The sequence below is a fragment of the Curvibacter sp. GW821-FHT09D12 genome, assembly GCF_059416245.1.
In genome coordinates this window covers 128,274-220,837 of record NZ_JBWKOU010000001.1, presented here as the reverse complement: position 1 = coordinate 220,837, position 92,564 = coordinate 128,274, and the positions used below count along the sequence as shown (strand labels likewise).

Below are 92,564 nucleotides of genomic sequence, written 5' to 3'. Positions count from 1 at the left end.
TCTGACCCCCACGCTCCTCACTGCGTGTGTCGCTGCCCCCCAAGGGGGCTGGCCTTGCTTGGGGCGGCCCGGCGCGGCGACTCTGACCCCCACGCTCCTCACTGCGTGTGTCGCCACCCCCCAAGGGGGCTGGCCTTGCTTGGGGCGGCCCGGCGCGGCGGCCGCTTTCTGCCATTGAATCACCGAGGCTTTGAACCATGAAATGCCCTTTTTGCGGACACGCCGAAACCCAGGTGGTGGAAACGCGTGTCTCCGAGGAAGGCAACTTCATCCGCAGGCGGCGCCAGTGCGGCGCCTGCGAGAAGCGTTTCACGACTTACGAGCGGCCAGAGGTCAACTTTCCGGCGGTGGTCAAAAAAGATGGCCGTCGCATCGACTACGAGCACGCCAAGCTGCAGGCCTCATTCAACCTGGCCTTGCGCAAGCGACCGGTCAGCACTGTGCAGATCGACAGCGCCATCGAACGCATTGAAGAAAAGCTGCTCAACCTGGGCCAGCGTGAAATCGCTTCACACCGCATTGGCGAATTGGTCATGCGTGAGCTCAAAAAGATGGACAAGGTGGCCTACATCCGCTTTGCCAGCGTGTACCGCAGCTTCGAAGACATCGACGAGTTCAAAACCCTGGTCGACGAAGTTCGAAAGTAGCCACGGCAGCCCTTTGGGCCCCTCACACCGCAAACAGGCCCCGCATGCGGGGCCTGTTGCCTGATGGCATCAGCGCGCCGTGACCTGGCGGGGCGTGACCACCGGGAAGGCGGCCGGAAACTCGTCGATCAGGCCCAGCAGTTCGCCCACTTTCTCGGCCTTGCCGGTGATCTGCACCTTGCCGGCACCAACGGCCTCGCGCAGGCTCAACTGCTTGGTGTTGATGGCGTCCAGGACGCTGCGCGGCAGCGTCAGCGTGGCGTCGGCCTGGGGATCGGTCTTGCCCTTGAGGTAGGTCAGGGCCGAGTTGTCCAGGGTCATGGCGTAGCGCTGCTGGGTGTCGGTGAAGACCCAGTTCAGCACGAAGGTCTTGTTCACCGCTCGCACCCCATCCAGTCGCACCCCCATGAAATCAAACAGATTCTCGATCGACAGGGCTTGCACCACGTCGGCACTTGAACTGGCGGTGGCCCCTTTGGGCACACCGTTGCGCAACTCGCTGGCCCCTTGAAGATAGGCGTTGCGCCAGGTCGCCGATTCAGCCTGATACCCCATCTGCTCCAGGGTGGCGGCCTGCAACTCGCGGGCCTCTCGGTTGTCCGGGTCGCTGAAAACCAACTGATTGACCACCTCGGCCACCCAGCGGTACTCCCCTTTCGCAAAATCCGCCCTGGCCTTGGCCAGCACAGCCTCGGCCCCGCCCATGTAGGCGACCCACTTGCGGGCCGCAGCCTGGGGCGGCAAGGGGTTCAGGTGGGCCGGGTTCGCGTCGTACCAGCCCAGGTAGCGCTGATACACGGCACGGGCGTTGTGGCTGACCGTGCCGTAGTAGCCACGGGCAAACCATTCGCCAGCCAGCCCGGGCGGCAGCACCAGTTCTTGGCCAATCTCATCTGGGGTGTAGCCCTGGTTGAGCAGATGCAGGGTCTGGTCGTTGATGAACTTGTAGAGATCGCGCTGCTTGCCCAGCACACGGGTGATTTCTTCACTGCCCCAGGTGGGCCAGTGGTGCTGGGCCAACATCACGTCGGCACGGCCCGCATAACGTTCTCGGGCCTCGTTGAGGTAGCGGGCCCATTCATTGGCGTCGCGCACCTGGGCGCCCCGCAAGGGATACAGGTTGTGCAGGGTGTGGGTGGCGTTCTCAGCCATGTTCAAGGCCCGCAGTTGCGGGTAGTACATGTGCATTTCGGCCGGCGCCTCGGTACCGGGTGTCAACTGAAACTCCACCTGCACCCCGTCGATCACCTCGTTCTGGATGGGCTGGGTAATCAACCGGGTAGGCGCAATCAAGGTGACCTTGCCCCGCGAAATGTACTTGCCCAGGCCCGCATCGACCTGCTGGCGCTCGCCGCGCGGCAGCAGATGCCCGAACTGGAACAGGGCGCGTCGGCTCATCGCGTTGCCGGCGAGCACGTTCTCGCTCACGGACTCTTCCATGAAGCCCTGCGGGGCGTAGATGGCCACCCGCCCGGCCGCCACGTCTTCGGCCGAAGCCACCCCCTTCACCCCACCGTAATGGTCCACATGGCTGTGGCTGTAGATCACCGCCTTGACCGGCTTGCTTCCACGGTGCTCCCGGTACAGCGCCAGCCCTGCAGCGGCCACGGTGTCGGTGGTCAGCGGGTCGATCACGATCAGGCCACTGTCGCCCTCAATGATCGTCATGTTGGCCAGATCGAAGCCCCGGATCTGGTAGATGCGGTCGGTGACCTTGAACAGGCCATGCAGCATGTTCAACTGCGCCTGACGCCACAGGCTGGGGTTCACCGTGTCAGGCACCCGCTCCTGCTGCAGGAACTCAAAGCCTTTGAGTGTCCAGGCCACGCTGCCATCCGCGTTGCGGATGGTTGCAGCATCCGGCAGGCTGGCGATGAAACCACGCTGGGCGGCCTCGAAGTCGCGCCGGTCTTCACGCGGCAGGCCTTTCAGGGCTTCGGACTGTGCCAGCACCGTGGCAGGCTCGGCGGGTTGCGGCTGCTGGGCCCAGCCCGGCTGAGCCATCCATGCCAGCAGGCTCAAGCCCACAGGCGCAGCAAACGATCTGATTCTCATGGTGTGTCTCCTCACAAAATGGACGCCGGGCGATCCTAGGCCCGGTCCAGCAATGAGGTGATCACCGAAGTGACGGCAACCGAACAAAGGCGGCTGCGGGCGGCTCCATGGCGCCCCACTCGGGCACGGGGGCTCAACGCGACAAAGGGTGTGCCAGCTTGTACAGGCGCCAGGCACAGGCGCTGCCCACCAAGGCCATGGCACAGGCGGCCCAATACACGCTGGACAAGCCGAAGGCCTTGGCCAGAAAGCCTCCGCCCAGCCCACCCATCACCCCCGACAGGCCATAGCCAATCACCGTGAACAGCGCCTGCCCCCGGCCGCGCAGGCGGGCCGGAAAGTAATGAGACACCAGCGCAATGCAGGCGGTGTGATGGGCTGCAAAGGTCAAGGCATGCACGCACTGCACCACCAGCAAGACGGCCAGCGAGGCCCCGAACGCCGCCGTCAACCCCATGCGCACCGCCATCACCAGCCCGCACAGCACCAGCCAGACAGTCAACGGCCAACGGGGCAACCAGCGACTCTGGGTGAAGAACCAGCTCACCTCCACCACCACCGACACGGCCCACAGCACCCCGATGACCGCCTTGCTGTAGCCCAAGGAGTCGAGGTACAGCGAAAAAAACACATACAGGCTGACGTGGGACAGCACATGGAAAAAGAGGGAGGCAAAGAACCAGCGCACCTCGGCCAGGCGCAGCACGGGCCAGACCGACAAGTGCTCGTGCCGCGCGTGCTGCACGGCCTCGCGGTGGTCTGGCAGCCACCAGGTGCTGCCCACCACCGCCAGCAAGGTGAAGAGCGTCCAGCCCGGAAAATGACCCATGCCGAACAGCTCGAACCAGCTGCCCGCCGCAAACACCGTCAACAGAAAACCCAAGGAGCCCCAAAGCCGCACACGTCCGTAACGCCTGGCATCAAATTGCCCGCCCTGGCTCACCAGGTGGGCCATGGCCGCCTCGCTCATGGGCATCATGGCACTGGTGTGCGAAAACATCAGCAACAGCACCGCGCCCAGCCACACCGCCCCCGCCTGAGGCCACCACAGGCCCAGCGACAGCAACAGGGCGGCCGTGGCGCTGTAACGCATCAGCCGCACGCGTTCGCCCGTGCGATCCGACAGCGCGCCCCACACATAAGGCGCAAAGAGGCGGGTGAGTGACTGGGCCGAGGTCAGCAGGCTGATGGCCAGCAAGGGCAGGCCCAGGTCCTTGAGCCACAGCGGCAGGTAAGGATTGAAAAACCCGATGTGTGCGAAATAACTGGCCGACAGCGCGCCAAACGGCAGCAAGGCGCGCATGGGCGCCGCCTGGGCCGGCGCCACTGAAGGGGCAGACACCGCAAAAACCCGTCGACTCAGGCCACCGAGCCCGGGATCGGGGGTACCGGCAGGCGCACGTCGCCGCATTGGGCACGGTGGCGCAGCACATGGTCCATCAGCACCAGCGCCAGCAAGGCTTCGGCAATCGGCGTCGCCCGGATACCGACGCAGGGGTCGTGGCGCCCTTTGGTCACCACCTCCACCGGCTGACCGTTGACGTCGATCGACTCGCGCGGCGAGATGATCGAGCTGGTCGGCTTGATCCCCAGGCTGACCTCAATGTCCTGCCCGGTGCTGATCCCGCCCAGGATGCCGCCCGCATTGTTGCTGCGAAAGCCTTCCGGGGACAGCGAATCACCGTGGGTGGTGCCCCGCTGGCTCACGCTGGCAAAGCCGGCCCCGATCTCCACGGCCTTGACGGCGTTCAGACCCATCATGGCGTGAGCGATGTCGGCGTCCAGGCGGTCATACAGGGGCTCACCCAGGCCCACAGGCACGTTGGAGGCCACCACCCGGATGCGGGCACCACAGGAGTCGCCGGCCTTGCGCAGCGCGTCCATGTAGTCTTCCAGCGGCTGCACATTCGCCACCGGCGCATAAAAGGGGTTGTGGGGCACATGGTCCCAGCTTTCGAACGGGATCTCGACCTCACCCACCGCCGTCATGCAGCCGCGCAGCACGATGCCGTGCTTCTCGAACAGCCACTTGCGGGCCACCGCCCCGGCCGCCACCGTGGGGGCCGTCAACCGGGCCGACGAACGCCCACCGCCGCGCGGGTCGCGCACGCCGTATTTGTGCCAATAGCTGTAATCGGCATGGCCGGGCCGAAAGCTCTGGGCGATGTTGCTGTAGTCCTTGCTGCGCTGATCGGTGTTGCGAATCAGCAAGGCAATCGGGGTGCCCGTGGTCTGCCCCTCGTACACGCCGGAGAGGATCTCCACCGCATCGGCCTCCTGGCGCTGAGTGACATGGCGGCTGGTGCCTGGGCGGCGCCGGTCCAGCTCGACCTGGATGTCGGCCTCACTGAGTAGCATGCCCGGTGGGCAGCCATCGATCACGCAGCCGATGGCCGGGCCGTGGGATTCACCAAAGTTGGTGACGGAGAAAAGGGTTCCAAGGGTATTGCCGCTCATCCGGCGATTATCCCAGAGTGGTGCCAAGGCGCTGGCAAGCCGCCGACTCACAGGCCCTGGTCGGCACTTCCTTGCCAAATCCGCTCCGACAACCCTGTTACAGCCTGCTACGATGTATTGAACAGGGGACATCCCAGCGCGAGGCGCCAATGCCATCACGGAATCCGTCAGAGCCAGGTCAGCAGGCTGGCCCCCCCGCTGCAGCCACGCCGTTGCCGGCGGCAGGGCAGGCCATGGTGGTTCGCGCGCTGGATGCCAGCGACAGTGCCATCGTGGTCACCGACGCCCGGCAGCGCATCTGCTACGTGAACGAGGGCTTCAGCCGCATGTTCGGCTACCGCCCTGAAGAGGTGCTGGGCCACCCACCAGACGAAGTGTTGCTGGGCCGACACTCCGACCCCCACCTGCCCCAAGCCATCCGCGACGCCCTGGCGCTGCATGGACACACCCGCGTTGAAACCCTGGTCTATGGGCGCAACGGCCAGCCCCGCTGGGTGTCGATGGTGGTCAATCAGACCGCCCAGGTGCTGAACGGCACTCAGTCGATCACCGTGATGAACGACATCACATTGACCAAGATGCACGAAGTGCTGCAGAAAAAAGTGCTCGAAGGCATGGTCAACGAGATGCCGCTGACCGAGTTGATGAACCTGGTCTGCCGCGAGGTCGAACGCATTGCCCCCGAGGTCACGGCCACCATCCTGGCGGTTGATGAGACCGGCTGCGTTCACCCACTGGCGGCCCCCAGCATGCCCCCCTACATCGGTCAGGCCATCGAGGGCGTGCCGATCGGCCCCAGCGCAGGCTCCTGTGGTACCGCCGCCTGGCGGGGTGAGCCGGTCCTGGTCACCGACATCGAGACCGACCCGCTGTGGGCGGACTACCGGGCCGTCTTTGCACCGACCGGTCTCAAGGCCTGCTGGTCCAGCCCCATCAAGAACCACCAAGGCCAGGTGGTGGGCACCTTTGCCTTCTACTTCCAGGACCGCCGTGTGCCGGACGCGCTGCACCATCGCCTGGTCGAAGTCTGCCTGCACCTGTGTGCGCTGGCCCTGGAGCGCGAGGCCGCGCGGGCACGCATCCACCAACTGGCTTATTTCGACGTGCTCACCGGCCTGCCCAACCGCACCATGTTCCGCCAAAGTGCAGAGCGTGCCCTCGCTCAACTGGACGGGCAAGGAGGCTCGGCCGCCCTGCTCTACATCGACCTGGACCGCTTCAAGCGGGTCAACGACAACCAGGGCCATGCGGCCGGCGACGCCCTGCTGTGCGAGGTGGCGGCCCGACTCATGCGCAGCATCCGTCCACGAGACCTGGCGGGGCGCCTGGCAGGCGACGAGTTTGTGCTGCTGCTCACGGGTTGTGCTGCCGAGCAAGCGGTACAAACCGCCCAGCGGGTGCTGCAAGCCTTGGCCGTTCCGGTTCAGATCGATGGCCAGACCCACCAGCCCCAGGCCAGCATCGGCATCGCCTTGTTCCCCACCGATGGTCAGGATGTCGACACCTTGCTGCGCCATGGCGACCAGGCCATGTACCAGGCCAAGAGCGATTCACGCCACAGCCTGCAGCTCTTCAATGCCGAGATGAACCAGCGCACCCAGGCCCGGGCTGCGCTGGAGCTGGCACTGCGCCAGGCCCTGCATCTCGGTCAGTTGAGCCTGCATTACCAGCCTCAGGTCCGCAGCGATGCCGCACAGACCCTGTATGGCGTCGAGGCCCTGATGCGCTGGCAGCACCCTGAATGGGGCATGGTGCCACCCGACCGTTTCATCCCGGTGGCCGAGGAGGCGGGCTTGATCCGCGCCATGACCGACTGGCTGATCGACGAAGTGTGTCTGCAGCTGATCCGGTGGCGTCAAAGCAACTTGCCCGTGCCCCGGGTCGCGCTGAACCTGTCCGCCAAGAGCTTTCACGAAGCTGATTTTTCGGCCCGGATGGAGGCCCGCCTGCGCCAACACGGCCTGCAGCCCGCCGACCTGATGCTGGAAATCACCGAGAGCGTGATGATGGACACCCGCTCCACCACAGCGGCCAACATCCAGGACCTGCATGTGCGGGGGTTTCACCTGTCGCTGGACGATTTTGGCACCGGCTATTCCAGCCTGAGCTACCTGCACCGGCTGCCCATCCGGGAGCTCAAGCTGGACAAGAGCTTTGTGCAAGACCTGTCCACCAGCCAGGCGGCGCGCACGCTCACCCTCTCGGTCATGAGCATTGCCCGCAGCCTTGACATCGAGGTGGTGGCCGAGGGCGTCGAGACGCTGGACCAGAAAAATTGGCTGCAAAGCCAGGGTGGGCCGGTGCTGCAGGGCTACCTGTTCAGCCGCCCCCTGCCTGCGGCCGATGTCGAACGCTGGCTGAAACAGCACCCGAGCCCGGGGCTGGGCTGAGCCCTCCACGAAAAACCGGGCCCACAAGCCCGGTCGTCGACGCCCCGCGCAAGCCGGTGAACGGCCTGCCCAAGTCGGGAGAATCAGCTGGCGCTGTTGTCTTCCTCGGGCCAATCACGGATGTAGGCCTTGAGCATCTTGTTCTCGAAGTTCTGGCTGTCCACGACGGCCTTGGCCACGTCATAGAAACTGATCACCCCCATCAGCATGCGCTGGTTCATCACCGGCATGTAGCGCGCATGACGGTCCAGCATCATGCGGCGCACCTCGTCGAGGTCGGTCTCCGAGGTGCAGGTCAGGGGGTGGTCATCCATGGCGCTGCGCACCAGGGTTGTGCCAACGCCGCCGCCGTTCCTCACCACGGTCATGATGACTTCGCGGAAGGTCAGCATGCCGACCAGGTCGCCATGCTCCATGACCACCAGCGAGCCGATGTCTTTCTCGGCCATGATCTGGACGGCCTTGGCCAGAGGTTCGTCGGGGGTGGCGGTGTAGAGCGTGTTGCCCTTGACCCGGAGGATGTCGCTGACTTTCATGTTTCGTCTCCTGGCGATTGATTGGAAAGAATATAACGAAGAAATCCCCGTTCGCCGACCGATTTTGCAACCTGCATGACACAGGTTCGACCCGTTGGGTGTCCAAAGCACGGCAAGCTCTGCGTGTGCGCACGCGGGCCACACCGAGCAGGCCTTTTATGATGATGCGCTCGCATACAAGACGAGAAATCAGAGGAGACCCTGCATGGCCGGCTATTCAGACCCCGGGTTCGACACCCTGGCACTTCACGCGGGCGCGGCGCCCGACCCCAGCACCGGCGCCCGCGCCGTGCCCATCCACCTGAGCACCTCCTTTGTGTTCGAGTCCAGCGACCACGCAGCCGCCCTTTTCAACCTGGAGCGCGCTGGCCATGTCTACTCACGCATCTCCAACCCGACCAATGCGGTGCTGGAGCAGCGCGTGTCAGCGCTCGAAGAAGGCATTGGGGCCATCACCACGGCCAGCGGCCAGGCGGCCCTGCACCTCAGCGTGGCCACGCTGATGGGGGCCGGCTCGCACATCGTCGCGTCCACGGCCCTGTATGGCGGCTCGCAGAACCTGTTGCACTACACGCTGCGCCGCTTCGGCATCGAGACCACCTTTGTCAAGCCAGGTGACATCGATGGCTGGCGCGCCGCCGTGCGCCCCAACACCAAGTTGTTCTTTGGCGAGACCGTGGGCAACCCGGGTCTGGACGTGCTGGACATTCCCACCGTGGCCTCGATCGCCCACGAGGCGGGCGTGCCCCTGCTGGTCGACTCCACCCTCACCTCGCCTTACCTGATCAAGCCCCTGACGCTGGGGGCCGATCTGGTCTATCACTCGGCCACCAAGTTTCTGTCCGGTCATGGCACGGTGATCGGCGGCATTGTGGTCGACGGCGGCAGCTTCGACTGGGACGGCCCGGCCGCGGCAGGCCGCTTCAGCGAGCTGACCCAGCCCTACGACGGCTTCCACAACATGGTGTTCAGCGAAGAATCCACCGTCGGGGCCTTTTTGCTGCGGGCCCGGCGCGAGGGCCTGCGCGACTTCGGCGCCTGCCTGAGCCCGCATTCCGCGTGGCTGATCCTGCAAGGCATCGAGACCCTGCCCCTGCGCATGGAGCGGCACATGAGCAACACCGCCCGGGTGGTCGAGTTCCTGGCCAGCCAGCCTTTTGTGTCGCGCGTCGGCCATCCGCTGCTCGAATCGCACCCCAGCCATGCCCTGGCCGAACGCCTGCTGCGCTTCGGGGCCCGCGGCGCCGGCTCGGTGTTCAGCTTCGACCTCAAGGGCAACCGCGAGCAGGGCAAGAAGTTCATCGAAGCGCTCAAGCTGTTCAGCCACCTGGCCAATGTGGGCGACTGCCGCTCGCTGGTGATCCACCCGGCCAGCACCACCCATTTCCGCATGAGCGACGAGGCCCTGGCGGGCGCCGGCATCAGCCAGGGCACCATCCGCCTGTCCATCGGCCTGGAAGACCCTGACGACCTCATCGATGACCTCAAGCGGGCCCTCAAGGCCGCAGAAAAGGCGGGGAGCTGAGCCATGATCCTCAACGTCAACGGACACGACACCTACTGCTACACCGGGGGCAAGGCCTTCAACCCGGCCCAACCCACCGTGGTCTTCATCCACGGGGTGCTGAACGACCACAGCGTGTGGATTCTGCAAAGCCGCTACCTGGCCAACCACGGCTGGAACGTGCTGGCCATCGACCTGCCCGGCCACTGCCGCAGCGCCGGCGAGGCACCGGCCAGCGTGGAACAGGCCGCCACCTTCATCGGCGAGCTGCTGCAGGCCGCAGGCGTCGACCAGGCGGCGCTGGTGGGGCACAGCTGGGGTTCGCTGATCGCGCTGCAGGCGGCCGCCCAGCTCAGGCAACGCATCAGCCACCTGGTGCTGGTGGGCTGCGCCTTCCCCATGAAGGTGTCACCAGCCCTGCTCGAGAGCTCGCTCAGCGAGCCCGAGAAGGCACTGCGCATGATCAACGTGTTTTCGCGCAGCACCCTGTGCGCGCCCCCGTCCACCCTGGGGCCAGGCACCTGGGTGTTTGGCGGCGGCATGGCGCTGGGCCGCCGCGTGCTGCGCAGCAACCCCCGGGTGAACGTGTTCCACCGCGGGTTCCAGGCCTGCGACCAGTACGCCGGCGGCTTGCAAGCCATGGCCGATCTCAGCTGCCCGGTGCTGTTCGTGCTGGGCACGCAAGACCAGATGACACCACCCAAGGCGGCCCAGGGCCTGATCCAGGCCGGCCAGGCCGCGGGCAAGGCGGTGCGCAGCGTGAACGTGCCGGTTGGCCATCACCAGATGAGCGAAGCCCCCGACGACACGCTGTTCGCGATCCGGGATTTCCTGAGGGCCTGAAGACACACGGGCGACAGCGACCGACGACTGGGGCTGCCTAGACTGCCCCAACCCAGGAGCCGCCCCATGTCCTCAGCCCAAGCCAGCACCGAAAGCAGCCCGCTCACCCGCAGCGTCGACCCACGCCAGTTCACCCGCTTTGCTGATTTTTACCCCTTCTACCTCGGCGAGCACAGCAACCGCACCTGCCGGCGCCTGCACTTTCTGGGCTCCACGCTGAGCCTGGTGTGTCTGGCGATGCTGGCCGTCACGGGCCGCCCCCAATACCTGCTGTACGGATTGCTGTGCGGCTACGGCCTGGCCTGGGTGGGGCATTTCGTGTTCGAGAAGAACAAACCCGCCAGCTTCAAGCGACCGCTTTACAGTTTCATGGGCGACTGGGCCATGTACCGCGACCTCTGGCTGGGGCGGGTGCCGTTCTGAAAAGCGCCACGCCGCTCAAGGCAGCGCATCGGCCATTGTGAGATCCGACAGGCCGGCCTTCTGCCAAAACGGATCGATGCTGCTCTTGTGCTGCAGCAGCAAGCGCTCCAGCAGTGGCGCGAGTGAGGTGCTTTCGGGCGCAGCCAACAGCACATGGCGCGCCACGGGCGAGCCCTCATCCACCTGCAGCAGGCCCACCCAGTCGAGATCGCACAGGGTTTCCAGCACCGGCTCCAGTTGCAGGCTGTCCACCTGCAGAACAGCGGCAAGCTCAGGCAGGCTGAGCCCATGGTGGGGCTGACCGCGCGCCCGGCGCAAATGCTCCAGCACCTCCAGCGACAGCTGAAATGTCCAGCCCGCGCCCGTGCCATAGCGGGCCACCCCCGACAACAGGCTGGGCAGGTAGGCCGTGGTCACCGCCCCCAGCAACACGATGACCCAGGCCACGTAGATCCAGATCAGCAGAATCGGGAAGGTGGCAAACGCCCCATACACCGCCGAATAGGTGGGCACCTGCGCCATGTAGACGGCCAGCGCCTTCTTGGCCAACTCCATGCACAGAGACACAAACAGGCCCCCCGTCCAGGCGTGCGCCCACTTGACCTGGGTGTTGGGCACGAAGTGGTACAGCCCGGCCAGGCCGGCCGCCAACACCAGGAATTCGACCGAATCCAGCAGCACCCGGATCGGGGCCGGCAGGCCCGACACCAGGCCACGCGAGGCACTCATCACGTACGAGGTCAGTGCCAGGCTCATGCCCAGCACCAGGGGCCCGAGCGTGAGCGCGGCCCAGTAGATCAGCACCCGCTGGCCCAGCTTGCGCGGACGCCGCACACGCCAGATGTTGTTCAACGTGCGGTCGATGGTCAGGATCAGGGTCAGCGCCGTCACCAGCAGGGCCGACAGGCCCACCACCCCCAACTGACTGGCCTTGCTGGAAAACTGGGTCAGGTAGCCCAGCACCTGGCGGGAGATGGTCTCGGGCACCAGGCTCTCGATCAGCCAGCGCTGCAACACGCCCTGCACCTGGCCAAAGATCGGGAAGGCCGTGAACACCGCCAGGGCCACGGTCACCAGCGGCACCAGTGCCAGGGTGGTGGTGAAGGTGAGGCTGCTGGCGGTCAGGCCCAGACGGTCCTCGCGAAAACGTTCGCGCAGCGTCAAGGCCGTCACACGCCAAGGAAAGCGCATCAGGCTGCGCCAGACATGCCTCAGCTCCAACATCAGGCGTAACGACCAGGGGCGTCGGGAGGAAGTGGAACGGGCAGACTCGAACATGGCCGCTATGATGCCATCGCCATGACACAGCCTGATCGCACCGCCCCCCTCCATTCGCCGGTTCACGCCCCCCTCCCAACTGAAACCGCGCTTTCTTCTGACCCATCGGTACGGCTGACCCGATGGCTGGCCGTCGGCAGCCTGATCGGATTGATCGCCCTGGGCCTGGCCTGGGAGCTGGTGCTGGCCCCGGTGCGCCCCGGTGGCTCGCTGCTCGCGCTCAAGGTGCTGCCGCTGTGCATCCCGCTGGCGGGCCTGCTGAAAAACCGCATGTACACCTACCGCTGGGTCAGCCTGCTGGTGTGGCTGTATTTCACCGAAGGCGTGGTACGTGCCTACGGCGACCGCGCACCCGGCGCCTGGCTGGCCGCGCTGGAGGTGCTGCTGTGCCTCAGCCTGTTTGCCGCCTGCGCCCTGCATGTGCGCCTTCGCCTGCGCAACGCGCGCCTGGCTCAGGCCCCGCAGTCTCCTACAACCCCTCCGAACTGAACCGGGCCGATCGGCCCCCCTACGACCATGTCTGCCCAACTGATCACCGAACTCACCCGCATCGTCGGCGCTGCCCATGTGCTGACCCATGACGACCCTGCCACCGACCTCAGCGCCTGGGAGCAGGATTGGCGCCGTCGCTCGCGCGGCACGGCCCTCGCTGTGGTGCGTCCGGCCAACACCGCCGAGGTGGCGGCCGTGGTCAAGGCCTGTGGGGCAGCGGGCGCGCCCTTGGTACCCCAGGGGGGCAACACCGGCCTGGCCGTGGGGTCCATCCCCGATGACAGCGGTCGACAGGTGGTGCTCAGCCTCACGCGCATGAATGCCGTGCGTCAACTCGATCCGAACAACCTCACCTTCACCGTCGAGGCCGGCTGCATCCTGCAGAACCTGCAGGCAGCGGCCGAGCAGGCCGGCTACCTGTTTCCGCTCAGCCTGGCGGCCGAAGGCAGTTGCACCATCGGCGGCAACCTGGGCACCAATGCCGGGGGCACCCAGGTGCTGCGTTACGGCAACACCCGCGAGCTGTGCCTGGGCCTCGAAGTGGTCACGGCCCAAGGGGAGGTCTGGGACGGCTTGAGCGGCCTGCGCAAAGACAACACCGGCTACGACCTGCGCGACCTGTTCATCGGCAGCGAAGGCACGCTGGGCGTGATCACCGCGGCCACCCTGAAGCTCTTTCCCCAGCCCGCGGCCTGCCTGACCGCCTGGGCCGCCGTGCCCTCGCTCGAGGCTGCGGTCAGCCTGCTGGGCCTGGCCCACCAACAACTGGGCGCCGGACTGACCGGCTTCGAGGTCATGGGCCAGTTCGCGCTCAGCCTGGTGGGCAAGCACATGCCCCAGCTGCGCGTGCCCTTTCTGGGCCAGGCCGATGCCCCCTGGGGGGTGTTGCTGGAGAACTCCGACAGCGAATCAGAGACCCACGCCCGCGAACGCTTCGAGACGCTGCTCGAACAGGCGCTGGAACAAGGCCTGGTGCTCGATGCCGTGGTGGCCGAAAACCTGACACAGGCCCACCAGCTGTGGCATGTGCGCGAGAGCATCCCGCTGGCCCAGGCCGAGGAAGGCCTGAACATCAAGCACGACATCAGCATCCCGGTGTCGCGCATCCCGGCCTTCTGCGCCGAGACCGATGCGCTGCTGCAACGCGAGATCCCGGGCGTGCGCCTGGTCAACTTCGGCCACCTGGGCGACGGCAACCTGCACTACAACGTGCAGGCCCCCGCCGAGGGCGACCCCAAGGTGTTTCTGCGCGAACAGGAAGAGCGCGTCAACACCCTGGTGTACGACCAGGTGCAGCGCTACCAGGGCTCGATCTCGGCCGAGCACGGCGTGGGCTCACTCAAGCGCGACAAGCTGCCCCATTACAAATCGCCGGTGGCGCTGGAGCTGATGCGGGCCATCAAGCGCGCCCTGGACCCGCACAACCTCATGAACCCGGGCCGGGTGATCGAGGTTTGACCCCAGGTTTTCACACCCCCAAGGAATCCCCATGCCTCTGAATCAGGAACTCTTCGATGCCGGCCTGAAAACCCGCCGTGAAGTGCTGGGCAGCGAGTACGTCGACGCCGCCATCGCCAATGCCGACGCCTTCACCCGCCCGCTGCAGGAGTTGGTCACCCAGTACGCCTGGGGCGAGATCTGGAACCGGCCCGGCCTGGACCGCCGGACCCGCAGCCTGCTCAACCTGGCCATGCTGACCGCGCTGAACCGCCCGCACGAGCTCAAGCTGCACCTGCGCGGTGCTCTGACCAACGGCGTCACCCGCGAGGAGATCCAGGAGGTGTTCCTGCAGACCGCCATCTACTGCGGCGCCCCTGCCGCCATCGACAGCTTCCGCACGGCCAAAGAGGTGTTCAAGGAAGTGGACGCCGCGGCGCAGGGCGCACAGGGCTGATCCACCACGCACCGCTCAATCCAGCCGTTCGACCGCTGGCAGCGTGAGCTGGCCGTCAATCAAGGCGGCTCGGGGCTCGTAGGCGCGCAGCACCAGGCGGAAGGCCCCCTGGGGCGCCGGCAGCCAATTGCGGGCCTGCTCGGCCGTGGCGGGTGCTGCGTGCTGGATGATCAGATCCACCGCCCCGTCGGCCTCCATCCGCAGACCCGGCGTGCGGTCGCCGATGGCGTAGCGCCGCAAGGCGTTGGCGCTGAAGAACAGGCGCCCGTCGGACTCGACCTCATACATCGACAGCGACCAGAAAGCATTCACCGGCAAGCCCCCTGCGGGCAGACGCAGACGGTAACGATGTGCGCCGCTCAGGGCCTGGCCCTGGGCATCGACGCCGGTGCTAGGGTAAACCGACTCCACGGGCTCCAGGGCCAGCAGGCCACTGAGCGCGATGCGCGCCCGGTAGGTGTAATCGGTGCCGAACTGGCCCAGGTTGGCCTGACCGTAGCGCCAGCCATTGACTGTGCGGCCCGACGACAGGGCTCCGGCCTTGAGTTCGGCCAGCAAGCCGGGCAAGGACTGCGTCCAGAGCGCCTGAACCGCAGGTGACAGGCCGTCCCACCCGCAGGTGGCGCCACACACCCCCACCGCCGCCAGGCGGCTCAGCAAGGCCTGTTCGTAGGCCGGCGGAGGGTTGCGCACCAACATCCGATTGGCCAGGTCTACAAAGGCCTGTGGGGTCGGGCCCAGGGGGGGCGCAGCGTCCCAGACCGGTGCCTGGGGGGCGGCGGCCAGGGCCTCGGCCCCCAATTGGTCCTGCAGGCGGTGCACGGCCGGCAGGTCGTCTGGTCCATCGACCAGGAGGCGCGCCAGCACCAGCACATCGTTGGACGGTGCGCGGATCACACGGGCTGCCGCAGGCATGGGTCCCGGCCAGTCGGGCCCGACCAGCACATGACGGCTGGCCTGGCTGCCGTTCAGCCGGCGCCCCAGCATCGCAAAGTTGTTGCCCACCATGTCGATGAAAGCCAGCGAGTGGTATCGCCCGGCCATGTCGGGCAGCGACAACGCCCAGGGGCCCTGGCGCAGGTCCAGCCAGAGCAGCGAGTACAGCGTGTCGACGTTGGGGGTGGTGACCTGCCGGCTCTCCGGGCCGGCCAAGGCGCGGCGATGTTGCCACGTGGGGCTCGGCAGGGTCTCGGTTCCTGCGCCCAGTGACGCCGCCCGCAGGCGCCCCATCGCCACCAGTGGGTAGGCATAGTCGAAGGCCTGGGCCACCAGGGTGGCTGGGTCGTCCGGTGCGGTCCCGGTCAAACCACCTGCGGCCACAGGGGCCGCACAGCCCAGGGCACTGGCCAGCACCGAGGCCGCAGCCAGGGCCGGACGCGAAGACAACAGAGACAGCAACATGGTCGGTTCTCCCTTCATCAAAAACGGGTTCAGGCAGGCCCTGGCAGATCGCCTTGCGCCGGCGGGCCTGGACAAACGGCACAGGACCTGGCCATTCTGCGAGGACCACGCCAAGCCCCCCTGCCGGTCAGCCAGGGCATCTGGACAGAAGGTCCAGTGCGGCCCCAGTGAGCTGGCCGCCGGCGAACACCCTAAAATCGCCGGTCACCCACAGCCCACCCCGCCCGCCCCATGACTCAAGCGACCCACCGCCCTGTTCGTTCCCAGTACGAAGATTTCATGCGCCACGTCCACACCACCGGCGTGGCCAAGGGCGACCGCACCGGCACGGGCACCACCAGCGTGTTCGGCTACCAGATGCGCTTTGACCTGAACGAGGGCTTTCCGCTGGTCACCACCAAGAAAGTGCACCTGCGATCCATCATCCAGGAGCTGCTGTGGTTCCTCACCGGGTCGAGCAACAACCAATGGCTCAAGGAGCGCGGCGTCACGATCTGGGACGAATGGGCACGCGAAGACGGCGATCTGGGCCCGGTCTACGGTGTGCAATGGCGCAGCTGGCCGACGCCGGACGGCGGCCACATCGACCAGATCGCCGAAGTGATCAAGACCCTCAAGAGCAACCCCGACTCGCGCCGCATCATCGTGAGCGCCTGGAACGTGGCCGAGCTGGACAAAATGGCGCTGATGCCCTGCCATGCGTTCTTCCAGTTCTATGTGGCACCGGCCCAGGGCCCGGGTGAGCGCGCTCGCCTGTCCTGCCAGCTGTACCAGCGCAGCGCCGACATCTTTCTGGGCGTGCCCTTCAACATCGCCAGCTATGCGCTGCTGACCCACATGGTGGCCCAGCAATGCGACCTCGATGTGGGCGACTTCATCTGGACGGGGGGCGACTGCCACATCTACAGCAACCACCACGAGCAGGTGGAAACCCAGTTGGCCCGCACCCCCTACCCCTACCCCACGCTGCGCATCCTGCGCCGTCCAGACAGCCTCTTTGACTACCAGTACGAAGACTTCGAAGTGGTGGATTACCAGTGCCACCCCGCCATCAAGGCGCCGGTCGCCGTCTGAGGAGCCTGCCCATGCCTTTGAACCTGATTTTTGCCCGGGCCGCGAATGGCGTGATCGGCCGTGACAACGCCCTGCCCTGGCACCTGCCCGAGGATCTGGCCCACTTCAAGCGAACCACCCTGGGCTGCCCCGTCATCATGGGGCGGCGCACCTGGGATTCGCTGCCACCACGTTTTAGGCCCCTGCCCGGGCGCCAGAACATCGTACTGAGCCGCGACCCGGCCTGGACCGCCGCAGGCGCCAGCCGCGCCAGCTCACTGGCCGAGGCCCTGGCCCAATTGCCGCCCGATCAGGAGGTGTGGGTGATCGGTGGGGCCGAGGTGTATGCCCAGGCGCTGCCATTGGCCGACCGGGCCGTGGTCACCGAAATCGATCAGGACTTCGAAGGCGACGCCTACGCGCCACAATTCGGCCCAGCCTGGACCGAGGTGGCACGAGACACACCGCCGTCATCGGGCGGCCTGACATTCAGTTTTGTCACCTACACACAACAACGAGGAGCTTGATATGTCCGGACACGGATTCCACGTCCACGGCCCGCACGACCATGAGCTGGAGCACGCAGCCCAGCACGGTGGCGACCGCATGACCAACCAGATCGCGATGTTCACCGCCATCATCGCCACGGTCGGCGCCATGTTTTCCTACATGGGTGGTGCGACCCAGGCCAACGCCGGGCTGTACAAGAACAACGCGGCCATCAAGAAGACCGAAGCCTCCAACCAGTGGAATTACTTCCAGTCCAAGAGCACCAAGCAATCGCTGGCCGAACTGGCCCGTGACCTGGCACCCGAAGACAAGAAGGCCACCTACCAGGCCAAGGTCGAGCGCTACGACAAAGAAAAGAACGAGATCAAGGTGGTGGCCGACAAGCTGGAAGCCGAAGCCAAGCAGTGGGATGAACAATCCGACGAGCAGATGCACCTGCACCACCGCTGGGCCCAGTCGACCACCGCGCTGCAAGTGGCCATCGCGCTGGCGGCGATTGCCCTGCTGACCAAGAAGCGCTGGCTGCAGTACGGCATGTTCGGCGTGGCCGGTGTCGGTGTCGCCATCGGTGCCGCCGCAATGCTGCACATCTGACGCGACAGCAGACCCTGCCAAAAAAACGGGCTCCTCGGAGCCCGTTTCTCATGGTGCCGGCAATTTGAACAAGGCCTGCAGGGTTTGCGCCACCGAGGCCCTGGCCCGCTCGGTGGCCGCCGGATCATGCCCCACGTGAGGATCGCGCTGCACACAGGCGTCCTGGTAGCTGAACACCTGACCCGTGGCCTGGTTCACCAGGCGCCCAGGCGCTTCTTCGCGGATGCTGCAGGCCCGCACCGTCTGCGACCCCTTGGCCGGCACCGCAGGCTGTGGCGCCAGAGGCGAATCAAAACCGTGGTGCGCCCCTTCGTACAGGGTGATCTGCACGTCCTGCCCGGCCTTCTGCAGGCGTTCGACATAGGCCTGGCACGGTGCCGCGGGGTTGTAGTCGTCGGCCAGGCCATGGTGGATGCGCACCGGGGCGTCAAGCTGCAGATCGCCCTGGTACTGGGTCATGCAGTCGGGGTAGAAGGGGATGTAGGCCGCATAGCGGATGCCACTGCGGTTCCAGGCCTCGTTGAAGCGCTTCAGGCTGGCAAACACGGTGGCCTGGCCGCCGCGCGAGAAACCCATCAGCACCACCCTTTGCGGATCGATGCGCGGGTGCTTGGCCAGCAGCTCCAGCGCCCGATAGGCATCCAGCGACAGGTTGAGGCGCCCCAACTGGGCCTGATTGGCCCCGGTGGTGGTGATGCCGCGGCCGGTGAAGCCATCGATGGCCAGCGTGGCGATGCCCATGGCATTCAGGTCACGGGCCCACATCTCGCCGTTCGCGCCCATGCCGCTGGAGCCATGCACCAGCACCACCGCCGGCTGACGACCCGGCACATTGGCCAGGCGCAACTCGGCCCCCACCGTGACGGGCTGGCCTGCCGCAGCATTGCCCGTCAGAAAGTCGGCATCGCTGAGGGTCAGGCTGGGCAGCGCGTGCAGCTCGACCCGGCTCGCCAGGGTTTTGGGATCGGGCAAGGGGCTCAGGGCCTGGGCCGCCGTGGCCCACGACAAGGCCCCGATCAAAAGCCCCAGTCCTGCCAGCGCGGGCCGCAGCCCGGTCAAGATGAACCTCATGAAAAGTCTCCTTCAGGTGTGTCGCGGGATGGCCGGTTCGGTCCGGGCTCAGGCGAACAGGGTCTTGTACTGATCGCGCAGCAGGTTCTTCTGCACCTTGCCCATGGTGTTGCGCGGCAGCTCGGCCACCACGAAGCACTGCTTGGGAATCTTGAAGTTGGCCAGCTGGCTCTTCAGCGTGGCGATCACCTGGGCCGCCTCGACCGTGGCGCCGGGCTTGGCAATCACCACCGCCACACCGACCTCACCAAAGTCGGGGTGCGGCACGCCCACCAGGGCGCTCTCGGCCACGCCGGGCATCTCGTTGATGTAGCTTTCGATCTCGGCGGGGTAGACGTTGTAGCCGCCGCTGATGATCAGGTCCTTGGCGCGACCCACGATGGTGACGTAGCCACGTTCGTCCACCTTGCCCACGTCACCGGTCTTGAAGTAGCCGTCGGATGTGAACTCTTCGGCGGTCTTTTCGGGCATGCGCCAGTAGCCCTTGAACACATTCGGGCCCTTGACCTGGATGCCGCCGATCTCGCCCACGGGCAGAGCCACCCCCTCGTCAGACTGCACGCGCAGCGACACCCCGGGCAGGGGAAACCCCACCGTGCCGCCACGGCGTTCCGCCTGACCACCGTGGCGGGCATCGGCCGCGTAGGGGTTGGAGGTCAGCATGATGGTCTCGCTCATGCCGTAACGCTCCAGGATGGTGTGGCCGGTGCGGTCCTGCCACTCCTTGAAGGTTTCGATCAGCAAGGGGGCCGAGCCCGCGATGAAGAGACGCATGTGCGAGGCCGCCTCGCGCGTGAGGCCCGGGTCGGCCAGCAGGCGCACATACAGCGTGGGCACGCCCATGAACACGGTGGCCTCGGGCATCTTGCGGATCACCAGCTTGGGATCGAACTTGGCCAGCCAGATCATCTTGCTGCCATTGATGAGCGCACCATGGATGGCCACGAACAGGCCGTGCACGTGGAAGATGGGCAACGCGTGGATCAACACGTCGCCCGGCTGCCAGCCCCAGTAATCCTTGAGCATCACGGCGTTGCTGAGCATGTTGCCGTGGCTCAGCATGGCGCCCTTGCTGCGGCCGGTGGTACCGCTGGTGTACAGGATGGCGGCCAGGTCATCGGCGGCACAACTCGCCGGCTCGTGTTCGTCGCCGAAATGGGCAGCACGCTCCAGCAGCGAACCGGTGCGGTCGTCGTTCAGCGTGAAGACATGGGCCGTGCCCGCCTTGAAGGCGATCTTGCTGACCCAGCCGAAGTTGGCCGGGCTGCACACCACCACCGAGGGCTCCGCGTTGCCGATGAAATACTCGATCTCGGCGCTCTGGTAGGCCGTGTTGAGGGGCAGAAATACATAGCCAGCACGCAAGGTGGCGAGGTACAGCACCATGGCCTCGACCGATTTCTCGACCTGCACTGCCACACGCGCGCCGGCCGGCAGGTTCAGCGAGGCCAGCAGATTGGCCATGCGGGCCGTGGCGTGATCGAGGTCGCGCCAGGTGTAGAAAAGGCCGTTGTCGGTTTCCACCGCCGTGGCGTCCAGGTCGGCAGGGAACTGCGCCCGCAGGGCCGCAAACAGGTTCTGGTTGGTCGTCATGATGAAAGCAGGAAGAAAAAAGATGGGAGGGTCAAAGACCGGTCTCAGAAGGCCGGTGGGCGCTTGGCCAGAAAGGCGGCAATGCCCTCGCGGTGCTCGGCACTGTCGGCATAGGCGTAGGCCTGGTCGAGCAGGGCCTGGGGCAGCGCCGGGGCCAGTGCACGCAGGGTCTGTTTGTTGAGGCGGGCGGCCTGGGGTGCCAGTGTGGCGATGCGGGCCGCACTCTGGCGGGCATCAGCGGCCACCTGATCGTCGGGCAGCAGGCGGGTCAGAAAGCCCCGCGCCAGCAGCGTGGGGGCATCGAGCGTGGCGGCCTCCAGCAGCATCTGGCGCACCGAGAGCTCGCCTGCCGCGGCCCGCACCAGGGCCACCTCGCGCGGTGCCATCGGAAAGCCCAGGCGGGCGATGGGTGCGCCAAAACGGGCCGATGCCCCTGCCAGGCGCAGGTCACAGGTGCTGGCCAGTTCCACCCCGGCGCCCATGCAGGCACCCTCGATGCAGGCGATCAGCGGCACATCGCAGGCCAGCATGGCCGACAGGCCGCCCCACACCTCCACCTCGTGGAAATGACGCAGAGCCGCCTCGTCAAAGCGGAAATCGGGGTACTCGGAAATGTCGCCACCGGCGCAGAAATGCCCGCCCTCGCCACGCAGCACAATGCAGCGCACATCGTCGCGGGCCTGCAGGTCGACAAAGGCCTGGCGCAGCTGCCGCCACATGGGGCGTGACATGGCGTTGAGCTTGCCTGGATTGGACAGGATCACCTGCACCACCCCTGGCAGGGCTTCTCCTTCAAAGCCCGGCTCGACCCGTACCTGTGCTGACATGCGTTGACCTTTCTGGATGGGATGAAGTTGTCAATCGAGCTTGGCGCCGGAGGCCTTGACCACCGCTGCCCAGCGCTTGATTTCGCCGTTCACGAACGCCCCGAATTGCTGCGGGGTGCTGGCCGTGAATTCGGCGCCATTTTGAGCCCAGGCGGCCTTGATTTCTTCAGATTGCCCCAACACGCGCACCTGCTCGACGATCTGGGCCTGCAAGTCGGCCGGTGTGCCCTTGGGCGCCCACAGGCCATACCAGGTGGTGACGGTGTAGTCGGTCAGGCCGAGCTCGGCCGCGCAGGGCACGTCCGGAAAGGCGGGGTTGCGCTTGGCGCCCGACACCATCAAGGCCTTGATGCGCCCGCCCTTGATGTGCCCAGCCGACGAGCCCAGGCCGTCAAACACCATGTCGACATTGCCGGCCATCAGGTCTTGCAGTGCCGGACCGGCGCCCCGGTAGGGGATGTGGGTGATGAAGGTCCGGGTCTGGAGCTTGAACAACTCGCCGGCCAGGTGGTGCGAGGTGCCGCCCCCCGCCGAGCCAAAGTTGAATTTGCCGGGCGCAGCACGCACCGCCGCCAGAAAGGCCTTGAAGTCACCGGGCACTTTCTTGGGGTTGACCACCAGCACCTGGGGCACATTGGCCAGCAAGGCCAGCGGAATGAAGTCTTTTTCGAGGTCGTAATCGAGTTTGGGGTAGACCGAGGGCGCAATCGCATGGTGCACGCCGCCCATGAACAGGTTGTAGCCATCGGGCGCGGCGCGGGCCGCAATGCCCGCTCCCAGCGTGCCCCCGGCGCCGCCGCGGTTGTCCACGATGAGCTGTTTGCCGGTCTGCTTGGAGAAGGCCGCCGACAGCGGCCGGGCAAAGGCGTCGGTGCCCCCGCCCGCCGGAAACGGCACCACCATGTTGACGGGCTTGGCCGGCCAGGGGCTCTGTGCCCAGGCCTGGCCCAGCCCGGCCAGTGGCCCCAGGGCAGCGGTGCTGCCCAACAGGGATGCGGTGCGCAACAGGGCGCGGCGTTGGATCGATGGGTTCATGTCGGTCTGTCTCCAGTCGTGATGGGTTTCGGGCGGCCTTCGTGGTGCCGTCCCGGCTCAGGGAATGCCCGGCCTGAAGCCGCCCGAGTGCCCCTTGAGCACCCTGTGCGGCAGGCCGGCTTCAGGGCTTGAGCAGGGCCTCGATCTCGGGGGCCATGGGGATGCGCCCCTGGGCCAACTGGCCCCGGTGCTTGTCCAGGCGCTTGAGGTCATACAGGTAGTTGACCATCAGGCCATACGACTGTTTGAGCCCCTTGGATGAGGGATCACCGGCCCAGTTCAGCCGTTCGACCCGGGCGCCATTGCCCAGGTGGAAGCGTGCCACCGGGTCCAGCGGCTTGCCCTCTTGCCACTCGGCCCCCAGGTACTGGGCGGCACAGCGCAGCAGCAACTGGCGCACGGGCGACTTGGCCTCCAGGGCCAGCGGCTTGTCCAGGGCCCCCAGCACATGTTCAGCGCTCGGCGGCTCGAAGCTGACAGCCCGCCCCAGCTCGCGCAGCGCTCGCTCGTCCAGGCGCTCCAGCTGGGCCGCCAGGTGACGCTGCAGCCAGGACCGCAGGCCCGGAATGGGCGACAGGGTGGCAAAGGTCTTGAGCTTGGGGAACTCATCCTTGAGTGTCTCGACCACGCGCTTGATCAGCGAGTCGCCGAAGCTCACGCCGCGCAAGCCGACCTGGGTGTTGCTGATCGAATAGAAGATCGCCGTGGTGGCCTTCTGCAGGTCTGCGGCCGCCGCCGACTCATCGAGCAGGGGCACGATGTCGCTGGCCATGTCGTCCAGCAGGGCCACCTCGATGAAGATCAGGGGGACCTCAGGCAGGCGCGGGTGAAAGAAGCCATAGCAGCGGCGATCGCTGTCGAGGCGGTTCTTCACGTCGGCCCAGCTCTTGATGTCGTGCACGGCCTCGTACTGGATCAGCTTCTCGATCAGTGACGCAGGCGAATCCCAGCTGATGCGGCGCAGGTCCAGAAAACCCACATCGAACCAGGTGGAGAACATGTACTCCATCTCGACATCGAGGGCCTGCAGGCGCTTGTCCGCCTTGAGATGGGATTGCAGCTCGGCGCGCAGATCGACCAGAAACTGCACCCCGCCCGGGTAGACACTGAAGCGCTGCAGCAGGCGCCGGCGTGGCGACACGGTGGCGCGGCGGTAGTGCACCTCGGCCACGGCCTCGTCAGCGGTCCCCACCGCGGCCGCAAAACGGGCCTGGGCCTCGCGGGCCTTGTCGGCGTCGGCCACAAACATCTCGCTCATCAACAGCCACAGATCGCGCCGGCGGGCCGGTGTGGCCCCTTGGTACCAGACCGCCAGGGCTGCGGCCCGGCGCCCGCCCTCGACCTCGCTGACCCGCGGGTCGACGATGCCGCGCAGTTCCTCCAGGGCGCGCCGCAACATGCGTGGCGACAAAGCCTCGTCGCCCTGGCGCAGGGTGGCGTCCAGGCGCTCGCGGGTGCTGCGTTGGGCCGGCTTGCCACGCGGGCTGGGCGCCGGCGCACTGCCGGGGCCCCGCAAGGGGGGCGTGGGTGCGTCGCTCTTCACCGGAGCGCCCGCAGCCGCATCATCCTTGGCCAGAGCGGCAGGCAACAGTTTGGAGACACGGCGGCTGATCCAGGTGGTAGTGGCGTTCATGCGAGCACTCGGCTGGGTTGTTGACGGGCCAGATCACGCAGCGCCTCACGCTGACGCAACAAATGGGTTCTCATGGCGGCCTCGGCCCCTTCGGGATCGCGGGCCGTCAAAGCCGCCAGCACCGCCAGGTGCTCGGACAGGCTTTGGCCGATGCGCCCCGGGGCCTGCAAGGACTGCAGGCGGGCCAGGCGCAGGATCTTGCGCAAATCACCAATCGTCTGGGCCAGCCAGCGGTTGTCGGCCAGGCGGATGATGGCCTCGTGGATCTGGTAATTGACCTGGTAGTACTCGGTCAGTTGCTGGGCCTGCGCGCAGGCCTGCAGTTGTTGGTGCAAGACCGCCAGTGCGGCCAGGTCGGCGTCGTTGACATGGCGGGCTGCCTCGTAGGCGCAGCGCCCCTCCAGCAAGGCGATGAGGGGGAAGATCTCGTCCAGATCACGCTCGGTCACCTCGTTGACGAAACAGCCACGGCGCGGCTCGTGGCGCAACAGGCCCTCGGCGCTCAGCACCTTCAAGGCCTCGCGCAGGGGGGTGCGAGAGATGGACAGGCGCTCGCACAGGGCCACCTCGTCCAGAAACATGCCCGGCGCCAGCTCGCCATTGAAGATGCGCTCACGCAACTGATCGGCCACCTCGCTGTGCAAGGAGTTGGGCTTCAGGCGCATGGCTGCTCCGATGCCGCATGAGCACCCTGCCCCAGCCTGCCGGAGGCCCGACGGAAGGCGCGACAGCAGAAGGGGGCGGTTCTGTAATTTTTCATAATTACAGCTAATTATTTTGATTTGGGCGCACAAGGCAAGCACTCGAAGCTCGGTGTTTACCCCCGCAGGCGGGGCCCATGTCGCGTGATTGGAGGCGGTTCAGGCCACGCCCTGACGGCCTGACAGGCCTTGCCCGCCAGGGCGCGCTGCCCCTGGGGGCAGCCTGCCCCCAGGCTGATCCCTCTCAGCCGGCGCGAGCGCCAGGCAAGGGCTGGCGCTGGGCCCAGCGCCACATCAAAGCGCCGCCCACCACCATCGGCACGCACAGCCACTGGCCCATGCTCATGCCCATGGACAACAAGCCCAGGAAGGCATCGGGCTCGCGGAAATACTCAGCCGTGAAACGGAACACGCCATAGCCCAGCAGGAAAGCGGCAGACACCTCCCCCAGGCGACGGGGCTTGCGTGCATACAGCCACAGCAGCACGAACAGCAGCAGCCCTTCCAGCAGCATCTGGTAGACCTGCGAGGGGTGGCGCGGCAACATCGAGCCCGACTGCGGGAACACCATGCCCCAAGGCAGGTCTGGCGGGCTGAAACGCCCCCACAGTTCGCCATTGATGAAATTCCCCACCCGCCCGGCGGCCAGGCCGGTGGGCACGCAAGGGGCCACAAAGTCGGTCACCTGCAACCACGGGCGGCGGTGGGCCCGGGCAAACCACACCAAGGCCACGATCACGCCGAGCAGGCCACCGTGAAAGCTCATGCCACCGGTCCAGATCTGCAGGATCTCGAGTGGGTGGCTCAAGTAGTGCAGGGGCTTGTAGAACAGGCAGTAGCCCAGGCGCCCGCCCAACACCACGCCCAGCACACCGTAGAACAGGATGTCCTCGACATCGCGCCGGCTCCAGGCCTGCGGCCCTTGCAGAGCGGCATAAGGCAGGTGTTTGAGGCGTTGAATGCCCAGCAGCATGAACAGGCCGAAGGCAGCCAGGTAGGTCAGGCCGTACCAATGCACGGACAAGGGCCCCAGCTGCAGGGCCACGGGGTTGAATTGCGGGTAGATCAGCATGCGCGAGATTGTGCCCGCAGAACGTGAAGCCCCGATGGCAGCGGACCCGCCCCCCTGCTCCGCCCGCCTTCAGCGCGGGACTTCAGCGCCCCAGCCAGCGGTGGTACAGACCATGCCCCAAGGCCAGCAAAGGCCACAGCAGGCCGGGCCACCAGTGCAGGGACACCAGGGCCTCGCGCCAGTCGGCCGGCCCATACAGCAGGCCCAGGCCGGCCAAGGCCACCCAACCGCCCAGGGCCGCGGTGGCCAGGCCCAGCCACCAGGCCACGCGGGCGCCTCTGCGCCCCCACATCTGCAAGGCATGGGGCCCCAGCCAGCGCCCGGCCAGAGCGCACACGGCCCACACCAGCACCCCATGCAACACCTGGGCCGCGCGGTGCGCCTGCGTTTGCCAAGGGGGGGTGTCAGGCGACCACTCGCCGCCCCAGGCCCACAAAGCCATGCCGCTGAGCCACAGCCCCAGCAGCAGCCCAACCAGGGCGCCGATGCCACGTCGGCTCCAGCCGGCCCGCCAGCGCTGCGGACGGTGCGACCCATGATGGGGTGGGTGGCGCCGGTTCATGTCAGCCACACCCGTGCGCCTTGGGCGCGCAACACCCGTGCCAGGCGCCCCCGAGGCACACCTGCCGGGCCCTGCAGCACCCACTTGGTCAGGGCATCGGCGCTCACGCAATCGGGCGCCATCACGGTGCAGGCGGTGGGTGCTTGCCAACGCCGGCCTGGCGAGCCCGGGCGCATCCGCCCGGTGGACACCCAGTCGGCGCGCTGCGGCCCCGTCACCGACGAGGCCAGGGCCGCGTTGTGCAGGCCCCGCAGACCGGGCTGGCGTCGGGTTCGCGTGGGCGCCTCGGGCAGGCGCAATTCGATCGGCCAGGGCGCGGGCCCGTAGGCTCGCAGATCGCCCCCGGCATTGACCAAAGCGGCGGGCACGCCCTGCTGGCGCAACACGGCCAGGGCGCAATCCACCGCATAGCCTTTGGCAATGCCGCCCAGGTCGAGCGGCATCGCACCGTCGACGCGCAAAGTGAGGGGTGTCAGCCAGCGCAGCCCCTGCCAGCTGGCCAGGGCCTGGCCCAAGGCCGGTGCCAGCGCGGGGCGCAGGCCTCGCCGAGCCAGTTCCACGCCCGCCCGCAAGGGGTCGAAGGCCCCCGCGCTCTGGCGCTGCCAATGGTGGGCCAGCGTCAACACCCGCGCGGTGTGGGGGTGAAGGTCGATCAGGTCGCCGGCACGCGCGCTGGCCAGACGATGCAACTCGCTGCCGGTCTGGTGCGCGCTCATGAGGCGGTCCACCTGTGCCACCTCGTCGAAGGCCTGGGCCATGGCCTGCTCAGCCCGAGCCGCGCTGTCGTCGCGCAGACGCAGCATCACCAGGGTGCCCAGCAGGGGGCGGGCGCGTTGGTGCAGCAAATCAGCGGCCCTCGCGCGCCTTGACCAGGCCCTGCACCAGGGCGCTGAGGCGTTGCACGCCTTCGGTCACGTGCTGGCAAGACAGGGTGGCGCCCGAAATATTGCGGATGTCGTCGCCAAAACGGATCTGCGAGGGGCCTTTGCGGCCCTCGAACTGGCGTCGCCAGGCGGGGGTACGGATCTCGGCCCCATGCGACTCGCGATAGACCAGCACCTCGACGCCGCTGACCTGGCCCTGGGTGTTGAAACCTGCGGCATAGTCGATCAGCTCGTACTTGCCCACCACGCGATCCAGCAAGACCCAGCCTTGCACGGCCTCACCCGCGCGCCCGATCCAGGCCTTGGGCGCATAGCCAGACGGCACCCCCAGACCGGCCGCCTTGAGCGCGGCCACATCAGGCGCCAGCGCCTGCTCGACAAAGTCGGTGGCCTGCGGCAGCAAGGCCCGCTGGGCCTGCTCCAGGCTCAGAAAACTGGCGGCAAAGGCCTGCGCGGTCCACACCAGAGGCGGTGCGCCGAGCGCAATTTTCTGCAGGGTTTGACGCCGGGTGATCATGGTGTGCGGCTTTCAGCCAAGGCGAGTGACAGGGGCCCCGATGTTAGCGAATCGCGGTGCTCGATCAGAAGTGGAAGCCCACGCCCAGGTTGAACATGTCCAGCGACTTGTCGCTGAGGTAGCGCTGGAAATCGGCCTTGAGCACCACCTGCGGGTTCAGGTAGAAGCTGGTGCCCACGGTCATCACCCGCACGTCGGGCAGGATGGAGGGCGACAGGCCCACCGGCAAGCCGGTGTAGGCGCTGGCCGTGTTCAGGCGCTCGTAACGGGCAAACGGCACAGCCGCGTATTCGCCCTGGCTCCAGACCCGATAGGCAGCCTGGGCATACCAGCCGCCAAAGCGGCTGGGCACCGGCGTGGCCTGACCTGCAAAGGTGGCGTTGAGGGCCGAGATGTCGCTGAAGCGGCCCTGGGCCGCCAGGGCCGACAGATCCCAGCGACCGGGTTGCCAGCGGGTGTGCAGTTCAGCCAGGGTGAGCGAGGCATTGGGCGCGGCGAAGCTGGTCTGCTTCTGACCCACGCCGCCATTGAACACGCTGCCGCCCACATTGAAGCCCGGGATGCCGTTGTAGTTGAGCGCGCCGTAGAAGGCGGCGTTGCGGGCCTTGGCCAGTTGCCCCTCCTGATGGATCGCGCCCAGTGGGGAGTCGCGTCCCTCGCTGCTGGCGGCGTCCCACTTGGTCAGGTCAAAGCTGGTGACCATGCCCGCGTCCCAGCGCAGGCCGCCCGCCGTGGTGCCACGCAGGCCCAGGCCCATTTCGCGCCAGGTGCTGGGGATGATGGCGGTCTCGACCAGGTTGCGGTTCACGCCGAAGTAGCGCGTGGGCTCGTGGCTTTCATTGAGGTAACCCACCGGCATCAGAAACAGGCCCGCCTTGGCCGACAGGCTGTCGGTGAGGTCGTGCTCGATGTACATCTGCTCGAACTCCACCTCACCCTTGTCCGAGGCCGACACCACGGCGTTCTCAACTTCCAGTTCGGCCGCCATGCGGGTGCGCTCGTTGAAGCGGTAGGCAAAACCCAGCACGCCGCGGCGCAGGGTGGCGGTGGCGCCCGAGGCGTTGTTGCGCGGCCGGCTGTAGTTCATTTCGGCATAGCCGAAGAAGCTCAGCGGATTGTCCACGGCCCGTGCGGGCTCGGCGGCCGGGGCCGCCGTGGCCACCGTCGTGGTCGTGGGTTCACCCGCCTTGGCGGTCGCGCCGCCGTATCCGGCCCAGGCGCCAGCGCCCGCGGGCGCAGCCCCCTGCCCAGGCTGGGCCTGTTGCCGCTTGACGGTGTCAAGTTCTGCGCGCACCTGCTTCAATTCTTCGCGCAGTTGACGCAGCTCGGCCAGCACCTCAGGCAAGGCCGCCGGGGGCGGGGTCTGCGCCTGGGCCGTGCCGGTCAGGACCAGGGTGGCCAGCGCCAGGGCGCTGCAACGGAAAAGTGGAAGGGACTTGTTGCTCATGGGGGCTTTCGCAAATTGAAATGGGGGGCGGTGGGGGAGCAGCGTTCAGTTCTCAGGGCTTGTAGCCGTCACTCAAGGTGCGCAGGAAAGCCACCAGGTCCTGGATTTCAGACTCGTTGAGGGCCGGTTCCCCGCCCAATGGGCGGTTGTAGGGCCCCTCGGTGGTGTTCACATTGCCGCGCAGCGCGGGTGGCAGGTCGTTGAACTTGACGGGCTGGCCACCGGCATCGAGCGGGTACCACTTCTCGGGGTTGGTGTCGCGCTGCACATAAAAGCGCACCACGTCCTCCAATGAGCTGAACCTGCCGTTGTGGAAGAAGCGCTTGCGCAGGGCCACGTTGCGCAGGCTGGGCACCTTGAACAGGCCACAAAGGTCCGTGCGGGCGCTGAGGTCGGTGCGCGAGGGACCACACAAGCCCAGGTCGTAGAAGGCCGGGTCGGCATTGGCCGCGATCTCGGTGTTGCGCGGCACCCCCAGGCTGTCGAAGGTGAAATCGGTGAACAGCGCGCCTGGCGCATTGGCCGGCTTGGTGCTGGGGTGGCAGGCAGCACAGTTGCCCTTGTCGCTGCGGTTGAACCAGGCCAAGCCGCGCAGTTCGGCATCGCTCAAGGCCACTGAACCGGCGGTGAACCGATCGAACTTGCTGCTGAAGGGCGCGAAATCGGGGTCCTCGCGCTGGTAGCGCTCCAGTGCATAGGTCACGCGATCGAACGCGGTCTGAGGTTGATCGAAGATGCCCTGACCAAATGCGGCCTTGAACTCGGCCGCGTAAGAGGCCTGGGCCAGCTTGGCGATGACGGCCGCCGCGTCGCTGTTGGCCATTTCATTGGCACTCAAGAACGGTCGAACGGCCTGATCAGCCAGCGAACTGGCTCGGCCGTCCCAGGTAAAGCCCCCCGTGGGGGTGCCGTCGCTGGCAAAGAAGAACGCGGTGTTGTAGCGCAGGTAGTTGAGCGCGGGCGGGGTGCGGGTGCCGGGCTGGTCCAGCGCGGGCCCGCCGGCCACCACGGCGCCGCCGAAAGGCGAGGCGTGGCCCAAAGTGGCATCGTGGCAGGTGGCACAGGACATCTTGCCCGAGGCCGACAACGAAGGGTCGTTGAAGATTTTCTGCCCCAGCGCAGCGGCAGCCGAAAGACTGTCTGAACTGGTCGAGGCGGAAGAACCGCCCCCACCGCCACAGGCAGCCAGCACAAGGCCCACGCCCAACAGGGTCAGGCCAGCCAGCCAACGAGACGGCCGCGGGCCCATCGCCTCGCACTTGCGCGGGCGGAGAAGGTGAAACGCCATGATCAGTCTGCCCGGCTCACCCAAGGCCGCCGCCGGACAAGGACCTTCGCCCCCGCGCCACGACACTCCAATGAATCGGGATTGTTGTTATTTGGTGAAGCGCAAGTTTACATGTTAATGATAACAACTCGCATTAAGGTTTACCAAACAACACGGACTTTGTGACCAAGGCGCTACAGGCGCCATCACGGGGCAGGTCGCTCAGCAAGTCGGCTTGGCGCGCCCGGGTTGGCGCGAAGCCTCAGCGCCGTTTGCGGATGCCCACGCCCAGGGCTTCCTTCTGCCGTTCAATGCGGTCGCGGCGGCGTTTCTCCATTTTGTCCATGGCCCGCCGCTTGGTGTAGCCCGAAGAATCGGCCCAGACCCACCACAGCGCCGCCAAAGCAAATGGCACACCGATCACGTACCAGCTCCAGGTCGCGACAAAACCGATCTCCAGGTATTTGAGCAGCAACAGGATCAGGCCCAGGCCCAGAAAATACATCACGCACTCCAATGTGAGGATTGACCAACACCTGCCTCCACGGCGGAAGACAAGACCCCTACAATTCCCGAATCACAATGTAACGCAACCCACGGACACGAGATGATCATGAAGCGCACCCTGTTCACCCTTGCCGCCGCCCTCGCCTTTGCAGCACCGGCCATGGCCGACCTGGCGCTGGCCACCTCCAAGAACTGCATGGCCTGCCACTCGGTGGACAAAAAAGTGGTGGGCCCGGCCTACAAGGATGTCGCTGCCAAGTACGCTGGCCAGAAAGACGCCGTGGACAAGCTGAGCAGCAAGATCCTCAAGGGCGGTGGCGGCGTCTGGGGCCCCGTGCCCATGCCCGCAAACACCCAGGTGAACGAGGCCGAAGCCAAGAAGCTGGCCAGCTGGGTGCTGAGCCTGAAATAAGCCTGAAACTCAGGCCCGCAACGCCCGGGCCCTGAAACGGTCGACCGCCTGCCCCACGGGCAGGATGTCGCAGCCGGCCTGACGGGCCCAGCGCAGGGCCTGTTTCAACTGGGTCGGCGTGCAGCCCCAGCGCACCGCGGGCTCGGTGACCGCATGGGTGTACAGGATCAGCCAGCCCCCACTGGCGGCGGTCTGTTCGATCAGGGCCTGCAAGGCCGCCGCCGCCAAACCGTCGCCGTACAGCGCTTGGGCCTGCAAGCCGTTCAGGTCGACCTGACCCTGGTGAATGCCAGGACGGGTCAGGCGCAAGGAGTCAAAATGCGCCGCCGCCAGGTGCTTGGACAACACCCCGTAATCCCCGAGCGGAAACGAGAAATGGCGGGGGGCCGGCACGCCCACGTCACGGATGAAGAAATCCGCATTGCGACGGATTTCGTCGTGCAGCTGTTGCGGGCTGAGTCCTGCGCAGGGGCGATGCGAGAACGTGTGGCAACCCAGCTCGTGCCCGCCCTCGGCCAAAGCCTGCAAATCAGCCACGGCATGGCACAGCTGCCCCTGCTCAAGTTGGTCGGTCAGCCCCCCGGCGATGTACCACGTGCCCCGTGCCCCCTCGTCCTCCAGCAGTTGGCGACCGAGACGGCAGGCGCTGGCCGGCGCATCGTCAAAACTGATGCTCAGCACCCCCGGCCCCTGCCCGAGTGGCAACAGGCGGCGGGCGACACGGCGGGCCAGCCACCGGTCGGCGCGACTCAGCAGGGACAGGCTCATGGTCGCCGCCCCAGCCCGGCACGAACTGCTGTGCCGGCCACGTTCTCGTAGGTGTACTCAAGCCCCAGACGCAACACGTTCTGTTGGATCGAGGTACCGCCCCCCACGGTGGTGAAACGATCGCGCTGGCCCTCGGCATACAGGCGCCAGCCCTGGCTGATGGCGTAGTCGATCGAGGCGCCCAGGCGATTGACCTGGTTGTCGGGCTGCCCCAGGGGGGCGCCGGCCACCGCGGCCCCCTGGTTCTGCTGGCGGTCATGCGCGGCCATCAGGCGCAGCCGGGTGAGTTCGGTGAGGCGCCAATCCAGCCCCAGCCGCAGGCCACTGGCCAGGTAATACAGCGCCGAAGGGGTGCCCGAGTCATACAGGCGACGGCCCCACTCCACATCGAATCGGCTCAGGGGCGACGGCTGGTAGCTGGCCCGCAGGGTGAGCAGACGGTGGTCAAAATCGTTCTGCCCAAGGGTCTCGTATTGCCGCTGCAACCAGCCCAGGCGCCCCCCGACCCGGGTCAGCGGGCTGTAGACCCAGTCGACGTCGGCAAAGTAGAGCCGGTCGGTGTAGTGGGTGTCGAGGATGGCGGCATCGGCGGCAGCCCGATTCGGGTAGTCCACGGCGGTGCGCCGGCTGCCCACGCTGAGGCTGGAGCCCAGCGGCGAGGTGTAGCGCAGCGCCAGTTGCAGCGTCTGATCGTTGCGATCCAGGAACTGGTTCTGAGGGTTCTCGTGCCGCACCGAGGCGCGTTCCAGGGTGATGGGCAAGGACAGGTCTTCGGTGATGCGCAGCGCGAATTCCGAGCCCCCTTGCTGCTGACGCATCAAGTCTCGTCCGACCTGAATGGCGTTCTGGGGCTGGTAGAGCCGATCATCGGTCCCGTAACTGAGACGCCCCCGTAACAAAGGGCTGAGCTGCCAGAACAGGCGGGCATCGAACTGGTGGATCTCATGGTCCAGCTGCGTTTGCTTCTGATACTGGCGCTTGCCCTCGGCAGCCTTGAGTTCCAGCCGGGTGTCGTCCGATCCGAGCGGGACGATCATGGCTGCGCGCAGATCGACCGACATCACACTGTCACCTGGACCCGAACGCCCCAACAAAGCCTGGGTGTCGGCACCCGCCGGCAGACGCAAGGGGTTGCTGTCGCTGGCCCAACTGCTGTCCAGTTGCACGGACAGTTCGACCACGGCACTGGCCGAGCCCGCCCCGCCAACGCCCAGCGTGGCCAGGAGCAGGCCACGCAGGCGCGGGCCCCAGGCCTGACGACGTGGACTCTGCTCAGGAAAAGGACACGAAGACATGGTCAGACGGCGCAACTCGAAAGACAGAAAAAATGAGAGGGGCGGACCACAAGAATCCACGGACCCGGGGCTCTGATTATCTGCTGAGCCCGACCTGGCTTCACGGCGAGCCGAAACGATCCAGCAGGCGTTGTAGATGGCGAGCTTCGGCCTGCTCCGAGAATTCAGCCTGCACATGGGCCGCGGCCGCACGGCCCAGGCGTGCGCGCCAGGCACTGTCCAGCCACAATGCTTCGATGCGGTCTGCCAGGGCCGACGCATCGCCTGGAGGCACCAGCAGGGCATGCTGACCGTCTTCTGCCAGATCCAGGGTGCCAGGGCAACGCGTGGCCACCGCGGCGCGGCCAAACATCATGGCCTCGATCAGCGTGACCTGGCCCGACGCCGTGGTCTGGTTCTCGATCGGCACCACATTCACCCGGGCTTGCTGACACAAGGCCTGGCATTGCTCACGGCTCAGGCCGCTGCGCAGCTCGACGCCTGGTGGCAGGTCCAGCCCGGCCAGGCTGCGCGGCGGCGCCACGATGATCGTGCGGTAACCCAATGCCCCCACCGCCGCGACCAAGGTGGGCCAGTCGCGGTTGGCCGAGCCCATGGCCAGCACGAAAGGTTGGTCTTCGTCCTCGGGCAGCCAGGGCTGCCGCAGTTCCCGGCCCAGGGGCACGTACTCGAAACGGCTCGAAGGCAGACGCAACCACTGGCTGTAGGCCTCGATCTCCTGGCGCGAATGCACCACGAACACATCAACCGCTCGCAAGGCCTGGCTGGCCAGCCAGTGCTTGAGCCCGCCCTGCAGGGCCCCCAGGTTGAAGGTCCAGGCCACCAAAGGGCCGGGAGCCCCCCCAAGCCGGCGCAGCGCGCCGGTGGTGGTGGCCAGGGGCGGAAAGGCCGTCAGGAAACCATCGCCAGGCCGCGCCTCGCGCCAAGCCTGGGCGGTCTGACCCAGAAAATCCAGCCAGTCCCTGCCCGAGGCATGGGCACGCAAGGCGTCATGGCGGTAGGTGGCTGGAATGATGTTGAACTGATGGCCCGTCAGGCCATCGGTGATCCAGGGCTGCTGGCGAGTCTGGAGGTAGGGCGTCAGCAGATGCCATTTCATAAAACCGGGTCGCCCATTTCAGAAAAAGAACCATCGGGAGCAGTGCGCGCACTGCACGGCGCCGCCATGATAGCGGCGCCCTGGCCAGCACCGACTGGACGGCTCAGCCTCATCGTTCAAAGGCCGTCTTGCGGCGCAGAAACCAGGACTCGAAATAGCGGAAACTGAAGCTGGCCGCCAGCACGGCCGTCACCAGGGTGAGGACAAACACCAGCCCCCCATCCCCGGCCGGCCCCCACAGGCCCAGCCCCTTGAGCACCGCGTTCTTGCACAGCATGTGCAACATGTACAGCCCATAGCTGATGGTGCCGAGGTAGGCCAGGGGGCGCCAGCTCAGCAAGGGCTGGAGCACGTGGTCCTCACGGACCACACAGGCCCCGACCAGCATTGCAAACAGCCCCCCCAGCAGCAGGACCGGCGCCTCGCCCCAGGCCAGCGCCCCACCCAGGGCCAACGCCCAGGCCAAGGGAGCGCCGCGCCAAGCCAAGGCGCGTTTCAGCACGGCGTGGCTGCGCGGCTGGTCAAGCAACAAGGCCAGCAAGGCGCCGGCCAGCAAGGGACTGGGCAAGAAGGCCCAGTTGCCGCGACCACTGGCCCAGGCCCATTGGCTCAGACTCAGCAGCAGCACCAGGGCCCAGGCGCTGCGCCCCCGGCTGCCCAGCAGCAGCATGAGGCCGGGCCAGATCAGGTAGAACTGCTCCTCGGCAGCCAGGGACCAGGCAAAGTAGAAGATGACCCGCCCCTGGATCTCGACAAACAGGTTGCTGGTGTAGGTGGCAAAGTACGGCAGATTCTCAAAAAAGGCCCGCCCGACAGGCGAATGACGCTCCAGCACCCAGACCGTCAAAACATAAAGCGCCAGAGTGGCGTAATACAGCGGAAAGATGCGCAAGCTGCGGCGCACGTAAAAGGCCTTGAGATCCACACGCCCCTGACGGCGCTGCTCGCGCAGCAGCAGCGTGGTGATCAGGAACCCGCTGATGGCAAAGAACAACGACACCCCCTCCGCCCCCACATGGCCCAGAAAAGGCCCGTGAACCGAGGCCGCAGTGTGGTGCCAGATCACACCCAGGATGCTGAAGGCCCTCAGGCCATCCAGGGAGGCAAAGCGTTGCTGGGCCTGGAACCGGGAAAACGAATCGCTCATGGACATTGACGCCGCAGGCAAGTGGCAAAAGGAAGATATCGACACCCAGAAGGTTGGCGCCAGCATTCCATTTTGGCGTATGTCAGGCTGGCACCCGTCAAGTTGAGTGATAGAGCGACAGAGCAGCCCTGATGCACGACAAGCGACTGGCATAATTTCAGCCGATCTGCGGTCAATGTCTTGCTGTGCCCGGCGTGACGGGGCCACACCACACCGCAGCGACCTTCCACCCACCCCAGGACCGCCCAGGAGGCGCACATGGACCGCACCGCCCCAGCGACCCCAGCCCCGCGCCGACGCGCGGTCCTGCCACGCTGCCGCCCGGCCTGGGTCTGGGCATTGGGTCTGGGCCTGAGCCTGCTGACGGGCCTGAGCGGCGCCGCGGGCCCCAAGGGCAAGGCCGGGCCTGCGCCCGCATCGGGTGCGCCAGCCCATGTCGAACTCGCCACCCTGCCACTGGCCCAGCGGCCCGGCGCCCTGGCCCAGGCCCTGGGCCGTCCCCGCCGTCTGCTGATCGGTGTGGGTTCGACCGACACAGGCACCGTGCTGGGCCAGGGCCTGATGCCCGACATCTACCAGCATTACCTCAATGGCGTGGGCAAGGACTCCTGGCTCAGTTGGAACAGCCCTGCTGGGGCCTACGCTGATCTGGTGGCCGAACACGCCGAACTGGTGGGCGCCGTTCCGATGTTCACGCTTTACCAGATGGCTGCCCGCGGCGACGGCAACATCAGCGGCCTGACCGACCCCGCTTTCATGGGCCCCTACTGGCAGCAGGTGCAACTGCTGTTCGACCGGCTGGGGCGCTATGGCAAACCAGCGCTGGTGAACCTGGAGCCCGACTTCTGGGGCTACACCCAGCGCGCCCAGCCCGACCCCCAACGCCACCCTGCACTGGTGCGGCTGAACCCCGACTGCACCGAACTGCCGGACACCGTGGCCGGACTGGCCGCCTGCCTGCTGCGCAGCGCGCGGCTGCGTGCACCACGCACCTATGTGGGTTTTCCGCCATCCATGTTCCACGACCTGCAGGCCGGTGACTTGGCCTACATGCTCAAGCTGGGCGCGGACAAGGCCGACTTCGTGGTCATGCAAACCCAGGACCGCGACGCCGGCTGCATGGAGGCCCAATCGCGGACAGCCGCCTGCGTGCGCAACGGCGGGCCCTGGTACTGGGACGAAAGCAACACCAGCAGCCCCAACTTTGCCCAGCACCTGGCCCAGGCCCGGCGCTATTTCGAGGGCCTGCAACGCCCCCTGCTGTGGTGGCAAACCCCGCTGGGCGTGCCCGCGCCGGCCCCCAGCAGTGGCCCGCCGTGGCGCGACAACCGGGTGCACTACTTCCTGACCCACCCCGAACAACTGGTGGCCGCCGGGGGCGTGGGCGTGGTGTTCAGCCAGGGCGAACGCAACCAGACCACGCTGCGCAACGATGGCGGGCAGTTCAAGGCCCTGTCCAAGGCCTATCTGGCGCGCCCGGCCGCCCTGCCCTGATCCGGCCCGCACCATGGACACGGTTTCTCCAGCCGCCGCAACGCCCCCGCCGCCCCAGGCCCCAACAGGCCAGGCCTGGGCCAGCCTGTTGCTGGTGCTGAGCCTGGCGTGGTCGCTGCTGCCCGCCGGCCTGAGCTGGGAGTTCACCAACCAGGCCGAGAACCTGAGCAGCGGCAACGCGATCATCCAGTTGCAGTGGGGCAGCCTGTTTCTTCTGGCTGGTGTACTGGCCTTGCGCCGATTCGAACGCTTCCAGGAGGTGATGGCCCAGGTGAGTCCCTTCCTGCTGGCCTTGCTGATTTACTGCCTGCTGAATGCCTTGTGGTCAGTCCAGCCCGGGGTGACGGTGAAGAAGGGGGTGCAACTCGCAGGCATGGTGCTGATCGGCGTGGCACTGCAACTTCAGGGCCTGGACCATGGGCGATGGCTGCGCCTGATGAGCGGCACCATGCTGCTCCTGCTGGTGGCGTCGGTGCTGGCGGTGGGCTTGATCCCCGATACGGCCATCGAGTACGCCACCGCCGGCAACGAGGCCTGGGTCGGCGGGGCCTGGCGCGGCATCACCGACCAGAAGAACAGCTACGGCATCATGACGGCCTTCACCGTGATGACCCTGGTCAGCCTGTATGCCACGCACCCCCAGCGCGGCATGCCGACCTTGCTGCTGCTGGTATTGCTGGTTTTTTGCGGGCTCAATCTGGTGATGTCGAAGAGCACCACCAGCCTGCTGGTGACCGCCCTGGGGGTGGGCTGCTTCGCCCTGTTCCGCTGGAAATACGTGGCCGACGAGTTTGTCGTCAGCCGGGTGCTGATCGTGGTGGTGGCACTGCTGCTGGTCTACCTGCATGTGCTTTACGTGGTGCAGGGCCGACTGCCGACCTGGGACGAGTTCTTCAAACCCGTGGCCGACCTGCTGGGCAAGCGAACGGACATCAGCGGGCGCTTCGATATCTGGGACATGGTGCTCGACGAGATCGAGAACCACCCGTGGCTCGGGGTGGGCTATGGCGCCTTCTGGCTGGGCAAGGGCAGTGCGTCGCAGGCCATCATCGACAAGATGTATTGGGTGCCGTTCCAGGCCCACAACGGCTACCTGGACATCTTCAATGAACTGGGCCTGGTCGGCCTGGTTCTGTTCGCCGCCTTCTTGATCCACCACCTGGTGACGCTGTACCGCCTGTCACGCTATGACGCCAGTGAAGCCGCCTTCCATGGCGCCGTCATCGTGGTGATCCTGGTGCACAACCTGACCGAGAGTTCATTGCTGCGCGGCGTGAATTTTCTGGCCATGCTGGTGGTTTACTCCTCGATCGCCGTGAGTTGGTCGCTGCGCCGCCACCGCCTGCTGGCTGCGGCGGCAACGCCCCCATCAACACCTTCGACCCCCTCGACCCCCTCGACTCCAATAGTCGACCCCAGTCCTGGCACGACAGGGCCTCAGGCCCGGTACTCGAGATAACGCGCGCCCGTCAGCGCCGACAACTTGCCCAGTTGAGCGCAGGCCACGCGCAGCCAACGAAAGGCCCGCAGGCGGTCCACCGGGCTCAGGGCCAGCGCCAGCAGGCAGGCCACCCCGAGCTGCAGCAAGGCCCGCAGGCCCAGAACACCTGCGCGCAGCACGCGGCGGGGGCCCGACAGCGGGTACAGTTCGACCCGCACAAAGGTCTGGGCGCCGCGGTAAGCCCGCCGCAAGATCCAGCTCACCCGGGCACGATCTGCCGGGACCTCTTCGGTGACCACCGCCTCATCGCACCACACGAACACAAAGCCCGCCCGGTGCAGCAGCGAGAAAAACAGCGTGTCTTCACCACCGGAGCGCCCAAATTCCGGATCAAAAGGGCCCGGCAGGCTGCGCGCCATGGCCGTCCTCAGCAGCACGTTGCCGGTGCGCGAATCCTCCGTGAAGATGCGGGTACCGGTGCTGAAACGACGTCGATCGAACAGGCCGGCATTGCGCATCCATGCCGGCGTGGCCTCGGTGTAGGTGGGCAGCACAGGGGCCATCACACCGTCAGCCCCTGTCGCCGCCTGGGCTTGAACCAGCAGTTTCAGCCAATCCGGGCCCGGGCACTCGTCGTCATCGATGAACGCCAGCCAGTCGCCGCATGCCTGGGCCACGGCCAGGTTGCGGGCCTTGGCGATGTTGGGCTCCGGCAGGTGGGCAAAACGCAATGGCAGGCGCTCGGCCCAGGCTTGCAAGACCGGCAAGGCACTGTGGGCGGGGTCGTTGTCGATCACCACGATGTCGAAGGCGGGCAGACGCTGCTGGGCCAGCAGGGCCAGCAAGGCATTCAGCAACTCGGGCCGCCGGAAAGTGCAAACGCAGACGCTGACGTCAGGCATGTGGAAGCTCCCGGCTCAGGCGACGCCGCTGGTAGGCGATCAGGCCGAGCAGCAGCAGAAAATCAAAGGACTCCATCGCGATCAGGGCCATCACCGCGCCCAGGGCACCCCAGTGCGGGATGGTCAGGCTGGCCACCGCCAACATGAACAGAACGACCACACAGCCTTCGATGAACAACTGGCGGAACGCCCCGATGCTGACCAGCCAGGTGGTGGCGATGGTTCGGGCCACACTGACCAGGAAGTACGCCCCCCAGGCCATCACCAGGGCGTTGATGCCCTGGTACTTGGCCCCGAGCACGTGGGCCTGCAGCCACGGAAGGGCCAGGACCAGCATCAGCATGTAAACCAGGGACAGGGCCTCGATGCCCCCCAGCGAAAACAGCGACAGGCGATTCAACGAACGCCAGTCGCGCGAATGGATCAGTCGGCCTGCCAAAGGCCGGGCCACCCTGGACCAGGCCACCACCATGAGGCCCACCGGAACCAGCAGCAGACGGGAGGCACTGACCTCGGCCGTGGCCTCCACCCCCGACATGGCCGAGGCCAGGTACAGAAAGCTGTAGTTGCCCAACCAGCCGACGACCATGCCGGGCATGGCCCAGCGGCCTTTGTCCCAGACCGCAGCCAGGGTCTCACGCCAGACCGGCAGGGGCGTGTCGACCGGTGCCGGGGCAGGCCGCTGACCGGCCATCAGGGCCAGGCCCTGGGCCCCACTGAGCACCGCCAGGATGGACGCCGCCCCCACCTGCTGGCTCAGGGCCAGCGCGGCGCCACCGATCAGGGCCAGCACCACATACAAGCCATCGCTGAGCAACAGGCTGCGCAGGTCGGCCTGGATGAACCAGACCGTGCGACGGTACTCCCGCACCGTGGTGATGGCGACGAAGACGGCAAATCCCAGGCCGACCGGCCCTGGCGCCACCTCGGGCACACCATCCCAGACGACCCAGGCCGCCACCAGGCCGAACAGCACCCCCAGACCTGCGCCGGCCAGCCATTGCCAGCGCTGCAGCCGCCGGATGGCCAGGGCCTGCTGAGCGGGCGGCATGTGAGGGGCCAGCGTCGTCAAAGGACTGCCGATGAGGGCCTCCAGCAAGCCCACGGCGAACAGGCTGGCCGCAAACAACTGAGAGTAGAGACCGTAGTCGCTCTTGGTGCCGAAGCGGATGAGGCACATGCCGACCGCAAAATTCAGGCCGCTGAGCAGCACCTGATCGACAACGGACAACAAGGAATGGGTCCAGAAAGGCTTACCGACCGCCACCAGGCCCCCTGTCAGCGCGCACGACCGCGCTGGAACAGGCGCGAGAGCGCAGTCCACCAGGCACGGGGGCCTGCGGCCTCCGATGAGCCCGCGCCAGAGCGCCCGTCGAAGCGGTTGTAGACCGTGCCAAAAACACGCACGCCGACATCCTGCATGGCCTGCACGGTGACACGCAGATCGGCAATGCGGGTGCGGTGCTCACGACCCACGACCAGGGCGGTCCCCACCTGGCGCGCGATGACCTTGCTGTCAGAGGACGCCGTGGCGGCCGGCGTGTCGACCACGATCACATCGAGGTCACGGGCCAGCTTGTCGATCAGGGCAGAAAGGTTGGGGTCTTGCAGGATTTCCAGCGGATTGGGTGGCAGTGGGCCGGCAGGCAGCACATACAGGTTGGGAAGCACCATGGTCATCACGTCCAGCGTGACATCGCTGCGCCCGGACAGAACGCCCGACAGGCCCTTCTTGTTGTTCATGCTGAAGTAAGCGTGCACCTTGGGGGAGCGGAAATCCGCATCGATCAGCAAGGTGCGCTTGCCCACCTGGGCAAACGAGAACGCCAGGTTGGCAGCCATGTAAGTGCGCCCCTCGCCACCGCTGGGGCTGACCACCGCCAGTTGCAGGGGGGTCAGGCCCCGCGCCTCCAGCAACAGCTCGGAGCGGATGCGCCGGATGGCCTCTGCCTCGGGACTGTAAGGAGAATTGGCGATCGGCAGGGGACAGGTGGCATCCAGCCCCACCCGCAGGTTGGTGGCCGTGACGTAGTTGAACTGGTGGGCCAGCACGGCCTTGATGTCCTGCTCGGACAACAGATTGAGTTGGCGTGCGGCCTCACCAAAGCGCAGTTGCGAAGTCTCCTGCAACTGGATGATCTGCTCCACCTGGGCCCGCGACAGCTTGCCGGCCTGGATGAACAGCTCACCCATGCGGTCGCTGCTCAAGGCCGGGGGCACCGGAGCGGCATGGGCATCGAGGATCGGTTCTAGTTTCATGAGGAGGTGTCGTCAGACCGTGGACTGACCAATCTGACCAAAAATACGCAGACCCAGGCCGCGTTCCATGTCTTCACGGCAACGCAGGCGGCGCACCGTGACCTCCAGCACAAAGGACAGACCCAGCCCCAGTGCCAGCCCCACCAGCACCGACATGATCAGGCTCTTGGTGATCTGGGGCTTGGAGTGCCGCAACGGGGCTTCGGGCTTGCGCAGAACCGACAGGTTGGTGCCATTGACGGTGCCCGACATGAGGATTTCGTCGTATTTGGCGACCGCCGTGTTGTAGACGCGCTGGGTGCTTTCGAGCTGACGCTGGTAAGAGCTGATGACGTCACGGTGGCGTTTGGACTCCAGCAGCGAGCGCTGCTGCTCGTCGAAATTGCGCCCCAACGCGCGCTCCTGGTCGGCCAGACGGCTGCCCTCGAGGCGCAGGCCTTCCAGGGCGGCCTTCGCTTCACGCCTGACGCGCTCCACCAGCACGGTGCGTTCATCCTGCAGGGCTTGCAGACGGGGGTGCATCTTGCCGTAGGTGGCCGACAGTTCGCTGATGCGGCGCTCCAGATCGGAAAGGCGCAGTTTGAGTTCGGCCACGCGCGGCAACTGGGCAATCTCGGGCACATCCGGCACATCGCTGCCCGAACGGATCATGGTGTCGAGGGCGCGCATGCGGGCCTCGTACTCCTGGCGCTGGGACCGCAGGGCCAACTGCCGGCTCGAGATTTCACCCAACTGGCGCGATCGGTTGTCCAGACGCTCATCGGTGTCAACGATCTGGGCTTTTTGCTGGTATTCGGTGAGCTTTTGCTGAATACCGTCGATTTCATTGCGCAGCAGTTGCAACTGCGCGTTGTATTGCTCGGTACGGGCTCGCGCGGGTGCCACGCTGATTTCGCTGTTGATGTCGGAATAAGCCTTGATCAACGCATCGAGAAAAGCGCGGGCCGCCTCGGCAGATCGATCGGAATACTGAATCTCGACGATGCGACTGGTGCGGCGCAATTGAATATCCAGGCTTTTCAAAACCCGCTCACGCAGCAATTGACGATTTTTCTCGGCACCGGGGGCTTCCATCAGGCGCAGGGTATCAATCACGCGATCCAATACCTCATTGCTGTGAATGATGTCGACCTGGGTCTGCAAATAGGTTTCATCGAGGATGGCCGGAAACTGACGCCCCGAAATCGGGTCATTGACCCGGAACTCAATGAACAATTCAGCCGACGAGGTGTAACTCTTGGGAATCAGCATCACCGCAACGCCGGTGACGATCACCGTCACAAAGGTCACGATCAGCACCGTCCACACACGGTACCTGAGCATGGCCCCCAACTGATTCAGGGTCAATCCAACCGGATAGGGATTCAAAAAATCCTCTCCTTCACATAAATCACATCACCGTCCTTCACAGCATCCGTCAGCTGCGGTGAAAAATCACGGGCCTCCGTGCCCTCGGATTTTCGGTGGATCTGGATGCGGCTCATCGAACCACGCTCGGTCACGCCCCCTCCAAGCGACAGGGCACGCATGACATCGAGATCCGGCTCCATCGGATAGCTGCCCGGGCGACGCACCTCACCATGGATGTAGAAGAACTTCTGCTGGCCCACATAGACCATGTCGCCCTGGCTGAGGACCAGGTCCAGCGGACTGCGGTCGGGATTGGCCACCCGGTCCAGGCGGATGGGGATGCGCACCGGTGTCCCTGCGGCCCCACCCTCCTTGCGCAGCAGCACCGCCACCGTGTCGGCTTTGGGGGTGAGGCCACCGGCCACCGCCAGCAGATCGAGCACTGTGAATCGGCCCTGCAGCGGGTAGCGGCCCGGGCGCACCACCTCACCGAGCACGGAGACGGCCTGACTGCGGTTTTGCCGGACCGTGACCGACACCTCGGGATGCAGCAGGTATTCGCGTTCCCGCAAACGCAGGGCAATGAGTTTTTCAAGCTCGGCCTGCGACATGCCAGCAATGCGCAGGAGCCCGATCAATGGCAGGGTGACCTCGCCCTCGTCAGTGACCGAGACCTCTGCAGACATGTCTGGCTGGCCGAAGACCGTGACCTGCAGCACATCACCCGCACCAATGCTGAGCGACGCCATCTGTGAGGTCGCCGCAGCGGTGGTCACGGCGGGTGCAGGTGTGGCGGGCTTGACAACACCGGTGCTGGGACCCGCAGGCCGCTCGGTTGGCACTTTCGAGGTCGAGGTCGAGGTCGAGGTGGCGGCGGGGTTGCTGGTCGCAGCCGCCGCAGCCGCAGGCGTCGTCGGTGCCTGTGCACTGGAACCCCCATTCCACCCCAGATCAAAAGGCAGATTGGAAACCAAAGGCGTGGCAAACACCCAGGCCGGACCAAGCAGGCAGGTCAGCAACAAGGGCCCGCCTATTTTCCGCAGCAGGCGAAGAAACAGAAACTTCATTCAGATCAATCCATTCAAGATGGCCATGAAACTCTCGACTGGACCCTCGCAGGACAAGGCCAATGGATGACGCACGAAACGCATCAAATCCTCCAGTATCGACATTCAGGGCCTCCGAAAATCAAGGGCCAGCCCGATGAAGCCAGTGTTTGCCTGTGCGCCAGACCTGGCCCAAAATTGTAGTCTTCAACCAACGCTTGCGCGCGGCCTTTGCCAATGCGGCATGGGCCACCCATTGAGGCCTGGAAACAGCTCCTTCGCCCAACGCAATCGACGACGTCTGAAACCGGGCTTTGTAAGGCTGCGAGCCACGCCCCAGGTCCAACAGAGAAAATCCATGCGCCTGCGCTGCCTCTGCCATGCCCATGAGCAACACCAAACCCGGTGAATAGGCGGCGAACTCGGGATCGTAGGTGATGAACCAGACATGGCACTGATCGCGATGGCGCATCCCCAGATGCAAAGCCACCATCTGGTCGCCCGCGTAGAGCACGGACAACATGCCGCCGAAGACGCCTTCATCACAGTGGAACACGCCGTCCAGCGCACCGCGCATCCAGGGCAACTCCAGGGGATTGCCGCCCGTGGTGCTGACGAATTGGCGTGATTTCAACGCCAGCAGGCGCTGATAGGCACGGGGATCTTTGCTGGCCATCTCCAGGCGCAGCGGGCCGACCTGACGCTCCAGCCGCCGGCGCGCGTTGCCCACCGATTGGAAAATGCCGGACGATCCCTTGGCGCTGCGCGCACTCAGACGCTGGCGATAGGCCTCGATCCCGCCCTCCAGCTCCATCACCGGCGAATGGGTCTCCAGGGCGATGTGGGGTGCAAAGGTAGCCTGTGTCAGGGGCATGTGGTCAAACGCGAAGTAGCGGGCATCACAGGCCCGCAGCAGTTGCGTCGCGTCGATCTCCACGCCCTGGCGCAACACCAGGCCATGGTAATCATTGAGCTGGTAGCCGACCGAGCGCAGGCGACCCCAACGATCGCGGTGGAATGGAAACACACCACACAACTGGCCCTGCTGCTCGATCAGGGCCAGGCGCAAGCCCAGGTTCTGGCGCGCCACGATGCGGGCAAAGCCAGGCTGGTAGAAAGGGCTGCCCAGGTCCGGGCGCGTCAGAGCCAGCGCCTGCCACGCACGGGCCAGGTCGTCATCGAGTTCACGGCCGTCGATGATGGAAATTTTGTCAGTCAAATGATCAGACCCGGCCGATAGACAGAGACTCACGCATAAGAGCGTCGGTGTTCACGCCACTCCTGCAGCAGAAGCCAGAGGAACACCGGCGCCTGCAACAGGTACCGCCGCCACAGATGCACCGGGTCTGAAGTCAAACGCCACAACCACTCAAGACCGCTGTCCTGCATCCACCGCGGAGCACGGCGCTTGAGGCCCAGGGCAAACTCCTGGGCTGCACCCACGCACACGATCACCCCCGAGTCCAGCCGGCGCACATGGCGCAAGGCCCAGCGCTCCTGCTTCTCAAACCCGAGGCAGACAAAAATGAAATCCGGCTGGCAGGCCTGGATGGTCCGAACGATGGCATCCGCCTCACTGCCCTCCGGATCGAAATTCATCGGCGGGCAACACACCACCACATCCATGCCCGGAAAGCGCTTGGCATAGCGATCACGCAGCAGGCGCTCCTGCCCAGGACGCCCCCCCAACACAAACACCCGTTGCCCACTGGTCATGCTGTGGCGGCACAGAGCCACAAACAGGTCCGCGCCCGTCACCCGCTCAGGCAGCGGCGTGCCAAGCATGCGGCTGGCCCAGACCACAGGCATGCCATCCGCAAAGGTGTAGTCAGCGCTGGCGTACAAGGCCTTCAACTCGGGGTCACGCTCCAGCCGCACGACATGGTCGACATTGGTCGTCACCACCACCTTGGGGCCTTGGGTGGCGGCAGCATGCAGCAACAGATCCGTGGACTGCTCGAAGCTCAAAGGCAATATGTCGAGGCCAAACAGGCGCACGGCGCCAGGCAAGTGGTCAGAGGGCATGGGATTCGGGGAAGTGACTCAGGTTTCGTCTTTTTGTTCAGAAGCAAGCCGCCAACGGTCCCCATCCCTGATCATGACAAACCGTTTTCTGGTTTGATCGCGGTAGGTCGCTGATTGATACCGCTGCACCGCAGCGACGCTCAGGCGTTTTCCATCCAACCACTTCACAGCGGTGACATTCAAAGAGACATGAATGTTGCCGGCGCTGTCAAAAACCCGCTTCTTGAAAGCGATCCATTGGCTCACCGATTTGAAAGGAGACGGGAAATACCCGGGCATGTAATGTGCGCGGTATTTTTCAAGCGAGCGCTGAGACCAGTCCTGACGCCAGGCTTCCAAAGCCTGCAATGCCGAAGAACAGGCACGGTCGTCTGTCGGTGGGCACAAGGCAGCACCCGACTCCATCGGCCCCGCCGACACCGGGCGCAGCGCTTCGGGTCGGATGTCAAGCGGACGTGGGTCCAGCACCGCAGGCACAGCGACCGGCGTCGCGACCCCCATCGGGCGCGTGCCCAACAACGTCACCTCTGAGCGACGCGATGGCGCCGGCGCTTCCGGCACCACGGTGGGGCTCGCTGCCGAAGGTGCCGACGCAGGAGGCACTGGAGGCACGGGGACCGCAGCCTGCGCCGTGACCGTGGCAGGTGCCGCCGGCACGGCCCTGTCGCGGATCAGGCTCTCAATCATTTCATTCTTGCGCAACAAGGCCTGGCGCCCCGGGTCCAGTTCCGCGGCCAGTTTGAAGCTCTTCCAGGCCAGCCCCAGGTGGATGCGGCCCAGGCTCTCGTGGGTGGAAGCCTGCTTCGGCGCCAACTCTCGTGCCTTGGTCAGGTTCTGACTGGCCCGCTCAAGGTCATCGGCACGGGCATCGATGGCCGCGAGGTTCACATAAGGCGCGGCCTGGGTCGGGTAGGCATCGCGCAGTCGTTCGAACACCTTGCGCGCCTCATCGGTGTCGCCAAGCTGCATCAGCACGATGCCCCGCTTCAACTGCATCTCCGGCGGCAAATTGCCGCGGCGCTCCACCTTGTCAATCAGCGCCAGTGCATCGTTGTAGCTGCCGTCGGCAATCAAGGCGTCGAGATCGGACTTGAGGTTGGCATTCACCAACGCCAAGGTGTCGGGAAGGCCTGTCACCGGAATGCAAAGGGCACATGCTGCAGTCGCAACGGCAAGCATCACTGGCATTCTCATCAACACAGGCCCTCGGCAAAATAGGTATGGTGTGGCAACGAAGCTGTGTTGAACCTTGGGTGCAATCGCCTACAAACCCCATCCAAAATCAGCTTCAATCTGATAAATCAGATCAGGATGGTCTGAGCAATCACACCTCAGGCAACATAGCAACAATTTTTGCACATTTTTTCAAATGTACCCAAGGAATGATGCCCGAAAAATATAAAGCTTTCGATAACGAAATCACCAAATATGGCCGTTTGTCACACCGACACGCCAATCGGAAACCTTGGCAAGCCACACGCAAAGAGAGAGGCGACATCACCCCGCTCAACCCCCCTGCCAAGGTCTGCAGCAGAATCTGCCAGTGTGAAGAAACGAAATGATGAAATGCAAAAAGCCCAGCATGGCTGGGCTTTTTTTGGGACATCCGACAGGGATGAAAAGATGGAGGCGCGATCCAGAGTCGAACTGGACTAACCGGATTTGCAATCCGGGGCATAACCGCTTTGCTATCGCGCCGTGCTGACTGCTCTGACGAAAAAGGGAAGCAATGGCTTCCCTTTTCGGAAATCTGGAGCGGGAAAAGAGTCTCGAACTCTCGACCTCAACCTTGGCAAGGTTGCGCTCTACCAACTGAGCTATTCCCGCGTTTTGACTAAACTTCTCAACAAACTCTTTGATCAAGTTCGTTGCGATCCAAAAATTATAGCCCAAATTTCGCTCTCTTCAGAACTCGCAGACCGAAATTTGAGCCCAACCGCTTCAATGCTTCAAGCCGTCAGGGGCAACCGCAGGCGCAGGCGTGGCCGCAGCAGCCGTGCTCGCAGCCACTTCCTCATCGGTCAGCGGCACAGGCACGCGCTCCAAAGCCACCTCCAGCACCTTGTCGATCCACTTGACCGGCACGATCTCGAGACCGTTCTTCACGTTCTCGGGGATCTCCTGCAGGTCTTTGACGTTCTCTTCCGGGATCAGCACGGTCTTGATGCCACCGCGCAAGGCCGCCAACAGCTTCTCCTTCAAGCCCCCGATGGCCGTGACCTCGCCTCGGAGCGTGATCTCACCCGTCATGGCCACATCGCTGCGCACCGGAATGCCCGTGAGGGCAGAGACGAAAGCCGTGGTCATGGCGGCACCGGCACTCGGGCCATCCTTGGGCGTGGCCCCATCGGGCACGTGGATGTGGATGTCGTTCTTCTCGAACACCTCGTTCTTGATGCCCAATGCCCTGGAGCGACTGCGCACCACGGTGCGCGCCGCCTCGACGGACTCTTTCATCACGTCACCCAGCGAACCGGTGCGGGTGATGTTGCCCTTGCCAGGCATGAGCGCCGCTTCGATGGTCAGCAGATCGCCCCCCACCTCGGTCCAGGCCAATCCGACCACCTGACCGACCTGGTTCTGTTGCTCGGCACGACCGTAGGAGTACTTGCGCACCCCCAGGAACTGATCGAGGTTTTCGCCGTTCACCACCACCTTGGGCGTCATCTTCTTGAGCAGCAAGCCCTTGACCACCTTGCGGCAGATCTTGGAGAGTTCACGCTCAAGGGAGCGCACACCCGCCTCACGGGTGTAGTAGCGCACCATGTCACGGATGGCCTCTTCGGTGACCAACAGCTCGGTGTCCTTCACGCCGTTGTTCTTCATCTGCTTGGGCAGCAGGTACTTTTCGGCAATGCTGGTCTTTTCGTCTTCGGTGTAGCCCGAGAGGCGAATCACTTCCATGCGATCCAGCAGCGCGGGCGGGATGTTCATGGAGTTGGAGGTGGCCACGAACATCACGTCAGACAGGTCGAAGTCGACCTCCACGTAGTGGTCGCCAAAAGTGTGGTTCTGCTCCGGGTCCAGCACCTCCAGCAAAGCACTCGAGGGATCGCCCCGGAAATCCGTGCCCAGCTTGTCGATCTCGTCCAGCAGGAACAAGGGGTTGCGCGTGCCGACCTTGGTCAGGCTTTGCAACACCTTGCCGGGCAAGGCGCCGATGTAGGTGCGGCGATGCCCCCGGATCTCGGCCTCGTCACGCATGCCACCCAGCGCCATGCGCACGTACTTGCGCCCGGTGGCCTTGGCAATCGACTGCCCCAGTGAGGTCTTGCCCACCCCCGGAGGGCCGACCAGACACAGGATGGGTGCCTTCACCTTGTCGACCCGCTGTTGCACCGCAAGATATTCAAGAATGCGGTCCTTGACCTTCTCAAGGCCATGGTGGTCTTCGTTCAGCACGTTTTCAGCATTGCCCAGATCGTGCTTGATCTTGGTCTTCTTGGCCCAGGGCAAGCCCACCAGCACGTCAATGTAGTTGCGCACCACGGTGGCCTCGGCCGACATGGGCGACATCAGCTTGAGCTTCTTGAGTTCGCTCTCGGCCTTCTTCAAGGCGTCGCGGGGCATCTTGGCGGCCTTGATGCGCTTCTCGATCTCCTCGATGTCCGCACCCTCTTCACCTTCACCCAATTCCTTCTGAATGGCCTTGACCTGCTCGTTCAGGTAGAAGTCGCGCTGGTTCTTTTCCATCTGCCGCTTCACGCGGCCACGGATCTTCTTGTCGACATTGAGGATGTCGACCTCGCGCTCAAGCTGTTCGTACAGATTTTCCAGGCGTTCCTTGATGCCCGCCAGATCGAGAACCGCCTGCTTGTTGTCCAGCTTCAACGGCAAGTGGGCCGCAATCGTGTCGGCCAGGCGACCTGGATCGTCGATGCTGGCGATCGACGTCAGGATCTCGGGCGGAATCTTCTTGTTGAGTTTGACGTACTGGTCAAACTGCTGCATGACTGCGCGGCGCAGGGCCTCGATCTCGCTGGCCTTGGCACCTTCGGGCTCCACCTCGGGCACGGGCAACGGCAGCACGGTGGCCGAGAAGTGGCTTTCGGCGTCATCGATCTTCTCGACCGTGGCACGTTGCTGCCCTTCGACCAGCACCTTGACGGTGCCATCAGGCAGCTTGAGCATCTGCAGAATGGTCGAGACGCAACCGACCGAGAACATATCAGCCACCGAGGGCTCGTCCTTGGCGGCGGTACGTTGGGCCACCAGCATGATGCGGCGCTCGGCTTCCATCGCCAACTCCAGAGCCTTGATGCTCTTGGGGCGGCCGACGAACAGCGGGATCACCATGTGAGGGAACACGACCACATCGCGCAGCGGAAGCAGCGGCAGGTCGATGGACGTGGCAGGCAGAGGGGGTTGTCCGGACATGGATATCCTTTGGTTACCTGTTGAATATGGTCCGCAAACGGGAGATTTCAACCCGCCGGGGCCGACACGGCAGCCAAGCAGCCGCCGTGCCAGCACCAGGCTGGGTCATGTTGACAGCCCAAGGGCTCAAGCCTTCTTGGCCGCCTCGCGGTACACGAGCAGCGGCGGCTTGTTCTCATCGATGGTGGACTCGTCCACCACGACTTTCTCGACATTCGAGGCATTCGGCAGATCGAACATCGTGTCGATCAGGGCATGCTCAAGGATGGAACGCAAGCCACGTGCACCCGTCTTGCGGGCCAAGGCCTTCTTGGCGATGGCCTGCAGGGCCGCCGGGCGGATCTCCAGGTCAACGCCTTCCATGGCCAGCAGCTTGTGGTACTGCTTCACGAGAGCGTTCTTGGGCTCGGTCAGGATCTGCACCAGCGCATCTTCACTGAGCTCAGCCAGCGTGGTGACCACCGGCATGCGCCCGACCAGCTCGGGAATCAGGCCGAACTTGATCAAATCCTCAGGCTCCACCTCGCCGAACATTTCGGTCAAGGTACGCTGCTTCTTGCTCTTGACCGAGGCGCCAAAACCGATGCCTGAGGCCTCGGTGCGGTTCTCGATCACTTTCTCGATGCCGGCAAACGCGCCACCGCAGATGAACAAGATATTGGTGGTATCGATCTGCAGGAAGTCCTGATTCGGATGCTTGCGCCCGCCCTGGGGAGGCACGCTCGCCATGGTGCCTTCGATCAACTTCAGCAAGGCCTGCTGCACCCCTTCGCCCGACACGTCGCGGGTGATCGAAGGGTTGTCCGATTTGCGCGAAATCTTGTCGATCTCGTCGATGTAGACGATGCCGCGCTGGGCCCGCTCGACATCGTAGTTGCAGCTTTGCAGCAGCTTCTGCACGATGTTCTCGACGTCTTCACCCACATAGCCGGCTTCGGTCAGGGTGGTGGCATCGGCCATCACGAAAGGCACATCGAGCATGCGCGCCAAGGTCTGAGCCAACAGGGTCTTGCCCGAGCCGGTGGGCCCGATCAGCAGAATGTTGCTCTTGGAGAGTTCAACCTCATCCTTGGCACCCTTGTCCTTGTGGCGCAGGCGCTTGTAGTGGTTGTACACCGCCACGGCCAGCGTGCGTTTGGCCACTTCCTGGCCGATCACATAGTTGTCGAGATTGAGCTTGATCTCGGAAGGCGTCGGCAAATCGCCGCGGGCCTCTCGCCCCGCCTCGGTCGAAGGCAGCTCATCGCGGATGATTTCGTTGCAAAGATCAATGCACTCATCGCAGATGAAAACCGATGGACCGGCGATCAGCTTCTTCACCTCGTGCTGGCTTTTGCCGCAAAAGGAGCAATAGAGTGTTTTCTCGCTGGTGGAGCCTTTTTTGTCGGCCATGTCGGAAATGCCTTGTAACGCGTTGTTCTAGATGATAGCGAAATAAAAAACGGCGCTTCCCTCTCCCGGGAAACGCCGCTCATTCAGCCGGGATACTGGTCAAGGCCGCTTGGCAATCACCTGATCCACCAAGCCGTAATCTTTGGCTTCGTCGGCAGACAGATAGTAATCGCGCTCGGTATCGCGCTCGATCTTTTCCAGCGGCTGCCCGGTGCGTTCAGCCAGGATCTTGTTGAGCTGCTCGCGGGTCTTGAGAATCTCGCGGGCGTGGATCTCGATCTCGGTGGCCTGGCCTTGTGCGCCACCCAGCGGCTGGTGAATCATCACCTTCGAATTGGGCAGCGAGTAACGCTTGCCCTTTTCGCCGGCGGCCAGCAAGAAGGCGCCCATGCTGGCAGCCATGCCGATGCACAGGGTCGACACCTGTGGCTTGATGAAGTTCATGGTGTCGAAGATGGCCATGCCGGCGCTCACCGAACCACCCGGCGAGTTGATGTAGAACGAAATGTCCTTGTCGGGGTTTTCGCTCTCCAGGAACAGCAGCTGCGCCACCACCAGGTTGGCGGTCTGGTCGTTCACCGGGCCCACCAGAAACACCACGCGCTCCTTCAGGAGACGTGAATAAATGTCGTAGGACCGTTCGCCACGACCCGATTGCTCGATGACCATCGGGACCATGCCCAGGCCTTGAATGTCCAGTGCGCTCATGTTTTCTCCAAGGGGAAACCTAACTGTACCCAAAAATGAAGTGGGGCCTGCGCAACAAAGCACAAGCCCCTCAGCATCTCAAAAAAGAGAGATCAGATCAGGTTTCAGGCCTGGCCCATCAGTTCGTCGAACGAAACCGACTTTTCAGTGACCTTGGCCTTGGACAGCACGAATTCGGTGACGTTGTTTTCGATCACAACACCTTCGACTTCGGCCAGGCGGTTCTGGTCACCAAAGTACCAGCGCACCACTTCAGCCGGCTTCTCGTAGCTGGCAGCCAGCTCTTCGACGTGGGCCTTGAGTTGCTCGGGCTTGGCTTGCAGTTCGTTGGCACGAACCAGCTCGGCCACCACCAGACCCAGGCGCACGCGACGCTCGGCTTGGGGACGGAACACGTCGTCAGGGATCGGGGCCTTGTCGGCGTCCTTGATGCCGCGCTGCTTCAGGTCAGCACGGGCGCCTTCGACCAGACGGCCGATTTCAGCCTGGATGCTGGCATTGGGCAGGTCGAGTTCAGCCTTGCCCACCAGGGCGTCCATCACAGCCTGCTTGTTGCGGGCCAGCAGACGGAACTTGACTTCGCGCTCCAGGTTGGCCTTGATGTCGGCGCGCAGAGCGTCCACGGTGCCGTCGGCGATACCCAGGGTCTTGGCCAGGGCATCATTCACTTCGGGCAGGTTGGCGGCTTCGATCTTCTTCACGGTGACCAGGAAGTCGGCTTGCTTGCCGGCCACATCCTTGCCGTGGTAGTCGGCCGGGAAGGCCAGGGGGAAGGTCTTGCTTTCGCCGGCCTTCATGCCACGCACGGCGTCTTCGAATTCCTTCAGCATCTGACCGTCAGCGATCAGGAACTGGAAGTCTTCGGCCTTGCCGCCGGCAAAGGGTTCGCCGTCGATCTTGCCTTCGAAGTCAACCGTCACGCGGTCGCCGTCCTGGGCAGCCTGATCCTGAGCGCGCTGAGCGAAGGTGCGGCGTTGCTTGCGCAGGATTTCCAGGGTCTTGTCGATGGCGGCGTCGTCCACGTCGGCCGACAGCTTTTCGACTTCAGCGGTCGACAGGTCACCGATCTTGACTTCGGGGAACACTTCGAACACAGCGTCAAAAGTCAGCTCGCCTTCGGGCGCGCCTTCTTTTTCGGTGATGCGGGGCTGGCCGGCCACACGCAGCTTGGCTTCGTTGGCAGCCACGGCAAAAGCCTCGCCCACCTTGTCGTTCATCACTTCGTACTGAACGGAGTAGCCATAGCGCTGGGCCACCACGGCCATCGGCACCTTGCCCGGACGGAAGCCGTCCATCTTGACAGTGCGGGCCAGGCGCTTCAGGCGCGTGTCCACTTCAGCCTGGATTGCCGTGACGGGCAGGGTCAGCGTGATCTTGCGTTCGAGCTTCTCGAGGGTCTCAACGGTAACAGCCATTGTTTTCTCCTGATATGGCGTGTCAGGCCGCGTGATGTGCACGTCCTGGCCTGGCGTAAATAAATCTCACAAGTGGTGCGCGGGGGGGGACTCGAACCCCCACACCATTGCTGGCGTCAGGACCTAAACCTGGTGCGTCTACCAATTTCGCCACCCGCGCGCCTGAAAACAAAACGGGCGATCAGTTCACACTGACCACCCCAACGAAATCGGTCAACCTTCTATTTTAGCGGGATGAAATCCGGGTTCCGGCCCGAATCCGGGTCAGATGCAGGGTTCTGGAGCCTCCAAAGGCCTCAAAACCCTGCAAATTTCGCGCTGCAGGCCGCGCCAGCGCTCAATTCACCTCGATTTGAGGACGCTTGACGCGGAACCAGGCGGCGTACATGGCCGGCAAGGCCAGCAGCGTGAGCAAGGTGGCCACGATCAGGCCCCCCATGATGGCCACCGCCATCGGCCCCCAGAACACGCTGCGCGACAGCGGGATCATCGCCAGCACCGCCGCGGCCGCCGTCAGCACGATGGGGCGCAAGCGGCGCACCGCCGACTCCACGATCGCATCCCAGGCGGGCACGCCCCGGGCGCGGTCCTGCTCGATCTGGTCGATCAGGATCACCGAGTTGCGCTGGATCATGCCCATCAGCGCGATCACCCCGAGCAAGGCCACGAAGCCGAACGGCCGGTTCAACACCAGCAAGGCGCCCGCCACACCGGCAATGCCCAGGGGGCCGGTGAGGAACACCAGCACCGAGCGGCTGAAGCTCTGCAACTGCAGCATCAGCAGCGTGAAGGTCAGGAACAACATCACCGGCAGTCCGGCGGCGATGGAGGCCGAGCCCTTGCTGCTTTCTTCCACCGCGCCGGCCACTTCGATGCGGAAGGCCTGGCCGGAGGCCTGCCACTTCGCTTCCAGCGCCCGCAGCTCAGGCAACAGCTCAGCCGTCACGGTGGCCCCTTGCAGACCCTCCACGATGTCGCCCTGCACGGTCACCGCGTAATCGCGGTTCTCGCGCCACATCACCCCGGGCTCCCAGGTGAACACCGGCTTGGCGATCTGGGTCAGCGGGATCGAACGCCCGTTGGCGGTGGGCAGGTAGGCATTGCCCAGGTCAGTGATCGCATTGCGTTCCTCCAGGGGCTGGCGCACCACGATGTCGATCAGCTTGTCGTTCTCGCGGAACTGCCCCACCGCCGTGCCCGACAGAATGGCGGCCGAAGCCTGCGCAATCGCCTGGCTGGTCACGCCCAGGGCACGCGCCTTGGCCTGATCGACCTCCATGCGGATCACCTTCACCGACTCGTTCCAGTTGTCGTTCACACCACGCATGTGGCTGTTCTTGCGCATCAGTTCCTTGACCTCGTCGGCCCGCTCACGCAGCACCGCCGGGTTCGAACCCATCACCCGGAACTGCACCGGATAAGGCACCGGCGGTCCATTGGGCAGCAACTTGACGCGCCCCCGCACCTCGGGGAACTCTTCGGCCAACAGGGCCGGCAGCTTGATGCGCAGGCTCTCGCGCACCTTCAAGTCCACCGGCAGGATGATGAATTGCGAGACGTTGGTCTGTGGAAACACCTGATCGAGTGGCAGGTAGAAACGGGGCACGCCCGAGCCCACCCAGGTGCTCACGCTCTTCACGCCCACCTCTTCGCGCAGACGGGCTTCGACCCGCTGGGTCACCGCATCGTTGGCGGCGAACGAGGTGCCTTCGGGGAACCAGATGTCCACCAGAATCTCAGGCCGGCTGGAGTCCGGGAAGAACTGCTGCTGCACCTTGCCCATGCCCACGATGCCCAGCGCAAAGATCGCCAGCGTGGCCGCGATGGTGGCCCAGCGGTGCGCCACGCACCAGGTCACGGCGCGACGGAAGGTGTTGTAGAACGGGGTGTCAAACATCTCGTGCGGTTCACCTCCCTCATGCCCGGCACCCATTTCCTGCACATGGGGCGGGCGCTTGAGCAACCAGGCCCCCAGGTAAGGCACGAAATAGACCGACACCACCCAGCTCAGCACCAGGGCGATCACGGTCACGGCAAAGATGGCGAAGGTGTACTCACCCGTCTGTGACTTGGCCAGCCCGATCGGCAAAAAGCCGGCCGCGGTGATCAACGTGCCCGTCAGCATGGGCATGGCGGTGATCTCGTAGGCAAAGGTGGCGGCACGCACCTTGTCGTAGCCCTCCTCCATCTTGCGCACCATCATTTCGACCGCAATGATGGCGTCGTCCACCAGCAGGCCCAGCGCAATGATCAACGAGCCCAGCGAGATCTTGTGCAGCCCGATGCCCCAGTACCACATGGCCAGAAAGGTCACGGCCAGCACCAGCGGAATCGTGATGCCCACCACCAGGCCAGGTCGCACGTCGATGTAATAGCGGCGCCACAGCGGCTGGCTGCCCGGACGCTTGTGCAGCCCCAGGCTCACAAAGCTCACGGCCAGCACGATCACCACGGCCTCGATCAGCACGTGCACGAACTCGCCCACCGAGGTGGTCACCGCCTTGGGCTGATCCTGCACCTGCACCAGGGTCAGGCCGGCCGGCAGGCTTTTCTCGATCTTTTCAGTGGCCAGCTGCAGTTGCTTGCCCAGTTGGATGATGTCGCCGCCCTTGGCCATCGACACGCCCATGGCGATCACTTCACGACCGTTGTGGCGCACCTTCACCGACGGTGGATCCACATAGCCACGGCGCACCTCGCCGATGTCGCCCAGGCGCAACTGATTGCCCGAGCTGCCGCGGATCGGCATGGCGCGCAACTGCTCCACCGCCTCGAACTGCCCCTGCACCCGCACCTGCACCACATCCTGCGGCGTCTGCACGGCACCGGCGCTCTCCACCGCGTTCTGCGCATTGAGCTGGGCCAGCACGGCATTCAGGTCCAGGCCCAGCTGGGCCAGGCGCTTTTGCGAGATCTCGATGAAGATCTTCTCGTCCTGCACACCGAACAGCTCGACCTTGGCCACATCGGGCACGCGCAGCAGCGACTGGCGCACATCGTCGGCAAAGGTCTTGAGCTCGGCATAGCTGAAGCCATCCGACTCCAGCGCATAGATCACGCCATACACATCGCCGAACTCATCATTGAAGAACGGCCCTTGGGTACCGGAAGGCAAGGTGTACCGGATGTCGCCGATCTTCTTGCGCACCTGGTACCAGACGTTGGCCACATCACCGGGCTTGGACGAGTCCTTGATCTGGAAGATGATCTGCGATTCGCCCGGCTTGGAGTAGCTGCGGATGCGGTCCGCATAAGGCACCTCCTGAAGCGTCTTTTCGAGCTTGTCGGTGACCTGCTCGGCCACCTGCTGAGCCGTGGCCCCGGGCCAGTAGGTGCGCACCACCATGGCGCGGAAGGTGAACGGCGGGTCTTCGTCCTGACCAAGCTGAAAGTAGGCCGCAAAGCCCAACAACATCAGCACCACCAGCAGGTAGCGGGTCAGCGCCGGGTGATCCAGCGCCCATTTCGACAGGTTGAAGCTTTCCTTGGGCTGCGCGTTGCTCATGCCGGACCTCACTTGGCCGCAGCGGCAGGAGCGGCATCAGCCGGGGCAGCGGCCGATGCCGCGGGGGCAACCTCCGCGCCGGGCAGCGCCTTCTTGGGTTGGTAGATCGTGACCTTCTGGCCAGGTGACAGCACGTGCACACCGGCGGCCACCACCAGGTCGCCGGGCTTGATGCCACCGGCCACCACCGCCTCATTGCCATCGGCCGTGGCGATCTCCACGGGCTGCAGGCGCACGGTCATGGCCTTGGGATCCAGCACCCAGACGGCGGTGGATTTCCCCTCCTGGCGCAGCGCGCTGGTGGGCAGCTTCAAGACCGACGGTGTGGCCTTGTCCAGGCCTTGAGGCAACACGTTCACGGTCGACCCCAGGGCCGGTGCGCCTTGTACCGGCAAGGCGACTTTCACTGTGTAGGTGCGGGTCACGGCGTCGGCACTGGCAGCCACTTCGCGCACCTCGCCTTCAATCTCACGCCCTTCAGACCATACCTTGACCACCACCTTGGCCCCCACGCGCACCGAGCCCACCTTGTCTTCGGGCACGGCAAACACCACGTCGCGCTGGCCGTCCTGGGCGATGCGAACCACCGGCGTGCCAGATTGCACCACCTGACCCGGCTCTGCCTCGATGGCCGTCACCACACCCGACACATCGGCCGCCAGCGAGGTGTAGGCGATCTGGTTGCCCTGGCTGGCCAGTTGGGCCTGGGCCTGCTCCAGCGTGGCCTGAGCCGCCTTCAGGGTGGTTTCACGGCGCTGCAGCTCCGAGCCGCCGATGAAGTTCTTGTCGTACAGATCCTTGTAGCGGCGGTAATCGGCTGCCGCCAGATCACGGTTGGTCTGGGCCGAGGCCACCTGGGCCCGTGCCGCATCGGCGCCCAGCTTGTAGTCCTGCGGATCCAGCTGCGCCAGCACCTGCCCCACCTGCACCCGCTGCCCCAGCTCGGCCTGGCGGCGGATAATCTTGCCGCCCACCCGAAAGCCCAGACGCGACTCGATGCGGGCCCGGACCTCGCCCGAGTACTCGTTTTTTGTCCCCATGCGGCTTTCTGCCACCGTCAGCACCTTGACCGACCGAACCGGTTCGGCCGCCGGTTCGGGGCGTGAGCAAGCGGCCAACAGGGTGACCAGGGACAAAATGAGAGAAACGCCAACGATCCCACCAAAAAGGGGACGGGCACGGTGGACATTCACAGTGACGGGCATGGGCAACCTGCTGAACGAAGTGCGGGTAAGCGGCACCAAGGGAGCCCTTGGCACCAGAAAAGTGTCAAGTCACCAAGGCCAAGCCTGGGGTTCAACATTAATGACTGATTGGTTAGTAGCCTAAGGGATTGTTCTGATGCATGTCAAGCCAAGCGCCGCCGCAACCCCCAAGGTGCCCCCTCATCGCGATACTGTGCAAACTGAAGTGTTGCCGCTGACCCACTACGAGAATTTCCCGGTGGCTTCCTGGCTGTGTCCGCCCCGGTTGCGCCCCCCGATCGCCGCGCTGTACCACTTTGCCCGCACCGCCGATGACATCGCCGACGAGGGCGACGACAGCCCGGCGCAACGCCTGGCGACCCTGGCGGCCTACCAGGCCGAGTTGCACGCCACATTGGCCGGCACGGCGCCCAATGCGCGATGGCAGCCGGTACTGGCGCCACTGGCCCGACAGCAGGCGGCCTGGGGCCTGCCGGTGGCACTGCTGGACGACCTGATCAGCGCCTTCATGCAAGACATTGCTTACACCCGCGATCAGCACCTGTACCCGGACCGCGACAGCCTGCTTGACTACTGCCGCCGCTCGGCCAACCCCATCGGACGCCTGCTGCTGCACCTGCACGGCGTGGCCGAGCCCCGGGCCCTGGCGCAGAGCGACGACATCTGCAGCGCCCTGCAACTGATCAATTTCTGGCAAGACCTGAGCCAGGACATTCCGCGGGGGCGCCACTACCTCACCGTGGCCGACTGCCTGCGCCATGGCGTGCCCCGCAGCGAGCTTCAAAGCGGGTCCGCCAGTCCCGCGGCCCTGGCCCTGATCGCCGACAACCTGGCCTGGGCCGAACAATTGATGCACCGCGGTGCCCCGCTGGTGCACCGCCTGCCCGGTCGCGCCGGCTGGGAGCTGCGCCTGGTGGTGCAAGGCGGCCTGCGCGTGTTGCAACGCATCCGCGCCACTGGCGGCAACCCGCTGGCCCGCCGCATCAAGCTGGGCCGGGCCGACGCCCTGCCCCTGCTCTGGCGCACCCTCTGGATGTGAATGGCCTTGAGAAGCTGCGGCCTGCCCCCCCTTCACAAGATGGGACAATGCTGCGCGTACGCTCAGCCCAATCCATGACCCCAGAAGACTACGTCCAGCAAAAAGCCGCCGCCTCGGGCAGCAGCTTTTATTACGCCTTCCTGTTTCTGCCCAAGCCGCGCCGCGCCGCGATCACAGCCTTCTATGCCTTTTGCCGCGAAGTGGACGACGTGGTCGACGAAGTCAGCGACCCCGGCGTGGCCATGACCAAGCTGGCCTGGTGGCAGAACGAAGTGCGCCAGGCCTTCGCCGGGCAGGCCAGCCACCCCGTGATGCAGGCACTGATGCCCCACGTGCCGGTGTATGGCCTGCGCCAGGAGCAGTTGCAAGCCGTCATCCAGGGCTGCCAGATGGACCTGGAGCAAACCCGCTACCTGGATTACCCCGGCCTGCAACGCTATTGCCACCTGGTGGCCGGCGTGGTGGGCGAAGTCTCGGCGCGCATCTTCGGCCAGACCGACGACCGCACCACCGAGTACGCCCACACCCTGGGCCTGGCCTTCCAGCTGACCAACATCATCCGCGACGTGGGCGAAGACGCCATGCGGGGCCGCATCTACCTGCCCGTCAACGAGCTGCAGCGCTTTGACGTCAAGGCCCATGAGGTGCTGCAACGTGTCTACTCGGATCGCTTCACCGCGCTGATGAAGTTCCAGGCCGAGCGCGCCCACCAGCTGTATGACCAGGCCCTGGCTCTGCTGCCCGGCGCCGATCTGCGGGCCCAGAAGCCGGGCCTGATGATGGCCAGCATCTACCGCACCCTGCTGCGCGAGATCGAAGACGAAAACTTCCAGGTGCTGCACCAGCGCATCAGCCTGACCCCCTTGCGCAAGCTGTGGCTGGCCTGGAAGGTGCAGGCCCTGGGCCGTGTCTGAGGCCCCAAAGCCCCACTCACGCCACCTCGCCGTGATCGGTGGCGGCTGGGCCGGCCTGGCTGCCGCCATGGCCGCCCACGACCAGGGCTGGGCCGTGCACCTGTTCGAGGCCTCGCCCCAACTCGGCGGCCGGGCCCGCACCCTGCCCGGCCCAGCGGCCCTGACCGGGCTGGACAACGGCCAGCACATTCTGATCGGCGCCTACACCCAGAGCCTGCGCCTGATGCGCCGGGTGGGGGTGGACCCCGAACAAGCCTTGCTGCGCCTGCCACTGACGCTGCGCTTCCCCGATGGGGGCGGCCTGCAATTGCCGCGCTGGCCTGCCCCCTTCGATGCCGCCGCCGGCATCCTCGGCGCGCGGGGCTGGTCCTGGCGCGACCGGATCTCACTGCTGGCCACCACCCTGCGCTGGCAGATCGGCGGCTTTCGCTGCGCCCCAGATGCCAGCGTGCTGGCCCTGTGCCAAGGCATACGGCCCCGGGTCATGGCCGAGCTGATCGAGCCCCTGTGCGTGTCAGCCCTCAACACCCCGGTGGACCAGGCCAGCGGCGAAGTGTTTCTGCGTGTGCTGCGCGACTCCCTGGCCGGCGGCCCGGGCGCCTCGCACCTGCTGCTGCCCCGCACCGACCTGGGGGCCTTGTGGCCCGAGCCGGCGGCACGCTGGTTGCGTGCCCAGGGCCACAGCGTGCAAACCGGCCAAAGGGTGCAAGGCCTGCTGCGCGACGCCAAGGGACGATGGCAGCTTCAAGTGGCGACGGGGCTGGAGGCCCCCGCCTTCGACCAGGTCATTCTGGCCTGCCCTCCTGGCGAGGCGGCCCGCCTGCTGGCCCAGGCTTCGGGCCTGAGAGGTGACCAACACGCCGCCCTGGCCACCTGGGCCGCCCAGGCCCAGGCCCTTCGCTTCGAAGCCATCACCACGGTGTACGCACAGGCCGGCACCCCGGCCGGCGCCCTCCGGCTGCCCCAGCCCATGCTGGCCCTGCGCTGCGGGCCCGGGGCGCCGGCCCAGTTCGTGTTCGACCGCGGTCAACTCGGCGCCCCCCAAGGCCAACTGGCCTTTGTGCTCAGCGCCAGCCCCGACCTGAGCCGCGAGGCCCTCAGCCAACAAGTGCTGACCCAAGGCCGCCAGGCCCTGGCCCCGATCGGGGTGAGCGAACTACAGGCCTTGGGCACGGTGACCGAAAAGCGCGCCACTTTCGCCTGCACCCCGGGCCTGACTCGGCCCGCCCAGCGACTGATCCCGGGCCTGTGGGCCTGCGGCGACTATGTGGAAGGCCCCTACCCGGCCACGCTCGAAGGGGCGGTGCTGAGCGCGCAGTCGGTGGTGGCGGCACTGACCTGAGCGGATTCACCCCACCAAATGCCGGCACAGCTCGTGCAGGCTGCTGATGGTCCAGGGCGCGGGGCTGGCATGGGGCCAGGCCTTGGCGTCGCGGTTCACCCACACCGCCTGCAGGCCCGAGTTCAAGGCCCCCATGACGTCGGTGTCCACGTCGTCGCCCACGTGCAACACCTCGGCCGGGGCCACGGCGGCCGCGGCGGCGGCGGCCTCGAAGATTCGCGGGTCGGGCTTGGCCACGCCGAACTGCTGCGCACTCAGGCTGGCGCTGAAATACGCCCCCAGCCCCACCCGCTGCACATCGGCATTGCCATTGGACAAGGCCACCAAAGGGTAGCGCTCGGCCAGGCGGCCCAGGCATTCGTGCACATCGTCAAACAGGTCCACCCGCTGGCGCTCGGCAAAGAACACCTCGAAGGCCGGCTCGGCCAGGGCCGGATCGTCGCCGGCCTGGCCCAGGGCCAGGCGGATCGACTCGCGGCGCAGCGCGCTCAGGTCGGTGACCAGGTCGGGCCGCAGCGTGGTCATCTGGTTGCGGATCTCGCGCAAGGCCCCGGGGCGCGAGAACAGGGTGGCCGTGGCGGGTGCGTGGCGCTGCAGCCAATCGGCCAGCACCGTCTCCGCGCGGGCAATGGTCGGCCAGATGGGCCACAAAGTGTCGTCCAGGTCCAGGGTAATGGCCTTGATTCGGGCGTGATCGAGCATAGGTGGCTGAGAATACTGCATCCCTCAAAACCTCAGCCTCAGCCTCACCCTGCCCATGCCGTCCAAGTTCGCCCCCGAGCCCGCCTACCGCCATGGCCAAGCCGCCCGCACCGCCATCCTGCTGTGCAACCTGGGCACCCCCGAGGCCCCGACCGCCCCGGCCCTGCGACGCTACCTGGCCCAGTTCCTCAGCGACCACCGGGTGGTCGAGATCCCGGCCCTGATCTGGAAGCCGATCCTGCACGGCATCATCCTGCGCGTGCGCCCGGCCAAGTCGGCCGCCAAATACGCCAGCGTCTGGACGCCCGAGGGCTCACCCCTCAAGGCCTGGACCGAGAAGCAGGCCAAGCTGCTGCAGGGCTGGCTGGGCGAAGCCGGCCATCAGGTGCAGGTGCGCTACGCCATGCGCTACGGCCAACCCTCGATCGCCCACCAGCTGGATGCCCTGAAGGCCGATGGCGTGACCCGCGTGCTGATCCTGCCGGCCTACCCGCAGTACTCCGGCACCACCACCGCCAGCGTGTTCGACGATGTAGCGCACTGGGGCCTGCGCCAGCGCCACCTGCCCGAGCTGCGCTTCATCAACCGCTACCACGACGACCCGGGCTACATCGATGCCCTGGCACAACGGGTCGAAGCCCATTGGCGCGAACACGGTCAGCCCGACCAGTTGGTGATGAGCTTCCACGGCGTGCCCGAGCGCACCCTGCAGCTGGGCGACCCCTACCACTGCGAATGCCTGAAGACGGGCCGCCTGCTGGCCGAACGCCTGGGGCTGCGCGCGGATCGCTACAAGATCACCTTCCAGTCGCGCTTCGGCAAGGCCAAGTGGCTGGAGCCCTACACCGAACCCACCCTGGTGGCCCTGGCCCAGGCCGGCACGGCCCGGGTGGACGTGATCTGCCCCGGCTTCACCAGCGACTGCCTGGAGACCCTGGAAGAAATCAACCAGGAAGCCCGTGAGGCCTTTTTGCACGCTGGGGGCAAAGCCTTCCACTACATCCCCTGCCTGAATGACAGCCCGGCCTGGATCACCGCCCTCAGCGCGCTGGCCCAGCAACACCTGCAAGGCTGGCCCACCCGGGGACCAACGCCGCAGTCGCTGGAAGACAATCGCCAGCGCGCCCTGGCAGCAGGCGCCCGTAACTGATCCGCCCATTGCCTTTCGAATTCAGCCACGCAACCGGGCCAAGCCCGGCTAGCGTTATGCTTTCCGACCTCCTGGCCCCCGACATCCCTCTTTCGTCAATGCCCGCCCCCTCCACCGACCTGCCCACCCAGCCTGCCCTGACGGCCCAGCAACTGCGCCGCCACATCGACCCTGCCAGCCTGGGCTTTGCCAGCACCGCCGAACTGGCCGACGAGGCCCCGGGCTGGATCGGGCAGCAACGCGCCCGACAAGCCACCGAGTTCGGCCTGCACATCGAAGCGCCCGATTACAACCTGTTCGTGCTGGGCGAAGTCGGCAGTGGCCGCAGTTCACTGCTGCGCCAGGCTCTGCACCAGGCAGCCCGGGCCCGCCCGGTACCGCCCGACCTGGGCTATCTGCACCGCTTCGAGGCCCCGCAGCGCCCCTTGGCCTTGCGCCTGCCGGCCGGCAGCGGCCGCGTGTTGCGCCAGGGCCTGCAGCAGCTCACCCGCCAACTGGCCACCGACATCCCGGCCCAATTGGAGGCCGCCGAGGTCACGCTGGAGGCCGACGGCATCGAGAAAGCCTTTGAGCGCGAGGAGCACCTGGCATTGAAAGACCTGGAAGCCCTGGCCGCCCGCCACGGCTACCAGCTGCAGCGCGAGTCCGACCGGCTCAAGCTGGTGCTGCCCGAGAAACCACACGGCAAGGACAAGAGCCCTCAAAGCGAGGCCGACAAATCGGCCGCCGAAGCCCTGGCCACGGCCACCGAAAACGAAGTGCGCGCTGAAATGGCCCGCGTGCTGGCCCAGTTGCGCCTGCGCGAGATTGCCCGTGACGAGACCCTGGAGGCCCTGAAGCGCCGCACCCTCACGCCGCAGTTGCAGAAGGCCTTTGACACCGCCTTGGCCGGCCTGCCCGAAGCCGAGCGCCACGGGCTGCAGAGCTGGGTGCAGGCGGCCATCGGCGAGGTGCTGAACCAGATCGACCTGTTCCTGCCCCGAGCCGAAGACGAAGACGAAGCCGACCGCAAGGCCGACCTGGCCCATTGGCAGGCCTGCCTGGCCTTCAACCTGGTGGTGGACCACGCTGGCCAGCAAGGTGCGCCGGTGGTGCTGGACAACAACCCCCAGATGCGCAGCCTGTTCGGCAGCATCGAGCACCCGGGCGGCGACGACGCCGGCCCCGCGGACCACACCGCCATCCATGCGGGCGGCCTGCTGCAAGCCCACGGCGGGTACCTGATGCTGCACCTGGCCGACCTGATCGACGACGAGCCCCTGTGGGAGCGGCTGCGCCGCTTTCTGCGCTCGCGCCAGTTGCAGATCGAAGAGCCCGGTGGCACGGGCACCCCGGCTGGTGCCAGCCTGCAGCCCGACGCCGTGCCGGTGGACGTGCGCCTGGTGCTGGTCGGCTCGCCCGACGAATACTACAAACTGCAAGACGCCGACCCCGAGATGGCGCGCCGTTTCCGCGTCAAGGTCGACTTTGCGGACCGCTTTGCCGCCAGCGACGACAACCGCCGCGCCATGGCGGCCTGGGTGGCCTGCCGTTGCCGGCAACTCGGCCTGCCCCACTTCGAGGCCGCAGGCGTGGCAGCCCTGCTCGAGCAAAGCCACCGCGAGGCCGACGACCAGCACTACCTCAGCGCGCAACTGGGTCAGATCGAAATGGTGCTGATCGAGAGCGCCCAGCAGTGCCGCGACCGGCAGGGCGAAGGGGTGAGCGCCGCCGACGTGGCGGCCGCCCTGCAGGCACGGCGCCAGCGCCACGACTACCTGGAGCAGTGCGTGCTCGACAGCATCAGCGAAGGCGAGCGGCTGATCTCCACCACCGGCCTGGCCGTGGGCCAGCTCAATGCCATGAGCCAGATCGACACCGGCGACCACCGCTTTGGCGTGCCCATGCGCATCAGCGCCCGCACCCAGGCTGGCCACCAGGGCGTGCTCAACATCGAGCGCGAGGTGCGCCTGTCCGGCCCCATCCACGACAAGGGCGTGCTGATTCTGCAAGGCTACCTGCACGCGCTGTTCAGCGAACAGGCGCCGCTGGCCCTGCAGGCCTCGCTGGGCTTCGAACAGGAGTACGACGGCGTGGAGGGCGACTCGGCCTCGTGCGCCGAGCTGTTCGCCCTGCTGTCCTCGCTGTCAGGCGTGGGCCTGCGCCAGGACATCGCGGTCACCGGCGCTCTCAACCAGCACGGCGAAGTGCTGCCCGTGGGCGGCCTGAACGAGAAGATCGAAGGCTGGTTCCAAGTTTGCCGGCGCGCCGGGCTGACCGGCCAGCAAGGTGTACTGCTGCCCGCACTGAACCAGCGCCAGCTGATGCTGTCACCCGAGCTGGTGGCCGCCGTGGCGGCCGGGCAGTTCCATGTGTACACCATGCGCCAGGCCAGCGAAGGCCTGAGCCTGTTGGCCGGCCAACCGGCCAGCGCCCTGCACACGCTGGCGGCCGAAACCCTGGCGGCCTACCGCCGGGCCTGCCGACGGGCCTTGCGACCGGGGCGCGCCGGGCGCTGATCCGGGGGGGGCGCCCCCACACAGCAGACACCTGCTGCACACAGACGCGTTACACAGGCCGCCCACAATCAGGCGCAGAAGGAAGGACGCAAGGCTCAGACCACAGGCTGAGCCACGGCAACAAGGGCCCACTCGCCCAGGTGCTGCGTCCGGCCTGCCTGACCCAGAACGCGCATGTCCAAGTCCCGCGGGCCCCAAACGGCCCCCCCGCCCCACACCCAGCCCTCACCCGACGCCCCGGTGGCGGGCGGTTGGCGCAGGCGTGCACGGGCCCTCGCGCCCTGGCTGCTGGCCCTGCTGCTGGCGTTGGCCCTGGGTGCCAAGTTGATCCACCACGCCCAGGTGGCCCGAGCCCTGCTCCACCCACCCCGCACACCGGTTCTGGCGGCCGACCTGGCCCTGGCCCAGCAGGCCCTGCACGGGGGGGTGCGGCCTGTCACCTTTGCCACCGCCGACGGCCTGCTGCTGCAGGGCTGGTACAAGCCCTCGCGCACCGGGGCGGTGGTGATCTTTGTGCATGGCGGCCAGGGCAACCGCCTGTGGTTTCTGGCCCAGGCCCAGGCCCTGGCCGAGCGTGGCATCGGGTCGCTGCTGTACGACTCGCGCGCCAGCGGCAACAGCGAAGGCGACACCCAGTCCTGGGGCGATCTGGAACAGGAAGACCTGAACGCCGCACTGAACTGGGTCAGCGCCCGGCCCGATGCCGATCCCCGGCGCCTGGGGGCCGAGGGCTTTTCCATCGGCGCCAGCACGGTGTGCATGGTGGCGGCCAGTGATCCGCGCATCAAGGCCGTGGTGCTGCACAACATGTGGTCCTCACTGCACGATGAGTTGCGTTACAAAAGTGGCTCGGCACTGAGCGCCTGGCTGTTGAGGCTGGATTTCTGGTGGGCCGGCATCGACCCCGACCGGGTGCAGCCCGCCCAGGTGATTCACCAGATCGCCCCGCGGCCATTGCGCCTGGTGGCGGCCGAAGGTGACCACGACACCCCCATCGCCGTGGAGCAGGCCTTGTTCGAGCGCGCGGGCCAACCCAAGGCCCTGTGGCGCATCCCCGGTGCCGACCACCTGGATTACCGGGAGCATGGGGGGGACGCCCTGCGTCAAGGCATCGCCCAGTTCTTCGCCAAATCGCTTTGAGCGCGCCGCTCAGCCGGTATCAACGGCCATCAGGCCGCATCAACCGGCCTCGGCACGATCGATGAAGTCACTCACCAGGTTCAGCTGATCGGGCACATTGAGCGCGGGGGCATGGCCACAGCCCGGCACCTCGATCACCGTGGTCAGGCCGCGCAGGCCCGGGCCACGGCGCAGCATCTCGGCGGTGGTCTCGGGCAGCACCAGGTCTGATTCGGCTCCCCGCAGACACAGCACCGAGATGTCGATGGCATCGTAGTCGTCCCAGATCAGGTAATCGTTGGGGTGCAGGGTGAACTGCTGCACCATGGCCGGGTCGTAATGCGGCGTGACCCGGCCATCGGGCAGCCGCCGGGTCGAGGTTTCGGTCAGGCGCCGCCATTGCGCGTCGCTGAGCCAGCCATAGGGCTTGTAGACCTGGCGGAAAAAGGCCTCCAGGGCCACCACCGAATCAAAGGCCGGCGGTTCACCGGCATAGGCCCGGATGCGCGCGATGGCGGCGTCCGCCAGTTGCGGCGCGTTGTCGTTCAGCACCAGGCTCTTGAGGCGCCCCCGGAGCGCGGGCACCACCTGGCCACCCGCACACACCGTACCGATGGCGCCGCCCATGGACGTGCCCACCCAATGCACACGATCCAGGCCCAGGCCGTCGAGCAGGCCCTGGGCCAGTTGGGCATAGAAAGCCAGGGTGTACTCACGGCCCGGGTCAGGGCTCCATTGGCTCAGGCCGCGGCCCAGGGTGTCGGGGCAGATCACGTGATAGCGCCCGCTGAGGTGCTCGGCCAGTTCGTCCATGTCACGGCCGGTGCGCGCCAGGCCGTGCCAGGCAATCACGGCCGGGGCCTGCGGGTTGCCCCACTCGGTGTAATGAAGTTCGCGGCCTGCGCAGCGCAGGTAGTGGGAGGACATGGCCATGAAAAATATCCGTTCCGGTTGCAGGCGGGGCCACTGCGCGGCCCCGCCAGGTTTCATCGATCAGTGGGCAGCCTCAGTCCGGGATGCTCACCGTGTTGCCGCTGAGCACGATGCGGTCGGCCGCGGCAGGCGTTGTCACCGGGGCCGGCACATTGTTGGCCGTCAGGGCCGGCGCCGCGCCCGGCGTACCGCCACGCGGCACGGTTCGCACCACCTGCGACGGCGGCAGGGCCGTGCCGTCCTTCAGGCGGGCGTAGACCGCATCAAGGGCTCGGTTCAAGTACAGCGACAACGGCACAAAACGCGTGTCGTAACCCGGCAGCACCGTGGGCAGCCCGATGAACGAGTCAAAGTGCTGTGCATTGGTGACTTCGAGGTAGCTCAGCTGGCTGTTGGCACCCTCGACCGCGTTGTTCAGCGCCAGGTAGGGCCGCGAGGTGTGGTTGACCGGCAGCAAGGGGTCGGAGCGACCATGCACGATCACCGTGGGGCGGCCGCGCAGGTTGCCATTGCGGCGTGTCTCGTCGATGCCGGTGTTCAATTGCGCCGCCACGCCAGCCGTGCCGGTGACCAGGTTGCGCAGGCACAGGGCGCCGTCCAGCCCCATGTCGGCCAGGCCGGTGCTGGGCGACACCGACAGCAGATCACGCACCGGGCCGCCCTGGGCGTTGTTGTTGACCAGTTGCACCCCCGACGACGGCGGCACACCGTTGCCCGTGGCGTACATCTGGGCCAGGGCCGTGGCGTCCACGGTGGTGACGGCACCCGCCGCGGTGGTGGCGGCGAAGCTGTAGCCACACAGGTTGTCCTTCACGCTGGCGCGGGCCAGCGCATTGGCAAAGGTGACGGCCACGGCCGGGGCCACTTCGAAGCCTGCCAGGGTGGCAATCTGGCTACCGGCCTCGGGCTCCCAGCCATAGGCCTGCAGCTTGGCCAAGGCCTCGCTGGCCTGGGTGGCCGTGGTGCTGGCCGTGAGCAGGCCCTTGGTCTTCAGCGCGCTGCAGCGGTTGGCCGCCAGGGTGCCGTACACCACCGGCAGCGCATAGGTGCTCTGGAACGGCGTGCCGGCCAGCTCGGGGGCCAGGGCGGCACAGGCCGAGTACAGGTGGGCGTAGCTGGTGAAGTCCATCAGAGTGCGGGCCGTGGTCGCCTGCACCCGTCCGCCACGGGTGACCACCACGTTGGCACTCTTGGGCATCTCGATGGCCGGCTCGCTGACGGCCACGCCATCGATCAGGCCCTGCGTGTCCTGCTCGGCCGCGGCAATCGCCGAGCCGCCGCCATTGGAGGCACTGGAGGCGATCACCAGCGTGTTGTTGGCCCGGAAGGTACGGGCCTTGTGTCCGTTGCCGGCGTCATCCCCCAGGCGCTCATTGAGCACGTAGAAGGCGAATTCGACCGCCTGCAGCGTGAATTTGCCCCAGTCTTTTTCGACGTTGCGCCCCGAATGGGCGTGCTTGAAAGCCAGGCGATTGGGGGTGGCCGTGTTGAAGGCGGCCAGTTCGGTGGCCGACAAGGGGGCACGGAACTGCGCGCCCAGCCCGGCCGCCGTCGAGCTGCTGCGCGTGCCGTCGATCAGGGGCACGGTGTCGGTGGCCAGGTCATGGGCTGCGCCCCCTGTGCCCTTGTCGGTGTAGGCGACCGCACAGCCTTTTTTCAACCCCCACTCCCCCGTGCTGATGGCCCCGAACACGCCGCGCGACCCCGACGAAGTGGCGGTGATGATGCAGGGCTTGCTGCGGTCAAAACTGTTGGGCACCTGCACCACGAGGGTCACGTTCTGCTGGCCCGTGCCGTCATCGCTGAAGGTGGTGTATTCGCCACCGGCAATCAGGCCCTCGCTGGCAGTCACATTGCCGTTGGCATCCACGTTGGGGCCATACAGGCTGCCGTAGCCGCCGGCCGCGGTGGTATCGAGCAGGGCCCGGTAACTGTTGTAGATGGCCGCCCGGCGCAGTTCGGTGGCTGTGGGCTGCAAGGGGTTGGCGTAGGCCGGGGCCACGGCGCTTTGCAGGCCGCTCTTGCCCAGACCGGCGGTCAGCAGGTCATTGCTGACGCCGTCGTATTCGGCGCTGCTGACGGTGCCCACATAGCTGGGTCGGATGTTGAACTCGCTGCCATCGCCCATGCAGCCGCCAAGCCCGATGCTGGCGGCCACGGCCGCACCCACGGGTGTCCAGATGAATCGCATGCCTTGTCTCCTCTTGTTTTCAATGGTTGACGAACACACTTGCCCCGGGCCTGCCCAGATCTGGCAGCACCCCGAACCCACATTGACCTCCCAAAGCGCGGCCTCAGTGCAAGCTCAGTGCGGCGCCTTCTGGCCTCGGGCGGGCGCGCGCAGCCGCCCCACCACCCCGGTCGGGAAGTAATAAACCGACAGCACGAACAACACCCCGAGCCACAGCAGCCAGCGGTCGGGCGACAACAGCGAAGACAGCCAGGGCAGGCTGGCCGTGGCCTCGCTGCCCAGGCGCAGCAGATCCTGCAGGTAGCTTTGCGCCACCAGGAACAGGGCCGAGCCGATGGCCGCGCCATAGACCGTGCCCATGCCACCGATCACCACGATCAGCAGCACATCGAGCATCAGCTCGAACGACAGCGAGGTGTCGGGCCCGTTGTAGCGCAGCCAGAGCGCCAGCATGGCCCCGGCCACACAGGCGAACAAGGCCGACAGGATGCTCGACACGGTGCGGTACACCACCACCCGGTAGCCGATGGCTTCAGCGCGGAACTCGTTCTCGCGGATGGCCTGCAACACCCGGCCGAAGGGTGAATTGACGATGCGCAGCAGGGCCAGCAGCAGCACCACGGCCAGCACGAACAGCAGGTAGTAGCAGATCAGACGCCCGTCGAGCGACACGCCCATGAAGGGCTCGTCGGCCCACTCGAAGCTGGGCGACAGCAGCTCGGGCACCTTGAAGGTCAGGCCGTCCTCACCCCCGGTCAGCTCGGACAGTTGCGAAGCCAGGGTCTGGAAGGCCGACGCCACGGCCAGGGTGATCATGGCAAAGAAGATTGCCCGCACGCGCAGCGAGAACAGGCCTACCGCCAGCGCCAGCAGCAGAGACAGCAGCAGCGAGGCCCCCAGCCCCACGGCCAGGGCCTCCCAGGTGGGGCCCAGGCGGGTGGTGGCGACGGCGATGCCATAGGCCCCGATGCCGAAGAACATGGTGTGGGCAAAGCTCACGATGCCGGTGTAGCCCAGCAGCAAATCAAAGCTGGCCACCAGCACCACGAACACCAGCACCTTGGCGGCCACGTTGAGCGCCTTGACACCCGGGAACAGAAAAGGCGTGAAAGCCAGGGCCAACAGCAGCCCGATCAGCAGCACGGCCAGCACGCGGCTGCGCGGCAGGTCGTTGGAAATCAATCGTTTCAGCATGTGCATGGGGGCCTCGTCAGCGGTTGGTCACTGGGTACACGCCTTGCGGGCGCCACAGCAGCACCGCCACCATCAGGGCGATGTTGGAGAACAGGGCCAGCTTGGGCAGCAAAAAGCCGGTGTAGTTGGCCATCAGCCCCACCAGCAGGGCCCCGATCAACGCGCCCCCGGTCGAGCCCAGGCCGCCGATGATGATCACGATGAAAATCAGCACGTTCACCTGGGCGCCCATCTGGGGCACCACGTTTTGCTGGTACAGGCCCCACATCACGCCGCCCAGGCCAGCCAGGGCACTGCCCACCACGAACACGCCCACAAACAGGCGCCGGATGCGATAGCCCAGCGACTCGACCATCTCGCGGTCTTGCACGCCGGCCCGGATCAGCAGGCCGATCTTGGTGCGGTTCAAGGTGTAGGCCAGCACACCGAACACCAGCAGGCCCACCCCCACCGCCACCACGCGGTAGCGCTCGATGGCGGCATCGCCCCACAGCCAGGCGCCGCGCATGCCCTCAGGCAGGGGCAGCGGGATCTGCTGCGGACCCCAGATCACCTTGATGATCTCTTCGCCGATGATCATGCCGCCCATGGTGATCAGGATCTGCTTCAGGTGCTGGCCGTACACCGGGCGCACGATGAAGCGCTCGAACGCCAGGCCCAGGGCGCCCGCCACCGCCATGGCCACCAGCATGGCCGGGAACACCGCCACCAGGTTGCGCCACAACTCGGCCGACTGGGTCCAGTCGGTCATGCTGCCCAGCACACTGGTGGCCACAAAGGCCCCCAGGGCAATGAACACGCCGTGGCCGAAGTTCAGCACATCCATCAGGCCGAACACCAGGGTCAGGCCCGAGGCGATGATGAACACGATCATGCCCATGGCCAGGCCGGCCACGGTCAGCGTCAGCCAGGTCGAGCCTGAGCCCACCAGCGGCAGGGCCAGCAAGGCCAGCAGCGGCACCAGGGCCAGGGGCTTCCAGTCCAGGTCTTTGAAGTTGAAATCGAAGTTCATAGCGCCAACCCCAGCAGCGAGCGCTGCAATGCTTCGTCTTCGGCCAGCTCGGCCATGCTGCCGGCGTGCACCACGCGGCCGTCGTCCATCACGGCCACGGTGTCACCCAGGCGTTTGGCGAAGTTGATGTTCTGTTCGACCAGCAAGATCGTGACGCCGCTGGCCTTGAGCTGGGCAAAGGCGTCGATCATGTTGTTGATCATCACGGGCGCCAGGCCCTTGCTGGGCTCGTCGATGATCAGCAGCTTGCGCGGCTCGACGATGGCACGCGACACCGCCAGCATCTGTTTTTGCCCGCCCGACAGCTTGCCGGCCGGGTGGTTCCAGAACTTCTGCACCGCCGGAAACAGGCCGAAGATCCATTGCAGGCGCTGCTCGTCGATCTGGGCCACGCGGCTGGCCTTGCGGGCGGCCAGCAGCATGTTCTCTTTCACGCTGAGGTCGGAGAAGATGCCCATGTTCTCAGGCACGTAGGCGATGTCCAGGCCGGCAATGTGCGGCGTGTGCATCTTGCTGATGTCGCGCCCATCAAAGTGCAGGCTGCCTTGCGAGGCCTGCCACAGGCCCATGATGGTGCGCAGCGTGGTGGTCTTGCCCGCGCCATTGCGCCCCAGCAACATGGTCAGTTGCCCGCGGGGCACGGCCAGGTCCACCCCGTGCAGGATGTGATAGGCCCCGATGTGGGTGTGCACGCCTTTGAGTTCGAGCAGATGGGTGTTCTGACTCATGCTGCCTCCTTGGCCACGCCCAGGTAGGCCTCTTGCACCACCGGCAGGGCGATCACCGTGGCCGGGTCGCCATCGGCCACCAGGGTGCCGTTGTGCAGCACGATGATGCGGTCGGCCAGCTCGCGCACCACATCCATCTTGTGCTCGACCAGCAAAATGGTCTTGCTCTTGTCTTTTTTGAGGGCCCGGATCAGGTTCAGGATCACCGGGGCCTCGTCATGGCTCATGCCGGCGGTGGGCTCGTCAAACATGAACACCTGCGGCTCCAGCGCCATCAGCAGGGCCACTTCGAGCTTGCGCTGATCGCCGTGCGGCAGGCTGGACACCAGCACCTCCTGCTGGTGCGCCATGGCCACGTCCTGCAGGATCTGGTGGGCACGTTCGGTCAGGGCGCGGTGATCGCTCCAGATGCTCCACAGGTTCAGGCCATGGCGGTGGGCGCCGCTGCGCGTGGCCTGCACGGCCAGACGCACGTTCTCCAGCACCGTGAGGTTGGGGAACAGATTGGTCAGCTGAAAGGCCCGCCCCAGGCCGGCCCGGGTGCGCACCGACACCGGCGCATGGCTCAGGTCCACCCCGTTGAGGTGCACCGAGCCGCTGCTGGCGGCAATCTGCCCCGACACGAGGTTGAAGAAAGTGGTCTTGCCGGCGCCATTGGGGCCAACGATGGCGGTCAGCGTGCCGGGTGCAAAACTGCACGAGACAGCATTCACCGCCACGTGCCCGCCAAAGCGGACCGTGAGATCTTGGGTTTGCAGCATGGTGGGTTCCTGAACCCGCCCCGGGGGCCGAGGCAGCGTTGCGGGAGCGTGATGGAAAGGCAGGTGCCGCGCAGCGGCGGCACCGTGGACGATCAGCGCTTGTTGCGGATCGGGACGTTCATCTCTTCGGGCTTGATCTCGCGCACCAGCTCGGGCACGCCCCAGGCAAAGGCCGGGTCCACCTTGATCTTGAAGTGGTACATGCTCTGCAGCGCCTGGTGGTCTTCCTTGCGGAAGGTCATCTTGCCCTTGGGGGTGTCAAAGCTCATGCCTTCCATGGCCTTGATCAGCTTGTTGGTGGCCGTGTCGCCATTGGTGCTCTTGAGCGCCGTCACCACGGCCATGGCCGCGCTGAAACCACCAGCCGTGAAGAAGTCCGGCGGGGCCTTGAACTGCTTGTAGTGCTGCGACACCAGGGCTTCGTTGACCGGGTTCTTCGGGATGCCGAAGTAGTAGTACGTGGCGCCTTCCATGCCGGGGAAGTTCTTGTACGAGGCCATGGCGGGCAGGATGTTGCCGCCGGTGGCGATCTCGATGTTGTAGCGCTTCAGGTCGAGATCGGCGATCTTGAACGGGTTGCCGGCCCCGGCCCAGATGATGAAGATCACCTTGCGGCCCGGCTGGTCCTTGAGCTTGTCGATCAGGCGCTGGGCCCCGGCGGTGAAGTCGGTGGTGCTGGTGGGCAGGTATTCCTCGTGCACCAGCTTGGCGGTCTTGAGGGCGTCCTTGAAGGCCTTCACGCCGTCACGGCCGAAAGCGTAATCCTGGGCCAGGGTGGCGATGGTGACGCCGGGCTTGTCGAGCGCGACCGCATTCGAGATCGCATCCTGCGAGCTGTTGCGGCCGGTGCGGAAGATGTATTTGTTCCACTTGTCGCCGGTGATGCTGTCGGCCACGGCGGGCTCGACGATCAGCACCTTCTTGTACTCTTCGGCCACCGGCAGCAAGGCCAGCGCCACACCCGACGAGGTAGGGCCCACGGCCAGGTCGGCCTTGTCGTCGGAATACGCCGACGCCAGCAGCGATTTGCCCAGATCAGGCTTGCCCTGATCGTCTTTTTCGAGCACCACCAGCTTGCGGCCATTGACCGCCATGGTGCCACCGGTGGCGTACTCCAGGCCCATCATGAAGCCGGTCTGGGTCTGCTTGCCGTAGGCCTCCAGGGGGCCGGTCTTGCTGTAGACGTGGGCGATGCGGATATCGCCCGATTGGCTGAACGCCGGGGCGGCGCTGAAGGCGCTGCAAACCAGTGCGGCGAGCGCGGGCAGGCCGATGAGAGCACGACGGTGCATGGATGTCTCCTGTTGTGTTGGCTGTCGAGCACCATCATTGCACAAGCCGTGCCTGTTTGTAAGTAATTGATTTTTATCGATTTTCTTCCAAATTTCAAATAAATGCCTGAATTTCAGACATCACAATTGTCTAATTTTCAGACGCATGTCTGAATTAAGAACACTCCAATCCAGCCTGCGCCAGGCCCCAAAGTCAGGGCACCTCTCCGCGGTCAAGCATCTGATCCTCGTGGCACCCGCCGGACGGCACCGGGCGCCGCAATGCTGCGCCCCGCCCTTCGGGTAGCATCTGGATTTGTAATTAAACGTGACAAAACCTCGCCTGCCGCCTGCCGCCTGCCGCACTGGCGAGCCGTGGCGTCCTACTGCAACCTGGATTCGGGCACACCCGAGGCCCTTGTGCTGACTTTCTGCGTGCACCTTTTCATCGATGACCATGAGGGCTGATGTCGTGTCGGCCCTCCGGGCACGCCTGTCCCTCGCCCGCAGTGACAGCTACGGCGTGCTGTTGCTGTTGTTGCTGGTCATCGGCGGCTGGCTCGTGATCGACTTCATGCAAGAGCGCGATCGCATCACCGCCGAGCGATCGTGGCTGGCCATCAACAAAAGCCAGTTGATGAACCGATCGTTCGGCGACACCTTTCTGGCCGCCGATTACGTGCTGAGGGATGTCCTGGGCAGGGTCGATGTGGGCCAGGACCTGGCCTACCCGCAGCCCGACGGCCAGGTCTCTGCACGACTGGAGGCCCTGCTCAAAGAAAAGGTGGACACCGTGGCCGGCCTGACCGACCTGGTGCTGTTCAATGGCAACTGCATCTTCGCCGCCAGCGCCCGTTCTCCGACGCGCGGCACCAAAAGCCGCCAGCGCTTCTGCTCTGATGCCCACGTCGAGCCCGGCCAAAGCCTGCACATCCAGTACATGCCGCCTGACCGCTCGGTCTCGGCCCGTTCGGTGGTTCTCATGTCACGCACACTGGGCTCGCCAGACGGCGTTTTGCTGGGTGGAGCCATGGTGGTGGTGGACCTGGAGCACGCTCAACAGTGGATTGCCGCCATCGAAGTCGAGCCAGGCGATGTGCTGGCCCTGGTCGACTCTGATGGCACGCTGCTGGCGCGCAACCCGCCCCTGCCCGAAGCGATCGGGCAACACACCGCGCCCCCACCGAGCGAGCCGCCGTTTTCCGAGGTCCATGGCAGTGCCACCTTCACGGCCCAGTCGCCCATCGATGGGCGGGAACGGATCTTCGGCATGAGCCGGCTGGAACAGTTTCCATTCATTGTCATCGTCGGGTTTGACCGATCGCGCGTGCTGTCGGGCTGGCTGCACCGCGCCTTGCAGTTTGCCGGGGGCTACCTCCTGCTGTCGGGCATGGCCCTGTTGGCGCTGCGCGTTCAACGCGCTACCCGGCGCCAGCGCGAAGAGATGCGCAAGCTCGCCAACACCGACACCCTGACCGACATCGCCAACCGCCGCCACTTTGTGGCGATTGCCGATCGCGAATTCAACCGGGCCCGGCGTTACCACCATCCGCTGTCGGTGTTGATGCTGGACATCGACCGATTCAAGACCATCAACGACCGCTGGGGGCACCCCACCGGCGACCGCGTCATCCAGGAGCTGGCCCACCTGACAAGCGCGGTGATCCGGGGCCATGACCTGTGCGGGCGCCTGGGCGGTGACGAGTTTGCACTCATGCTGCCTGAAACCGACGCCTCGGGCGCCCAACTCATCGCCGAGCGCCTGCGCGCCAGGGCCGAGGCCTCGGGCACCGTCCGCGCCGATGATGGCAGCGCGGTGCGCTTCACCGTGAGCATCGGCATCGCCTCGCTGAGCCCCGAAGACAGCTCGTTCGATGCCTTGCTGCAACGCGCCGACAAAGAGCTGTACCAGGCCAAGCAAGGCGGGCGGAACCGATCGGTGCTGGCGGCCGGGGGCACATCGTGATCCGATGCCAACGCTCTCAGCCCTGCCTGAACCCGCGCAACACCGTCAGCACCACCTCGGTGGCCGGCTCCAGCGCCGCGCTGCGATAGGCCAGCCCCAGCGGACGCCACAAGGCCGGGCGCACCGGCAGCATGCGGATGCGAGGGTCGGGCGGCGGGGCCGTCGATTCATGCGGCAACAGCGTGGCGCCATAGCCGGCCGCCACCAGGCTTTTGATGGCGTCGTTGTAATTCAGCTCAATGCGGGCCGTGGGGCGCAGCCCGGCACTGGCAAACCACTCCGAGGTGAGGCGTGACAAGCGGGTGCTCGCGTCGTTGAGGATCAAAGGGCGCTCGGCCAGCCAGGCCGGCGTGATGCGGGCCGGGGTCTTGCCCCAGGCCGCCGGCACAAAGGCCATCACCGGATCACGCCGCCAGGGCTGCACTTGCAGACCTTCCGTCACGGGCTGCGGCAGGGCCACCAGGCCGATGTCCAGCCGGCCGGCGGCCAGGCTCGACAGGGTCTCTTGCGAGGTCAGCACCGCCACCTGCACGTCGATGCCCGGGTGCTCGCGGCCCAGTTGCTCCAGGGCCTGTGGCAGCAAGTGGGCAATCGCCCCGGTGGAGGCCCCCAGGCGCACGCGCCCGGTGCGCCCCTCAACCTGCCCGCGCAGCTCGTCCAGGGTTTGATCGACATCAGCCAACAAGCGGCGGGCCCGCGCCACCAAGGTGTCGCCAATGCCCGAGGGCTGCACCTGGCCACGCTGACGCAGCAGCAGTGGCGCACCAATGCGCTCCTCGAGCTCGGCCACATGCAAGCTGACCGTGGGCGGCGCCAGGTTCAGCGAACGGGCCGCAGCGGCGAACGAACCCAGGTCGACGATGGCGACCAGGGTGCGCAGGCGGTCCAGGCTCAGTTCACGCATGACATTCAGAAATCACAAACAAACTCTTCATGAAATTCAACTTTTCTTATTTTAGTCAGGGCTGGAAGATGCGGGCCAACCCCCCAGGAGAAACGTCATGCACCCCCTTGTTTTCATCGACGGCGACCAAGGCACCACCGGCCTGCAGATCCACGAGCGGCTGCGCGGCCGCACCGACCTGCGCCTGCTGCCCCTGCCCGAGGCCGAGCGCAAAGACCCGGCACGCCGCGCAGAGGCCATCAACGCCTGCGACATCGCCATCCTTTGCCTGCCCGACGCCGCGGCCCGCGAGGCCGCCGCCACCATCCGCAACCCCGCCGTGCGCGTGATCGACGCCAGCTCGGCCCACCGCACCGACCCGCAATGGGTCTACGGCTTTGCCGAGATGGCCCCGGGCCAGGCCCAGCGCATCGCCCAGGCCCGCCGCGTGAGCAACCCCGGCTGCTACCCCACCGGCGCCATCGGCCTGCTGCGCCCCCTGGTGCAAGCCGGCCTGCTGCCGGCAGACACCCCACTGAACATCCACGCCATCTCGGGCTACTCGGGCGGCGGGCGCGCCCAGGTGCAGGCCTTTGAAAACGCTACATCCGAAGGCCAGCGCCCCCCTGCCCTGCAGGTGTATGGCCTGGGCCTGCAGCACAAGCACACCCCCGAGATCCAGCAGCACGCCGGCCTGAGCACCCGCCCCGCCTTTGTGCCGGCCTACGGCGCCTTCAGGCAAGGCATCGTGCTGACCGTGGCCCTGCACCTGCGCCAACTGGCCCCCGGCACCAACGCCGCCAGCCTGCACCAGGCCCTGGCCCGCCACTACGCCAACCACCGCCACATCGAGGTGCTAAGCCTTGAACAAGCCCAAGCCCTGCAGAGCCTGGACCCCGAAGCCCTCAACGGCAGCAACCAGCTGCGCCTGGCCGTGCTGGGCCAAGGTGCCCCCGACCAGGTGCTGCTGGCCGCCGTGTTCGACAACCTGGGCAAAGGCGCCTCAGGCGCCGCCGTGCAGAACCTGGACCTGATGCTGGGTCGACAAGACGCGGTCTGATGCTCCGCCCAAGGGGGGTCACTCAGCCCAAGCCCCCCTGAACCGCCTCGGCCTGCGCACAGGCCAGCGCCACCCGCTGCGCCAAGCCCTCATTCATCAAGCCCAGCAAACGCCCCAGCTCAGCCGCCTCGGGCGTGTCGTTGTGGTCATGGGGCTGGTTCATCAACAAATGCGCCAGCGCGGCATAGGCCTGCACGGCCTCGCGCACGGGGTAGAGGGCGTCGGCGATGGCGAGGATGTGGGGCATGGCCACCCGCCGTGGGGACTCATGCGGCTGGTCTGCCGAATGAGGATGCCGGCTGACGCGGCGCTGCCTGGCTGGGGCTGGCTTGTTTGGATGGCGTTTCGGTTTTGACATGCAGAGCCTCGTTCGTTGAATGCGTGCAAACAGAACTGAAGCACCCCGGTTTTTGAAGCGACCGGGTGGTATAAGTTAACACCTCTTTCCAACATTTCGCCCCCACCAAACCATCCCCCCTCCCCCACCCAAACTCCTGGTCATCACCAACCCACCCAGGCGTTTGCACATCACCCTCACCTGCTTCATCCGTTGCGAGATCGACCCTTTAAAAAAAGACCTGTTCAAGGCCTATGCCGACAACTGGGCACGCATCATTCCGCGTCTGGGCGGGCATTTGCTGGGCTATTTTTTGCCGCATGAGGGCAGCAATGTCGAGGCCTGGGGGCTGGTCTCATTCAACAGCCTGGCAGCCTATGAGGCCTATCGGCAGCGGCTGCGTGAAGACGCTGAGGCCGTGGTCAATTTTGCGTTTGCGCAGCGCGAGCGCTTCACCTTGAAGGGGCGGCGCACCTATCCCGAGGTGGTCGACAGCAGCGACATGTCGGCTTTGCCGGAGGATAGGCGTCGGAAGCTGACGCGCTCAGAAAGTCCCCACCGGCCCCTTCTCAGATGAACGAGTCAGCTCACAGGCCCAGCTCACTGAGGCCGGGATGATCGTCGGGACGACGGCCCAGCGGCCAATGGAACTTCCGGTCCGACTCCTTGATGGGCATGTCATTGACGCAGGCGTAGCGACGGCGCATGAGCCCGTCAGCTTCGAATTCCCAGTTCTCGTTGCCGTACGACCGATACCAGTTCCCTGCATCGTCATGCCACTCGTAGGCATATCGAACGGCGATGCGATTGCCGTCGAACGCCCACAGCTCCTTGATGAGTCTGTAATCGAGCTCCTTGTTCCACTTGCGCTCAAGGAACGCTTGGGCCTCGGCCCGGTTGTTGGCGAACTCGGCGCGGTTGCGCCACTTGGTATCCAGGGTGTATGCCGTTGCGACCTTGGCGGCGTCGCGCGAGTTCCAGCCGTCTTCAGCCAAACGGACCTTCTGAATGGCCGTTTCGCGTGTGAACGGGGGCAGTGGGGGACGAGTTTCCATGGTGAGACCTCCAATTGGTATGTAGAACAATCTGTCTACATGGGCAATGTTAATCAATGTAGTACGACCTGTCTACAATCCGAGTATGAAATCTGAAAAAGAATCTCCAGACCTGCTGCCTTCGCGCGAGCGCATCCTGGTCGCGGCCCACGCGCTCTTCTACAAGGAGGGCATACGGGCAACGGGTATCGACAAGATCATCGAACAGGCGCCGGTCAGTAAGCTCACCTTCTATCGCCAGTACGCGAGCAAAGACGATTTGATTCGGGCCTACCTCGACTTCCGTCACGAGAAGTGGATCTCCTGGTTTCAAACAAGCCTGGAGCAGGCCAGAGGTGCAGGTTTGTTGCCCTTGGACGCCCTCGTGAGCACGTTGAGGGATTGGTTCAGCAGCCCCGACTTCAGGGGGTGCGCGTTTCTGAATGCGGCTGCTGAGTTGGGATCGTCAGACGCGAAAATTTTGGAGACGGTGCGTCAACACAAGCAGGACATGTCCTCTGTGTTGGACAAGGTCTTTGATGGCGATGCCGTGTCTTTGGGGCGCTTGCTGGCTTTGGTGGTCGACGGTGCCATCGTCCATGCCCAGATGGGCCAGCCAATCGACGAGGTGATGGAGAACTTCAAGGTGTCGGTTGAAGGGATCTTGCTCAGGAGCTCTCGCTGACAGCCTCTGGGTCTGTTTGGAAGGCCCTGCGATTTTCGGTGCTTCGGGCAGCCTGCATGGCTTCGGTGATGGCGGCAAGGTGAAGCGCAGCGGGTCTTGAGGAGGTCGGGTGATGTGTTGTGACACCCCCGTCGAGGTGCCATTGCTGGCGAGTTGATCCGCCAAGCCCGTGTCAGCGAGCGTCGCCGCTGTCCGAAAGCGCAGCGTTTCGCCACTCTCGCGATGTCAGCCCACATTGGGCCTTGAACGCACGCGAGAGCGCGGCTTCGCTGCCGTAACCGACATCGATGGCGATGGCCTTCATCTGCCGGCCCTGGCGCAATGCCTGCTGTGCCAGCCTGATGCGCCATGCCTGCAGATACGCGCCGGGCGTACAGCCGACGGTTTTGCGAAAACTGTCGGCAAACGCGGTACGCGACATCACCGAGATGCCAGCGAGCGCTTCCAACGACCATTCATGCCCCGGACGCTCGTGCATCGCCACCAGTGCCTTGCGAAGGCGGGGATGGGACAAACCAGCCATCAAGCCTCCGTTGACCTGCCCGGTCTCCATCAGGTGTCGCAACACCTGGATCAACACGACTTCGAACAGACTGTCGATCAGCACCTGCCGACCGCAGTTGTGGCCGAACGCCTCGTCGAACAGCAGGGTCAGAACTTGGTCGGCGCCGTCGATGTCGGCCAGCGCGATGCAAATGACGTCAGGCAACGCACTCGACACAGGATTGGAGTCTCCGCCGTCGAATTGGAGTTCTGCACAGACCAAGACCGCTCCGCACTGGGCATCGGTGACAAAGCGCCTTGAGGTCCGGCGGGGATAAAGCAGCAGACTGGGAACACTGACCCGCTGCGGCGCACGCCCGGGGTAGATCACCTCCAACTCGCCGCTGCGGATGAGATGCATCTGACCTCCTCCCTGCTGGGTTGGGAACTCAGTGATGCCACACAAAGCGCCCGAATGGAACATGCGCGTTCGCACCGGGAAATGGTTCAGCAAGGAACCCAGGCGGTCAGTGCATTCGTCCATCAGAAATGTACTCCAAATCAATTTGTCAGTACTTTACATCACCTTAAGTACAGGCCCAAGCCATAAAGTTGCTCCTGCCGTTTGGCAACTCTGACCACTCAATTTTCAAGCCGTTTACTCAAGGAAGAGTCCTATGAAATTCGCACACAAGATCGTTGCCGCGTCCGCTCTGGCATTGGCGTCCACGCTGTCCTTGGCAGCAGGGAGTCCCGGTGTCGAACACAACACCCAGGCCTTCCTCGAAGCCTTGGCAAAAGGCGGTGGCCAGCCTCTGGAGACGCTGTCGCCCGCTGATGCCAGACAGGTGCTTGTGGGCGCCCAAAAAGGAGCGAAGCTGCCGGCCGCCGAGGTCAGCGAGAAGACGATTGCCGTCGACGGCAAGCCGGTGGTGCTGAACATCGTCCGCCCAGCAGGCGCCAAGGGCGTGCTGCCTGCGTTCGTCTTCGTGCACGGCGGAGGCTGGATCCTCGGCGACTTCCCGACACACGAGCGCTTCGTTCGCGATCTGGTGGCCGACTCCGGTGCAGTGGGAGTCTTCGTGAACTACACCCCCTCGCCCGAGGCTCGCTATCCGGTAGCCATCAATGAAATCTACGCCGCCACCCAATGGGTGGCCGACAACGGAGCACAGATCAACGTGGATGGAAATCGGCTGGCCATTGTTGGCAACAGCGTAGGCGGCAACATGGCGACGGTCGTGGCGCTCATGGCGAAGGCCAAAGGGGCGCCCACGCTGCGTTCGCAGGTGCTGTTCTGGCCGGTCACCCATGCCAATTTCGAGAACGCGTCTTACGACGAATTCGCCAACGGCCACTTTCTGACCAAGGGGATGATGAAGTGGTTCTGGGATGCCTACACGACCGACCCTAAGCAGCGCCAGGAAATCTATGCTTCGCCGCTGCTGGCCGCGCCAGAGCAGCTCAAAGGCCTTCCGCCGACTCTGATCCAGACGGCCGAAAAAGATGTCCTGCGTGATGAGGGCGAAGCTTACGCACGCAAGCTCGATGCTGCCGGCGTCAGTGTGGTGGCCACCCGCTACAACGGCATGATTCACGATTTCGGCTTGCTCAACGTGCTGGCCGACGTGCCGGCCACCCGTGCCGCCCTGCATCAAGCCAGCGAAGAGTTGAAGGCGCGTCTTCGCTGAGCGAATTGGCTGCGCCCGCACGGACCTTGACTGTGTTGGGGTTGGGCGCAGCCACTGACCCTGTCGCGGCCCCCCGCGATCTGAACCGCCGAGGCTTCCTCGGTAGTCGCCCCCCTCCAACACTTCGCCACCCACCAAACCATCCGCCCCCCTCCCCCACCCAAACTCCTGGTCTTCACCACCCAACCCAGGCGTTTTCACATGACCCTCACGTGCTTCATCCGTTACGAGATCGACCCTTTCAAAAAAGACCTGTTCAAGGCCTATGCCGATAACTGGGCACGCATCATTCCGCGCTTGGGCGGGCATTTGCTGGGCTACTTTTTGCCGCATGAGGGCAGCAATGTCGAGGCCTGGGGGCTGGTCTCGTTCAGCAGCCTGGCGGCCTACGAGGCCTATCGGCAGCGCTTGCGTGAAGACGCTGAGGCCGTGGCCAATTTTGCGTTTGCGCAGCGCGAGCGCTTCATCTTGAAGGAGGAGCGTACCTTCCCCGAGGTGGTCGACAGCAGCTACCTGCGGGCGCCCACGGGGTGGTTGGAGGGGGCGGCATGATCGCCGTGATCTTTGAGGTCCGGCCGCAGGCGGGGCAAGCGGCGCGCTACTTCGAGATCGCGGCGGCGCTGCGCGAGCAGCTTGAGCGCATCGATGGCTTTGTGTCGGTGGCGCGGTACCAAAGCCTTTCCGACCCGGGCGAGTATCTGTCGCTGAGCTTCTGGCGCGACGAGGCGGCCGTGCAGGCCTGGCGCCAGCACGGCCAGCACCGGGCGGGGCAGGCCAAGGGGCGCGCTGCGGTGTTTGCCGACTACCGCATCCGGGTGGCGCAGGTGCTGCGAGACTACACTTTGAGCCAGCGCAGCGAGGCCCCGGCAGACGCCAATGCTTGTCTGCTGCACCCGCCCAGCCCCTGCCCCACCCTATGAACGCAACGCCGTTTGAGCCTCGCCTGGCCAGTGTGGCCGCCATCATTGCGGACGCCACCCGGGCGCGCATGCTGTGCTATTTGCTGGCGGGTGATTACGCCAGCGCGGGCGAGTTGGCCCGGGCGGCGTCGGTTTCGCCCGCCACCGCCAGCGGGCACCTGGGCAAGCTGCTGCAGGCCGATCTGATCGTGTGCGAGCAGCGCGGGCGGCACCGTTACTTTCGCCTGAAAGACGACGAGGTGGCCCACGCCCTGGAGGCCATGGCCCTGATCGCCGAGCGCCACACCCACCAGGCCACCTGGGCCAATCCCGCGCGCCAGCGCCTGCGCTTTGCCCGCTGCTGCTACGGGCACCTGGCGGGGCAGCTGGGGGTGGCGCTGTTTTCTGAGCTGTTGGTCAGGCAATGGCTGGCGCCGGTGGGCGATGCCTACCACCTCACGACCCCGGGGCAGGATGGGCTGGGGGCGCTTGGCTTTGAGCTTGCGGGCTTGGCTCAGGCCCAGGCCACCAGCCGCCCGCGCCTGGCCTTCCGCTGCCTGGATTGGTCAGAGCGGCGCGACCACCTGGCCGGCCTGCTGCCCAAGGCCTTGCTGGCGCAATGCCTCGACAAGGGCTGGCTGCGCCGCCACCCCGGCGAGCGGGCCTTGCAGCTCACGCCGCTGGGGCGGCAGCACCTGGCAGATCTGCTGCCGCTGGTGAATGCGCTTTGAGGGGCTTTGAGAGGCTTTGGTGCGGCCTCTGAGGGCGGTCAGCAAACGGCGGCTTGCAGCTCTGCTGCTGCCCCCCAATTCCTGATCTTGGCCCTTGCACACTCTCCACATTGAACTGTACATTTATACAGTTCAATGTGAACAAACAACAGTCAAGGAGCCCCCATGATCGACCACATGACCTTCCGCGTGACCGATATCGCGCGTGCCAAGGCGTTTTACAGCGCCGCCCTCGCCCCCTTGGGCTACAGCCTGAGTTTTGAGGGCAACTTTGGCATGAACATTCTGGGCTTTGCCTACCCCGATGCCACCGAGCCCGAGGGCAAAAAGACCGATGTGTGGTTCATCGATGGCCCCTCGCCCTATGGTGGCGCGCCGGCCACCACGGGCTGCCACCTGGCCTGGCGCGCGGCCAACCGCGCCCAGGTCGACGCCTTCTACCAGGCCGCGCTGGCCGCGGGCGGGCGAGACAACGGCGCGCCGGGCCTGCGCCCCGACTACCACCCCCACTACTACGGCGCCTTTGTGATCGACCCCGAGGGCAACAACATCGAGGCGGTTTGCCATCTGCCCGAATGAGGGCATGCAGGCGGCAGCCTCCGATGGCCGGCAGGCCGCAAGGCTTTGCAAGGGCTGCGGCGTGATGTCTGGCTGCTTAGAATCTTTGGATGGCCCATCCACACGCTCTGATCAACCCGGCGATGCTCCGCTGGGCGCGTGATCGCGTCGGCCTGGATGTCAGCGCGGCGGCCCAGACCGCTGGCGTCGCGCCCGAACAGTTTCAGCGCTGGGAAGATGGGGAGTGGCAACCGACCTTCAAACAGGCGCAGCAGATTGCCAGCAGCTTGCATACCCCCTTCGGTTACCTGTTCCTGAGGCAGGCCCCGATCGATGAGCCGCTGCTGCCCGACCTGCGCACCCTGGGTGGCACGCTGGTTGGCAAGCCCAGCGTCAACCTCATGGAGACGGTTCGTCGAGCCTTGCAGCGGCAAGCCTGGTACGTGGAGTTCCTGCAAGAGCAAGGGGCTGCGCAGCTGCCGTTTGTAGGGCGTTTCAGCACCCAGTCGAACGTGATACAGGTTGCGCAAGACATCCGCTCGACCCTCAAACTGGCACCAGAACCCCAGGTCGGCCACTGGGAGCCCTATCACCGCCTTCTGATCAAAGCGGCAGAGGATGCCGGCATCTTGGTCATGCGCAGTGGCATCGTTGGCAACAACACCCGCCGCAAGCTGGATGTCGCCGAGTTTCGGGGCTTTGCCGTCAGCCATCCGCTGGCCCCTGTGGTCTTCATCAACAGCGGCGATGCCTCCTCGGCGCGCTTGTTCACCCTGCTGCACGAATTGACCCATGTCTGGCTGGGCAGCAGCGGAGTCTCTGACACCGCACCCGGCAACACCCGTCGCGAAGAAGTGTTCTGCAACGCAGTGGCCGGCGAGTTTCTGGCTCCCTCCGAGCTGTTTGCCAAGCTTTGGCCCTTGGCCTCAGAAGACCTGAGCACCCGTGTCGCTGAGTTGGCACGTCGTTTTCATGTCAGCCGCCTGGTCATCCTTCGGCGTGCCATGGATCTGGGTCTGATCGCGCCAGAGAGCTATGGGGCCTTCTACCGTGCCGAGCTGGAGGCCTTTCGCGCAGCAGAAAAGGGGGGTGGCAATTTCTACCGAAATGCCGTGGCCAAGATCAGCCCCCTGTTTGCCCGCGCGGTGATCGCCGAGACGCTCAGCGGTCGACTGTTGCTTCGTGAGGCGGGCAAGTTGCTGGGGGTTCAGCCCGCCAAGATCCGTGAATTGGCTGAACAACTCGACGCATGACCTATCTGCTGGACACCAACACGCTGATTGAAGCGAAGAACCGCTACTACCGAATGGCGGTCTGCCCGACAGCCCACCCGACACAGACACCCCCATGCCCATCGACATCAGCAAAGAAGCCCGCACCCTCGCCATCGCCTCGATTGAGCGCTATTTCAGGGAGAACATGGACGAGCCCATCGGCAATATCGCCGCCGGGGCGCTGCTGGGCTTTTTTCTGACCGAGATCGGGCCAACGATCTACAACCAGGGTGTGGCCGATGCCCAGGAACGCCTGCAAGCCCGGGTGATGGAGCTGGACCTGGAGGTGCACGAAGACGAGTTCACGTACTGGCAGCAGCAGGGCCGCGCCAGCCACAAGGGACGTCGTTAGGACCTGGCTCAGGTCTTTTTCCGCGCACAGCGCTCAGCGCGACTCGCCCAGGCGTTCGTAGAGCTTGGCGCGCGAGATGCCCAGCAGCCTGGCAGCAGCCACCTTGTTGCCACCCGTATGTTGCATGGCTTGCGCGATGGCCTGCTGCTCCAACTCGGCAACCTGCTCGGCCAGGGGGCGCAGGCTGGCAGGCCGCTGACTCTGATGCACAGCCGTCGACGAGGTGCCTCCCAGGGACGGCATGCCAGCCGCCGGTGCCGGGGTCTGGGAGCAACTGGCCAGCGCCGGGCGCACCGGGGTCAGGCCCGAGTCCTGCAGCACACGGTTGAGCAACTCCAGCTCCAGCGGGCCGCCCTCGCTGCGCAGGGCCGCCTGCTCCAGCACGTTGCGCAGCTCACGGATGTTGCCGCGCCAGGGCTGGGCCTGCAGCAGGGCCAGGGCCTGGGGGGTGAGCTCGGGCGGGGGGCTGCCGTTGCGCAGCGCCATGTCTTCGCCCAGCACCTCGACCAGGGCCACGATGTCGCTGGCGCGCTCGCGCAGCGGGGGCACGCGGATGGGCAACACGCCGATGCGGTAGTACAGGTCTTCGCGAAAGCGGCCTTCGCGCACCAGGGCCAGCAGGTCGCGCGAGGTGGCGGCGATCACCCGGGCGTCAAAGGGCAGCAGGCGGTTCGAGCCCAGGGGCTCGATCTCGCCCTCCTGCAGGGCGCGCAGCAGCTTGGCCTGCAGGTTCAGGGGCATGTCGCCGATCTCGTCGAGGAACAAGGTGCCGCCGTCGGCCAGCCGAAACTTGCCGTCGCGCCCCTTGCGGTCGGCGCCGGTGTAGGCGCCGGGGGCCACGCCGAAGAACTCGGCCTCCAACAGCGTGTCGGGCACGGCGGCGATGTTGACGCTGACAAAAGGCCCGCTCGCCCGCGACGAGGCCGCATGCACGGCGTGGGCCAGCAGCTCTTTGCCGGTGCCGGTCTCGCCCAGCAGCAGCACCGGGCTGGCCGACTGCGCGGCACGGCGTGCCTGGCGCTTGACCTCCACCGCCGCGGCACTGGTGCCGACAAAGCTGGCAAAGGTGTACTTGGCGCGGCGTTCGCCATCGGGGGCGCTGAGCTGGCGTTTGCGCTGCACGGCCAGCTCGCGGCGGGCGTCGTCCAGATCTTGCTGCAGACGGGCAAACTTGCTGATCAGGGGCTTGAGCGTGGTCTCGGGGTGGTCGAACAGCACGATGCCGATGGCCCCGATCACACCACCCACGTCGTCGCGCAGCGGCAGTCGGCTGACCACAAAGGTGCCGGCCTTGTTGGTCAGCAGGTCGATCAGGATCGGCTCGCCAGTCTCCAGCACGCGGCGCATCTGGGTGTTGTGGATCACATCCTCGACACGGTGGCCCAGAAACTGGTCGATCGACGAAAAACCCAGGGCTGGCAAAAAGCGCCGATACCCCTCGTTGACCCACACGATGCACCCGCTGCGGTCCACCAGGAACATGCCCTGGCTGATGCTCGAAAACAGGTGAAACATCGACTGCGCCGCCAGGGCCAGGATGCTGTCACCGTCCAGCGGCAAGGCATCGGGGGATGGCGGAACAGGCACGGGGTCCATGGTGGCCTCGGCGGCCTCGGCGGGCTCGGAATGGGATGGCGCTGGCATGGCGCGATGGTAGCGCGGCAAGTCGCAGGGATGCGGCGGGTCAACCCATGCCGGCGCAGCTCACAGCAGGCCGGACTTGATCAGGGTGAGCCTCAGGCTGCTGAACTCGTCGTCCACAAACTGGCTGAAGGCATCCCCCGTGAGCAAGGCCGGCGTCCAGGCATGCCTGTCCAGCATCTCCTGCCAGCTGCGATGGCGTGCAGCGGCCACGATCTGCTCGATCAGGCCCTGGCGCTGGGCCGGCGAGATGTCGGGGGCGCCGTACAGACCGCGCCAGTTGCCGATCTCAATCGGCAGGCCCAGCTCCTTGAGGGTGGGTACCTCCAGCCCCTTGAGGCGCTGGGGTGAGGTGACAGCAATGGCGCGCATGCGCCCGCTCTGGATGGACTCGGCAAACTCGCTGTAACCGCTGCCCCCCACCGTGACATTGCCGCCCAGCACCGCGGCCGTGGCCTCGCCCCCGCCGCGGAAAGGCAAAAACTGAAGGCGGTTCGGATCGACGCCCACCGCCCGGGCGATCAAGGCCGCGGCAATGTGCTCGGTCGAGCCGCGCGAGCCGCCGCCCCACTTCACGCTGGCCGGGTCCTTCTGCAGCTGCGCCAGCAGTTCTGCCATCGATTTGAATGGCGAGTTCGCTGGCAGCACGAACACGTTGTACTCGGTGGCCAGGCGGGCGAGCGGCGTGGCCTGCGACAAGGACACCGGGGGCTTGGTCGTGATGATGCCGCCCAGCATGACCGAGCCCATCATCAGCAGTGCCCGCGGGTCGGCTTTGCGGGTGTGGATGAACTGGGCCAGCCCGATGGCACCGGCCGCGCCGCCCTTGTTGTCGTAGTGGACAGAGGTGGCGCCGCCGCTGTCGAGCAGCGCTTTGCCGAAGGCCCGGGCGGTGGTGTCCCAGCCGCCGCCAGGGTTGGCTGGCACCATGATGCGCAGGCCTCCGAGCGCCGGGACTGCGCCCGCAGCCATGCTGCCGCCCAGGGCCATGCCCGGCAACGATCGGATGAAATGGCTTCGACGCATCATGAGGTTTCCCGCTCTGTCATGGACGGGCCGACGATCCCGGCAACTCGCCCGCGACCATTGTGCCCGCTCCAAAAGGGAAACCGTGCCCCGGCCCATGCCGGGGGGAAGTCGATCAGAAGGTGTGTCGGATACCGAACTCGTAGCCGGTGCTGCTGCCACCGGCACGCGTCACGCCCTGGCCCAGATCAAAGGCCGTGCCATTGTTCTTGTTGCTGATGCGGGCGTAGTGGCCGTACACCGCGGTGCGCTTGGACAGGTTGTGCACATAGCCCAGGGCCAGGTGGTTGGCATCGTTGGCCACGCCCTTGGCGCTCAAGGTCGAGTAGGCCACGCGGATCTGGCCCGCGCCCACGGGCACATGGGCACCGATCAACTTGGTGCTGGTCTTGGTGGTGGCGGTGACGTTCTCACCCCACAGCGCCATGGCCTTGACCGGACCGAAGTCGTAGCTGGCACCCAGGTTGTTCTGCTTGTAGTTGCCAATCGACACGTTCTGAGTGCGGTTGGTGGCCAGGGCGATGTTGAAAGGCCCGGCTTCGTAGCCCAGGCGCAAGCCGGTCACGTTGCCGTCGTCGCTCTTGACGCCCGCGGTGGACGGGTTGTTGCCGGAGGCCACCATGGCTTGGCCATAGAAGCCACCCAGCTTGGGCAGGAAGTAACCCACCGAGTTGGAGGCCCGCACATGGGTGATGCGCGCCGCGCTGGGCACCGGGTAGAACAGAAAGCCGGTGGAGCCGATGCCGTTGGTGCCGAAGGGGCTGAAGGCGGAGAGGTTCCAGAAGCCCGGTGTGTAGTCGCGGCCCACGCGCAGTTCGCCCAGCTGGTTGCTGAGGCTGACGGTGGAGCGACGGCCAAAGGCCAGACCGCCGCCGCCGGCCGAGCCACCGGGCTGGTTGGTGGTGCTGGTGGTGCCGGCACTGCCATCGGTGGGGTTGAGGGCGGCTTCCAGCCAGAAGCTGGCCTTCAGGCCGGCGCCCAGGTCTTCCGAGCCGCGAAAGCCCAGGCGGCTGGACAGGTTGCCGTCGCTGTTGGCTTTGCTGAGGGAGCCGTTGCCGTCGCTGTTCACGCGCAGGTAACCGGAATCGATCAGGCCGAAGATCTCGACCGATTGGGCGCTGGCGCCCGTGGTGGCCAACAGGGCTGCGGCCGCCAGGGCCAGGGTTGTTTTGTTCATTTCAAATGTCTCCTATGGGGCTATGCGTCTTGGAGGACTGCCGCGCGATCGTAGAAATCGCAGCTGTCAATCGGCTGTCCAAGAGCCCGCCGCCCTCTGTTTATGATCGTGCCCCGGACCAGAAAGACCTGGCCTGCTGCCAACCGGTGCCCGCATGCAACTCCTGCTGATCGAAGATGACCGCTCCATGCAGACCGCGCTGCAACGTGCCTTGTCAAGGCATGGCATCGAGGTCAGCATCTGTGCCGACGGGGCGGCCGCGCTGGACCTGTGGCTGCAACGCCAGCCCGATGTGGTGGTGCTGGACCTGAGCCTGCCCGGGCTCGACGGCCTGCATGTGCTGGAACGCGCCCGCCGCGCCGGGCTGCGCACCCCGGTGCTGATCCTGACCGCGCGCGGCACCGTGGGCGACCGCGTGATCGGCCTCAACAGCGGGGCCGACGACTACCTGGCCAAGCCCTTCGACCTGGACGAACTGGAAGCCCGGCTGCGCGCCCTGTACCGCCGCCTGCAGCCGGTCGACCAAAGCGCGCCCCCCAGCCGCCAGCGCCTGGGCGACCTGGAGTTCGACAAAGAAAACGGCGCCTTCTACCTCGGCGACGAGGTGCTGGACCTGACCCCGCGTGAACAGACCCTGCTGCAGGCCTTGATGAGCCGGCCCGGCCACGCCGTCAGCAAAGAGCGCCTGTTCGCCCTGGTGTTTCCGGGCGACGACTCGGTGCAGATCGAAGCCATCGAGGTGGTGGTGTACCGGCTGCGCAAAAAGCTCAGCCAGGCCCAGGTCAACCTGATGACGCTGCGCGGCCTGGGCTACCTGCTGAAGGCCGCACCATGAGCCCGGCACACCCCGGCCCGCGCCCCACCCGCCTGTCGCTGCGCC

At 65.7% G+C, this 92,564-nt stretch carries 87 protein-coding genes and 3 tRNA genes (1 of these 90 only partly in view); 35 read left to right on the top strand and 55 right to left on the bottom strand.

The window, feature by feature from the left end:
• The first annotated feature begins 197 nt into the window (after window positions 1-197).
• Window positions 198-647, top strand: a complete 450-nt coding sequence (nrdR, locus tag AC07PT_RS01070) for a transcriptional regulator NrdR (protein WP_492345096.1) — start codon at window positions 198-200, stop codon at window positions 645-647.
• Window positions 648-716: 69 nt separating this feature from the next.
• Here nrdR and AC07PT_RS01065 read toward each other — a convergent pair whose 3' ends face one another.
• The 3 genes from AC07PT_RS01065 to aroC all read right to left on the bottom strand — a co-directional run bounded on the left by AC07PT_RS01065 (window position 717) and on the right by aroC (window position 5,159).
• On the bottom strand, window positions 717-2,702 hold the full coding sequence (locus AC07PT_RS01065) for an alkyl/aryl-sulfatase (RefSeq protein WP_494655521.1): 1,986 nt from the start codon (window positions 2,700-2,702) through the stop codon (window positions 717-719).
• 133 nt (window positions 2,703-2,835) lie between these two features.
• The gene (locus tag AC07PT_RS01060) at window positions 2,836-4,005 is read right to left on the bottom strand and encodes an MFS transporter (protein ID WP_494655680.1); all 1,170 of its coding nucleotides are present in this window, start codon (window positions 4,003-4,005) and stop codon (window positions 2,836-2,838) included.
• 56 nt (window positions 4,006-4,061) lie between these two features.
• Window positions 4,062-5,159, bottom strand: a complete 1,098-nt coding sequence (gene aroC / locus AC07PT_RS01055) for a chorismate synthase (protein ID WP_492345094.1) — start codon at window positions 5,157-5,159, stop codon at window positions 4,062-4,064.
• Window positions 5,160-5,392: 233 nt separating this feature from the next.
• Here aroC and AC07PT_RS01050 point away from each other — a divergent pair, with 233 nt between their 5' ends.
• Window positions 5,393-7,549, top strand: a complete 2,157-nt coding sequence (locus AC07PT_RS01050) for a sensor domain-containing protein (protein ID WP_494655520.1) — start codon at window positions 5,393-5,395, stop codon at window positions 7,547-7,549.
• An 83-nt stretch (window positions 7,550-7,632) separates the two neighbouring features.
• On the opposite strand, the gene AC07PT_RS01045 is transcribed toward AC07PT_RS01050, so the two are convergent.
• Complete coding sequence (locus AC07PT_RS01045) at window positions 7,633-8,085, bottom strand: CBS domain-containing protein (protein ID WP_492345092.1); 453 nt, start codon at window positions 8,083-8,085, stop codon at window positions 7,633-7,635.
• A 205-nt stretch (window positions 8,086-8,290) separates the two neighbouring features.
• Here AC07PT_RS01045 and AC07PT_RS01040 point away from each other — a divergent pair, with 205 nt between their 5' ends.
• The 3 genes from AC07PT_RS01040 to AC07PT_RS01030 all read left to right on the top strand — a co-directional run bounded on the left by AC07PT_RS01040 (window position 8,291) and on the right by AC07PT_RS01030 (window position 10,855).
• Window positions 8,291-9,610: an O-acetylhomoserine aminocarboxypropyltransferase gene (locus AC07PT_RS01040; protein WP_492345091.1), complete on the top strand. Its 1,320-nt coding sequence runs from the start codon at window positions 8,291-8,293 to the stop codon at window positions 9,608-9,610.
• A 3-nt stretch (window positions 9,611-9,613) separates the two neighbouring features.
• A complete protein-coding gene (locus tag AC07PT_RS01035; RefSeq protein ID WP_494655519.1) occupies window positions 9,614-10,432 on the top strand; it encodes an alpha/beta fold hydrolase in 819 nt (272 codons plus the stop codon).
• Between the two features lie 66 nt (window positions 10,433-10,498).
• A complete protein-coding gene (locus tag AC07PT_RS01030) occupies window positions 10,499-10,855 on the top strand; it encodes an Mpo1-like protein (protein WP_494655518.1) in 357 nt (118 codons plus the stop codon).
• 15 nt (window positions 10,856-10,870) lie between these two features.
• Here AC07PT_RS01030 and AC07PT_RS01025 read toward each other — a convergent pair whose 3' ends face one another.
• Window positions 10,871-12,079, bottom strand: a complete 1,209-nt coding sequence (locus AC07PT_RS01025) for a YihY family inner membrane protein (RefSeq protein WP_492345583.1) — start codon at window positions 12,077-12,079, stop codon at window positions 10,871-10,873.
• Between the two features lie 75 nt (window positions 12,080-12,154).
• Between AC07PT_RS01025 and AC07PT_RS01020 the strand changes: the two genes are divergently transcribed.
• Genes AC07PT_RS01020 through pcaC form a run of 3 tightly spaced genes read left to right on the top strand, consistent with a single transcriptional unit; the run spans window position 12,155 to window position 14,519 of the window.
• Window positions 12,155-12,622 (top strand): DUF2069 domain-containing protein, encoded by a 468-nt coding sequence (locus AC07PT_RS01020; RefSeq protein WP_492345088.1) that lies wholly within the window; start codon window positions 12,155-12,157, stop codon window positions 12,620-12,622.
• Window positions 12,623-12,649: 27 nt separating this feature from the next.
• Window positions 12,650-14,083 (top strand): FAD-binding oxidoreductase, encoded by a 1,434-nt coding sequence (locus AC07PT_RS01015; protein ID WP_492345087.1) that lies wholly within the window; start codon window positions 12,650-12,652, stop codon window positions 14,081-14,083.
• Window positions 14,084-14,114: 31 nt separating this feature from the next.
• Window positions 14,115-14,519 (top strand): 4-carboxymuconolactone decarboxylase, encoded by a 405-nt coding sequence (pcaC, locus tag AC07PT_RS01010; RefSeq protein ID WP_492345086.1) that lies wholly within the window; start codon window positions 14,115-14,117, stop codon window positions 14,517-14,519.
• 15 nt (window positions 14,520-14,534) lie between these two features.
• On the opposite strand, the gene AC07PT_RS01005 is transcribed toward pcaC, so the two are convergent.
• Window positions 14,535-15,920: a DUF1254 domain-containing protein gene (locus tag AC07PT_RS01005; RefSeq protein WP_494655517.1), complete on the bottom strand. Its 1,386-nt coding sequence runs from the start codon at window positions 15,918-15,920 to the stop codon at window positions 14,535-14,537.
• 231 nt (window positions 15,921-16,151) lie between these two features.
• Between AC07PT_RS01005 and AC07PT_RS01000 the strand changes: the two genes are divergently transcribed.
• From AC07PT_RS01000 to AC07PT_RS00990, 3 genes are read left to right on the top strand one after another with little or no spacing between them, the layout of a single operon-like run.
• Window positions 16,152-16,994 carry a thymidylate synthase gene (locus tag AC07PT_RS01000; RefSeq protein WP_492345084.1) on the top strand — a complete coding sequence of 281 codons (843 nt, stop codon included), beginning with the start codon at window positions 16,152-16,154 and terminating at the stop codon, window positions 16,992-16,994.
• Window positions 16,995-17,005: 11 nt separating this feature from the next.
• Window positions 17,006-17,500 (top strand): dihydrofolate reductase, encoded by a 495-nt coding sequence (locus tag AC07PT_RS00995; protein ID WP_492345083.1) that lies wholly within the window; start codon window positions 17,006-17,008, stop codon window positions 17,498-17,500.
• Between the two features lies 1 nt (window position 17,501).
• Window positions 17,502-18,077 (top strand): DUF4337 domain-containing protein, encoded by a 576-nt coding sequence (locus AC07PT_RS00990; protein WP_492345082.1) that lies wholly within the window; start codon window positions 17,502-17,504, stop codon window positions 18,075-18,077.
• Between the two features lie 48 nt (window positions 18,078-18,125).
• Here AC07PT_RS00990 and AC07PT_RS00985 read toward each other — a convergent pair whose 3' ends face one another.
• The 13 genes from AC07PT_RS00985 to AC07PT_RS00925 all read right to left on the bottom strand — a co-directional run bounded on the left by AC07PT_RS00985 (window position 18,126) and on the right by AC07PT_RS00925 (window position 31,191).
• Window positions 18,126-19,148, bottom strand: coding sequence for a dienelactone hydrolase family protein (locus AC07PT_RS00985; protein WP_494655516.1), 1,023 nt, complete (start codon window positions 19,146-19,148; stop codon window positions 18,126-18,128).
• 48 nt (window positions 19,149-19,196) lie between these two features.
• On the bottom strand, window positions 19,197-20,741 hold the full coding sequence (locus AC07PT_RS00980; RefSeq protein ID WP_494655515.1) for a malonate--CoA ligase: 1,545 nt from the start codon (window positions 20,739-20,741) through the stop codon (window positions 19,197-19,199).
• A gap of 44 nt (window positions 20,742-20,785) precedes the next feature.
• Window positions 20,786-21,568 carry an enoyl-CoA hydratase/isomerase family protein gene (locus AC07PT_RS00975; protein ID WP_492345079.1) on the bottom strand — a complete coding sequence of 261 codons (783 nt, stop codon included), beginning with the start codon at window positions 21,566-21,568 and terminating at the stop codon, window positions 20,786-20,788.
• A 30-nt stretch (window positions 21,569-21,598) separates the two neighbouring features.
• Complete coding sequence (locus AC07PT_RS00970; RefSeq protein WP_494655514.1) at window positions 21,599-22,603, bottom strand: Bug family tripartite tricarboxylate transporter substrate binding protein; 1,005 nt, start codon at window positions 22,601-22,603, stop codon at window positions 21,599-21,601.
• A 121-nt stretch (window positions 22,604-22,724) separates the two neighbouring features.
• A complete protein-coding gene (locus tag AC07PT_RS00965; protein ID WP_494655513.1) occupies window positions 22,725-24,236 on the bottom strand; it encodes a malonyl-CoA decarboxylase in 1,512 nt (503 codons plus the stop codon).
• Window positions 24,233-24,901 carry a GntR family transcriptional regulator gene (locus AC07PT_RS00960; protein ID WP_492345076.1) on the bottom strand — a complete coding sequence of 223 codons (669 nt, stop codon included), beginning with the start codon at window positions 24,899-24,901 and terminating at the stop codon, window positions 24,233-24,235. Before AC07PT_RS00960 ends, AC07PT_RS00965 begins: the two co-directional genes overlap by 4 nt.
• Window positions 24,902-25,181: 280 nt before the next feature.
• Window positions 25,182-26,009: a prolipoprotein diacylglyceryl transferase gene (lgt, locus tag AC07PT_RS00955; RefSeq protein ID WP_494655512.1), complete on the bottom strand. Its 828-nt coding sequence runs from the start codon at window positions 26,007-26,009 to the stop codon at window positions 25,182-25,184.
• 82 nt (window positions 26,010-26,091) lie between these two features.
• A complete protein-coding gene (locus tag AC07PT_RS00950; RefSeq protein WP_492345074.1) occupies window positions 26,092-26,580 on the bottom strand; it encodes a hypothetical protein in 489 nt (162 codons plus the stop codon).
• On the bottom strand, window positions 26,568-27,416 hold the full coding sequence (locus AC07PT_RS00945) for an FAD:protein FMN transferase (RefSeq protein WP_494655511.1): 849 nt from the start codon (window positions 27,414-27,416) through the stop codon (window positions 26,568-26,570). Before AC07PT_RS00945 ends, AC07PT_RS00950 begins: the two co-directional genes overlap by 13 nt.
• Window position 27,417: 1 nt before the next feature.
• Window positions 27,418-27,972, bottom strand: coding sequence for an FMN-binding protein (locus AC07PT_RS00940; RefSeq protein WP_492345072.1), 555 nt, complete (start codon window positions 27,970-27,972; stop codon window positions 27,418-27,420).
• Window positions 27,973-28,036: 64 nt separating this feature from the next.
• Window positions 28,037-29,419 carry a hypothetical protein gene (locus AC07PT_RS00935; RefSeq protein ID WP_494655510.1) on the bottom strand — a complete coding sequence of 461 codons (1,383 nt, stop codon included), beginning with the start codon at window positions 29,417-29,419 and terminating at the stop codon, window positions 28,037-28,039.
• 52 nt (window positions 29,420-29,471) lie between these two features.
• Complete coding sequence (locus AC07PT_RS00930) at window positions 29,472-30,707, bottom strand: cytochrome-c peroxidase (protein ID WP_492345070.1); 1,236 nt, start codon at window positions 30,705-30,707, stop codon at window positions 29,472-29,474.
• A 241-nt stretch (window positions 30,708-30,948) separates the two neighbouring features.
• Window positions 30,949-31,191 (bottom strand): TIGR04438 family Trp-rich protein, encoded by a 243-nt coding sequence (locus AC07PT_RS00925; protein ID WP_494655509.1) that lies wholly within the window; start codon window positions 31,189-31,191, stop codon window positions 30,949-30,951.
• Window positions 31,192-31,299: 108 nt separating this feature from the next.
• Between AC07PT_RS00925 and AC07PT_RS00920 the strand changes: the two genes are divergently transcribed.
• Window positions 31,300-31,605 carry a c-type cytochrome gene (locus tag AC07PT_RS00920; protein WP_494655508.1) on the top strand — a complete coding sequence of 102 codons (306 nt, stop codon included), beginning with the start codon at window positions 31,300-31,302 and terminating at the stop codon, window positions 31,603-31,605.
• A 9-nt stretch (window positions 31,606-31,614) separates the two neighbouring features.
• Here AC07PT_RS00920 and AC07PT_RS00915 read toward each other — a convergent pair whose 3' ends face one another.
• The 4 genes from AC07PT_RS00915 to AC07PT_RS00900 all read right to left on the bottom strand — a co-directional run bounded on the left by AC07PT_RS00915 (window position 31,615) and on the right by AC07PT_RS00900 (window position 35,914).
• Window positions 31,615-32,373 (bottom strand): polysaccharide deacetylase family protein, encoded by a 759-nt coding sequence (locus AC07PT_RS00915; RefSeq protein WP_492345067.1) that lies wholly within the window; start codon window positions 32,371-32,373, stop codon window positions 31,615-31,617.
• Window positions 32,370-33,668 carry a hypothetical protein gene (locus AC07PT_RS00910; RefSeq protein WP_494655507.1) on the bottom strand — a complete coding sequence of 433 codons (1,299 nt, stop codon included), beginning with the start codon at window positions 33,666-33,668 and terminating at the stop codon, window positions 32,370-32,372. Before AC07PT_RS00910 ends, AC07PT_RS00915 begins: the two co-directional genes overlap by 4 nt.
• Window positions 33,669-33,768: 100 nt before the next feature.
• Window positions 33,769-34,767, bottom strand: a complete 999-nt coding sequence (locus AC07PT_RS00905) for a glycosyltransferase family 4 protein (RefSeq protein WP_494655506.1) — start codon at window positions 34,765-34,767, stop codon at window positions 33,769-33,771.
• A 109-nt stretch (window positions 34,768-34,876) separates the two neighbouring features.
• Entirely contained in the window at window positions 34,877-35,914 is a 1,038-nt protein-coding gene (locus AC07PT_RS00900; protein ID WP_494655505.1) for an acyltransferase family protein, read from the bottom strand.
• Window positions 35,915-36,172: 258 nt separating this feature from the next.
• Here AC07PT_RS00900 and AC07PT_RS00895 point away from each other — a divergent pair, with 258 nt between their 5' ends.
• Window positions 36,173-37,408, top strand: a complete 1,236-nt coding sequence (locus tag AC07PT_RS00895) for a hypothetical protein (RefSeq protein WP_494655504.1) — start codon at window positions 36,173-36,175, stop codon at window positions 37,406-37,408.
• Window positions 37,409-37,421: 13 nt separating this feature from the next.
• Window positions 37,422-38,867: an O-antigen ligase family protein gene (locus AC07PT_RS00890; RefSeq protein WP_494655503.1), complete on the top strand. Its 1,446-nt coding sequence runs from the start codon at window positions 37,422-37,424 to the stop codon at window positions 38,865-38,867.
• On the opposite strand, the gene AC07PT_RS00885 is transcribed toward AC07PT_RS00890, so the two are convergent.
• The 5 genes from AC07PT_RS00885 to AC07PT_RS00865 are packed head-to-tail and all read right to left on the bottom strand — an operon-like array spanning window position 38,846 to window position 44,109.
• Complete coding sequence (locus AC07PT_RS00885; protein ID WP_494655502.1) at window positions 38,846-39,751, bottom strand: glycosyltransferase family 2 protein; 906 nt, start codon at window positions 39,749-39,751, stop codon at window positions 38,846-38,848. The two genes, AC07PT_RS00890 and AC07PT_RS00885, sit on opposite strands and share 22 nt — an antisense overlap.
• Window positions 39,744-40,985 carry an MATE family efflux transporter gene (locus tag AC07PT_RS00880; RefSeq protein ID WP_492345060.1) on the bottom strand — a complete coding sequence of 414 codons (1,242 nt, stop codon included), beginning with the start codon at window positions 40,983-40,985 and terminating at the stop codon, window positions 39,744-39,746. The genes AC07PT_RS00885 and AC07PT_RS00880 overlap by 8 nt, the downstream gene beginning before the upstream one ends.
• 44 nt (window positions 40,986-41,029) lie before the next feature.
• Window positions 41,030-42,010 carry a polysaccharide biosynthesis tyrosine autokinase gene (locus AC07PT_RS00875; RefSeq protein WP_492345059.1) on the bottom strand — a complete coding sequence of 327 codons (981 nt, stop codon included), beginning with the start codon at window positions 42,008-42,010 and terminating at the stop codon, window positions 41,030-41,032.
• 12 nt (window positions 42,011-42,022) lie between these two features.
• A complete protein-coding gene (locus tag AC07PT_RS00870; RefSeq protein WP_492345058.1) occupies window positions 42,023-43,378 on the bottom strand; it encodes a Wzz/FepE/Etk N-terminal domain-containing protein in 1,356 nt (451 codons plus the stop codon).
• Window positions 43,375-44,109: an SLBB domain-containing protein gene (locus AC07PT_RS00865; protein ID WP_494655501.1), complete on the bottom strand. Its 735-nt coding sequence runs from the start codon at window positions 44,107-44,109 to the stop codon at window positions 43,375-43,377. The genes AC07PT_RS00870 and AC07PT_RS00865 overlap by 4 nt, the downstream gene beginning before the upstream one ends.
• Here AC07PT_RS00865 and AC07PT_RS00860 point away from each other — a divergent pair.
• Entirely contained in the window at window positions 44,093-44,497 is a 405-nt protein-coding gene (locus AC07PT_RS00860) for a hypothetical protein (RefSeq protein ID WP_494655500.1), read from the top strand. The genes AC07PT_RS00865 and AC07PT_RS00860 overlap by 17 nt on opposite strands.
• 51 nt (window positions 44,498-44,548) lie before the next feature.
• Here the strand turns inward: AC07PT_RS00860 and AC07PT_RS00855 are convergent, their stop codons facing one another.
• Genes AC07PT_RS00855 through AC07PT_RS00845 form a run of 3 tightly spaced genes read right to left on the bottom strand, consistent with a single transcriptional unit; the run spans window position 44,549 to window position 47,505 of the window.
• Complete coding sequence (locus AC07PT_RS00855; protein ID WP_492345055.1) at window positions 44,549-45,625, bottom strand: GNAT family N-acetyltransferase; 1,077 nt, start codon at window positions 45,623-45,625, stop codon at window positions 44,549-44,551.
• Between the two features lie 29 nt (window positions 45,626-45,654).
• Entirely contained in the window at window positions 45,655-46,431 is a 777-nt protein-coding gene (locus AC07PT_RS00850) for a WecB/TagA/CpsF family glycosyltransferase (RefSeq protein WP_492345054.1), read from the bottom strand.
• 18 nt (window positions 46,432-46,449) lie between these two features.
• Complete coding sequence (locus tag AC07PT_RS00845; protein ID WP_492345053.1) at window positions 46,450-47,505, bottom strand: tetratricopeptide repeat protein; 1,056 nt, start codon at window positions 47,503-47,505, stop codon at window positions 46,450-46,452.
• Window positions 47,506-47,585: 80 nt separating this feature from the next.
• On the opposite strand from AC07PT_RS00845, the gene AC07PT_RS00840 reads away from it, so the two are divergent.
• The gene (locus AC07PT_RS00840; RefSeq protein WP_494655499.1) at window positions 47,586-47,993 is read left to right on the top strand and encodes a hypothetical protein; all 408 of its coding nucleotides are present in this window, start codon (window positions 47,586-47,588) and stop codon (window positions 47,991-47,993) included.
• Window positions 47,994-48,055: 62 nt separating this feature from the next.
• Here AC07PT_RS00840 and AC07PT_RS00835 read toward each other — a convergent pair.
• The 9 genes from AC07PT_RS00835 to AC07PT_RS00795 all read right to left on the bottom strand — a co-directional run bounded on the left by AC07PT_RS00835 (window position 48,056) and on the right by AC07PT_RS00795 (window position 59,033).
• Window positions 48,056-48,129, bottom strand: a tRNA-Cys gene (locus tag AC07PT_RS00835).
• Between the two features lie 53 nt (window positions 48,130-48,182).
• A tRNA-Gly gene (locus AC07PT_RS00830) sits at window positions 48,183-48,258 on the bottom strand.
• A 114-nt stretch (window positions 48,259-48,372) separates the two neighbouring features.
• Window positions 48,373-50,808 (bottom strand): endopeptidase La, encoded by a 2,436-nt coding sequence (gene lon, locus AC07PT_RS00825; RefSeq protein WP_492345051.1) that lies wholly within the window; start codon window positions 50,806-50,808, stop codon window positions 48,373-48,375.
• 126 nt (window positions 50,809-50,934) lie between these two features.
• Window positions 50,935-52,200 (bottom strand): ATP-dependent Clp protease ATP-binding subunit ClpX, encoded by a 1,266-nt coding sequence (clpX, locus tag AC07PT_RS00820; RefSeq protein WP_492345050.1) that lies wholly within the window; start codon window positions 52,198-52,200, stop codon window positions 50,935-50,937.
• A 99-nt stretch (window positions 52,201-52,299) separates the two neighbouring features.
• Window positions 52,300-52,908, bottom strand: a complete 609-nt coding sequence (gene clpP / locus AC07PT_RS00815; RefSeq protein ID WP_492345049.1) for an ATP-dependent Clp endopeptidase proteolytic subunit ClpP — start codon at window positions 52,906-52,908, stop codon at window positions 52,300-52,302.
• Between the two features lie 104 nt (window positions 52,909-53,012).
• A complete protein-coding gene (gene tig, locus AC07PT_RS00810) occupies window positions 53,013-54,323 on the bottom strand; it encodes a trigger factor (RefSeq protein ID WP_492345048.1) in 1,311 nt (436 codons plus the stop codon).
• Window positions 54,324-54,396: 73 nt separating this feature from the next.
• Window positions 54,397-54,483: transfer RNA gene (locus AC07PT_RS00805), tRNA-Leu, on the bottom strand.
• A 177-nt stretch (window positions 54,484-54,660) separates the two neighbouring features.
• A complete protein-coding gene (locus AC07PT_RS00800) occupies window positions 54,661-57,828 on the bottom strand; it encodes an efflux RND transporter permease subunit (protein ID WP_492345047.1) in 3,168 nt (1,055 codons plus the stop codon).
• A gap of 8 nt (window positions 57,829-57,836) precedes the next feature.
• Window positions 57,837-59,033 carry an efflux RND transporter periplasmic adaptor subunit gene (locus AC07PT_RS00795; RefSeq protein ID WP_492345046.1) on the bottom strand — a complete coding sequence of 399 codons (1,197 nt, stop codon included), beginning with the start codon at window positions 59,031-59,033 and terminating at the stop codon, window positions 57,837-57,839.
• A 136-nt stretch (window positions 59,034-59,169) separates the two neighbouring features.
• Between AC07PT_RS00795 and hpnC the strand changes: the two genes are divergently transcribed.
• From hpnC to hpnE, 3 genes are all read left to right on the top strand, one after another.
• Window positions 59,170-60,072 (top strand): squalene synthase HpnC, encoded by a 903-nt coding sequence (hpnC, locus tag AC07PT_RS00790; protein ID WP_494655498.1) that lies wholly within the window; start codon window positions 59,170-59,172, stop codon window positions 60,070-60,072.
• A 74-nt stretch (window positions 60,073-60,146) separates the two neighbouring features.
• A complete protein-coding gene (hpnD, locus tag AC07PT_RS00785) occupies window positions 60,147-60,986 on the top strand; it encodes a presqualene diphosphate synthase HpnD (RefSeq protein ID WP_492345044.1) in 840 nt (279 codons plus the stop codon).
• On the top strand, window positions 60,979-62,328 hold the full coding sequence (hpnE, locus tag AC07PT_RS00780; RefSeq protein WP_494655497.1) for a hydroxysqualene dehydroxylase HpnE: 1,350 nt from the start codon (window positions 60,979-60,981) through the stop codon (window positions 62,326-62,328). The genes hpnD and hpnE overlap by 8 nt, the downstream gene beginning before the upstream one ends.
• A 6-nt stretch (window positions 62,329-62,334) precedes the next feature.
• On the opposite strand, the gene AC07PT_RS00775 is transcribed toward hpnE, so the two are convergent.
• A complete protein-coding gene (locus AC07PT_RS00775) occupies window positions 62,335-63,030 on the bottom strand; it encodes an HAD family hydrolase (RefSeq protein WP_492345042.1) in 696 nt (231 codons plus the stop codon).
• A 55-nt stretch (window positions 63,031-63,085) separates the two neighbouring features.
• On the opposite strand from AC07PT_RS00775, the gene hemH reads away from it, so the two are divergent.
• From hemH to AC07PT_RS00760, 3 genes are all read left to right on the top strand, one after another.
• The gene (gene hemH, locus AC07PT_RS00770) at window positions 63,086-64,180 is read left to right on the top strand and encodes a ferrochelatase (RefSeq protein ID WP_492345041.1); all 1,095 of its coding nucleotides are present in this window, start codon (window positions 63,086-63,088) and stop codon (window positions 64,178-64,180) included.
• 56 nt (window positions 64,181-64,236) lie between these two features.
• The gene (locus AC07PT_RS00765; protein ID WP_492345040.1) at window positions 64,237-66,678 is read left to right on the top strand and encodes a Lon protease family protein; all 2,442 of its coding nucleotides are present in this window, start codon (window positions 64,237-64,239) and stop codon (window positions 66,676-66,678) included.
• Between the two features lie 174 nt (window positions 66,679-66,852).
• Entirely contained in the window at window positions 66,853-67,818 is a 966-nt protein-coding gene (locus AC07PT_RS00760; protein ID WP_494655496.1) for an alpha/beta hydrolase, read from the top strand.
• 39 nt (window positions 67,819-67,857) lie between these two features.
• Here AC07PT_RS00760 and AC07PT_RS00755 read toward each other — a convergent pair whose 3' ends face one another.
• The 7 genes from AC07PT_RS00755 to AC07PT_RS00725 form a co-directional block, all read right to left on the bottom strand.
• On the bottom strand, window positions 67,858-68,730 hold the full coding sequence (locus AC07PT_RS00755; RefSeq protein WP_494655495.1) for an alpha/beta fold hydrolase: 873 nt from the start codon (window positions 68,728-68,730) through the stop codon (window positions 67,858-67,860).
• A gap of 73 nt (window positions 68,731-68,803) precedes the next feature.
• Complete coding sequence (locus tag AC07PT_RS00750; RefSeq protein ID WP_494655494.1) at window positions 68,804-70,921, bottom strand: D-(-)-3-hydroxybutyrate oligomer hydrolase; 2,118 nt, start codon at window positions 70,919-70,921, stop codon at window positions 68,804-68,806.
• 114 nt (window positions 70,922-71,035) lie between these two features.
• Complete coding sequence (locus AC07PT_RS00745) at window positions 71,036-72,115, bottom strand: branched-chain amino acid ABC transporter permease (RefSeq protein WP_494655679.1); 1,080 nt, start codon at window positions 72,113-72,115, stop codon at window positions 71,036-71,038.
• Window positions 72,116-72,131: 16 nt separating this feature from the next.
• Complete coding sequence (locus AC07PT_RS00740) at window positions 72,132-73,127, bottom strand: branched-chain amino acid ABC transporter permease (RefSeq protein ID WP_492345036.1); 996 nt, start codon at window positions 73,125-73,127, stop codon at window positions 72,132-72,134.
• Window positions 73,124-73,855, bottom strand: coding sequence for an ABC transporter ATP-binding protein (locus AC07PT_RS00735; protein ID WP_492345035.1), 732 nt, complete (start codon window positions 73,853-73,855; stop codon window positions 73,124-73,126). Before AC07PT_RS00735 ends, AC07PT_RS00740 begins: the two co-directional genes overlap by 4 nt.
• The gene (locus AC07PT_RS00730; RefSeq protein WP_027475630.1) at window positions 73,852-74,616 is read right to left on the bottom strand and encodes an ABC transporter ATP-binding protein; all 765 of its coding nucleotides are present in this window, start codon (window positions 74,614-74,616) and stop codon (window positions 73,852-73,854) included. The genes AC07PT_RS00735 and AC07PT_RS00730 overlap by 4 nt, the downstream gene beginning before the upstream one ends.
• A 92-nt stretch (window positions 74,617-74,708) precedes the next feature.
• Window positions 74,709-75,908, bottom strand: coding sequence for a substrate-binding domain-containing protein (locus tag AC07PT_RS00725; RefSeq protein ID WP_494655493.1), 1,200 nt, complete (start codon window positions 75,906-75,908; stop codon window positions 74,709-74,711).
• Between the two features lie 436 nt (window positions 75,909-76,344).
• Here AC07PT_RS00725 and AC07PT_RS00720 point away from each other — a divergent pair, with 436 nt between their 5' ends.
• On the top strand, window positions 76,345-77,853 hold the full coding sequence (locus tag AC07PT_RS00720; RefSeq protein ID WP_492345032.1) for a sensor domain-containing diguanylate cyclase: 1,509 nt from the start codon (window positions 76,345-76,347) through the stop codon (window positions 77,851-77,853).
• A 16-nt stretch (window positions 77,854-77,869) separates the two neighbouring features.
• Here the strand turns inward: AC07PT_RS00720 and AC07PT_RS00715 are convergent, their stop codons facing one another.
• On the bottom strand, window positions 77,870-78,757 hold the full coding sequence (locus AC07PT_RS00715) for a LysR family transcriptional regulator (protein WP_494655492.1): 888 nt from the start codon (window positions 78,755-78,757) through the stop codon (window positions 77,870-77,872).
• 97 nt (window positions 78,758-78,854) lie between these two features.
• Here AC07PT_RS00715 and argC point away from each other — a divergent pair, with 97 nt between their 5' ends.
• A complete protein-coding gene (gene argC / locus AC07PT_RS00710; protein ID WP_494655491.1) occupies window positions 78,855-79,796 on the top strand; it encodes an N-acetyl-gamma-glutamyl-phosphate reductase in 942 nt (313 codons plus the stop codon).
• Between the two features lie 22 nt (window positions 79,797-79,818).
• Here argC and AC07PT_RS00705 read toward each other — a convergent pair whose 3' ends face one another.
• Complete coding sequence (locus AC07PT_RS00705) at window positions 79,819-80,043, bottom strand: hypothetical protein (protein ID WP_494655490.1); 225 nt, start codon at window positions 80,041-80,043, stop codon at window positions 79,819-79,821.
• Window positions 80,044-80,323: 280 nt separating this feature from the next.
• On the opposite strand from AC07PT_RS00705, the gene AC07PT_RS00700 reads away from it, so the two are divergent.
• Entirely contained in the window at window positions 80,324-80,710 is a 387-nt protein-coding gene (locus tag AC07PT_RS00700; protein WP_494655678.1) for an NIPSNAP family protein, read from the top strand.
• Between the two features lie 10 nt (window positions 80,711-80,720).
• Here the strand turns inward: AC07PT_RS00700 and AC07PT_RS00695 are convergent, their stop codons facing one another.
• A complete protein-coding gene (locus AC07PT_RS00695; protein ID WP_494655489.1) occupies window positions 80,721-81,188 on the bottom strand; it encodes a nuclear transport factor 2 family protein in 468 nt (155 codons plus the stop codon).
• Between the two features lie 85 nt (window positions 81,189-81,273).
• Here AC07PT_RS00695 and AC07PT_RS00690 point away from each other — a divergent pair, with 85 nt between their 5' ends.
• Complete coding sequence (locus AC07PT_RS00690) at window positions 81,274-81,852, top strand: TetR/AcrR family transcriptional regulator (RefSeq protein WP_494655488.1); 579 nt, start codon at window positions 81,274-81,276, stop codon at window positions 81,850-81,852.
• Window positions 81,853-82,024: 172 nt separating this feature from the next.
• On the opposite strand, the gene AC07PT_RS00685 is transcribed toward AC07PT_RS00690, so the two are convergent.
• Window positions 82,025-82,879 carry a cupin domain-containing protein gene (locus AC07PT_RS00685; protein ID WP_494655487.1) on the bottom strand — a complete coding sequence of 285 codons (855 nt, stop codon included), beginning with the start codon at window positions 82,877-82,879 and terminating at the stop codon, window positions 82,025-82,027.
• A gap of 133 nt (window positions 82,880-83,012) precedes the next feature.
• Here AC07PT_RS00685 and AC07PT_RS00680 point away from each other — a divergent pair, with 133 nt between their 5' ends.
• The 7 genes from AC07PT_RS00680 (at window position 83,013) to AC07PT_RS00650 (ending at window position 87,840) form a co-directional block, all read left to right on the top strand.
• Complete coding sequence (locus AC07PT_RS00680; RefSeq protein WP_494655486.1) at window positions 83,013-84,026, top strand: alpha/beta hydrolase; 1,014 nt, start codon at window positions 83,013-83,015, stop codon at window positions 84,024-84,026.
• Between the two features lie 201 nt (window positions 84,027-84,227).
• Window positions 84,228-84,578 carry an NIPSNAP family protein gene (locus tag AC07PT_RS00675; protein WP_494655485.1) on the top strand — a complete coding sequence of 117 codons (351 nt, stop codon included), beginning with the start codon at window positions 84,228-84,230 and terminating at the stop codon, window positions 84,576-84,578.
• Window positions 84,575-84,946 (top strand): antibiotic biosynthesis monooxygenase family protein, encoded by a 372-nt coding sequence (locus AC07PT_RS00670; RefSeq protein WP_494655484.1) that lies wholly within the window; start codon window positions 84,575-84,577, stop codon window positions 84,944-84,946. The genes AC07PT_RS00675 and AC07PT_RS00670 overlap by 4 nt, the downstream gene beginning before the upstream one ends.
• Window positions 84,943-85,656: an ArsR/SmtB family transcription factor gene (locus tag AC07PT_RS00665; RefSeq protein ID WP_494655483.1), complete on the top strand. Its 714-nt coding sequence runs from the start codon at window positions 84,943-84,945 to the stop codon at window positions 85,654-85,656. The genes AC07PT_RS00670 and AC07PT_RS00665 overlap by 4 nt, the downstream gene beginning before the upstream one ends.
• Before the next feature lie 165 nt (window positions 85,657-85,821).
• Window positions 85,822-86,235 carry a VOC family protein gene (locus AC07PT_RS00660; RefSeq protein ID WP_494655482.1) on the top strand — a complete coding sequence of 138 codons (414 nt, stop codon included), beginning with the start codon at window positions 85,822-85,824 and terminating at the stop codon, window positions 86,233-86,235.
• Between the two features lie 89 nt (window positions 86,236-86,324).
• Complete coding sequence (locus AC07PT_RS00655; RefSeq protein ID WP_494655481.1) at window positions 86,325-87,467, top strand: XRE family transcriptional regulator; 1,143 nt, start codon at window positions 86,325-86,327, stop codon at window positions 87,465-87,467.
• 94 nt (window positions 87,468-87,561) lie between these two features.
• Window positions 87,562-87,840, top strand: coding sequence for a DUF2164 domain-containing protein (locus tag AC07PT_RS00650; RefSeq protein ID WP_492348826.1), 279 nt, complete (start codon window positions 87,562-87,564; stop codon window positions 87,838-87,840).
• A 33-nt stretch (window positions 87,841-87,873) separates the two neighbouring features.
• Here AC07PT_RS00650 and AC07PT_RS00645 read toward each other — a convergent pair whose 3' ends face one another.
• From AC07PT_RS00645 to AC07PT_RS00635, 3 genes are all read right to left on the bottom strand, one after another.
• Entirely contained in the window at window positions 87,874-89,436 is a 1,563-nt protein-coding gene (locus tag AC07PT_RS00645; RefSeq protein ID WP_494655677.1) for a sigma-54 interaction domain-containing protein, read from the bottom strand.
• Between the two features lie 108 nt (window positions 89,437-89,544).
• Entirely contained in the window at window positions 89,545-90,507 is a 963-nt protein-coding gene (locus AC07PT_RS00640; protein ID WP_494655676.1) for a tripartite tricarboxylate transporter substrate binding protein, read from the bottom strand.
• Window positions 90,508-90,622: 115 nt separating this feature from the next.
• Entirely contained in the window at window positions 90,623-91,684 is a 1,062-nt protein-coding gene (locus tag AC07PT_RS00635) for a porin (RefSeq protein ID WP_494655480.1), read from the bottom strand.
• 154 nt (window positions 91,685-91,838) lie between these two features.
• Between AC07PT_RS00635 and AC07PT_RS00630 the strand changes: the two genes are divergently transcribed.
• Window positions 91,839-92,519, top strand: a complete 681-nt coding sequence (locus tag AC07PT_RS00630) for a response regulator (RefSeq protein WP_494655479.1) — start codon at window positions 91,839-91,841, stop codon at window positions 92,517-92,519.
• A protein-coding gene (locus AC07PT_RS00625) for a sensor histidine kinase (protein ID WP_492348823.1) crosses the window boundary here: on the top strand, window positions 92,516-92,564 show its 5' end (the start). It continues 1,439 nt past the right edge of the window; the window shows 49 of its 1,488 coding nt (coding positions 1-49); it begins with the start codon at window positions 92,516-92,518; its stop codon lies beyond the right edge, outside the window. Before AC07PT_RS00630 ends, AC07PT_RS00625 begins: the two co-directional genes overlap by 4 nt.

Coding starts and splice junctions, on each gene's coding strand:
- lon (WP_492345051.1), bottom strand. CDS start 50,808: ATGTCCGGACAACCCCCTCTGCCTGCCACGTCCATCGACCTGCCGCTG.
- tig (WP_492345048.1), bottom strand. CDS start 54,323: ATGGCTGTTACCGTTGAGACCCTCGAGAAGCTCGAACGCAAGATCACG.
- AC07PT_RS00765 (WP_492345040.1), top strand. CDS start 64,237: ATGCTTTCCGACCTCCTGGCCCCCGACATCCCTCTTTCGTCAATGCCC.
- AC07PT_RS00900 (WP_494655505.1), bottom strand. CDS start 35,914: ATGAGCGATTCGTTTTCCCGGTTCCAGGCCCAGCAACGCTTTGCCTCC.
- AC07PT_RS01050 (WP_494655520.1), top strand. CDS start 5,393: ATGGTGGTTCGCGCGCTGGATGCCAGCGACAGTGCCATCGTGGTCACC.
- AC07PT_RS00980 (WP_494655515.1), bottom strand. CDS start 20,741: ATGACGACCAACCAGAACCTGTTTGCGGCCCTGCGGGCGCAGTTCCCT.
- hemH (WP_492345041.1), top strand. CDS start 63,086: ATGCCGTCCAAGTTCGCCCCCGAGCCCGCCTACCGCCATGGCCAAGCC.
- AC07PT_RS00920 (WP_494655508.1), top strand. CDS start 31,300: ATGAAGCGCACCCTGTTCACCCTTGCCGCCGCCCTCGCCTTTGCAGCA.
- AC07PT_RS00655 (WP_494655481.1), top strand. CDS start 86,325: ATGGCCCATCCACACGCTCTGATCAACCCGGCGATGCTCCGCTGGGCG.
- AC07PT_RS01015 (WP_492345087.1), top strand. CDS start 12,650: ATGTCTGCCCAACTGATCACCGAACTCACCCGCATCGTCGGCGCTGCC.
- AC07PT_RS00995 (WP_492345083.1), top strand. CDS start 17,006: ATGCCTTTGAACCTGATTTTTGCCCGGGCCGCGAATGGCGTGATCGGC.
- aroC (WP_492345094.1), bottom strand. CDS start 5,159: ATGAGCGGCAATACCCTTGGAACCCTTTTCTCCGTCACCAACTTTGGT.
- AC07PT_RS00630 (WP_494655479.1), top strand. CDS start 91,839: ATGCAACTCCTGCTGATCGAAGATGACCGCTCCATGCAGACCGCGCTG.
- AC07PT_RS00760 (WP_494655496.1), top strand. CDS start 66,853: ATGTCCAAGTCCCGCGGGCCCCAAACGGCCCCCCCGCCCCACACCCAG.
- AC07PT_RS00795 (WP_492345046.1), bottom strand. CDS start 59,033: ATGCCCGTCACTGTGAATGTCCACCGTGCCCGTCCCCTTTTTGGTGGG.
- clpX (WP_492345050.1), bottom strand. CDS start 52,200: ATGGCCGACAAAAAAGGCTCCACCAGCGAGAAAACACTCTATTGCTCC.
- AC07PT_RS00925 (WP_494655509.1), bottom strand. CDS start 31,191: ATGTATTTTCTGGGCCTGGGCCTGATCCTGTTGCTGCTCAAATACCTG.
- AC07PT_RS00690 (WP_494655488.1), top strand. CDS start 81,274: ATGAAATCTGAAAAAGAATCTCCAGACCTGCTGCCTTCGCGCGAGCGC.
- AC07PT_RS00905 (WP_494655506.1), bottom strand. CDS start 34,767: ATGAAATGGCATCTGCTGACGCCCTACCTCCAGACTCGCCAGCAGCCC.
- AC07PT_RS01030 (WP_494655518.1), top strand. CDS start 10,499: ATGTCCTCAGCCCAAGCCAGCACCGAAAGCAGCCCGCTCACCCGCAGC.
- AC07PT_RS00800 (WP_492345047.1), bottom strand. CDS start 57,828: ATGAGCAACGCGCAGCCCAAGGAAAGCTTCAACCTGTCGAAATGGGCG.
- AC07PT_RS00750 (WP_494655494.1), bottom strand. CDS start 70,921: ATGCGATTCATCTGGACACCCGTGGGTGCGGCCGTGGCCGCCAGCATC.
- AC07PT_RS00715 (WP_494655492.1), bottom strand. CDS start 78,757: ATGCGTGAACTGAGCCTGGACCGCCTGCGCACCCTGGTCGCCATCGTC.
- hpnC (WP_494655498.1), top strand. CDS start 59,170: ATGCATGTCAAGCCAAGCGCCGCCGCAACCCCCAAGGTGCCCCCTCAT.
- AC07PT_RS00705 (WP_494655490.1), bottom strand. CDS start 80,043: ATGCCCCACATCCTCGCCATCGCCGACGCCCTCTACCCCGTGCGCGAG.
- AC07PT_RS00865 (WP_494655501.1), bottom strand. CDS start 44,109: ATGGCGTCGCTCAGCATTGGTGCGGGTGATGTGCTGCAGGTCACGGTC.
- AC07PT_RS01000 (WP_492345084.1), top strand. CDS start 16,152: ATGACTCAAGCGACCCACCGCCCTGTTCGTTCCCAGTACGAAGATTTC.
- AC07PT_RS00735 (WP_492345035.1), bottom strand. CDS start 73,855: ATGAGTCAGAACACCCATCTGCTCGAACTCAAAGGCGTGCACACCCAC.
- AC07PT_RS00640 (WP_494655676.1), bottom strand. CDS start 90,507: ATGCGTCGAAGCCATTTCATCCGATCGTTGCCGGGCATGGCCCTGGGC.
- AC07PT_RS01045 (WP_492345092.1), bottom strand. CDS start 8,085: ATGAAAGTCAGCGACATCCTCCGGGTCAAGGGCAACACGCTCTACACC.
- AC07PT_RS00965 (WP_494655513.1), bottom strand. CDS start 24,236: ATGAACGCCACTACCACCTGGATCAGCCGCCGTGTCTCCAAACTGTTG.
- pcaC (WP_492345086.1), top strand. CDS start 14,115: ATGCCTCTGAATCAGGAACTCTTCGATGCCGGCCTGAAAACCCGCCGT.
- AC07PT_RS00685 (WP_494655487.1), bottom strand. CDS start 82,879: ATGGACGAATGCACTGACCGCCTGGGTTCCTTGCTGAACCATTTCCCG.
- AC07PT_RS00975 (WP_492345079.1), bottom strand. CDS start 21,568: ATGTCAGCACAGGTACGGGTCGAGCCGGGCTTTGAAGGAGAAGCCCTG.
- AC07PT_RS00745 (WP_494655679.1), bottom strand. CDS start 72,115: ATGCTGAAACGATTGATTTCCAACGACCTGCCGCGCAGCCGCGTGCTG.
- AC07PT_RS00850 (WP_492345054.1), bottom strand. CDS start 46,431: ATGCCCTCTGACCACTTGCCTGGCGCCGTGCGCCTGTTTGGCCTCGAC.
- AC07PT_RS00940 (WP_492345072.1), bottom strand. CDS start 27,972: ATGATCACCCGGCGTCAAACCCTGCAGAAAATTGCGCTCGGCGCACCG.
- hpnD (WP_492345044.1), top strand. CDS start 60,147: ATGACCCCAGAAGACTACGTCCAGCAAAAAGCCGCCGCCTCGGGCAGC.
- AC07PT_RS00635 (WP_494655480.1), bottom strand. CDS start 91,684: ATGAACAAAACAACCCTGGCCCTGGCGGCCGCAGCCCTGTTGGCCACC.
- AC07PT_RS00680 (WP_494655486.1), top strand. CDS start 83,013: ATGAAATTCGCACACAAGATCGTTGCCGCGTCCGCTCTGGCATTGGCG.
- AC07PT_RS01040 (WP_492345091.1), top strand. CDS start 8,291: ATGGCCGGCTATTCAGACCCCGGGTTCGACACCCTGGCACTTCACGCG.
- AC07PT_RS01035 (WP_494655519.1), top strand. CDS start 9,614: ATGATCCTCAACGTCAACGGACACGACACCTACTGCTACACCGGGGGC.
- AC07PT_RS00740 (WP_492345036.1), bottom strand. CDS start 73,127: ATGAACTTCGATTTCAACTTCAAAGACCTGGACTGGAAGCCCCTGGCC.
- AC07PT_RS00895 (WP_494655504.1), top strand. CDS start 36,173: ATGGACCGCACCGCCCCAGCGACCCCAGCCCCGCGCCGACGCGCGGTC.
- AC07PT_RS01005 (WP_494655517.1), bottom strand. CDS start 15,920: ATGTTGCTGTCTCTGTTGTCTTCGCGTCCGGCCCTGGCTGCGGCCTCG.
- AC07PT_RS00990 (WP_492345082.1), top strand. CDS start 17,502: ATGTCCGGACACGGATTCCACGTCCACGGCCCGCACGACCATGAGCTG.
- AC07PT_RS01020 (WP_492345088.1), top strand. CDS start 12,155: ATGACACAGCCTGATCGCACCGCCCCCCTCCATTCGCCGGTTCACGCC.
- clpP (WP_492345049.1), bottom strand. CDS start 52,908: ATGAGCGCACTGGACATTCAAGGCCTGGGCATGGTCCCGATGGTCATC.
- AC07PT_RS00875 (WP_492345059.1), bottom strand. CDS start 42,010: ATGAAACTAGAACCGATCCTCGATGCCCATGCCGCTCCGGTGCCCCCG.
- AC07PT_RS01065 (WP_494655521.1), bottom strand. CDS start 2,702: ATGAGAATCAGATCGTTTGCTGCGCCTGTGGGCTTGAGCCTGCTGGCA.
- AC07PT_RS00910 (WP_494655507.1), bottom strand. CDS start 33,668: ATGTCTTCGTGTCCTTTTCCTGAGCAGAGTCCACGTCGTCAGGCCTGG.
- AC07PT_RS00890 (WP_494655503.1), top strand. CDS start 37,422: ATGGACACGGTTTCTCCAGCCGCCGCAACGCCCCCGCCGCCCCAGGCC.
- lgt (WP_494655512.1), bottom strand. CDS start 26,009: ATGCTGATCTACCCGCAATTCAACCCCGTGGCCCTGCAGCTGGGGCCC.
- AC07PT_RS00930 (WP_492345070.1), bottom strand. CDS start 30,707: ATGGCGTTTCACCTTCTCCGCCCGCGCAAGTGCGAGGCGATGGGCCCG.
- AC07PT_RS00985 (WP_494655516.1), bottom strand. CDS start 19,148: ATGAGGTTCATCTTGACCGGGCTGCGGCCCGCGCTGGCAGGACTGGGG.
- nrdR (WP_492345096.1), top strand. CDS start 198: ATGAAATGCCCTTTTTGCGGACACGCCGAAACCCAGGTGGTGGAAACG.
- AC07PT_RS00675 (WP_494655485.1), top strand. CDS start 84,228: ATGACCCTCACGTGCTTCATCCGTTACGAGATCGACCCTTTCAAAAAA.
- AC07PT_RS00660 (WP_494655482.1), top strand. CDS start 85,822: ATGATCGACCACATGACCTTCCGCGTGACCGATATCGCGCGTGCCAAG.
- AC07PT_RS00840 (WP_494655499.1), top strand. CDS start 47,586: ATGCTGCAGTCGCAACGGCAAGCATCACTGGCATTCTCATCAACACAG.
- AC07PT_RS00915 (WP_492345067.1), bottom strand. CDS start 32,373: ATGAGCCTGTCCCTGCTGAGTCGCGCCGACCGGTGGCTGGCCCGCCGT.
- AC07PT_RS00720 (WP_492345032.1), top strand. CDS start 76,345: ATGAGGGCTGATGTCGTGTCGGCCCTCCGGGCACGCCTGTCCCTCGCC.
- AC07PT_RS00885 (WP_494655502.1), bottom strand. CDS start 39,751: ATGCCTGACGTCAGCGTCTGCGTTTGCACTTTCCGGCGGCCCGAGTTG.
- AC07PT_RS00645 (WP_494655677.1), bottom strand. CDS start 89,436: ATGGACCCCGTGCCTGTTCCGCCATCCCCCGATGCCTTGCCGCTGGAC.
- AC07PT_RS00775 (WP_492345042.1), bottom strand. CDS start 63,030: ATGCTCGATCACGCCCGAATCAAGGCCATTACCCTGGACCTGGACGAC.
- AC07PT_RS00670 (WP_494655484.1), top strand. CDS start 84,575: ATGATCGCCGTGATCTTTGAGGTCCGGCCGCAGGCGGGGCAAGCGGCG.
- AC07PT_RS00725 (WP_494655493.1), bottom strand. CDS start 75,908: ATGCACCGTCGTGCTCTCATCGGCCTGCCCGCGCTCGCCGCACTGGTT.
- AC07PT_RS00960 (WP_492345076.1), bottom strand. CDS start 24,901: ATGCGCCTGAAGCCCAACTCCTTGCACAGCGAGGTGGCCGATCAGTTG.
- AC07PT_RS01060 (WP_494655680.1), bottom strand. CDS start 4,005: ATGCGCGCCTTGCTGCCGTTTGGCGCGCTGTCGGCCAGTTATTTCGCA.
- AC07PT_RS00755 (WP_494655495.1), bottom strand. CDS start 68,730: ATGGCCATGTCCTCCCACTACCTGCGCTGCGCAGGCCGCGAACTTCAT.
- AC07PT_RS00860 (WP_494655500.1), top strand. CDS start 44,093: ATGCTGAGCGACGCCATCTGTGAGGTCGCCGCAGCGGTGGTCACGGCG.
- AC07PT_RS00665 (WP_494655483.1), top strand. CDS start 84,943: ATGAACGCAACGCCGTTTGAGCCTCGCCTGGCCAGTGTGGCCGCCATC.
- AC07PT_RS00730 (WP_027475630.1), bottom strand. CDS start 74,616: ATGCTGCAAACCCAAGATCTCACGGTCCGCTTTGGCGGGCACGTGGCG.
- AC07PT_RS00970 (WP_494655514.1), bottom strand. CDS start 22,603: ATGAACCCATCGATCCAACGCCGCGCCCTGTTGCGCACCGCATCCCTG.
- AC07PT_RS00650 (WP_492348826.1), top strand. CDS start 87,562: ATGCCCATCGACATCAGCAAAGAAGCCCGCACCCTCGCCATCGCCTCG.
- AC07PT_RS00935 (WP_494655510.1), bottom strand. CDS start 29,419: ATGAGCAACAAGTCCCTTCCACTTTTCCGTTGCAGCGCCCTGGCGCTG.
- argC (WP_494655491.1), top strand. CDS start 78,855: ATGCACCCCCTTGTTTTCATCGACGGCGACCAAGGCACCACCGGCCTG.
- AC07PT_RS01025 (WP_492345583.1), bottom strand. CDS start 12,079: ATGTTGGAGCTGAGGCATGTCTGGCGCAGCCTGATGCGCTTTCCTTGG.
- AC07PT_RS00695 (WP_494655489.1), bottom strand. CDS start 81,188: ATGGAAACTCGTCCCCCACTGCCCCCGTTCACACGCGAAACGGCCATT.